At 59.5% G+C, this 90,746-nt stretch carries 104 protein-coding genes (1 of these 104 cut by a window edge); 47 read left to right on the plus strand and 57 right to left on the minus strand.

From position 1 onward, the window contains the following. The 5 genes from PCE31107_RS14580 to PCE31107_RS14600 form a co-directional block, all read left to right on the plus strand. Window positions 1-465: the 3' portion of a hypothetical protein gene (locus PCE31107_RS14580; protein ID WP_150609352.1), read on the plus strand. Its footprint begins 42 nt before the window's first position; only the last 465 of its 507 coding nucleotides appear in the window; its start codon lies off the left edge, out of view; the stop codon is at window positions 463-465. A 134-nt stretch (window positions 466-599) separates the two neighbouring features. Continuing rightward, window positions 600-815, plus strand: coding sequence for a hypothetical protein (locus PCE31107_RS14585; RefSeq protein WP_150609354.1), 216 nt, complete (start codon window positions 600-602; stop codon window positions 813-815). 578 nt (window positions 816-1,393) lie between these two features. Beyond that, window positions 1,394-1,960 (plus strand): hypothetical protein, encoded by a 567-nt coding sequence (locus PCE31107_RS14590; RefSeq protein ID WP_150609356.1) that lies wholly within the window; start codon window positions 1,394-1,396, stop codon window positions 1,958-1,960. After that, complete coding sequence (locus PCE31107_RS14595; protein WP_150609358.1) at window positions 1,951-2,145, plus strand: hypothetical protein; 195 nt, start codon at window positions 1,951-1,953, stop codon at window positions 2,143-2,145. Before PCE31107_RS14590 ends, PCE31107_RS14595 begins: the two co-directional genes overlap by 10 nt. 153 nt (window positions 2,146-2,298) lie before the next feature. Beyond that, entirely contained in the window at window positions 2,299-2,643 is a 345-nt protein-coding gene (locus tag PCE31107_RS14600) for a hypothetical protein (protein WP_150609360.1), read from the plus strand. A 48-nt stretch (window positions 2,644-2,691) separates the two neighbouring features. On the opposite strand, the gene PCE31107_RS14605 is transcribed toward PCE31107_RS14600, so the two are convergent. From PCE31107_RS14605 to parS, 22 genes are all read right to left on the minus strand, one after another. Next, on the minus strand, window positions 2,692-3,036 hold the full coding sequence (locus tag PCE31107_RS14605) for an Rmf/CrpP family protein (protein WP_150609362.1): 345 nt from the start codon (window positions 3,034-3,036) through the stop codon (window positions 2,692-2,694). 754 nt (window positions 3,037-3,790) lie between these two features. Next, window positions 3,791-4,249, minus strand: a complete 459-nt coding sequence (locus PCE31107_RS14610; RefSeq protein WP_150609364.1) for a hypothetical protein — start codon at window positions 4,247-4,249, stop codon at window positions 3,791-3,793. Then, window positions 4,246-4,605 (minus strand): hypothetical protein, encoded by a 360-nt coding sequence (locus tag PCE31107_RS14615; RefSeq protein ID WP_150609366.1) that lies wholly within the window; start codon window positions 4,603-4,605, stop codon window positions 4,246-4,248. The genes PCE31107_RS14610 and PCE31107_RS14615 overlap by 4 nt, the downstream gene beginning before the upstream one ends. Before the next feature lie 17 nt (window positions 4,606-4,622). Next, the gene (locus tag PCE31107_RS14620; RefSeq protein ID WP_150609368.1) at window positions 4,623-4,904 is read right to left on the minus strand and encodes a hypothetical protein; all 282 of its coding nucleotides are present in this window, start codon (window positions 4,902-4,904) and stop codon (window positions 4,623-4,625) included. A 508-nt stretch (window positions 4,905-5,412) separates the two neighbouring features. Further along, a complete protein-coding gene (locus PCE31107_RS23400) occupies window positions 5,413-5,559 on the minus strand; it encodes a hypothetical protein (protein WP_174966674.1) in 147 nt (48 codons plus the stop codon). A 450-nt stretch (window positions 5,560-6,009) separates the two neighbouring features. Beyond that, complete coding sequence (locus PCE31107_RS14625) at window positions 6,010-6,276, minus strand: hypothetical protein (RefSeq protein ID WP_150609370.1); 267 nt, start codon at window positions 6,274-6,276, stop codon at window positions 6,010-6,012. 220 nt (window positions 6,277-6,496) lie between these two features. After that, window positions 6,497-6,925: a hypothetical protein gene (locus PCE31107_RS14630; protein ID WP_150609372.1), complete on the minus strand. Its 429-nt coding sequence runs from the start codon at window positions 6,923-6,925 to the stop codon at window positions 6,497-6,499. Between the two features lie 127 nt (window positions 6,926-7,052). Beyond that, window positions 7,053-8,096: a phosphoadenosine phosphosulfate reductase domain-containing protein gene (locus tag PCE31107_RS14635; RefSeq protein WP_150609374.1), complete on the minus strand. Its 1,044-nt coding sequence runs from the start codon at window positions 8,094-8,096 to the stop codon at window positions 7,053-7,055. A 69-nt stretch (window positions 8,097-8,165) separates the two neighbouring features. Then, on the minus strand, window positions 8,166-9,605 hold the full coding sequence (locus tag PCE31107_RS14640; RefSeq protein ID WP_246181836.1) for a DNA cytosine methyltransferase: 1,440 nt from the start codon (window positions 9,603-9,605) through the stop codon (window positions 8,166-8,168). 148 nt (window positions 9,606-9,753) lie between these two features. Then, window positions 9,754-10,311: a hypothetical protein gene (locus PCE31107_RS14645; RefSeq protein WP_150609376.1), complete on the minus strand. Its 558-nt coding sequence runs from the start codon at window positions 10,309-10,311 to the stop codon at window positions 9,754-9,756. 124 nt (window positions 10,312-10,435) lie between these two features. Beyond that, a complete protein-coding gene (locus PCE31107_RS14650; RefSeq protein WP_150609378.1) occupies window positions 10,436-10,705 on the minus strand; it encodes a hypothetical protein in 270 nt (89 codons plus the stop codon). Between the two features lie 394 nt (window positions 10,706-11,099). Further along, window positions 11,100-11,606, minus strand: a complete 507-nt coding sequence (locus PCE31107_RS14655; RefSeq protein WP_150609380.1) for an LURP-one-related/scramblase family protein — start codon at window positions 11,604-11,606, stop codon at window positions 11,100-11,102. 367 nt (window positions 11,607-11,973) lie between these two features. Beyond that, the gene (locus PCE31107_RS14660) at window positions 11,974-12,357 is read right to left on the minus strand and encodes a hypothetical protein (protein WP_150609382.1); all 384 of its coding nucleotides are present in this window, start codon (window positions 12,355-12,357) and stop codon (window positions 11,974-11,976) included. A gap of 63 nt (window positions 12,358-12,420) precedes the next feature. Beyond that, window positions 12,421-12,918 (minus strand): hypothetical protein, encoded by a 498-nt coding sequence (locus PCE31107_RS14665; RefSeq protein WP_150609384.1) that lies wholly within the window; start codon window positions 12,916-12,918, stop codon window positions 12,421-12,423. Between the two features lie 148 nt (window positions 12,919-13,066). Then, window positions 13,067-13,762: a hypothetical protein gene (locus PCE31107_RS14670; protein ID WP_150609386.1), complete on the minus strand. Its 696-nt coding sequence runs from the start codon at window positions 13,760-13,762 to the stop codon at window positions 13,067-13,069. A 147-nt stretch (window positions 13,763-13,909) separates the two neighbouring features. Next, window positions 13,910-14,140 carry a hypothetical protein gene (locus PCE31107_RS14675; RefSeq protein WP_150609388.1) on the minus strand — a complete coding sequence of 77 codons (231 nt, stop codon included), beginning with the start codon at window positions 14,138-14,140 and terminating at the stop codon, window positions 13,910-13,912. Window positions 14,141-14,275: 135 nt separating this feature from the next. Beyond that, window positions 14,276-14,845 carry a hypothetical protein gene (locus PCE31107_RS14680; protein ID WP_150609390.1) on the minus strand — a complete coding sequence of 190 codons (570 nt, stop codon included), beginning with the start codon at window positions 14,843-14,845 and terminating at the stop codon, window positions 14,276-14,278. Between the two features lie 309 nt (window positions 14,846-15,154). Next, window positions 15,155-15,526, minus strand: a complete 372-nt coding sequence (locus PCE31107_RS14685) for a hypothetical protein (RefSeq protein WP_150609392.1) — start codon at window positions 15,524-15,526, stop codon at window positions 15,155-15,157. A 246-nt stretch (window positions 15,527-15,772) separates the two neighbouring features. Continuing rightward, entirely contained in the window at window positions 15,773-16,318 is a 546-nt protein-coding gene (locus PCE31107_RS14690) for a hypothetical protein (RefSeq protein WP_150609394.1), read from the minus strand. 49 nt (window positions 16,319-16,367) lie between these two features. Continuing rightward, window positions 16,368-16,691, minus strand: coding sequence for a hypothetical protein (locus tag PCE31107_RS14695; RefSeq protein ID WP_150609396.1), 324 nt, complete (start codon window positions 16,689-16,691; stop codon window positions 16,368-16,370). Window positions 16,692-16,796: 105 nt separating this feature from the next. Further along, window positions 16,797-17,276, minus strand: coding sequence for an RES family NAD+ phosphorylase (locus PCE31107_RS14700; RefSeq protein ID WP_150609398.1), 480 nt, complete (start codon window positions 17,274-17,276; stop codon window positions 16,797-16,799). Further along, window positions 17,273-17,908 carry a type II RES/Xre toxin-antitoxin system antitoxin gene (parS, locus tag PCE31107_RS23695; protein ID WP_150609400.1) on the minus strand — a complete coding sequence of 212 codons (636 nt, stop codon included), beginning with the start codon at window positions 17,906-17,908 and terminating at the stop codon, window positions 17,273-17,275. Before parS ends, PCE31107_RS14700 begins: the two co-directional genes overlap by 4 nt. A gap of 181 nt (window positions 17,909-18,089) precedes the next feature. Between parS and PCE31107_RS14710 the strand changes: the two genes are divergently transcribed. Further along, a complete protein-coding gene (locus PCE31107_RS14710; RefSeq protein WP_150609402.1) occupies window positions 18,090-18,620 on the plus strand; it encodes a hypothetical protein in 531 nt (176 codons plus the stop codon). 288 nt (window positions 18,621-18,908) lie between these two features. On the opposite strand, the gene PCE31107_RS14715 is transcribed toward PCE31107_RS14710, so the two are convergent. From PCE31107_RS14715 to PCE31107_RS14760, 10 genes are all read right to left on the minus strand, one after another. After that, entirely contained in the window at window positions 18,909-19,889 is a 981-nt protein-coding gene (locus PCE31107_RS14715) for a hypothetical protein (RefSeq protein WP_150609404.1), read from the minus strand. A 138-nt stretch (window positions 19,890-20,027) separates the two neighbouring features. Next, the gene (locus PCE31107_RS14720; RefSeq protein WP_150609406.1) at window positions 20,028-20,525 is read right to left on the minus strand and encodes a hypothetical protein; all 498 of its coding nucleotides are present in this window, start codon (window positions 20,523-20,525) and stop codon (window positions 20,028-20,030) included. A 334-nt stretch (window positions 20,526-20,859) separates the two neighbouring features. Next, window positions 20,860-21,747 (minus strand): hypothetical protein, encoded by an 888-nt coding sequence (locus PCE31107_RS14725; protein WP_150609408.1) that lies wholly within the window; start codon window positions 21,745-21,747, stop codon window positions 20,860-20,862. 152 nt (window positions 21,748-21,899) lie between these two features. Then, window positions 21,900-22,178, minus strand: a complete 279-nt coding sequence (locus tag PCE31107_RS14730; RefSeq protein ID WP_150609410.1) for a hypothetical protein — start codon at window positions 22,176-22,178, stop codon at window positions 21,900-21,902. 140 nt (window positions 22,179-22,318) lie between these two features. Then, window positions 22,319-22,624, minus strand: a complete 306-nt coding sequence (locus tag PCE31107_RS14735; RefSeq protein WP_150609412.1) for a hypothetical protein — start codon at window positions 22,622-22,624, stop codon at window positions 22,319-22,321. A 131-nt stretch (window positions 22,625-22,755) separates the two neighbouring features. Then, window positions 22,756-23,241 carry a hypothetical protein gene (locus PCE31107_RS14740; protein ID WP_150609414.1) on the minus strand — a complete coding sequence of 162 codons (486 nt, stop codon included), beginning with the start codon at window positions 23,239-23,241 and terminating at the stop codon, window positions 22,756-22,758. Window positions 23,242-23,375: 134 nt separating this feature from the next. Further along, window positions 23,376-23,906 carry a hypothetical protein gene (locus PCE31107_RS14745; protein WP_150609416.1) on the minus strand — a complete coding sequence of 177 codons (531 nt, stop codon included), beginning with the start codon at window positions 23,904-23,906 and terminating at the stop codon, window positions 23,376-23,378. Window positions 23,907-24,182: 276 nt separating this feature from the next. After that, entirely contained in the window at window positions 24,183-25,451 is a 1,269-nt protein-coding gene (locus PCE31107_RS14750) for a site-specific DNA-methyltransferase (RefSeq protein WP_150609418.1), read from the minus strand. Window positions 25,452-25,601: 150 nt separating this feature from the next. Next, entirely contained in the window at window positions 25,602-26,357 is a 756-nt protein-coding gene (locus tag PCE31107_RS14755; protein ID WP_150609420.1) for a hypothetical protein, read from the minus strand. A gap of 283 nt (window positions 26,358-26,640) precedes the next feature. After that, the gene (locus PCE31107_RS14760; protein ID WP_150609422.1) at window positions 26,641-27,096 is read right to left on the minus strand and encodes a hypothetical protein; all 456 of its coding nucleotides are present in this window, start codon (window positions 27,094-27,096) and stop codon (window positions 26,641-26,643) included. Between the two features lie 737 nt (window positions 27,097-27,833). Between PCE31107_RS14760 and PCE31107_RS14765 the strand changes: the two genes are divergently transcribed. Together PCE31107_RS14765 and PCE31107_RS14770 are read left to right on the plus strand one after the other, a co-directional pair. Further along, entirely contained in the window at window positions 27,834-29,582 is a 1,749-nt protein-coding gene (locus PCE31107_RS14765; protein WP_150609424.1) for a DNA cytosine methyltransferase, read from the plus strand. A gap of 79 nt (window positions 29,583-29,661) precedes the next feature. Then, window positions 29,662-30,894, plus strand: coding sequence for a site-specific DNA-methyltransferase (locus PCE31107_RS14770; protein WP_150609426.1), 1,233 nt, complete (start codon window positions 29,662-29,664; stop codon window positions 30,892-30,894). A 315-nt stretch (window positions 30,895-31,209) separates the two neighbouring features. Here PCE31107_RS14770 and PCE31107_RS14775 read toward each other — a convergent pair whose 3' ends face one another. The 12 genes from PCE31107_RS14775 to PCE31107_RS14825 all read right to left on the minus strand — a co-directional run bounded on the left by PCE31107_RS14775 (window position 31,210) and on the right by PCE31107_RS14825 (window position 41,268). Continuing rightward, window positions 31,210-32,235: a hypothetical protein gene (locus PCE31107_RS14775; protein WP_150609428.1), complete on the minus strand. Its 1,026-nt coding sequence runs from the start codon at window positions 32,233-32,235 to the stop codon at window positions 31,210-31,212. A 425-nt stretch (window positions 32,236-32,660) separates the two neighbouring features. Then, window positions 32,661-33,482, minus strand: coding sequence for a hypothetical protein (locus tag PCE31107_RS14780; protein WP_150609430.1), 822 nt, complete (start codon window positions 33,480-33,482; stop codon window positions 32,661-32,663). 263 nt (window positions 33,483-33,745) lie between these two features. Further along, a complete protein-coding gene (locus PCE31107_RS14785; RefSeq protein WP_150609433.1) occupies window positions 33,746-34,222 on the minus strand; it encodes a hypothetical protein in 477 nt (158 codons plus the stop codon). A 299-nt stretch (window positions 34,223-34,521) separates the two neighbouring features. Next, complete coding sequence (locus PCE31107_RS14790; protein ID WP_150609435.1) at window positions 34,522-34,899, minus strand: hypothetical protein; 378 nt, start codon at window positions 34,897-34,899, stop codon at window positions 34,522-34,524. 124 nt (window positions 34,900-35,023) lie between these two features. Continuing rightward, entirely contained in the window at window positions 35,024-35,377 is a 354-nt protein-coding gene (locus tag PCE31107_RS14795) for a hypothetical protein (protein WP_150609437.1), read from the minus strand. A 154-nt stretch (window positions 35,378-35,531) separates the two neighbouring features. Then, the gene (locus PCE31107_RS14800; protein WP_150609439.1) at window positions 35,532-36,620 is read right to left on the minus strand and encodes a hypothetical protein; all 1,089 of its coding nucleotides are present in this window, start codon (window positions 36,618-36,620) and stop codon (window positions 35,532-35,534) included. A 111-nt stretch (window positions 36,621-36,731) separates the two neighbouring features. Then, window positions 36,732-37,814, minus strand: a complete 1,083-nt coding sequence (locus PCE31107_RS14805) for a hypothetical protein (protein WP_150609441.1) — start codon at window positions 37,812-37,814, stop codon at window positions 36,732-36,734. Window positions 37,815-38,356: 542 nt separating this feature from the next. Next, window positions 38,357-38,791: a hypothetical protein gene (locus tag PCE31107_RS14810; protein WP_150609443.1), complete on the minus strand. Its 435-nt coding sequence runs from the start codon at window positions 38,789-38,791 to the stop codon at window positions 38,357-38,359. A gap of 329 nt (window positions 38,792-39,120) precedes the next feature. Further along, the gene (locus PCE31107_RS14815; RefSeq protein WP_150609445.1) at window positions 39,121-39,585 is read right to left on the minus strand and encodes a hypothetical protein; all 465 of its coding nucleotides are present in this window, start codon (window positions 39,583-39,585) and stop codon (window positions 39,121-39,123) included. Between the two features lie 305 nt (window positions 39,586-39,890). Further along, window positions 39,891-40,640, minus strand: a complete 750-nt coding sequence (locus PCE31107_RS23405) for a hypothetical protein (protein ID WP_174966675.1) — start codon at window positions 40,638-40,640, stop codon at window positions 39,891-39,893. Window positions 40,641-40,762: 122 nt separating this feature from the next. Beyond that, window positions 40,763-40,906, minus strand: a complete 144-nt coding sequence (locus PCE31107_RS23410) for a hypothetical protein (protein WP_174966676.1) — start codon at window positions 40,904-40,906, stop codon at window positions 40,763-40,765. Continuing rightward, entirely contained in the window at window positions 40,903-41,268 is a 366-nt protein-coding gene (locus tag PCE31107_RS14825; protein ID WP_150609448.1) for a hypothetical protein, read from the minus strand. Before PCE31107_RS14825 ends, PCE31107_RS23410 begins: the two co-directional genes overlap by 4 nt. A gap of 295 nt (window positions 41,269-41,563) precedes the next feature. Between PCE31107_RS14825 and PCE31107_RS14830 the strand changes: the two genes are divergently transcribed. The 7 genes from PCE31107_RS14830 to PCE31107_RS14860 all read left to right on the plus strand — a co-directional run bounded on the left by PCE31107_RS14830 (window position 41,564) and on the right by PCE31107_RS14860 (window position 50,465). Beyond that, on the plus strand, window positions 41,564-42,346 hold the full coding sequence (locus PCE31107_RS14830) for a hypothetical protein (RefSeq protein ID WP_150609450.1): 783 nt from the start codon (window positions 41,564-41,566) through the stop codon (window positions 42,344-42,346). 73 nt (window positions 42,347-42,419) lie between these two features. Further along, the gene (locus PCE31107_RS14835) at window positions 42,420-43,235 is read left to right on the plus strand and encodes a hypothetical protein (RefSeq protein ID WP_150609452.1); all 816 of its coding nucleotides are present in this window, start codon (window positions 42,420-42,422) and stop codon (window positions 43,233-43,235) included. 399 nt (window positions 43,236-43,634) lie between these two features. After that, complete coding sequence (locus PCE31107_RS14840) at window positions 43,635-45,857, plus strand: TerB N-terminal domain-containing protein (RefSeq protein ID WP_174966677.1); 2,223 nt, start codon at window positions 43,635-43,637, stop codon at window positions 45,855-45,857. Between the two features lie 71 nt (window positions 45,858-45,928). Next, on the plus strand, window positions 45,929-46,171 hold the full coding sequence (locus PCE31107_RS14845; RefSeq protein WP_150609456.1) for a hypothetical protein: 243 nt from the start codon (window positions 45,929-45,931) through the stop codon (window positions 46,169-46,171). A gap of 384 nt (window positions 46,172-46,555) precedes the next feature. Continuing rightward, window positions 46,556-46,825: a hypothetical protein gene (locus PCE31107_RS14850; protein ID WP_150609458.1), complete on the plus strand. Its 270-nt coding sequence runs from the start codon at window positions 46,556-46,558 to the stop codon at window positions 46,823-46,825. Between the two features lie 72 nt (window positions 46,826-46,897). Beyond that, window positions 46,898-48,214: an ATP-binding protein gene (locus PCE31107_RS14855; RefSeq protein WP_150609552.1), complete on the plus strand. Its 1,317-nt coding sequence runs from the start codon at window positions 46,898-46,900 to the stop codon at window positions 48,212-48,214. Between the two features lie 10 nt (window positions 48,215-48,224). After that, window positions 48,225-50,465 (plus strand): DEAD/DEAH box helicase, encoded by a 2,241-nt coding sequence (locus PCE31107_RS14860; RefSeq protein ID WP_150609460.1) that lies wholly within the window; start codon window positions 48,225-48,227, stop codon window positions 50,463-50,465. Between the two features lie 127 nt (window positions 50,466-50,592). Here the strand turns inward: PCE31107_RS14860 and PCE31107_RS14865 are convergent, their stop codons facing one another. Further along, window positions 50,593-52,758, minus strand: a complete 2,166-nt coding sequence (locus PCE31107_RS14865) for an LPD1 domain-containing protein (protein WP_150609462.1) — start codon at window positions 52,756-52,758, stop codon at window positions 50,593-50,595. A 1,263-nt stretch (window positions 52,759-54,021) separates the two neighbouring features. Here PCE31107_RS14865 and PCE31107_RS14870 point away from each other — a divergent pair. The 4 genes from PCE31107_RS14870 to PCE31107_RS14885 all read left to right on the plus strand — a co-directional run bounded on the left by PCE31107_RS14870 (window position 54,022) and on the right by PCE31107_RS14885 (window position 56,449). Continuing rightward, the gene (locus PCE31107_RS14870; protein ID WP_150609464.1) at window positions 54,022-54,717 is read left to right on the plus strand and encodes a metallophosphoesterase family protein; all 696 of its coding nucleotides are present in this window, start codon (window positions 54,022-54,024) and stop codon (window positions 54,715-54,717) included. A gap of 14 nt (window positions 54,718-54,731) precedes the next feature. Beyond that, window positions 54,732-54,926, plus strand: a complete 195-nt coding sequence (locus PCE31107_RS14875) for a hypothetical protein (protein WP_246174735.1) — start codon at window positions 54,732-54,734, stop codon at window positions 54,924-54,926. Between the two features lie 135 nt (window positions 54,927-55,061). Further along, entirely contained in the window at window positions 55,062-56,099 is a 1,038-nt protein-coding gene (locus PCE31107_RS14880) for a hypothetical protein (protein ID WP_150609466.1), read from the plus strand. Between the two features lie 101 nt (window positions 56,100-56,200). Continuing rightward, window positions 56,201-56,449: a DUF4031 domain-containing protein gene (locus tag PCE31107_RS14885; RefSeq protein WP_150609556.1), complete on the plus strand. Its 249-nt coding sequence runs from the start codon at window positions 56,201-56,203 to the stop codon at window positions 56,447-56,449. Between the two features lie 59 nt (window positions 56,450-56,508). Here PCE31107_RS14885 and PCE31107_RS14890 read toward each other — a convergent pair whose 3' ends face one another. Beyond that, entirely contained in the window at window positions 56,509-56,952 is a 444-nt protein-coding gene (locus PCE31107_RS14890) for a hypothetical protein (protein ID WP_150609468.1), read from the minus strand. 595 nt (window positions 56,953-57,547) lie between these two features. Between PCE31107_RS14890 and PCE31107_RS14895 the strand changes: the two genes are divergently transcribed. The 20 genes from PCE31107_RS14895 (at window position 57,548) to PCE31107_RS14990 (ending at window position 69,107) form a co-directional block, all read left to right on the plus strand. Continuing rightward, window positions 57,548-58,474 (plus strand): ParB/RepB/Spo0J family partition protein, encoded by a 927-nt coding sequence (locus PCE31107_RS14895; protein WP_150609470.1) that lies wholly within the window; start codon window positions 57,548-57,550, stop codon window positions 58,472-58,474. A gap of 203 nt (window positions 58,475-58,677) precedes the next feature. Next, a complete protein-coding gene (locus PCE31107_RS14900; RefSeq protein WP_150609472.1) occupies window positions 58,678-58,899 on the plus strand; it encodes a hypothetical protein in 222 nt (73 codons plus the stop codon). Window positions 58,900-59,040: 141 nt separating this feature from the next. Further along, window positions 59,041-59,844 carry a CsgG/HfaB family protein gene (locus tag PCE31107_RS14905; protein ID WP_150609474.1) on the plus strand — a complete coding sequence of 268 codons (804 nt, stop codon included), beginning with the start codon at window positions 59,041-59,043 and terminating at the stop codon, window positions 59,842-59,844. Window positions 59,845-60,044: 200 nt separating this feature from the next. Then, window positions 60,045-61,475: an Eco57I restriction-modification methylase domain-containing protein gene (locus tag PCE31107_RS14910; RefSeq protein ID WP_150609476.1), complete on the plus strand. Its 1,431-nt coding sequence runs from the start codon at window positions 60,045-60,047 to the stop codon at window positions 61,473-61,475. A gap of 73 nt (window positions 61,476-61,548) precedes the next feature. Then, complete coding sequence (locus PCE31107_RS14915) at window positions 61,549-61,917, plus strand: hypothetical protein (RefSeq protein WP_150609478.1); 369 nt, start codon at window positions 61,549-61,551, stop codon at window positions 61,915-61,917. Beyond that, complete coding sequence (locus PCE31107_RS14920; protein ID WP_150609480.1) at window positions 61,914-62,267, plus strand: hypothetical protein; 354 nt, start codon at window positions 61,914-61,916, stop codon at window positions 62,265-62,267. Before PCE31107_RS14915 ends, PCE31107_RS14920 begins: the two co-directional genes overlap by 4 nt. After that, window positions 62,267-62,572, plus strand: a complete 306-nt coding sequence (locus PCE31107_RS14925) for a nicotinamide mononucleotide transporter (protein ID WP_150609482.1) — start codon at window positions 62,267-62,269, stop codon at window positions 62,570-62,572. Before PCE31107_RS14920 ends, PCE31107_RS14925 begins: the two co-directional genes overlap by 1 nt. Window positions 62,573-62,649: 77 nt before the next feature. Continuing rightward, complete coding sequence (locus tag PCE31107_RS14930; RefSeq protein WP_150609484.1) at window positions 62,650-63,129, plus strand: hypothetical protein; 480 nt, start codon at window positions 62,650-62,652, stop codon at window positions 63,127-63,129. After that, window positions 63,126-63,347 (plus strand): hypothetical protein, encoded by a 222-nt coding sequence (locus PCE31107_RS14935; RefSeq protein ID WP_150609486.1) that lies wholly within the window; start codon window positions 63,126-63,128, stop codon window positions 63,345-63,347. The genes PCE31107_RS14930 and PCE31107_RS14935 overlap by 4 nt, the downstream gene beginning before the upstream one ends. Window positions 63,348-63,367: 20 nt before the next feature. Next, a complete protein-coding gene (locus PCE31107_RS14940) occupies window positions 63,368-63,661 on the plus strand; it encodes a hypothetical protein (protein ID WP_150609488.1) in 294 nt (97 codons plus the stop codon). 17 nt (window positions 63,662-63,678) lie between these two features. After that, window positions 63,679-64,161 carry a hypothetical protein gene (locus PCE31107_RS14945; protein WP_150609490.1) on the plus strand — a complete coding sequence of 161 codons (483 nt, stop codon included), beginning with the start codon at window positions 63,679-63,681 and terminating at the stop codon, window positions 64,159-64,161. A gap of 17 nt (window positions 64,162-64,178) precedes the next feature. Beyond that, window positions 64,179-64,496: a hypothetical protein gene (locus PCE31107_RS14950; RefSeq protein ID WP_150609492.1), complete on the plus strand. Its 318-nt coding sequence runs from the start codon at window positions 64,179-64,181 to the stop codon at window positions 64,494-64,496. Between the two features lie 24 nt (window positions 64,497-64,520). Further along, the gene (locus tag PCE31107_RS14955; RefSeq protein WP_150609494.1) at window positions 64,521-64,772 is read left to right on the plus strand and encodes a hypothetical protein; all 252 of its coding nucleotides are present in this window, start codon (window positions 64,521-64,523) and stop codon (window positions 64,770-64,772) included. Between the two features lie 17 nt (window positions 64,773-64,789). Beyond that, window positions 64,790-65,005 (plus strand): hypothetical protein, encoded by a 216-nt coding sequence (locus PCE31107_RS14960; RefSeq protein WP_150609496.1) that lies wholly within the window; start codon window positions 64,790-64,792, stop codon window positions 65,003-65,005. A gap of 628 nt (window positions 65,006-65,633) precedes the next feature. After that, window positions 65,634-65,957, plus strand: a complete 324-nt coding sequence (locus tag PCE31107_RS14965) for a helix-turn-helix transcriptional regulator (RefSeq protein WP_217425204.1) — start codon at window positions 65,634-65,636, stop codon at window positions 65,955-65,957. A 10-nt stretch (window positions 65,958-65,967) separates the two neighbouring features. Beyond that, a complete protein-coding gene (locus tag PCE31107_RS14970; protein ID WP_150609498.1) occupies window positions 65,968-67,302 on the plus strand; it encodes a type II toxin-antitoxin system HipA family toxin in 1,335 nt (444 codons plus the stop codon). Window positions 67,303-67,339: 37 nt separating this feature from the next. Continuing rightward, window positions 67,340-67,693, plus strand: a complete 354-nt coding sequence (locus tag PCE31107_RS14975) for a hypothetical protein (RefSeq protein ID WP_246174737.1) — start codon at window positions 67,340-67,342, stop codon at window positions 67,691-67,693. Window positions 67,694-68,003: 310 nt separating this feature from the next. Beyond that, window positions 68,004-68,183, plus strand: a complete 180-nt coding sequence (locus tag PCE31107_RS14980) for a hypothetical protein (protein ID WP_150609502.1) — start codon at window positions 68,004-68,006, stop codon at window positions 68,181-68,183. A 49-nt stretch (window positions 68,184-68,232) separates the two neighbouring features. Then, complete coding sequence (locus tag PCE31107_RS14985; protein WP_150609504.1) at window positions 68,233-68,553, plus strand: hypothetical protein; 321 nt, start codon at window positions 68,233-68,235, stop codon at window positions 68,551-68,553. Window positions 68,554-68,642: 89 nt separating this feature from the next. Continuing rightward, window positions 68,643-69,107, plus strand: coding sequence for a DUF1064 domain-containing protein (locus tag PCE31107_RS14990; RefSeq protein ID WP_246174740.1), 465 nt, complete (start codon window positions 68,643-68,645; stop codon window positions 69,105-69,107). 390 nt (window positions 69,108-69,497) lie between these two features. On the opposite strand, the gene PCE31107_RS15000 is transcribed toward PCE31107_RS14990, so the two are convergent. From PCE31107_RS15000 to PCE31107_RS15015, 4 genes are all read right to left on the minus strand, one after another. Next, window positions 69,498-71,285, minus strand: coding sequence for a DUF4942 domain-containing protein (locus PCE31107_RS15000; RefSeq protein ID WP_150609508.1), 1,788 nt, complete (start codon window positions 71,283-71,285; stop codon window positions 69,498-69,500). A gap of 386 nt (window positions 71,286-71,671) precedes the next feature. Then, window positions 71,672-72,907 (minus strand): DUF1173 family protein, encoded by a 1,236-nt coding sequence (locus tag PCE31107_RS15005; RefSeq protein ID WP_150609510.1) that lies wholly within the window; start codon window positions 72,905-72,907, stop codon window positions 71,672-71,674. Window positions 72,908-72,964: 57 nt separating this feature from the next. After that, the gene (locus tag PCE31107_RS15010; RefSeq protein WP_174966679.1) at window positions 72,965-73,396 is read right to left on the minus strand and encodes a hypothetical protein; all 432 of its coding nucleotides are present in this window, start codon (window positions 73,394-73,396) and stop codon (window positions 72,965-72,967) included. A gap of 335 nt (window positions 73,397-73,731) precedes the next feature. Beyond that, complete coding sequence (locus PCE31107_RS15015; RefSeq protein WP_174966680.1) at window positions 73,732-74,997, minus strand: phage integrase N-terminal domain-containing protein; 1,266 nt, start codon at window positions 74,995-74,997, stop codon at window positions 73,732-73,734. Between the two features lie 1,719 nt (window positions 74,998-76,716). Here PCE31107_RS15015 and PCE31107_RS15020 point away from each other — a divergent pair. The 7 genes from PCE31107_RS15020 (at window position 76,717) to PCE31107_RS15050 (ending at window position 82,288) form a co-directional block, all read left to right on the plus strand. Beyond that, window positions 76,717-77,478 (plus strand): hypothetical protein, encoded by a 762-nt coding sequence (locus tag PCE31107_RS15020; RefSeq protein ID WP_150609517.1) that lies wholly within the window; start codon window positions 76,717-76,719, stop codon window positions 77,476-77,478. Between the two features lie 2 nt (window positions 77,479-77,480). Then, window positions 77,481-78,122, plus strand: a complete 642-nt coding sequence (locus PCE31107_RS15025; RefSeq protein ID WP_150609519.1) for a hypothetical protein — start codon at window positions 77,481-77,483, stop codon at window positions 78,120-78,122. 625 nt (window positions 78,123-78,747) lie between these two features. Then, complete coding sequence (locus PCE31107_RS15030; RefSeq protein WP_150609521.1) at window positions 78,748-79,788, plus strand: hypothetical protein; 1,041 nt, start codon at window positions 78,748-78,750, stop codon at window positions 79,786-79,788. Between the two features lie 30 nt (window positions 79,789-79,818). Further along, window positions 79,819-80,127, plus strand: a complete 309-nt coding sequence (locus PCE31107_RS15035) for a hypothetical protein (RefSeq protein WP_150609523.1) — start codon at window positions 79,819-79,821, stop codon at window positions 80,125-80,127. Window positions 80,128-80,158: 31 nt separating this feature from the next. Next, window positions 80,159-80,725, plus strand: a complete 567-nt coding sequence (locus PCE31107_RS15040; RefSeq protein WP_150609525.1) for a FlhC family transcriptional regulator — start codon at window positions 80,159-80,161, stop codon at window positions 80,723-80,725. 116 nt (window positions 80,726-80,841) lie between these two features. Further along, the gene (locus PCE31107_RS15045) at window positions 80,842-81,489 is read left to right on the plus strand and encodes a hypothetical protein (RefSeq protein ID WP_217425205.1); all 648 of its coding nucleotides are present in this window, start codon (window positions 80,842-80,844) and stop codon (window positions 81,487-81,489) included. Between the two features lie 412 nt (window positions 81,490-81,901). Next, window positions 81,902-82,288 (plus strand): hypothetical protein, encoded by a 387-nt coding sequence (locus PCE31107_RS15050; RefSeq protein WP_150609530.1) that lies wholly within the window; start codon window positions 81,902-81,904, stop codon window positions 82,286-82,288. A 275-nt stretch (window positions 82,289-82,563) separates the two neighbouring features. Here the strand turns inward: PCE31107_RS15050 and PCE31107_RS15055 are convergent, their stop codons facing one another. The 3 genes from PCE31107_RS15055 to PCE31107_RS15065 form a co-directional block, all read right to left on the minus strand. Then, a complete protein-coding gene (locus PCE31107_RS15055; RefSeq protein WP_425494729.1) occupies window positions 82,564-83,913 on the minus strand; it encodes an IS4 family transposase in 1,350 nt (449 codons plus the stop codon). Window positions 83,914-84,311: 398 nt separating this feature from the next. Next, a protein-coding gene (locus tag PCE31107_RS15060; RefSeq protein WP_150609532.1) for an IS3 family transposase occupies window positions 84,312-85,474 on the minus strand; the annotation gives its coding sequence in 2 pieces (ribosomal slippage) (window positions 84,312-85,210 and window positions 85,210-85,474; 1,164 coding nt in all). Window positions 85,475-85,614: 140 nt separating this feature from the next. Beyond that, the gene (locus PCE31107_RS15065; RefSeq protein WP_150609564.1) at window positions 85,615-86,073 is read right to left on the minus strand and encodes a lytic transglycosylase domain-containing protein; all 459 of its coding nucleotides are present in this window, start codon (window positions 86,071-86,073) and stop codon (window positions 85,615-85,617) included. Window positions 86,074-86,435: 362 nt separating this feature from the next. On the opposite strand from PCE31107_RS15065, the gene PCE31107_RS15070 reads away from it, so the two are divergent. Next, the gene (locus PCE31107_RS15070; RefSeq protein WP_246181837.1) at window positions 86,436-86,993 is read left to right on the plus strand and encodes a hypothetical protein; all 558 of its coding nucleotides are present in this window, start codon (window positions 86,436-86,438) and stop codon (window positions 86,991-86,993) included. Between the two features lie 589 nt (window positions 86,994-87,582). On the opposite strand, the gene pilV is transcribed toward PCE31107_RS15070, so the two are convergent. The 4 genes from pilV to PCE31107_RS15090 form a co-directional block, all read right to left on the minus strand. Beyond that, complete coding sequence (pilV, locus tag PCE31107_RS15075) at window positions 87,583-88,887, minus strand: shufflon system plasmid conjugative transfer pilus tip adhesin PilV (RefSeq protein WP_150609536.1); 1,305 nt, start codon at window positions 88,885-88,887, stop codon at window positions 87,583-87,585. A gap of 2 nt (window positions 88,888-88,889) precedes the next feature. Beyond that, a complete protein-coding gene (gene pilM, locus PCE31107_RS15080) occupies window positions 88,890-89,375 on the minus strand; it encodes a type IV pilus biogenesis protein PilM (protein WP_150609538.1) in 486 nt (161 codons plus the stop codon). A gap of 6 nt (window positions 89,376-89,381) precedes the next feature. Next, the gene (locus tag PCE31107_RS15085; RefSeq protein WP_174966681.1) at window positions 89,382-90,425 is read right to left on the minus strand and encodes an ATPase, T2SS/T4P/T4SS family; all 1,044 of its coding nucleotides are present in this window, start codon (window positions 90,423-90,425) and stop codon (window positions 89,382-89,384) included. Window positions 90,426-90,445: 20 nt separating this feature from the next. Then, the coding region (locus tag PCE31107_RS15090) for a type 4 pilus major pilin (RefSeq protein WP_281352577.1) at window positions 90,446-90,746 on the minus strand (301 nt) is incomplete at its 5' end.

Raw genomic sequence — 90,746 nt, forward strand, 5'->3', positions numbered from 1 at the left:
ATTTCCTCGACGCAGGAATGGACGTGCGATCCGGATCTGATCGAAATCTACATCGGTAGCGCATTTCTGGAGAAGGCCAAAGTTTGCGTCGACTTCATGCAAAGCCAAGAAGTCGATCAGGTAAAAATCTGGTTCGCCTTCGGCTATGAAATGTTTCAGGACATCGACAACGTCATTGAGGAAGACGTTTCGGTTGCCGTCAACCACAACGACCACGAGTACGTAAAGTTTGAACCGGAATACCGCCTCGATGGCTGCCATGCCCAGATTGATCGGGATGGCGATGTCCGGGCCGAATTCGCATTTAAGCATACCAGCGACAAACTCTGGGCCGACATCGGAAACATCAAGACGCTGCGGGAACAGCTATCGGGGTCCGAACGCGGTAGCGCGAACGATGCAACCCACAGCACCGAGCCGCAACCGAATCCAGCCAGATCGGAGGCACCGCGTCGCGGTTTGTGAACGAGATTAATCAATGATTCGGAGACGCGCACTGCCCCATGGGCGTGCGCGCTTCCGGCATCTCAGAAGGCCCCAGGTCCCCTGAGCTGCAGCATCTCCCTTTATACCGCCCGAGAGGCACGAAGGAGATAACCATGAAGCACCGCAAGGAATCGCTGACCTCTGACCAAGCCAACGTGCTGCTGACGTTCGCACGTCGCCACGGCCGCTATTGGAAGAAGAAACTCACTGATCTCTGGCAGACCGGACGCGACGACCGCGAACCGGAAGGTCCGCTGCTGCGCCAGATCCCCAACGGCGGCGGTCACAGTCTGCTCGTCGACTTCCATCTGCCGAACGAAGTCCGTTAAGCATCAAATCGGAACCACGGAGCGCCAGACACGCCGAGCGCGTGATCTGGCCGATTTCCGTATTGTGTCACCGAAGATTATTTAGAGGACGCCCCAGAAGCATTTGACAGAACTACCGTATACAAGCAAATCGACTATCTCAAGCAACGTTATGCCGTTCGCAGCTCCCCTTCTCGAACTGGTTCCCGCTCTTCCGCCAGGCAAGCTATGGCACTGTGGGGAGTGCTTCCGCATCGCACTTCCGCGCACCAGGCCGGTCGATCCATTGTCGGCGGATGGTCATTACGCGAGGACGTGGCAGAGCCACTGCTGTGAGGTCCCGCTCGCTACCACCGACCATGATGGCGCGTTGACCGTATGGAACGGCTCTGCGAAAATGCTGGCAGCCGTTTGATCGGCAACACATTTCACCGGAATGCCGCTCGCCCTGAGCTTGATCGCGTTCCAGCACCCTGTAAGTCCCATTCTCACGTCAGGTGATCAGACCCGACGTGACATGTCTGCGCCGGGCGAAGTCCGGCCCAGCCCTATCGGGTACCTCCTTTTTTACCGCCCCATTCGGGCACAAAGGAGGATTTATGAATAGCAACAAGCAAACCGAAAAGCAGCTGCCGACGGTGCAGGAACTGGGTGCCCTGATCATGGAGCGCGCAAAGGCGGCGGAAAAGATCCTGACGGCCGGGATCAAGCTTCCTGACGCGCACGCGTGGCGGATACCGGATGATGCGCTGTCGTTCTGGGACGGCTGTCCGGTGCGCTCAACCGAAGGGATGGGTTTCTCGTTGTACATCGACCGACAGTTGGTGCCTGGCATGTCCGCTGACGAGATCTACGGCGATCAGGCGACGATTCGCGCGGAGATCCGTCTTTTCATGCCGACAGCGGAGTATCGCCACAGCAGGAAGATTTGCAGGTACCGGCACAGCTTGGACGTACGCTTCGCCGCGCACCTCTGGGTGGAAACCGGGCCGCACTGGGCGTTCCAGTCGACGACGCACCTGGTCGACAACGAGCGATTTGTCTATGCCGATACGCTGGAGGCACTGTGTGCCGCTATCGTAGACCGCGTAAACACCTCGCTCTCGCGCGCAGTTCAGTGTGTAGCGCGTAAACGTATCGAGACGGCGGAGGACGCATGCGCCTGATCGACGGTCACATCGAGAGCTACACAACCTATATGAAAACGCTCAACGAGAGTCTGAAGGACGGTCACCCGGCCATGCAGGCGGAAACGCAGGCCTTGATGGTTGCAACGCAGGGCGTGCTGGACAGCCTGCAGAAGTACCAACGGGTCGTCGACGGGCTTCGGGTAGCGCAGCACCGTCACTGACGTGTAGAGCGGCTTAAGCCGAAAGGAACAGGAGGGAGGGATGCCGCAAGGCGTTCCTCCCTCTCCAAATTTATGTGCGGGCCTGCTTCGTTGGCTTGCATCTTCAGTGTCACGGGACACACTGACGATGTTCCCATCCTTGGAGGTTCCGCCATGAGTCAGTCTGCCCAGTCCCTGCCCCGCCACGCCATACGCACGAGCCCATACGCGGACCGAGTTCGTTCAACGCGTGTGTCGGCGACGTCGTACGAGATACGCATCGACGGCGAATTCCGCTTCCTTATCGAAGGCGATGAGCAATGGCCTGCCCTGTGGCAACTGTTCGCAGTGATCAATGGTGTCCGCTCCGGCAAGTGCCTAACGCTTGAGTCCGAACACTTCGACGTGATCGAGCAGCTCGAGCGCGGATGCTTCTGGATGCCGGCGGCCAAGGTGGCTCCGGCACCGCACTCGTCAAGCCTGACCCGCCACCGCTTCCCGCAGTACCTCCCGGAGTAGCAATGTAAGTTCGAACGATATTTGCAAACCAGCGGAAAATTTCAATCGCTATTTGCGAATGGCGCCCGTCACCCTGAATTCGATCTCGAGATCCTTCAACCGGCGAAACTCGCCGTCGTTCGTCACACGCCAGCCCTGCTCCCACGCTTCACGCAAAGACGACTCTAAGCCGGAAGGACACGCAGTAATGGGCTGGCCAGCACGCGCCGCTCGCCCGCCGCCCTCGACATAGGGCCGGGCGCGGAAGTTCTCGAACGTGAACAACCAATAATTCGCTTCGTCGCTGCCCGCAACGTAGGGGCAGGCGCTCGCATCCATACCCTGTTCGACCGCAAGAACTGCTTCGCCTTCAATGGCGTCCCAGTATTCGCCGGACTCAATGCCGTGCGTCATTTCTCGCCCCATAGAGCCTTGTCGGCCATGAACCCAAGTGATTGATTAATATTGCGATATCTCTTTCGCAGCAAAAACCCGTTGACCTGCAGGAGTGCGCACGACTCGCAAATATCGAGGGACTTTCGCAAATAGCGATGTGGTTTCCCAATTAGCGGTGGAACCTACAACCGCTATGAGGATCAGCGTCATTCGATTTTTCCGTCTTGTCACGCGATTCCGTGGTCTAGACGGTCGATTGCTCTTGAGTCGTGCGCCGGAATACCCATGTGGCGATCGACGCGGATATGCTCCAAACCAGCTTGAGCATCCATAGGGCGACCACCACACTCGCGCCCCATTGACTCACTCTCTCCAACGTCGTCCCGGTAGACAACGAGATCCAAATCGATGATCGACCGAGCGAGCCGATTCCAAACCAGACTATCGTAGTCAAGGCGAACACAAGCGCTAGATGCGCAACGCGTCCCAAAAGCAATGCGAATTTATTCCTCATGATGCTTTCTCCCGCTTTCCGTCGCGCTGGTTCTGTTGATCGACGCGATCAGACAGAGCAAGACGCTGAAGTTCCTTAGTCCAATCGTTGGCCTGACGGCCAAGGATTGACTTCTGGCGTAATCGCAAGTCATTTATTTTGCTTGTGATAGCGGACATTTTAGCGCCCAGAAGAGCTCGACCGGTTCGCAGATATCAACGGGCATTTGTAGATTGCGTTGTGCATTTTCCATTAGCGGTGGAACCTACAAGCACCCCCTCAGACGAGTTCGTGCTGGGTTGCGTCGATTTCCAGTGGCGCAGTAAGGTACCCAAATGTCATGATCTGGCGCAGATATTCCCGCATGAACTGGTCGATCGAGCCAGCCACTTCGTACTGATGGACGTGGCGACATTCATGCGTCAGGAGGCGCCGCGAGAGGTGCCGCGGCGTGATGAAGATCGCGTAGCCCAGCGCCAGGCCGGCGATGTCGTGAGTGAGCATGCCGGTGCGGATAGCGACATCGCGGAGCTGCGGATCGTCCGGTATCGGGACCTCGTCGACGAGCGAAAGCCGAATCTTCTCCGGGGCCGACACACCCACCTGACGGGCATCGTCGAGCTCAGCCGGGGTTAGCGCGCGACCGGCCGCCAGCCCCTTCTTCGCCTGTTCGCTCGCCCATGCGAGTGTCTTCGGCAGGATGGACTCCAGAAAGCCGTCTTGGATCAGGCCGGTCATGAGGCCTCCTTTGTGCGGCCTTGCCCCGGGAACAGTTCATCAAGGCGGTCCTGCGCCTGCTTGCGGCTCATCCCATATGGGAACCGCGGTTGCTCGTCCTTCACGGCATCCTGCAGGCAGGCGAGCACATCCGCCTGATCTTTGTTCCGGTCCTGCAATCGGCAGCTCATCGCCAAGCTGGCGAGCAGTGCGCGATCACGGTCCCGCATCTGTGCCAGATCCGGCCAAACTATCTCGAGGCGCTCTCGCGATGCAATGCCATCGCTCTTGCCGACCATGCGCGTGATGGAGATGCCGAGACCGCCGATGAGGACGATGCCGAGGAAGAGCGATATGACGCGTCGAGTATCGAGCATGTAGTACGTGCCTCCTCTTACGCGCGCTGGCCAGCCAGCGGCGTTTTGTTGACGACCGCGCTCGCTTCGAACCGCGTGAAGCTGAACCTGCTCTGGATAGTGGCCAGACGTTCGTACGTAGGCCCGCTGGCCGGCACGCGTTCGAACAGCATACCTTCCTTACGGCCAGTCGCCGCTGCGTCCTCCACGGCCGACGGCCAGTCCGGCACCAGGCGCGCCTTTTCCGTCAGCCCCTCTTCGTTGCGGATCTGATCGCCGGCTTCCTTGATCTGGTTGAGGAAATTCGCTCTTGCAGGCATGGTGATGCGTCCCTTGGTTGATGTTGGCCGAACGGCCGTTCGATACCAGCGAAGCCATTGTCGTACAGGCTCAGAGTACTGCAACCCTGAATAGTTGAGTTCTACATCTCGTTATCGACCAGACAGCGCCACCGCTGAAGTGACGCTGGGTCCGGAAGTACGGGGGCAAATCCACGCTGTCTATCATGATGGTTGCGTGGCGGGCGCGGGTTCGAACTGGTATCCCGCTCAGAGCGCCGCCCTCGCCCACCAAACGCTCGGTCTAACCATGCAATTGCCGACAGGGAATACTGCGCGCACCCGGAGTGCAGAAAATTGAAATTGCGTCCGTCGCGCACGCCGGTCTAGTGGCAGGCATAAAAAAAAGCCCGCCGCTACCTGAGAGGTAGACGGCGGGCTTCGTTTCGAATTGACGAATTACATGGCGAGTGTCGTCATTCGCTAAATCTTCCGATGGATAACAGAACGTCAGCAGCACCGGTAAATAGGTACTATGGCCTGCGTCAAATTACCAGCCGGGGAAATGGCATACGGTCGAAATAACGATTGCGAGCGTACCTGCAACTGCACCAACGACAATGATGTCGCGGCCATGGTTGAGGTAGTACAAAGCACTCTGAAGAAAAGACGGCTTGTCGTTGAAGTCGCTATTCATGGTGTTCTCCTTTTTGCCTTACAGGCGGTAGAAAAAGGAGGAGCTTCCGCTCGGCGAGCCATGGGTGGCTGGCCGAACTTGTCGACACCATCGAACAGTTTTCAGATTTGGAAAATACCCGAACCTGAATTTTTCCGAAGTCTTACGTGTTGACCATGTTACTTTGGTCTGCCACGTTTTTTTGAATCTTGCCAATTTAATGGCTGGTCCTACTTTACGTATGTTCTGAAGTAAGGTCAAGCTGAAAAACGTCGCCCATACTCCGAGCATTGGCTAGACACGTTTTCACGAAGACCGTTGATCTCGCTGAAGGCTTTCGAGCCGGCCACGCAAAATATCTGATCGTCCGTGCGGCGCGGAATCAAATGCCCACCATCGGCGCGAACGAACCGTTGGATGAAAGCTGGCACGCACCCGTAGGGGCGTGCCAGCTTACCATTCAGTTTAGCGTCACACACGCCTCGTCAGTGCGTTCAGCCGGATCCACGAGGGCTTAAGCGCCGGGTTGTACGCCCGCGCCGTACCGGTCAGGTCAATGACTTCCGATGAGCCGGCCAGGTCCACCTCGTAGTCGCCGTTGACGACGGCGAAGATCCGGCCGTCTTCCTGAACCAACGAGGTGATCTCGCCCAGGATCTTCTCGTCGGAGTCGACGACTTGCATGCCCACCTGATAGCGATGGACCGACTGTTTCTGCGGTTGGATGTTGCTGTTCATGGTGCTCTCCTTGAATGCCCGCTCTTGTGGGCTTTTGACGAGGGGAGAGCCGGAGCTCGGCGAGGCGACGGCCTGGCTGAACCATACGACTAGTTAGGATCGCCGCCCCCCCCTTAGAGAGGGCGAGCGGCGAGGTGCTGCAGGTTGAAGATTACCGCCGAAGCACTTGATGCCTTCCAGCGAGTCATTTTCCGATCATCAGATGTTGCTGATGTTCTCGTTACTGAACCTTGGTTCCTGCGCCAAATCGTGCCTCACCCTCCTTGGTGAACCGCGCGATCGCCTCTGGCAGCTTTGCAGGCTCGGAGAGCACTTCGAAAAGCACCTGCGCCCCCTCTCCTTCAGGGCCATACAGGGCGATCTCAGCGGGCTTTCCTGGTTTAAGGCAAGCGGTGTCGGTTTCCATATCCGTCAGCATGACCTGCCAGCGGCCGGCCGGCACGTCGAATTGTAGGAACCAGGCAGAAAAGCCGCCGCCGGTCGAATGTTCCGTAAAGCCTGAGTCGATCAAATGCTGGGTGATCTCTTCAGTAGTATCGAGTTTGGTCATCATTTTCTCCAACTTGGCGAAAGTGTAACCTGGCCGATTGTCCATTACGGTGTGAGGTGGCGACCAGTTGCGAAGCGAGCCAACGCCGATCAATTCCATACGACTCTCCAGATTTGGCGAGAACCGTCCCCAGCGGGATCGGCGTCCCGCCAGGGGTTAAGTTACTTGGATCGAGACCACCCACCTTGAATCGCCGGTAACGGAAAATGGTGCGTGGTTTCGTACATTACTGTTGGTCGGAGCCTTGTTTAAAGGCTCCAGACGGCAACTTCCATCCAGTTGATTCAATCCGGATCGGTACCGTGTATTTGGTCGCGATAGCTTGCTCAGCAACCTCTTCCTCGTACATGTACGGCGTGCCCTCGTTGGCCAATTGCCTTACCGACTTAGTGCGGTGAATCGTCAGTCCGAACTCGCTTTCCAGATCGGCGATCCGCTTGAAGCGCGTGGGCAACAGCTGTTGCTCAGTGGCCCGCTGGTGGCAATCCGAGAATATGCAATGTGCACAGGACACACGGTTGAAGCCCAGGTAGTACGCCGGATGTGGCCGAACACCGAAGCGCTTCATGATGTCCCACACTTGCTCCTCGGACCACTGCAGTACCGGACGCCAATGATCAACGTACCGGCTCCGCGTGTTGCAGCGATCGGGCTCGTGAGTGAGGTACTTCGACCGCGCCGCGGACTCTTGCGCGCGCTCCCCCGTGCAAACGAGGGTGCGGATGCCCAAGAATCGGGGCTGGTTCCTCATTGCTGCGGCGCCGACGTCGACCTTGAGACTGGCCGAGCACCATCTCTGCGACAGAGCCGCCGTCACCTGCGGGAACTTGCGCCGCGTGTTCTGCGGCCCTGTCCCGCCCGCCTGAATTAGCCCGTCTGGCGTTTCGGCCATAACGGGCGCGGTGCACTGGTCTTTACGAAGCATCTCGCGCAGGAACCCGCCCACACGCCAACTGAAGTACAGCGGCAGACCGAATGCTGCTGCGAACCGCCGGCAGTAGTCGCTGGTCACAGGCCAATCCATGAAGGATTCGCCGTGGCCGTCGATGTCGTGATGCCAGAGCTCGATGCGATTTGGATCGATACCAATGTCGAGCAGGTGCAGCACCGTTGCTACTGAATCCTTGCCCCCGCTGAACATGACCACGTATTTATCGTACGCGTACCGATCAAACTCTACCGGCGAGCCAGTCACAGCGGGAAGTTCCGCCTCGAATAGCGATTGCTGCTGCGGAGGCTGACAGTTTAGTGATTTCAAAATGCTCTCCATGGCCTCACGGCCTGCATGGCTAGCATCGCCCCCAGCGGGAGCGACGTCCCGCCGGGGTTGAAAAGTTGCTTAGGCTGCGACCATATCGGCTCGCACGAAAGACGAGAACGAAATCGAAGTTGCCTGCTTGAACGCTTGAAGTGCTCGGCCGAGTGCGTTGAACACGGAGACAAAGGGCGGAACGCTTACGGCTTGGCCACATGTTTCGTGACCGAACGTTTGCGTAACGCCTTCGACCATGTCCTCCCATACGCCCTTGCATCTCGCGTGCTCAACCAAAGTAGGGATTCTAAGAAGATCGGGGTTCTCTGGGTGTTGGAAGAAGGTTCCGGTGCTTTGACGCTTGTGAAGCGTCTTGTTGAGCGTAGGAACTTTCGGGGAGTCCTCGTTCACGATCGTCATTTTGAATCCCTTGCCTGCTGCCTCGTCCCTTAGCTGTTTCTCCTTCAAGTACGTCAGCGGGGACCAGCACTTATCGTCCAGCGCCACCGCATCCATGATCTCACCCAACCTACGAGCACGAGGCTCAGGCCGATCGACGAGATCGAAGGAGAACTCGATTCCTTGCGTGACCGCGATAATGCACATGCGCTCACGATGCTCGAGCATGTTCCAGTCGGCCGCGTTCAACACCGTCTCGTGGACGACATAACCAAGGTCTCGAAGCATGGAGCGCGCAATCGCGGCGGAGGCGGTGTTTAGCCAGCCGGGTACGCATTCAATTGCGACGAAAGATGGAGACGTCTGCGCCACGGCCGCCAGGAACGGCACGACGAGATGTCCGACATCGGGATGTGACTCCGGAAACTCCAGCTTCCGTTTCGTACGGCCGGCGTTCGATGCCCCGCTGCACGGGATACCAATAGCCAGGCCGTCGAGCTTCGGCAGTTGTGACATGACCCAGTTGTCGAACACCACCTCCTGCATTGGTGCCGTCAGGAGGATTGTCTGGCCATCGAAGACCGGATTGCGCTCGACGGCGTGTTCAATGCAATCGAGCCTTATTTCGTTAGCTACCGCGAGACGCGTACGAATCCCAGCTTCTTCGAACCCCGTGTGTGCCGCACGATCGAGGATACCAATGCCCGACGAGAAAGAACCCATGAGCAGCGGTTCATTGTTCTCGAGCTTCGACTTCAGACGATCGAGCCGCTCCTTCGCTCGCACTTCCGATGCGATTGGAAGCACGAAGATCCTGTGCAACTGCACCACGAGGCGAACGGCCGTGAGTCCCATCCTCACAAAAATGCCAAGCAGGTTCTCGCTATTGATGTCGACAACAGGGACGTCACGATCGCGCACGGTCTTCTTCGACACCACACGCTCACCGCTTTCATTGGCTTCCAGTGTCAGCATGCACTTTTCTTCGTCTAGGGTGACGCTGATTTTCATGCCGGGCAAAAAGCACGCGCGGCTTGCAACGGCACCTTCGATCCACAGCCGAGGTCTCCCTCTGTTGCTGCCGATCTTCCGGATTTCCATGCCTTGGAGTGATTTCTTGCTGTTCATCGGGTTCTCCTTTTTTTCCCTCACGGGCTGATAAAGGAGCGAGCAGAGCTCAGCGGGCCGGCGTGGCTGGCTGAGCGTAGACGAGGCGGTATCGCCGCCCCCGAAGGGACGGCGAAGCTTGCTTTGGTTGATGAACGCGGGGCGACCGTTACGCGGCTGCCAACTGCTGCGCGGCGCGCTTTTCGCGCCTGTCGATCATTTCGAGACATTCCTCGATCGCACGGAAAACGGCCCTTTCGAGCGCTCCGTCTTCCGACAATGGAACGTCGATCGTGTGTTTCGAGTCGGTGTCGTCGTTGACGTAGGCGCCGAGGCGAGTGAATGTTCCTTCCGGCCCTTTCACGTCGTAGAGCCTCAGACGAAGACTCGCTTTTCCGTCCTCACGCACGAACCGCACCTGAACGGGCGAGTCATGAACGGGATATTGGTATCCGCTCGGTTGATTGGCGAGAGCCCAATACTTCAACATGCTGCCGATGTCGTAATTCGTTCTCTCGGGATTGAGTACCCCGTCCCGAAGGACGAAATGCGTGTAGTCGATGCCCTGCGCTGCAAATTTCACGCCCCGCAGCTGTCCGTAGGACTGCCGAACCTGCTCCCGATAGGCCTTGATCGTATCGACCGCCGGTACCGCGTGACTGCTCAGGTACCACTTGTGGTTGACGCAGTGCGCAAACGGTGACTCGATGATTGGATTGCTGGTCATGGTTACCTCCTTCGATGCCCAGTCGGGCGTTGATAGAGGCGCGAGCAAGATGCTCGGCGGGGCCTGGTGCCCGGCTGAGAAACTGCGGCCTGCCACCCTTAGATCAGGATGGCAGGCGTTCTGGTTACCGGTTGGTGACGGAAAGCACTTTCTGCAGGTGCTCGTCGGCCACGTGCGTGTACGCTTCATCGGCGTCGTTGAGGCCGGCCGCGAGCCAGTTGACTTCTTCGAGGACCGCTTCGTCAGTTCGGTCGGAATACGCACCGTCGTGCGCGGTGGCCTTCTCGAGAGCCAAGCGAGCGTCCCATAGACGCATTTGGGCCGCGACGACTTCCTGCAGGAGCTGCAGGGGGCTTTTCGGCGATTCCGTATTGTTCGGGATTTTGCTGTTCATGCGTTTCTCCTTCGTACCCTAGTGGGCGTTGATAAAGGAGAGAGCAAGATGCTCGGCGTGGCTGGCGGGCCCGGCGAAGCGATTGCTCTGAAACGCTGAGGTGGCGGCAGGCGCCAGAGAGACATGCCGATCGAACGGCTGAGCCAACTATACCACATGGACCCAGCACGTCCACACCGCGGATGCTCCGTCTGCGGGCCTGCTCCGGGGCATAGCCCCGCAGATCTTGGATGAGACCGGGGACGACCTTGAGTAAAGATGCCGACTGCACGCCTTGAACAACTGCAGTGCGGCGATCATCTGGAGCCGCTCGTTGATACCCCTATGAGGGGTTGTGGATCACCGGCGGCACAGATTCACTCCTTGCCATATCCTCGTCGTCGTTGGTCGCGGGCTATCTCTCTCGCCTCATTTGCTTCTTGCGTCGTTCGTCGCGGCGGTCCATCTGTAGGACCAACATTGCGAATACCACGAAGAGTTCGGGCTGGCCGAGCACCTCGACGATGTGTCGATCACGCATCGCCAGCACGCGTCCCGTGGCCTTCGCCAGCGTCTCCCCCTCGCGGGCGACACGGAATTTTCGGTCCCACAAGTTGCCGGTCACGGTGGCGCCGTGCGCGGGGCCGCCGACCGCATAATACTTGCGCGTCAATGCGAAGCGCTTTCGCTTGATCGCGAACGTCCCGAGTTCTCCTGAGATATCCCACGTGGGCGCCCACGCAAGGATCCGGCGCCGAATACTGCCGACGTGGCTGTCTCCGCAATAGATTTGCCACTTCGACGAAAGTAAGAAAACCAACTGCCCTTTTCCGCGATATGCCGGATTCCCTTCACCATCGGTTATGTCGATGGCGTCGCGAATGGACAGCAGCTTGTTGGCAACGCACAGAATTCTGGGCATCCTCTACCTCGTATCGTTGGTTTTGATCGGGCATGCGTCTTATTCTGGCTATCCGGATTCGCCCGTGGAATTGCCCGCTCCAGTCGTTCGGCCTTCTCCTCGTGCACGACGAGGTACCCCAGCGCGTGCTCGTACATGACGATGTATTTCGTGCGCTTCGTCAATTGTGAATGAGCGGTGCCGTCCGTGCTCATCTCCCATGTTTTTGTATCAGGTGGTTGAAAAGTGGTGAGCTGAAGCTCGGCGAGGCGTTACGCCTGGCCGAACCGGGATGGCTCGGCGCCCGCCATCCTCTCCGGAGAGAAAGACGGCGGATGCAATTCAAGTCATAGTTTCCCGTCAGGCTAACGCGACGGCGGCGCTCAGATCAGGCCGGTTCCGAGCGATCGCCCATTGCGTCAAGGTTGGCTTTAACGCGGTAGAAGGCAGGTTTGAGTCCGTGCGACGCCCGCGAAGCGGCAACGCGACCAGGTGTGAATTTCCCGGAAAACTCGAGACCATTTGCCCGTACCCGGTTTCGCATCGCGACCTTGATACCTGGTTCCATCGCCACATCCCTTTCTCGAAGCAATACGATGTACTCCGCCTCGATCGCCAACAGGAAAGCGATGTCACCACAGGCAATGTCCTTGTCTCGCCTGTAGCGTTTCACCACAGCCGTGTGGTAACGCAGAATAAAACTGAGCACGGCCGTAACAATCGTGATGCCGCCACCGATGATCTCCAACACGTCGTGTGCTTCCAAAATCATGATGAACTCCTTTCATGCGCGGGCCAGGCAGCGTTCTGCGCGCAACCCGCGCGGGTTGACCGATCAGACCGCAGCCGTCTCACCAACGACGCGCTCGTAGACTTCCTCGATCAACTCCTCCTCCGAAGAGAAGAAGCCGATGTAGTTGTGGTTGTCCTCGTCTTGATTGATCTCGGTCTCGCCGGGTAGTAGCGCGTACCAACTGTGCATCAACCCGCCGTTGCGGATGCTGTAGCCTGACTGCTCGATAGCCCTGCGGCGAAGCGAGTCGTCGAGCACGCCCCAGCCGTGCCTCGTTGCATTGAGATACCGACCGTCCGGGGTTTGCACCTCGAGGTACGTAATCTCGGCATCGTGGTACGAATGCCCGTGGATCCGCTCCTTCCGGCTTAGCCAGTCTGCGACCGCGGCACCGGCTTGCTCGCTGAGATCCTTCTTGCGGTCGAAGCACGCCATGCTGCCAGTGATCTCGATGTTGTCCGCGCGGCGTCCGTCTTTCGTGGCACTGAACACGACTCGGCAATCCATCCACTGTGCCGTGCTGCCATTGTTGCTATTCATGGTTCTCTCCTCTTGCCCGGTGGGGCTGTTGAAAAAGAGAGAGCATCAGCTCGGCGAGGCGTATCGCCTGGCCGAACCGTTGGTAGGTTCGGCGCCCGCTAGCCGCTTCAAGGGACGGCGCGGCGGGCGAAGTTTCAAGGTTGATTGATTAGGTAGAGATTGCCGGCGCGGTCTCACGCGAGTAGCTGAACACGGGTGTAATGCAGCAACTCTCCGGATCGGTTTGAGCCGGAAAGCGATCGACATGGAACGTCACCGTGCGCCAGCTGGTCTCATCGACATAGCCGAACACGAAACCCGCGAGTGCGCTGGTCTTGGCCAGCGCATCTCGAGCATCGTCGGCGCTCGGGTATTGTTGCGAGTACGCTCGGATCAGAGACTGCGACCCGGGATAGCGGCTCACAGATTGCCTCGCCGACACCAGATCCCGCGCCTCCTGAACCGCTTCGAGGTAGTCTCGCGCCTCGAGCTTGTTGAACGATTGCTCGTTCTGCTCGCGGCCGATGTACCAGAAGCTTTTCACGCTGGAATCACAGCAAACTCCCGTCCACGTCTCCGCAAGCGGAGCGGCCGTGACGCCGTCATGGATCCGTACTTGGCCGCGCTCCGTGGTTAGGAATGGGGGCTTTGTCAGGTTCGATTGCGCCTGCGGCAGATCGCCCGGAACATTGCTGATCCACGGCGCTTCGCCTAGCGCAGCTTGGCGGCAAGCCAACTCGTACGCGAGCGGACCGCTGTATTCGGCGACGCAGTCGATCGCGACGTCATCGCCAACCCGGACCAGGAAAACGCCGAACCCGTTCTCGCCCTTCGGACGCACTTCCCGCTTGATGTTGCTCGTCATGTCTATCTCCTTGGATGCCCAGATGGGCCGTAGTGAGGAGAAGAGCCTCGGCTCACCGGAGCGGACTCGGGTGAGCGTGGCATCCCGCACCAGTCGCATGCCGAAACGCATGGACTGGAAGGGATTGCACTGATGGTTGCCGGGTGGTTACTCCGCGAGCATGCAGATGTTTCCCGCGTCGTGCAGACGGAAGGCTTCATTGATGCCCAGCGTGATCAACTGCTTAAATCGTCGCAGAGCACCCTCATGTTGACTTGAGATCAGCAGCCGAACTTGCTCGACCGTGATCCCCTCGGCCTCAGCCATATGCTCAATCGCGCTAGCAGCGATGATCTGGCCAGCAGCGGCCCACTTCTTGGCAGTCAGTTCCACGTTCATGATTTTCCTTTGTGCCTCCGCGAGGCTTTGATAAAGCATCGAGCGCGAGCTCGGCGAGTCGTCGACTGGCCGAACAAATAGCAAGCAGCCGAGCGACACCTCAATCGGGGCATCGCTCGGTGCTGGCGGCGCTCGTTACATTAGCGACGCGGTTGCGGGTTCATGCCCGTGCAAGTTGTCAGCGGCGGGCTTCAGAGTCGTGACGGTCACCTTGCAGCGTGAGAGCCCTGCCGGCGCCCATCCGATCCCGAACAGGAACCAGGCCTGTTCGAAGGTAACAGCCACACTACGGAGCAGGTCAGCCATGAGTTTGTCGACGGTATCCCACTCGATGGCATGATCGATGCGTCCGCCTAGGCCGAAGCCCTGGACGCGAAGGCATTTCGGCCGACCCGCGTCGCTTAGTCCGAAATAGCCGTACTCGGGACGACGGCCGGAATCGACGCGCAACGTCAGTTCCCATTTGCCCCACCGAAGCGGCTTGAGGACTTCTGAGTGGAATGGGTCCGCGTAGCTGCGGTTCAGCGAGCCGGTCAGGATCGATTTGATGGCTGCGTGATACGCGTCGACCGAGACGACGTAGCCGACATCGTGCTCGAATGCTTCGGCAGGATCTTGCTCGAGTTTCGCGAGCGCGGCGCTAGCCCAAGCTTCAAGTGCGGAAAAGCTAGCTGCCCGGGTTTCCGCGGTGAGTTGCTGATTCATGATTCGCTCCTTTCTGCCGGTATCGGCGCTTCAAAAGAGGGGAGCGTTTGGCTCTGCGGAGCGATAAACTCGGCGGAGAGGGACAAGGGCCGGGAGCCCCGATTGCGGATAGATGCCGATTTAACGGCGGAGTTCACTATATCACGGGTTTAGCCTGCCGGGCATCCCCCCTATCGCGTTTGAAAAGTCTCTTTTCCTGCTTCCGCTCTGGAAGAGCGCCATGCGTTCTTTCGATGAGTTCCTGGAGGGACGCCGGCACCGCTATGAGCGGTAATTCTCTGCGCGATTAGTTCCCCCGAAAGCCACGGGTCACCCGAGGTTGTAATGGACCGTTGGGGTCCACTGCATAACGAATACGTGTGAATTACGCAATGCCGTTCCGTGATCGCACATGACCACGCGCTTCGCATCTTGAAGTAACGGTTTAGTTGGGAATGCGATGCCCAACCGCTGGCGCTCATAACGCTCCATATCTTCGGCGCACATCGCGTTGATGCGTCGATCAATGGTTCTCACGAACCACGCTATTTCATTCGACTTCAGTTCCTCCCTGACCACAATCAGGAACGTTGAAGGGCTTCCTTCGCTGCAAACGGGGCTGATCGATGCGCTTTCAGCAACGGCGCAATTGTGGGCGATCTCCCGTCGTCGCTTACGGGAATGGAATAGCCAATCAAACATCGCCTGGTCCCCCTACTGTTCGCACTGCACGCTGCTTGGATTGACTGCCACCTTTACGCGAGTGTCGCAGTCAATCAAATTGAGCGCCACGGCAATGCTATAGATGATCCCGATCGGGATCGCAATGAATGTGTTGCGCGTGATGAAAACCCAGATCAGCTTTAAAATAGGTTGGCTCCATCTCCAGCGACCGACCAGCGCGGAGCGCCGACCGGGCTAAGTGGCTTTCTTCCTCGGTGTGTGGAGTTATCCCGCTATGCGGCGCGCCACAATGGTGACTTTCAATCCAGCGCTCTCAGCCACCACCGCTTCCTCGCCGTCCCGAAGCGGCATGACCCGTTCGTCGTTCCATGTGGCGACATCGGGTAGTTCCACGTTACACCCGCCAGGCGTATTCGAACGGTGCATCGCCGTCAGGTCGCTCTCACTAATCCGGACGTCCGCAGAAATTGCGTTGCCATCGACCTGCCGAGTTGTCACCGAGACGAATGTTCCAAGCTTTAGGCTGTCCATCTTGGGAACTGCGGCACCGTTGCCATTGACCGTGCAACTACGCAGATAGGGACGTTCGTCGCCAGACGAATGCACAATCTGGTCTCCAACCCTACCGGACAGCGTCATTTCAGCGACGGTCTTTTCGCGCCCTGCATCTTGCTTCGTCCATTTCAATTTGTAGACGATCAACTCGCTTTGGGGAGACCCAACGGCAGCGTTTGTCACAGCACCGTCGCCCGCGTAACAAGCACCAGCTGAGCTGATCAAGATGGCTCCAGCAATCACGATTTTCTTCATTCTTTTGTTCCTCTCTGAGATACCGGCGTCCGGCCGGTGTGAAAGGCGTTCACGCGCCGCGTGCTTTCCTGAGACCAAAGTAGCCAGGGATGGCTTTGGCGATGCCGCCAGCGGCCTCCCCAAGGCCGCCCCTCGTAGTACCCTCCCTAGGGAGCCGCCAGATCCATTGTTGAGCCTTTTCCATGGCCTTTTGCGTTTCGCCGCCTTTGCGCGCATCCATATCAGACTTCAATTCCCAAAACATACTCAGCGAATTCCCGGCACGCCACAAATCGTACGGAAGAACAATCGTACACACCCAATGCTGGCATATCAATCTATTAGCATCCCAAATCATAATTTTTCGAACGTCAGCCAAAGCAACTTCCGGCATGCTACGAAAGCCACTATTGCCGCTCGGCTGCATCCACTTATCCAGCGTCTTATCGGGTACGCTGATGCGCTGCGCGCAGAAACGCTTGCTGCGATTTCGGCTCGGTCATGCCCAAATGCGTGCGTCATAGACCCACTTGCGCAGCTTCGTGGCCGTAATTCTCGCAGCATCCGCATGTTCGGGATTCACGAGAACGTTCCATTCTTCGGGCACGACCGTGGACGGCACGCACAGCAGCGCGGTGCTTTTTGAAGTGGCCCATTGCGTCCCGTAGTCGAGGCTAACCTTGCCCTCAGGCAGTGCGTCCCATCCAACCGGTGCCGCCGTAGGCGTCAAGGTCTGCGCCGCCTCCCATACATCATCGGGCACGTCGAGCCTCACCAAGTAACGATTCAGCGGCAGCGGACCGACAGCGATATGAACTATGGTTTCAAGGCATGCGAGCGCGATGTTAGAGGCGCAGTACAACATCGGTGTGTCCTGGCGGTTCCAGCGCCCGCCCGTCTTCTTCGCCCCGGCACCAGAGAGATCGTCGGCCGTATACTCCCGAGTATCCGTTGCGATGCGCCAAATCGAGACCGTCATGCGTAGGCCCCGCTTTGCATCCGCGCAATCAATGCCGACACCAACTCCTGGCCGGCCACGGTATCCATGTACTCTGCTGGGCGACGGTTGCCGAGCGCCGGATTGGGCTGCTCTAGCCACCGCGCCACCCACTGGGCGGCGTCGAACCCCTCTGGGTTGCCCGACTCGGTGACCATCGCCTCGACTTGGCCGACGAGCGCTGACAGGCCGACGAAGCGCTCCGCCTGATCTTGTGCAAGGTCTTGCTTCAGCCTGATTTTCCTGGCCACCGTTGTGCGTGGGAAGCCGAGCAATTGCATCAAGCGATCATGGGTCGTGTCCATACGTTCGGCCATGCGTGGTACTTCTTTCGCCGCGACGCCACGCTTAATCAGATCGATGCGTTCGGGCGCCGCAGCCCTGAAGACGTCATAGAAATGACTCGTGCCAGAAGCGATGACTACAACCCCAGTAACCGGAATTTCGCCACCTAAGAGCACGTCATAACTCCGGGAAGCGGCGGTGGCGGGCTTAGGAGCGGCGGCCTTAGGGGCGGCGGCCTTGGCCGTTTTGCCGGCCACTGTGGTCACGCGCTTGGTGGCGGAGGCCACCTTCTTCACTGGGCTGCGCTTTTCCGTGTGTGTCGTGTTCATGGTGATCTCCATTTGGGATTTAATTATATGCCATATGGACAAAATATCATGAAAACTGCGTGAACAGCCCTCGTTCCGGACGCTGCTCCGTCTGGCATCATTTCGGACCAAACCCGTACCCGAACATCGGCCGTTCATGATGTCCATCAAGCCAAAACCGGATACCCCGACATAACTAACCTTGTCCAGCACCAACCTCATTGCCGACTCGTTGCCTGACTATCTCGTGCCAATTGTTCGGCTTGACGCAGCCAGCGCACGCGAGGCGGTACTAGCCGGCTTCGGCATGATGCCCAAGGCGCGCGCCCCGGCCGGCGCCAAATCGTGGGATTCGAGCGACGCGAGTGCGGAGACGGTCGGCGAGACGCGCGCCTTCTCGGCGGCAGATCCAGCAAACCTTGCGCTGTATTCACATTTCTGCTTGAATCGGCCGAACAACAAGCGATCAACAAGGACGGAAACGATGGACACCTTTTTTCGAAGAATCAGTTTGCTGGTCCTCACCGTTGTCGATTTTTATGGCAACGCCACCGAGTCATGGCACCCGCTGCTGGCCATCGGCGTCCCTGTGGGTATTTTCGCGAGCATCAAATACCTTGCACCTTCCTGGCTTTTTCTGAGTCTGTCGGTCGTCATGGTGGCATTCTCTGCAGCCTTCTTTGTGACCGTGGCCTACGTCTGTGCTACCTACCTGGCATTTCGGCGTGATTGAAGTGTCGGCGCAGTAGCCACGCCGCATAGACCATCTTGGGGTGCGGCCGCTCCGTTCAGCAGAACCACCGGGCGGCCCATTCAGGCTACCAAGCATTCAGGTCGTCGTCTCTCCTTCCATCGGCACAAAGCCAGCAGACGAACGGACAAAAATCCTTCGACGAAACGTGTCAAGCTGCCCGGGGAACCCTTGGAGTGGTGTGCGGGACACGCAAATCTTTTGCACAAAAAAGGAAGCCCGCCAGTCTCCACATGGGAGACGCGGCGGGCCGGGGTTACAGGTTGATGGTTAAATGCTGTGCGAGTGGGAGTCGCGTCGAGACAACTCGCCCGCGAACTCCTCGTTCGGGCCAATTTGCACGCAGAACTTCAGACTACCGCTCGCAGCGGCAGATGCAGCCTCCAGCGTGTCGCGCAGATATGCTTCCGCTTCGTGCTCCGAGCAGTCGGCCAGTTCGTGCGGAACCAGTACATTGGCCTGCACGGTGACAGCCAAGCGCTTACCGAAGCGCTGTAGCGTGCCATTCTGAAACGAACTCAGTTGCGATTCTTCGTCGCAACCGGATTCGATCGTCACTGCCGGCTCGGGCGCTTTCCACGAAGGATCGGTACAAAACCGCTCAGGCAGAATGCTCGTAGCGCGATCGCGGAATACCTTGAGCGCGGCGATCGTGTCATCCACGTCGCCCACCAAGTTACCCACCTTCTCGCCGCTGGGGTCCTCCAACAAGGCTTGCCCCCAGTTTTCGAGTAATACCTTCGCTGCCGCTTGCCCTGCGTATCCGGAAAGCTCGGGACGGAAAACAGCGTTCTCACCATTGGCATGCATCTCGACCAACGACGCGAGCTCCTTGCGAACATTATCAATGCACTGCGGCGGTTCCGCACTGGCGTGCGCAGTGACCTTGACATGGAACGACCGGCCTAGACAGCCTTGCGCCCACGTTGCCAGATTCGACAGGTCTTTCGCGTCCATTTCCGGATTAACGTAGTCCACGACGAGCACGACCTGCTGGCTTGGAAGTGTATGGGCCGCCAGACCATCAATGCTCCAATGGTCGCCGGGGAACTCCTGTTGCATGACCTCCTCCACCTCGTCCACGAGATCCGGACGCTGCTTCACGATAAACGACGCGAGATCGGTACGCGTCATGCCGTCGATGTTGTCTGCGCGAACCGAATCGAGAACGCGAAACACGTCGACCTTGCGCAATACCCCAATCGAATTGGCCGCGATCTTGATGTACTGCTCTTCAATTTTGCTGTTCATGGCACTCTCCATTCTGCCCTTCAGGGCGGTTGAAAGTGAGTGAGCCGTAGGCTCGGCGAGGCAAGCGACCTGGCCGAACCGGATACCCGGTTTAGCGCCACCGGCCCGAAGGCGCGGCGGCATGGCTGGCTTCGTTACTTAGACCGTGGAGGAAAGCTCCTCCGCCATCTGGCGGTACGAAATCAGACCTTCCTGGTGACGTTGCATGATGGCCGAGCGGCGAACGCCGAGCGCCCATCGGTCCGTTGCGGCGACGCGATCTAGGGCACCAACATCGACTCGCCGGTAGCCCATCCGCAGCATCTCTTCGACGGCCTCTTCGATGGTGTCAAAGCACATGTGTCCGATGAACGAATCTTGATCGAACTGCTGGATCCGCCACGGCTGGTCGCCAGACGCTTCTGGCAGAACAAAGGCCCAGGCCTCCCGATTCGAATTGCGGCACTCGATCCCGACGGGCTCGCCGCCATACTGAGCCATGAGGCTCTGGTAGGCGATTTGGTTAGGGCGGGCGCCTTCTCGCAGGATGCGGGCAAATGCGGGCGAAACACGGCGATGCGCGACACGGACACGTTCCCATGCGCGAGTACGGTACCGCGGCGTCGACGACACCACTGCTGGGGTATTGCGATTCATGATTTTCTCCTGGTGCCCGAAGGGGCGAGTTCGAAGGAGAAAAACCGGCGCTTTCTAATCAGGCGATGAGAAAGCTATTGGAGGGATTTTGATGGGCGGCGCTGGCCGCTTGGATGCCGACTTAACGGCTGGCAATTACTCTAGCACAGATGGACTGATCTCAAAGGCCCTTTTCTTGCGAGGACGGCCATTGTGCCAGCAACGGCATGGCCAGATGAACGGTTTCTCCTACGAAAAAAGCCGCCGGCCCATAGGGCGCGACGGCTTCTGCTTCAATGCAGCCAGGAATTAATCTGGACTACGTGTCGCCGACTTATTCGACATATGCGAATCTTCATTCGCTCGCCTCCGTAGCCGTCAGCCATGTACGACGGCCGATCGTGTGTCCGTCGTCGGAGGCGCGACGGCGCACGATCTTGTTTGCGTCTGCTTTACTTGCCGCGCAGATGCCTTCATATAGCAGCCCGTCCACTTCATCCCATGATGGGTATTGGAACCGAACGACAACATTCCACATCTTGAGCGGTGCGGTGTCTGCCTTCTTCGGCACACGGACAGGAAGCCCCAGCGCCGCCTCGACTTCTTCCAAAGTTCCGACGAATTCAGGCTTGTCGTAACCATTGGTGCAGGCGTAGAACTGCCCGCTGTTCAGCTTGCCAATTCGCGGATCGATTGCCGTACAGGTACTGCTCGCGCTGCACTTAGCGGGAGCTACGCTGAATTCTGGCGGACTGGCCACCAAGCCTCCAGTCGCCAATTCCGCCACCGCGTCGCACAGGTCGTTGATGCTGTCCGGGCTCTTGCAATGCGCCAGCAACTCGTCGAACAGGCCTGAGTTGGTGGCAACCGACAGCGCAACGTTTATCAGTTGCAATGCCTCGACCTGCTCCGCCGCGAGCCGCGAATTCGCAGCCGCGGGCAATGCCGGCCGATATTCCCGTTCAAGGATCAGGACGTTCGTTCCGATGAGCGACCCGATCTGCTCGGTGTTGACGATGATCAGTTCCGGATTGTTCGGATTATTCAGATCCTCCGAATCCGCGCCGAACACGCCATCCAATAGGCGACGCTTGAATGCGTCGATGGCGACTTCGACCGCCTCTGCCGCGATCACATGAACCGTGTCACTGTCGTCGCCAAAAACTGCTCCTGAGATGACAAATAGGCTAAGCGACGGGACATCCATAGTCGCGATCGGTTTCTGTTGAGCGTTGTGCTTCATGAAAAGCTCCTTTTCCTCGATGGGCATTGATAAGGAGTCGAGATGTGATCTCGGCGAGGTGGTTTCGCCCGGCCGAGATGGAGGTTCGTCCCCGCCAGCGCCGCTTTATGGGCGCCGACGGAAGACGATGAGGTTGATGATTTCGAAATTTCTTAGGCAGCCATCTGCGCCTGGGCAACGCGATCCAACGCGTCCGCCCCCTCGAGGATGAAAGCCGCTCGGCTGAGACGGCGCTTGGCATCTTCTTGCATTTCCGTCGCGATCGCACGCAGTTCGGCAGCCGTGCCGTTGTCCGTTCTCAGCGACATGTCATGGCCGTCAGACCTGATCTCGACGAACATGTGGCCATTGCTGCGCCGAATCGACACCGAGACCTTGTCCGTCGATGTGGCCGCCGGTTGTTGCACTTCAGCGTTGCTGTTGCGATTCATGTTTTTCTCCGTAGTTGCCCATAGGGCGCTAAAAATGGAGAAAGTCGTTTCGTCGGCTTGGCGGGTCGCTTGACCTGCCAAGCCCCACAATTGTGGGACCGGCCGCCAGCCCCTCTCGGGACGTGCTTTGTGTTGCTCGCTCAGTTCCAGGTAGGCGCGACCCCCAGGATCGTGTTGGGGCGTCGATTGGTCACCTTCAACGCGGCTTCGTGTGCCTGCTGAATCGTGTCGAACTCCGCGGTTTCGACCTTCGACATCGGCAGGCGGATGAGGCCATCGATGCCGAGCGTGCGATCGTCCGCGCTGCCGCCGAAGAACGGGTCGCCCGTGCCGCTATACTCGATGACAATCATCGACTTTGGCAGGGCACCCCAGCGTGACAAAAGCTCTTCGACTTTTTCCGGGTTCGTGAGATCGCGCGGTGCGCGGTCGCTTTCCAGTTTCATGAGACCTCCTTTATGCCCATTTGGCGCTAGTGAAGGAGTTGCTGACGCTTGTCTGTCCGATGGACGGAAAAGGTACCTTTTGATGGGATGCGAGCAGCGCTCAACCTAAGCGCCGCCCGCCTGCTTCAGGATTAGATGATGATGCAGCCGGCTCGCGCCGGTGCGACGAGTGGTGGATTGCACCGGATGTGCTCAAGAACCGACTCGAGTTGCTTGTCGTAGGTCTCGTCCAGGTCCCGTTCGATCACATGGTGAGATCGACGGTACTTGTCCGACATAACTTCGACGGCGCGGCAGTGCATATAGATCACATCCTGCGGCGCCGATCGCTCCATCTCGCCGATCTTCTCGCGCTCCGCGTCCGACTCCGGGCAGTCCAGTGCCTGGGTCGCAACCGGATGCAGCTCGTAGCTCGGCGTGATTTCGCAGCAGTGCGTGACACGGTCGGCATCGTAGGCGTAGACCTGAAAGACCTTGCCAGCCAGTTTCCGCATGTCGTCGCTGTAGTAACGCGTTTCGTCGATGACGACCAGTTGGATGTCGATATCCAGCGAAGTCGCGGCGGCTTGTGAAAGACCTGCCGACTTCGGGATGCTCGATAGAAATTGCTGATTCATAGGTTCTCCCTTTTCTGCCAGTGGTGGCGGTTGAAAGAGAGAGCGCCGCGGGCTCGGTCATCCCGCGTAGGGATGACCCAACCGACAGCGTTGGGTCTCGTCGGCCGGGAGGCTGGCGAGGTTGCTGCAAAGGATCAGTTCTTAGCCTGATCGTTCTCGTCGATTTTCAGTTGCCAGACCTGCGCAGCGTCCTTGGCTCCCGGCAAACCGGACACCAGCGCCTCTTCGCGCCTCAGACGACACGCCAGGTAATTGAGCAGGCGGGAGTCGCCCGGAATTTGGCCCTGCCGCTCCAGCTGATCGTAGAGTGCCCCGATAGCGCCGTGCAGACCCGTCATCGCCCCTCGCCGCCGCAGCTCCGCGAAGAGAGCCTCCGTACTCACGTCCGTGAGCCCATATTCAGACGGCGCAAAGTTGACACGCTCACAGAGATCGTCAATGCCCTCCTCGTCCATCGAGATATCCTCCCTCGAAAGATCCGCACAGGTGCCACAGGCGATGTCGTGGATTTCATCCGGTCGATTGATCGGTTCACCCATCCCAGCCTCCTGATAGACGCGAAGTGCGGCAAGGATCGTGTTGCGGTCCTGATTAGCGCCGATGATGAGCACCGACTCGGGCGACCGAGTTCCTTCCTGTTCTTGCGAAACGACTTTCTGATTCATGCTCAGCTCCTATTGCCCAGTGGGCGTTTGAAAGGAAACGAGCGGCGACGCTCGGATGAGCGGGACTCATCGCAGCGTACGAAATGCCAGGGGATTGTGGGCGCTCCCGGGCGGGAGGCTGGGCGGCGCTAGGCCAATGAAATCTGCTGCCGACTGAACGGCTAAGCCCATTCTAGCCTACGGGGAGTGGGAGTGGCAACCGGGTTCCGACACATCCGAGTTCGTGACCCCGCCGTCCAAAGGACGGTCAGGGCCAGATTTACCAAATAACGTCGCTCATAGCAGAACGCTCGAATGCTTCATATCGTGCAAGAGTTGCGGTTGATGAATCGTGGCATGAGGGAATCGTAGTGCTGCGCCCGCCAGATACTCCAGGTGTAGCTCCGTTCCAATCCACTTCCGCCCTAGCCGCTCGGCTACGGCACCGGTTTGGAACGATCCACTGAACGGGTCAAAGACGGTATCACCTTGCTCGGTACACATCTTGATGAAGTGCTCGGGCAGACCTGCTGGGAAACGAGCTGGGTGAATCGGCAGATCGTTTTGGCGGCACAGTCGTTGATACGCATCGTTGGAAGAACTGTTGCTCAGACTCAGCAGATTCGACGCTATCGCACCGCCGTTGTCCACGGAGAACGCACCTGCGGCAAGATGATGGCCGCTCGGACGCAAGGCCCCGGTTTCGCCACCCCGCGCGAGCGTCGATTTCATCGACTCACTGTACGGGACAAGCACCTGACGATTGTCCGCAAAGGGCATATCGTTCGGTGCAAGCCAGTACAACTGTTCGAGTGATGTCTTGACGCGCACCCGCCGAACCGTCACCCACTCCGCAGGAGCTGGAAGCTTCGACGGGTTGTGCCAGGCGTAGCGTTGGCACAGCTTCCAACCGAGCTCGTCCTCGAGGCGTACCAGCAAACGCTCCTGATACAGCGAGACCGTCGGTTCGCCTCGATTCATCACATCCCCGAGGTTGATCACCACGGAACCATCCCGTGTCATCTTCTTCGGCCACGTTTCGGCAATTCTAAGCAACCAGTCAACGTACTCGTTCGCCGCCTTGTTCGAGTATTGTTTTTCCCGAAGCAGCGGGTACGGCGGAGAGGTGAACAGCAAACGCACACTTCCGTCGTCAATATGCGCCACGGCTTCTTCAGCGCGACCGAACAATGCAACACCATCCGCTGTCGTGAAAATCGTGATCACAAGTCCCGGCGCCGCACGGTGCAACGCTTCCTTGCCCTTGCCGGTCAATTCCCACGTCGCTTTCCCTGTGGGAAGGGTTAGCCCCAGCGCCTTTGCACGTTGCTGTGCCCACCGCACCGTTCGATCGAATCGGTTGTACTCCTGGCCACCGATCTCGATCATCTCGTCGCGGGTCGCTTCTTCGATGCCCATCTTGACCGCTACGGCATCGCACAGATCCCGCGTGCGAGCACGCCCTCCTTCGATTTCCAGGCAGTCTAGCAGCGGCAGGACAAATTGCTCTTGCGTAAATGTCTTCCGTGAGTTGGACAATATCTTCGTTTCAGTGTCGCGTTTCATGCTCTTCTCCATTCCCGCTTAGCGGTGATTGATAACGAGCGAGCGACAATGCTCGGTGAGGCACGATGCCTGACCGAACCGAACGGCCGATTTGAGACCGCGCCGGCCTCCCGGAGGGAAGCTCGGCGGGCCAATATTGCGGTTGAGTGATTACACGGACGTCCTCTGAGCACTACCGCTCACACGAAATTCCATCGGCGTCCACGGCGCTTGTTCGCATTCCGTGATCGACTCCATGGCATTGAGTGCGGCGAAGTAAGCTCGTTTGTCTGCCTCACTACCTTCCCTTGCGAGATGGTACGGGCCGACAAACGCCCCCGGGAGATCACGCGCCACTGCATATCCGCCGGTAACGGCGGTATGCAGGGCGAGGAAGCGTTCATCCTGACTGAAAAGTTCTTCACCAAACGCGGCCACCTCGACGCCATCCTCGAAGCGCACCTTCAGAAACGGCAGGAATTCTTCATCCCAGGCCTGCTCCTGCTCGGGATTGATGCCGACGCCGACGATCGTTGCCTGCTGGCCCGAATGGGCGTGGTACACGGCATTGTGTTTGGATCGCTCCTGAAGCATCGAACTGAAAACTACCTTCAGCCCATCTGCTGCTTGCAGAGTCTCGGTCACTTTTCGCTCGAATGCGATCACCGGGGACTCGACTGGCGCCGACGCCAACTCGTCGGACTCGATGGAAGCGACTGCGCTGATGAGGTCCGTGCCGTTGTACTCCTCAAGCATCGCAGTCACGGCGCCCCACGCGGTAATCGCACTAGGATTCGAGCTAGTCCGGACAAACTCCCCGGAGAACTTGAAACCGAGCGATGTCAGCAGCACGCGAGCCATACGCTCGGCACCATCGACAACTTCCTGATCCGTCAGTCCCACATTAACTTGAATGTTCCCGTTCATGGCTCTTTCCTTTGTACCGCTTGGCGGTAGTTGCAAAGTAGCGAGCGGTAACGCTCGGATGAGCGGAGCTCATCGCAGCGTACGAAATGCCGGGGGATTGCGGGCGCTCCCAGACGGGATGCTGAGGCGGCGCTAGGCCAATGGAACGTGATGCCGATCGAACGGCTGGGCCGATTCTAGCGCACCACAAACGGGATTGGCAACGCGGTCGCTTGACATGAGAAGGCCCGCCAGCCCCACTGAGGGACAGGGCGGGCGCGGTTTCAGGTTGATGGTTACTCAGTCAGAACAGCGCGACTTGAGCGCCTTCGAGTGACCATCCGAAATACTCGAAGCCCTTGCGAACTTTGTCGTTGCATAGGAATGCGCGTAAGCCTTCGATCACCTGCTCCGCATCACCCTGCTCGAAGACTCCGTCGAATTGACGCTCCCCGAAATCGAACACGGTGTAGAACATGTATCCCGGCGAGTGCAACCCGGCCTCGAACAGGCGACGCACGATGTCAATCCGCAGATTGAGCGTTGCCTTGTTGGCGTAATCCAGACGAACAAAGTAATACAACCAACAGCCGAGCTCGAAGTGCTCTCGAGCAGCTGGAGCTTCTCGCGCGTGATCCCATACATCGAGCGTGCAGCCCTTACGTTTCGCCGCGCCGTAGAGGTCACGGGCATCGCGCGCCAGTTGGGCACGCTGCGCAGCGGTGATGGGCGCTTTCCCGCAACCCATGGCGGTTTTCATTTGAGTGTTGCAAGTCATGACTCTTTCCTTTGTACCGCTTGGCGGTGGTTGAAAAGGATCGAGCGACCACGCTCGGATGAGCCGAACTCATCGCAGCGTACGAGATGACGGGGAATCGAGCGCGCTCCTGTGCAGGAGGCTGAGGTGGCGCGGGGCCAATGAACGTCTGATGCCGATTGAACGGCTTCGACCATTTTAGCCCGCCGAGAGCGGGGATGGCAACGCTGCCGCTTGCCTTCCCTCGCCGGCGGGTACTCTGGAGGAATTATCCTATCTCTCGGGCAAGTGGGAGCCTCATCCACCTCCGCACGATGGGCGCGTTCTGGTCGTGCTCAGCGGAGGCATGAGACACGCGAGATCCAAGCGAGTGTGCCTGGTGAACGGTTCGTTCAGGGCAGGCTCGGCCGCGCGGGACGCTCCTGACGCTTAGGGCCGGCGGCTCGACTTTACTCAGATCGCTCGCAACACCCTCATCCGCGTCGTTGGCATGCCCGTGGAAATTGCGACCGCCAGAGTCTCGTGACTCGCCGACGACGACAACGCGGCTGCGGCAGGTAACCCAGATCAGGAGGAGCAATCAGCGGCGTTGGCCCATCCTGGACGGGTTCACCGGTAGACACTCCAGCGGATATCTCCAGCAAGGTTGCATTCGCATGGTCTCAAGGGACACTGGCTTCATGGTCGGGCGTGCCCCGCGGCCCCCGAAAACTAGCGAACAGACCTGCATGGAGAACCAGATGAAGCGAGACAGCGTATTCGACATTCAGGCGCAACCGCGCCGCCGCCAGATGCTCTTGGACATTCAGGAAAAGATCATCGTCGACCTGTTTGCTGGTGGCGGGGGCATGTCCGAAGGTATCGAGCTCGCGCTCAACCGCCATCCCGACTTCGCGCTCAACCACAACGCCGATGCGATCAGCATGCATGCGGCGAACCACCCACAGACGCATCATCTGATCGCAGACGTGCGCGAGGTTAACCCCTACCACGTCGCGGATGGCCGAACGGTAGGGTTACTACATTTGTCACCAGATTGCCGAGATCACTCGCAAGCTAAGGGCGGCCAGCCGCGCGATCGAAAGATCCGTGCCCTCTCATGGGTGGCGATCTACTGGGCTGGCACGGTGCGCCCGGAGTGCATCTCTCTCGAAAATGTCAGCCCCATTTTGAGGTGGGGCCCGTTGGTCGCAAAGCGCGATCCGAAAACCGGCCGCGTTGTGAAACTGGACGGAACCGTGGCATCCAAAGGCGAGTACGTGCCGCTGCGGGCACAGTTCCTCGTGCCCGACCGGAAGCGCCTCGGCGAAACGTGGAAGCGTTTCGTGGCGATCCTGCGCGGCATGGGCTATGTCGTCGACTGGCGCGTCGACCGCGCCTGTAATCAAGGCGTGGCCACCTTCCGCGAACGCCTGATGATGTATGCGCGTTGCGACGGCGAGCCCATTGTCTGGCCCGAAGCAACCCACGCCAAGGACCCGACCGATGACAAACTGCCGTTCAAGCCGGCCGCCGACGCGATCGACTTCTCCATCCCGGGCAAGAGTATTTTCGGCCGCAAGAAATCCCTGGCGGACGCGACGCAACGCCGCCTCGCCGTCGGCATCGGCCGACACGTCCTGAGCGAGGCGAATCCGTTCATCATCTCACTAACGCACCAGGGAGGCGACCGCGTCCATCCGATCACGCACCCACTGCCGACAATAACGAGCGCCCATCGCGGAGAATTCGCCTTCGCGGCGCCAGTGCTCGTACAGACCAGCTACGGCGAGCGCAAAGGGCAAGCACCTCGCGTGCTCGATCTGAAGCAGCCTCTCGGCACCATCGTGGCCGGTGGCGGGAAACACGCGCTGGGCGTAGCGTACCTCGCCCAGATGAACGGCGGGTTCAACGATGTCCGCGGCGTTCCCGGGCGCGACCTGCGCGAGCCCATGTCGAGCATCACTCAGAAGGGCAGCCAGCAGCAGCTCGTAACGTGCCACCTCGTGCACCTGCGCGGCAACTGCGATTCCCGCAGCGTGGAAGCACCGCTACACACGATCAGCGCGGGTGGCCAGCACCACGGCTTGGTAGAGTGCGTCCTGTCACAGGACGACTTCGAAGGCGCGAAGCGCGTGGCGGCATTTCTGCGCCGGTACGGAGTTATCCCGGAGGGCGCCGAGGACGACATCTCCGGCGTGCTCGTGAATATCCGTGGCGTGCAGTACGCAATCGTTGACGTACACCTCCGGATGCTTGTGCCGCGCGAACTTTTCACTGCTCAGGGCTTCCCGCACGACTACATTATCGACCGAGGCCACGACGGCCGGCCGTTCAGTCTGACCAAGCAGATCCACATGTGCGGCAACAGCGTCCCGCCGCTTTGGGCGGCTGCCTACGTTCGCGCGAACCTGCCGCACCTTGTCGTGCCGCCGGACCATCCGAAGGCGGTCGGCCGTGGTCGCACGATCAGCGGGCCGCATCTCGGTGGCGATCGGCTGGTCGCCTGACGGCAGTGGCGGCGCGCTTGCACCTGCGCCGCCTGCCCATATCCTGCAACTGTGATCCAACTTTCCTAATCTCAGCCTCATGTTCTCTGACCGCCAGCTTGATCTGTTCGACCACGTGGGCGGCGCTTTCGCCCAGCCGGAGAGCGGCCGCCTCACGATGCAGGAGCTTTACCGAATCGCAGCCGGCCGCGCCGGAATCCCTATGCAGGAAATGAACACCCGATCCCCCGTCGGTGAGAAGAAGACCCAGCGCAGCCTCCTGCAGCGCCAAGTGCGCTGGCACTGCCAGTCGCTCAAGGCCCAAGGCTTGCTCGAGCGTGTAGAGGACGCACGCGGCGTCTGGCAACTAACTGAAGCCGGCAAGCAGAAGCTCAGGAAGGCGCGCTCCGGCGTTTCAGTACTCGCATTCGACACGAAGCTTGGTATCGCGATCTGGGGCGATGCGCACCGCGTGTTCTCGTCCTGGAACGAACCGATCTTCCTTTGTCTGACTTCGCCGCCCTACCCGTTGCGCCGCCACCGCGCGTACGGAGGCCCGAGCGAGGCCGAGTACACCGACTTCATCACGCGGCATGTCGAGCCGATCGTGAAAAACCTTGTTCCTGGCGGCAACATCGTCTTGTCCGTCTCCCCGAACATCTTCGAGGAGGGATCACCCGCCCGCTCGCTGTATCTGGACCGCCTGACCATCGCTCTGTGCGATCGCCTTGGTCTGCGCCTGATGGACAAGCTGATATGGGTGAGCAACCAGGCGCCCGGCCCCTTCCAGTGGGCGAGCAAACACCGAATGCAACTGAACACGGGCTACGAGTACCTGCTTTGGTTCTGCAACGATCCGCGCCAGTGCATTGCCGACAATCGCCGCGTACTAGAGCCGCATACCGAGAAGCACAAGAAGTTCATTGCCGCGGGTGGCGTAAAGAAGGCGCGCGTGTGCAGCGACGGCGCGCACCGGCAGGTGCTCGGGGCGTACAGCAACCCGACCGAAGGCCGGATCATGCGCAACGTGATCTACGAGGCAAATACCTGCGCTAGCCAGCGAGCGTACAAGAAGCGGGCCCGCGAGCTTGGCCTCGAGGCGCACGGCGCACCAATGCCGCTTGCGCTCGCGCGTAAGCTGATCCGCTTCATGACCGAAGCAGAGCAACTGGTCGTGGATCCATTTGGTGGGTCGATGACGACGGGCCTCGCCGCCGAGAGCGAGGGGCGGCGCTGGGCGTCGACCGAGCTCGTCTACGATTATGTGCGCGGCGGTGCGGAACGCTTCACGACTGATGACGACGTCGAAATCCACCTGCCGCTGACCACGTGAAGCGGAAAAGGATGCGTCCGCCCCCATCAGGGCGACGACATCCCCGCGACGACCGAAGATCGATCGGAACGAGGTTGTAATTGAACTAGACCCGTTTCGCGTGGCCGCCGAATGAATCGTCGGCCTTAGCTACTTCGCACACGTAATAGGTTATCTCGGTCAGATGGGCGTCCTCAGGCATGACCTGTTGCTTCGCGCGAGGTCGGGCTAGTCACGCGTCTCACTCAGGACCATTGAGGTCAATAGACGCTTCGCTTCCCCATAAAAAAACCGCCGGCTCCGAAGAGCACGGCGGGTAGGGTTTCAGGTTGATAGTTACACGCGAGGCGACGGATTATCCGCTCGTTCGCAATGCTGTTTCCATTCGTCCGAAAGGTCCGTGTACTTCAGCCAACGATCCGCCGAGGGCAGCGTTTGAAGCACCTTGGCAACTGCGGTTTCTCCGGGCCAGACCTCAATGGCTTCACCGTTGAGGATTGCCTGCTGAAGGTACATCAGGTCCGTCAGCGTTCTGATACCATGCTCGTCCGCAATCCCGTCGAGCGTTTCCACGGAGGCCAGCAGTTCGATAAAGAAGAGCTTCGCCCCGTCGCAATCAGCATGGCGCTGCGCCTCGGTCCGCTGCGACTCCACCTTCCAGCATTCCGTCCCAGCATCGAACTGCGTCGTAGGAACGTAGTTTCTGGAGTTGAGATATTCGTCGCTATCTCCAACTTCATCGACCAGCGCTCCGACAACCTCATCCGCGTACTCACCGCGCGTGAATTCCCGGCACAGATCCACGGATGCTTCCGCTTTCTCTATGGCATTGAGTTGTGACGACGCACTCGGCACTTCGACCGGCACCCGGACGACGGCGTACAGGTGTACGCGATAGGCCTTGTCGGCCGCCGATTCCGGCTCCTTCGAGTCGACATCATCGTGGACCGAGCCCACCAATTCGGCCGATCCTTCGGAGACTTCCCAGTTGCCTTCGAGATCCAGGTCGATATTGCCTTCACCGTCCCTGACCATCATGTCTGCCAACGTGGCCAACAATGCTCGCGGTGGAGTGAATGCCTCTGCTGCGTCCTCGTCGACGGCCAATACGCGCAGCTTTATGCACAGGAATACCTTCTTTCCGATCTTGTCTCCTTGCCCATCATCATCAGTGATGTAACCGCCGACGATAGCCACAACTCCTGCCGGCAGAGTTTTTTCCTTCGTAGCGGTTTCGGTGAAGCCAGCCGCCTCGGATTCGCTGAGTACCCGACCGGAAAGGTCCGAGGTCGTGAATCCCACGTCTTCGAACTGGATTTCGAATTCCCGGTGTTCAACTTTCGACAGTTTCGCTGCATTCATTTTGCCTCTCCAAATTGATTGCGGGAGGCGTCCCCAACGGGGAGCGCGTCCCCGCGGGCTTTGAAAATTGCTGTTGATCGGTGTCAACGAACTCGTGCCATTAGATGGCGATTAAGAAGCCAGACGTTGCTCGCAATAACTGACTCGGAAGCTCCAAAGCTTTCGAGGCATGGCCATTTGACCAACTTCGTTCCCTGCCGGCCGGGAGACAAGCCGCCGTGCCGACCGAAGCATCCTGTCGCAGGCCGTGGCGGCGTGCAGCGCGATCGCGCGGACCGGGCCGCGATTCTTGGTGCCACTGAACGCAACAACGACAGCTTGTCCGCTAATGCACAGTCGGATAATCCGCGGAGAAACCCGCGTTCACCGGCCCCAAGGGGCGCGGCAAACACGGTGCGTTTCATGACGGCGGGGCCGTCTTCAGGTTACTGATGGGATTCCATGTAGCGCCCGACCCACTCCGCGCGCTTCTCGATCGGCTCAGCGTCGAAGTTGCGGTGGTAGTGCAGGCCTACCCACTCCCCAACCGTGTCGATATCCGGGTACGCCACGCGGCGGCCGAGGGCCACTTCTACAACGTAACGCGCACGAGTGACCCAGTCGACTTCGTTTCCGTGGACCGAATCGAACGTGATCGCTCGGCCCAGTCCGTCCAGGCACGCGGCGACTTCGGACAGCGCGGTCGTGAGGCTTTGGTTTGCAAAGCGGAGATTGCCGAGCTTCGTGAGCAAGCTATCCGGGCCCTTCGACTCGTGCAGCTCGGTCAGTGGCTCGGTGATCTTCTCGACGTCGCCGTCATCTTCGCCGAAACCCTCGTAGTCGATACCGGGTTCGACCGCACAGCCGAACACATCGACTACCTCGATCTCGAAATCCGATAGGTCCTCGATACCCTGATGGCCGTGGAAGACCTTGAGCGCGATCTCGGCAAGTTCTTCGCGACACAGTGTCTGATCATTCTGGACTGCCTGGCCGAAGTTGACCTTATACAGGCCTGCCGCGCCCTCGTCTTCCGAATTGCCGACCTTCTCGCTGACCAGTCGCACGTTGACGAACAGGCGCGCGATGTAGTTATCGTCGACCTCGTCGTCATGGTTGTCGGTGATATAGACCGACTTATGGCCGTCCGCGATCAAATCGGTACGGATATGCAGTGCTTCACGAAGATCGTGCGTTTTATTGTCACACTCTCCTTCGCCATGCCAAACGTAGTATTCAATGTTCGTCTTGAAGCGTTTCCCATTCATGGTGCTCTCCTTTTGCCTCTCTGAGGCGACTGAAAAAGCGAGAGCGACTCGCGCTCAGGCAGTCAGTGACTGCTTGAACATCAGGTCATTGATGCCCGTTGGGCTGTTGAAAAATGGGGGAATCCCTAAGGTTGCAGGTTATCGCCGACGTGCATTATCAGCACTGTGGCAAGACCCGGCCGACACCCGTGTCGGGATGCCGGTCGGACTCGCTTCATGATTGCCGGGCGGCAGACCGCACGCTAGACTTCTGGACCTGAAAACTAGCCCACCATCGCGCGACTTTCCTTATAGTCGTACACCGTGCGCAAAGTCAGATTTGGATTCAACACATGGATCGTGTGGACGCCATCTTCATCTCGGGTAATGATCGACATGGTGTAATCCCCATTCGACAGCGCCCGGCCGATAGCCCCTCTAGCTCGGTGTCGGTCGAACAGGGCGTAGGAGAGATGCATCGCCTTGCGATACTCTCCGCGGACCCACACGACACCGCGAGTTCCATGCGGCGGAAGTTCGCCGTCGAGCGTTAGTCCGAGTCCATCGAGCCACTTCAGCAAATGTTCCCGCTTGTTGAAGGCGGTATGCGCGGTGCAGCAGTCCGTCTTAACCAAGTACCAATAGTCGCAGGTGCGATCGTGACCGTCCTGATCCAACGTGACGACGCACAATCCGCCGTGTCTGCTCACGACAGCAAGGCGCTCGGCAACCTGGACGTAGTCGTTCGAATTGCGGTTCATGAGTTCCCCTTTGAGGCCCTAACAGGGCGATGAAAAAGGAGAGAAGCTGACGCTATTTGACGCTTTTCGGTCTCGTCGACGGAAAAGGTTCTTTGAAGAAGGTATCGGCCGGCAAAAAATGCCGTTTCCTGAGATGCCAATTTAACGGCTGCTGTCACTATATCACGGAGAGATATCGCGAAGATACCGCCGCCGGCGTCCCATGACGGGATGCCGGCGAGCGTGGTTTCCATGGAACAAGCAAAGGCGAGCGGCACTTATTCGCCGCTCTCCTCGTCCTCACCTTCCTAGCCATCGACTCAGACGAGCTTGACTTGGCTTTCGTGAACGAATTCACCGTCTTCGTCGACGAACAAGATTTCTTCCAAAGGGCTCCGGACCGTCCGCTGGCCGTCCCAGTACACCTCGGTTCCGCCTTCAAAATCGAAGCTAAGTGAGCCGTCCGGCTTGCGCGTCGCGGTCGTGATGCCGCTCATACCATTCATCACCTCGTACGAGCCGGCGATCGGCCTTTCGTCCATTGTGACGAGGCGCCCCGGCGTGCCGACGGCGACCTTGTCGTGTTGTCCGAACTTCAGGTCATCCTTCCTGGCACGAACGAGTTGCGCGCGCTCTACCTGCAGCTTTGCGATCTCTGCGTCGATCGCTTCGATGGTACGGGTCGTGTTGCAATTCATGATTTTCGTCCTTGATGCCCTCATGGGCTGTGGGTAAAGAGTCAAGCCGCAGTGGCTTTCCCGTCCGAACGGACGGGGAAACCCGATGGGTCATCGGCGGGCTTCCGTTGCGCGTTGATGACGGTCAGTCGTTCTTGTTCCAGCACCAGCCAAACGCACCGATCGCGTAGAGCTTGATCTGCCGGCCATCCACCGTTACGGTTTCTGGCTCGAAGATCTCGGGCACGTACATCGGATCGTTGACGTAATCTGGATCATCTAGGATGAATTGGTCTTTTTCCGCGACGTACTTGAGCCCCACAAGATGCGGATGCTCTGTGACCTTCATTGCTTCCTCGAAGGTAAAGTACGGGCAATGCCACCCGTTCCAGCGCTCGCCGCAGCTATAGGCCTGATAGGATGGGCCTTCGTCGAGCGAGACCGATATGATCTCGAGCGTACGCTGCGCAGTGGCATCGACGTGAGCGTTGCTGTTCATGAGGAACTCCCTTTTTACCTCAGTGAGGCTGTTGATCAGAAGTGAGCCTCGGGCTCAGCGAGGCACGTTGCCTGGCTGAACCGGATAATCGGGATCGGGGTTCTGCCGGCCGCCCCGAAGGGCAGCGCGGCAGAGCCAAAACTAGGTTGATACGTTACTCGCTCGGCGTCGGCTGGCCCGCATGAACGGCCACTTCGAGTTTGAGGACGTCGACGGCGTTGAGCGCCGCCTCGTCGACCGTCGCAAAGCTACGCTCGCACCCGTTGCCTTCATCGCCCAGCCAATTCCACATGCCGTGAACTTCAGGCTTCTGGGCTTCGACTAGCTTGACATTGTTGTCTTCGCACAGGAGGCGGGCCCAGAGGCCACGGCGATGTTGCCTCAGCCAGCCCATCGCCTCGCGCTCGTCCACCAAGCACTCGAAGCCTTGCTGCTCACGAGTACCGTTCGTGGCTCGGCAAAATGCAAACAGTCCCTCGATATCCGGGTTGCTGTCCTCGAAGTGCCTCGCCACGTCATCCGCTGCATAATCTCCCGTCCAACCGATACCGTGCAGGTCGATGATTGCCTGATCGGTCGCTACCGCGAACCACGCGGCCGCATCGAATTTGACGGTGATGCTCTTTGCGTCGGTGTAGACCGCAGCCGCCACCGAAGGCGTCAGCAGGATCTGGGCCGCGTTCACGTCAGAGGCGCCAGCCTCGTCCTCCTCATCAGCAGATCGCTTCGCATAGGCTGCGAACTCGGTGAAGAGGTTGCGATCGCGCAGAAAGCCTTCGAGGTGGATGATCTGCGACTCCGCGTTCCAGCCCTGAACATTACACACGTCGTGCCATGCTTTCTCCGGGTTGGTAGCCTCCGCAGATTCGACCGACATCCACTCGATAGCCGCATCGTCGCTGCAGACCACGAGGAAGCGTTGAAGGACCTTGGCTTCGTTCTCTTCGATGGGCGTCACGCTGGCGGGCGAAAGGAAAAGCTCACGACCGTTGTGATAGAAACCGTTGTCGCTCGGCTCGCCCTCTTCGTCGTAAAACGACTGGGCGATGTCGCGGAGCTTGTCTTCCGGTGAGCCGCAGACCTGCAGCAGAACCTTGTGCCCATACATATACTCACCGTTGCGCTCTTGCAGCACGCCAACGAACCACGTAGCTGCCTGAGGTTCCGGTGCTTTCGTTTGAATATTGCTAGTCATCGCTCTATCCTTTTTGCCCGTTGGGCCGTTGAAAAAAGGAAGAAGCATGCAGCTCGGCAAGACGGCTTGCCTTGTCGAACCTGACAACTGTTGTGCGCCACGCCGCCCCCCCCACGAGGGGAGGCACGGCGGGCTTGGTTTCCTTTGCCGGAACGGCGATTACGAAGCGATCTGAAGATCCGACTGCGAAATGGCTGCGCTGCTCCGCACGTGTGGGTGTTCGTCGTTCAGGAGCGCATGACGGGCAGCAGCATCGCACTTCGCGAAGAGCATATCCGCGATTGCGAAGCGAACGCCGCGATCCAAACCCCGCAGGTCGGCCGCCACGATCATGTCACGCTGGCTTAGCCTTTCAAATTCCGCCTCGCGCAGTTGATACAGTTGGTGAACAACTGGCAGCGGCATCGAGCCCTTGACCGGATACCGCTCGGCCAGGACCTGGGACGTCACCGTCCCCAGGATCTCCGTGTAGTGGAAAACGAATACCGTACCGTCGACGCTGACCGACACCACGTTCAAAGCGCTGAAGTCCGTATTCACGAACCCTATCACCGCCTTGTCGTGGAAATCGATTTCGACTGCGGTGCCCGATTCATACGTCACCGAATGCGGGTCCGTCAGCCTCGCTAGATGTTCGGCGCTCAGGAAGTATCCATCCCCGTCCCGCTTCGAAACGGGCATAACCTTGTTGCCGACTACGATGTTCTCGGTCATGAGCGTCACGTAGTCTGCGCCTTCGTCAGACATCTCGATGTCAAATACGTGGCCGGATATGAAGTCCAGTTTCGCCTTGGACTTGACGTTGCCCTCTGCCCACACGGAAATGAAGTCGACCTCCAGGCTATGTCCCGGGAGCTTCCTGGCAATCTTTCGGCATTCAAGCCGCCCAGCGTCGTACCACTTCTCCCACGCTGCTCGATCCGCCAGAGCTGTGATCTCGTCGTTCGATGCGCCCTCCGGAACGTGGAGATCGAACCAAACGTCCTTCTGGTCGTGGTGCTTCTCCGCGCGGGTGGACGCATTTGGATACCAGTCGACGCCGCCAACCGTGTCACCTTCCAGCGCGGCACAGTAGACGGTCCGCGCGCCAATAGGCGATGTCCCCTTCGGCAAGCCCAGCAAAGCCTCCGCGTCCGGGAGCCACGCCGACAGAATGGGGTTGCCTTCCGCGTTGGCGATTCGCACACGCTCAACGGCGTGGCGAAGGCATTGCGACAGTTGCGATTCGACTTTGCTGTTCATGGTTCGCTCCTAATTGCCCAAATGGGGCTGTTGAAAATTAGGGAGCGTAGAGCTCGGCGAGTCTAGCGGACTGGCCGAACCGCAGCGATGCGGCTTGGAGGATCGAGACGGGCTAAGAGCCCTGAGATGCCGAATTAACGGCGTGCAAATAATATACCACAGGAGGCGCGGATTCTGGGCCGCACCGGCCGCCCCAGTGGGCGGCTCGGTGGGCTGGTTTCAGGTTGACGGGTTACTTCCTCTACGCCGCTGGCTTGTGCGCGATCTGCTGGTCGACACTCCGCTCCGGTCATGCTGTAGCGAAGACCTCATTTGGCAGATTTGGCTCCAAGCGCTCTCGCACTGAATCGTTTTCCATGAAGGCCTGTTACTGCTCAGGCGTCACCAAGTGCCACATCTCGACGATGCCGCCCTCCCTAGTCACCTGCTTTGTGAGCAGGGCTATCGGGTCCGCCATGAATCTGGGCCGCGACGAAGCAAAGCTAGGCACGTCGCTTCAGCATCAAAGGTGGGAGAACTGGCACATCCCGATCAGTCGTTGCTCAGCACCCCGAGCCAGGTATGTTACCCAGCGCCTTCTTGGCTGCCTGTACAGCCTTTATGCCCCGGACGCCGAGTGGCGTATATTCCACCGCCTGCACCAACTCGGATGTGACTTTGACCAGAGCCTTCACCCAACCAGCAAGCTCCTTCGGCGCGGCCTCGATCTGGCAATCTCCGGCAGCATCATCCGCGTTGAAGTCCGATGGAAGCGCGACCCGGAAGAATTCGAAGTCGATCTCGTTCGCAGGTCGAAGGCGCGTGTTCCCGTGCACGATCGTCGCAGGTCCGTTCATGGGGTTGTGACCTCTGCGCTTCACGCTGCCGGCGAGCACGCCCATGACGTTCGGCGTCTCATCGATCAAATATCCGAGCGTGTGCTCGTCCATGACCACGTACTTCGCGTTCGTCGATTTCGTTTTGGTGTCGCTGTTCATGCGTCGCTCCTGTGATGCCCTAGTCGGGCAGTTGATGAGGAGTGAGCGAGAGCTCGGCGAGTCTGGCGGACTGGCCGAGCCGCAGCGATGCGGCTTGGAGGATTGAAAAGGGTTGTGCACCCTGAGATGCCGAACTAACGGCGTGGGGGCGACTAAACCCCGGAAGGTGCTGGTTATCGGCCGCACCGGCCGCCGAGATGGGCGGCGCGGCGGGCAAATTTAAGGTTGATGAACTGCGGCCAGAACCGGCACCACAGATCGGCCGTCCATACGGTATTTCGGCACCTTCTCCACGCTCGGATAGTACGTGCCCCTTACCTGATCCCGGACTAGACCGAGTCGCTATTGATTCTCGGTACCTTGGCGTTCTCAGCGATCCACTTGAGCGCCTCCTCGACCGAGCCGACTGGGTGATACGCATACGCTCCGAACATGCTCCCTTCTCTCGTCGCCAGCGACGTGTCGTACAGGTACACGGCCTCGACGTAGACATTGACGCGCAGACTGTCTTCCGCGGTCAAACCGACCGAGATGCCAATCGAGCTGTTGCTTCCGATACCGCGAGCGTCGGGATCCGTGATGACGAAGGCTCCACCAGAACGACCGTTGCTGTTGTAACGCTTCTCGACTGAGACGTCGAACGTATCCCGAAGGAACTCCGCCGCCCGGTCCATTGCGTAAGTCAGCCGGTCTACCGCCGAAACGCCCGCGCCGACCAGCATTCCCGTACCGGGCACCACAGCACCCAGCGAATCTCGGATTTCCGGACGTTGCGATTGAGTATTGCCGTTCATATCGTTCTCCTTTGATACCCCGTCGGGGTGGTTAGAAAACGAGAGAGCCTAAGGCTCGGCGAGGCATAGGCCTGGCCGAACGTCGCGGGGAATTAATTCTCCGACCATCCGATGATGTGCATCACCTAGCCCCCGAGCTGCTTCCACAAGGTGGCCTGGTTCCGATCCCAGACATCGGGGTGCGACACGGTCGCATCGCATCGTGAGCGTCAGATTGACTGGTCGCGACGCCAGGTCGAACATAAAGCTGGCCCACCACGCCCGCGCCCCATACTGGCGGCGCGAGGAGGTGTCCCGGATGCGTTTCAGGTTCCCTGATGGATGAGAATGTACGCCGCTCCCTCAGCACGCGCGGCAGCGATCACCGGCCCGAGGCGGCCTGGATCACCTTTGAACGTGACACTGAGGTTTAGCATAAACTCCCAAACGCCGTACTTACCGTTGCGACTGTGGACGTAGGCAGCGTTCGTTTCCACCCATTTCCACTCCGGCACCTGGTCCGGTATGTCATAGTCGTCGACGACGTCCTGCATCATCAGCGAAAGAACCGTCTGCGGCGCGCCGAACACACGCGCCGCCCCCTCTTCCTTGATCCCTAGTTGCCCGAGGAGGAAAGCGTACGGCAGACCGTTCAGCTTGCACACGTTCGCCTTGGCCTGGACGGCTTGCTCGAACAGGAGCGTGCCACCGCCTTCTCCATAGTCGAACTCCGCATCACCCATCATGCAGAGCGATGCCATCAGCCGGCGGTCGAAAGTTGGTGCATCCGCGACTTCCGTCCAGTCGTGTCTGTCCATCTCCACGCCATTCGGCAAGACAATAGTGTGGATGTCGATTGCGGCGCCATCGTCCTCAAGCTGAGGAGCATTGCCCGCCTGGTCCTTGAACGGGTACTCGATCACGACGTCGCCCGTCTCGTAAAGAAGCCCCTTTGCTTCGAAGTCGATCGGATAGCAAGTGTCCGTCGCGATGACCTTCACCGAGTACGGGAAGAACGTGCGCGGGATGATCGGAACGCTGTCAGTTCTCTTCGCTTCGTTGGTTTTCGGATTCATGGTGTGCTCCATTTATGCCTTGAAAAGGCGGTCGAAAGAGGAGCGAGCGATGGCTCGGGGCATGCTTGATGGCCAGAGCCGCACCCAACCCGCCCCAAGGGCGAATCAGGTGCGTTCATGGATTACGCGGCGAAAATCTCAGGCGCCTTGTTGTCGACTTCACAGCGCCCGTCGCCTTCACGGACACACTCCAGCTCGATGCGTTCGAAGCAGCTGGGCCAGCTGTAAATGACTTCTGGTTCGTAGCCACCGAACTTCATATTCACGCGGCCCTCCGGTTGTCGGCGGCCGGAGCGATACGATCGAGGTTCTCGCTTATGAGGGAGACGAGCGCAGCGGGGTCTAGACGGCGGCCCTGCAGTTCGCTTTCCAGCACCATCTGCAGGTCGCTGAACACGTGCTCAGTGATGCTCCAGACATGGTCGACGCGCGCACGAGCGCGTTCAATGAATCCCCGGATCTCTTCCTCGCTTGCAGCCGAACCGCAACCGTCTCGACATACCGCCATCTCCCGCGCCACGGCGTCGATCGCTTCGTCCCTGGTACTGGCTTCGGCCTGCCCAGTGAAGGTTCCCTGCTCGTCATCGTCTTCCGCCCAGTGGATCCGGACCTCGAAGATGGATTTCATGGCTTTCCCCCTGTTGCCCGCTTGGGACTGTTGAAAAAAGAGGGAGCATCACGCTCTGCGGGATGGCGTGACCCGGCAAAGCTGCAGCAGATTTTTGGTGTGGCGGCTGGCGCCTTGAGGTGGGATGCCGATCTAACGGCTGGGTAGGACTATAGCACACGCGATTTGGCGTGAGCGAAACCGGGGCTGATGCCGGAGTGACAAGCGCCGCTGGGCGTGCCCCAGTTGCATTCAAGGGGCCGTGGGAGAGCATGAAGGCGTTTCTACCGCCGAAAGGCATCACACGGAGCACATCATGCATTACGCCAACCCGTCGGCCATCGGCCACGAACTTCGCCCCCGCATGGCGGGCCTGCACCTGACGTTACACGCCTGCGAGCGCACCCTTTCCCGTACTGGCCTCCATGGCGAGCGCCTGCGCAGTTTCATCGCCCGGGGCGGCGCTGTTATTCTGCCGTGGCAGAGCGAAACAGGTGACCGGATCCGCACCTATCACTTATTCTACAACCTGGAACAGGACGCGTTTTTTGTCGCCGTCCTCGCGCACCATCCGGCGCCGGATGCCCCTCCCTGTATTGTTACGGTGCTCACACAGGTGCAGTTCGAGAACGACGCGGGCCCAATCTCGGTCGCACGCATGCGCACGGCAGCCTTCCAGGCGCTCGACCCGGTGGCGTTCCGCGCTTGGGAGCTGCGCTACTTCGGTGGCGTGCTGCCGGCGGCGCGATACCGCGTCACGACCTGGTTCCGCCGCGACGATGACGCGCCCGGGGCGCGTCCGGCGCAGATGGTGTTTCACAACGCCCCGGTTTGCCGCGACTTCGTGGAGACGCACTCGCTCGAACAAGCGGCTGGCCACCCTGGCTTCCTCGACTGGTACCGCGCTCAGGCAGAGCAGCATGGCCTCCCGATCGAGCGTGTGGTCGCGATCCGCATCGCGGACACCCATCCTGTTGAGCTCGACGTTAGTGCGGCGGCGCTACCATGCTCATGCTGCTCGGGTCAAAACCCGGCCAATGGTATGTTCTCCGATTTCGCCCCGGCGAGCGCAGCTCAAGAAGATCAGTTGGCTCGTTAAGTTCTGCCGGAATCCGCCGATAGGACGGAAATCGCGTAAACTCGATTGGCCCTGTTCCACCTGAGGTTTTCGCTTGAGCATACGAGAAGGTAAGCGCCGCCACGCGCTAAGTCGCTATAGCCATGTCATAGGCGATATCCGTCTGGGCCGCCTCGCGCGCGAGCAGGCGCAGTCGGTGGCCTGCTTACCACCGTCTGATCTCGAGGCCGCCGTGCGCACCGGGTTCGCGGTTCTTCTGAGCTACACGGATCAGGAGTGCGGCTATCTCGGACTGTATGTGCCCGCTCGGGACAAGATCATCGTGTGCGCGGTAACGCTGAACGAAAGTGTTTTCGAAGACGGCCATCCCGTCATCGCCGAACTTCTCGACCTGGACGAGTTCGAGCACAAGGGCGGCGCGATCGACGTTGAGGTGCAGCGGCGCATCGCCGGCCGGCAGCTCAATCCCGTGGCCCTGCGCGCGTGGGAGGCAAAGCACCTCAGCGCGACATACTCGTGGCCACGGCCGCGCGTCTTCATCTATTTCGAGCTCGACGGCAAGGTGCACACGCACTACGCACGCCGCCCGCCCGTCTGTCGCGACTGGATAGACACGTACGGACTCGAGAACATTCTCGGTCACCCGGGCGTCTGGAACTGGTTTCGCCACGTCCTCATCGACGCAAAAATCGACCCCGAGACAGTCATCAGCCTGCGCGTCGCTGACGGCATCAAGATGCGTCTGGACATCGATCCCGAACAACGCTCCTGCCCTGACTGCAAGTACGCGCGCTTACCGTATGGGCCGGACACCGAAGAAGACAAGGCCCTCGACGTCGACGACGCAGCGCCGGACGCTGGCTCGGGCCGTCTCTTCGGTTGGCTTTCAGGCGTACTTAAGGGCAACTGATTTTATGCTTCGTGAATTCGGGACAGTTGGGGACCAGCTACAGGAGACCACATGAGCCGCCGCGCTTCCCGTCGCACGCATACCCCCACAAGCAAGACAACGTCTGGCCGCGCACCGAAGTCTGGCGGCGGCGCGGGCTGGCTGCTGGTAGTGCTCTTCCTGATCGGCCTGGGCGTGCAGGCTTCTGCCCTACCCGCAGCTGCGGCCGCTGCGTACTGGCTATTCTTCGTTGCCGTTGTGCTCTCGCGACGATCGCGGAAGAATAGGAGCACTGGCGTACCAGAACCGGCGCCCAACCTCGTCGCAGCTCCTGAGCCTGAGCAGGTTCCGGCCAAGCCCCCGCGGCAGCCCAGGGACGCACCACGCGCCACAACATCCTCCTCAGCCTCGATCGGGACTATGCACTCAGACCATTTCTTTGAGGCCCAACTGAAATCGGACAAGCCTGAAGTCTTCGTCATTCGGTCCTCTCCGAACCCGGTCCGCCCGCAGGACCTGGCTACGCATTGGGTACCGCCAGGCGTTCGCGTACAGGTGCGCCAATATTCGCTGCCAGACGGCCTCGTGTATCTCTGCAGTAGCGCTGAGCGCAATCGCCTCGAGCGCACCGAGCCGAGCCTGATTGACGAAAGCCTGCAGATTGGGCGCGAGGAAGACTTCACCGTCAACCACCTGCCGTATTATCCGACCTACGAGGGCGCTAGTCCGACCGCGCGCGCCGCGTACATTAACTGGCTGATTAGCGGCCGGCGGCACCCGAACGCGGGTCTCGGCTACGTATACCTATTCTTCTATGGCCTCGAGCGTCGCGCGATCATTGACGCGCGTAGCGACCAAGCGGCGCGAGACGAGATACCGGCCATCTGCGCTGAGCTCGAAGGTCTGATCGAGACATACAAAAACGGGACGTTCAATTGGCGAGCCCGACAGTTACTAGCCTTCTGCCGCTACATCTACGGTGCTGTGGACCTCACGCCGCCAGCTCTGCCGCTGGAAGGTAACCCGCATGTCGTAAAGGACCTTTGCCGAATCGGGCTCTCGCAGGCATACCACGAGCGCCACGAGCTTCCCGCGAAGTGGCTGGCGACATGGTACATAAGCGACGGCCGCTTCAACAAACCAGCCGTGGTGAAGCGACATCAGTTGCAGTTCGCCGCTATCTTCCAAGACCTTTGTGACCGGCAGTTCCGCAACAACCTAGCGACCTGGAGCCCGCCCCTTTCGACGAAGAGTCTCCAACTGTCGTATCAGCCTGTGTCAATGGTGCTGAGCGAGGTTCAGGAATCGGTAGCCATGGCCGATCTAACTTGCGAGGAAGCCGGACTCGGCCGGCTCGTCGAAACCATCGCTCTGTCCGCAACAGAGGAACTCACCCGGTATTCCCGATACGTCGCCAGGAGCGCTGAGCGGGCCGACGATCCGGTCTCGCGGCTGATGCTGCCCTGCCCGCTCTGGCCCGGCCAGGTCTGGGAGCGCCTTGCGCTGATCCTCGCAGAACTGAATGCCGGGGTCGATGTGACCGAGCCCTCGACTCTTGCGGCATTCCTTGCGCCGCTCGATGCGGACGACGTGCTTACCAAGATTCCGATTGCGGCCCTGCTGGGTCAGATGGATGGCTACATGGGCATTGGCGTCGAGCCCGATCCGCGACACGGATCGATCGCACCCAGCGCCGCCACACCGATCGTCTTCTTCCGTTCGGGGGAGTTGCCCCTGCCGGAAGCGTCGCGCGGTAAGAGCGCAGGTTTGCTGCCGGTCCATCTCAAGCACCACGCGCGGGTGGCCTGCGTCGCATTTCTCGCAGACCTGATCCGCATGGGCCTGCCGAATTCCGCCGCCGCGCTTGAACAGGCGAAGGCAATTGCACTAGAGTGGGGAGGACTGACAGCCGCAGCCCACGTGCGCCTGCAGGCCTTGTTGATCGCGCTGACCGCTCCGGAAGCTCCTGAGTTCAAGGGCAAGAGCGCGCTCAAGAAGCAACTAGCGTTGATCGACGCGCCCGATCGGGTATCTCTCACCCACGAGCTAGTCGCCGTTGCTCGGGCGGGCGGTGCGCTCGAGCAGGTCGCGGTGGTCCGCCAGTTGGAGAAATATTTTGCCCTGCTCGGTGCAGATCCGAAGGCCCTCTATGACATGGCGCATACGAGCTTGGGACTTGGCATGTCAGCGCCACCGGCACCGCGCGCGACCGCAGCACCAGGAGTGCTTGATACGGCCCGGATCGCTGCCCTGCGCAAGGAGACGGCCCGGGTCGACACGGTGCTCGGCTCTATCTTCACAGATGATGTGGACGGGGCAGTTGACCAAGCGTCAGCGATCGCCGCCTCGCCTGCCGCACCTCCTGATCACAACGTCACGGCACCGGCCGCCGTGGGCTATGCCTCGTTCTCCGCGCTGCCCTCGCTGGACGCCCGCCACAGCGATCTGCTGCGGGCTATGCTGGCTCAGGCAACGTGGACCGGCGAGGCTTTCGCTGCCTTGTGCGCGGAACGCGGCCTGATGTCGTCCGGCGCGATCGAACGGATAAACGACGCTGCCTTCGATGCATTCGATGAGGCTCTGCTCGAAGGCGACGATCCAATCGAGTTCAACCCGGGGCCGCTAGCGGAGTTGCGAAGCTAAGAAGGTTCGTTTGCATCCGCTTGAGGCGCCCATATATTCGAAGACATCTAACACGTCCGAGGGAACCCGATATGAAGCTCATCAAGACCGCACTGATCGCTGCCGCATTTGCACTTCCGCTTGCCAATGCGCATGCTGAAGGCTGTCTCAAGGGTGCCGCAGTCGGCGCAGTGGCCGGCCACTTCGCGGGCCACCACACCGTCTTGGGCGCGATGGCGGGTTGCGCGATCGGCCACCACATGGCCAAGAAGGAGCGCCAGCAGCGCCTCGCCGCCGCGCACGGCGCGAACGCGTATCAGCCCGCCAGCCACTAGCCGTTTAGCGGCCGCGCCCGGTGCGGGCGTAAGATGGAATGCTCGCACCCCTTCAGATCAGTTTTTGAAGGGGCAAGAGAACGTGGCAGTACCGACTGGCGGTAGGTTGTGTGTCAACTCCATTCTGATCTCCATTGCCTGTCACAAGCTAAGGTCGGCTAACCAGGCCACTGTTGTACCTGAAGTCCGACTTTCGATCCGTAACGCTTCGTTGAAAACGAATATTTCGCGACGAGGAATCCGACCTATGGTTGCAACGCTGAACGCCCCGCTCCGATATGTTTGCATCGCTGGTCGCGGTCGTGGTTTGGCCTCAAACCCTTGAACCGCTGCCCCTTGGGCTGGTTCAACATCATGAGCAAGCATTGCACTCGAGCAGGGCAAGTGCTCATTCAGTACCGCAGACGCCAGCCTATCTTCACGGGGCTGGCGTTTCTCGTGCTGACGGCTGCAAACATCCCCGTAACGGTAGCTACCATTCGAATCTGGAAGCAGCTGATCGTCGGTTGGGATAGCACTTCATGGAGCGTGCTTCAAGAGTTCTTTGACGATGCGCTTATAGCCACGCTTATCACCCTGTTCATTTGGCTTGTAGTCGGGTTGATTGCATGGGCTTGGCTGGCCGACCGTCGAGGTTCTGACTACGTACAATAGGCGACGAATGCCGAGACGAAAGTGGACGCATATGTGCTCCCATATTCACCAGATAATCTCGAAGGAATCCTAGTGACGACCTCGATTACAATCCGCCCGCGCGATCGCGACGCCCTCCTCCAGGCTCTCCGAGCCGGGGTTGTTCCGCGCACTGGCCAATACCTCATTCAGGTCGGTCGCGCCCGCGAGATACAAGCGCTGATCGCCGACATCGATCGCATCGCTGCGGGCGGCACGACCTTTCGGGTCGTGGTCGGAGCTTACGGCGCGGGCAAGACTTTCTTCCTAAATCAGGTGCGCGCGATCGCCCTTGAGAAGAAGCTTGTCGCGATCTCCGCGGATCTGAACCCGGACCGGCGCCTTCACGCGACTGGCGGCCAGGCGCGCTCTCTCTACGCCGAGTTGATGAAGAATATGGCGACGCGAAGCAAGCCGGATGGCGGTGCACTTGCCAGCGTGTTGGAGAAATTCATCGGCATGGTGCTCGATGAATCGCGTACGAGCGGCGACAACCCGGACCAACTGATCTTCCGCAAGTGCGCGCAGCTTACCGAGATGGTCGGTGGATACGATTTTGCCACGGTGGTCACAGCCTACTGGCGCGGCCACAACAATGGCAACGAAACGCTCAAGCTCGACGCGATCCGGTGGATGCGAGGTGAGTTCACAACCAAGACCGACGCCCGCCTGGCGCTCGGCGTACGTACGATCGTGGACGACTCAACCGTCTACGACCACATAAAGCTGATGGCCACGTTCGTGCGGCTCGCTGGGTACGGTGGTCTGCTTGTCGGTTTGGACGAGATCGTGAACCTCTACAAGCTGGCGAACACACAGTCACGCAACGCGAACTACGAGCAGTTGCTGCGCATTCTGAACGACGTCCTGCAGGGTACGATTGAGGGGCTCGGCTTCCTGATCGGCTGCACGCCAGACTCGCTGCTTGACACGCGGCGAGGCATCTACAGCTACGCAGCCCTGCAGTCTCGCCTCGCCGAGAACACCTTCTCGTCCGGCGGACTGGTGGACTATAGCCATCCCGTGTTGCGCCTGAGCGCACTGACGCGCGAGGATTTCTTCGTGCTGCTTGAAAAGATCCGGCTCGTCTATGCGTCCGGCGACCCGGCAAAGTTCCTATTGCCGGACGAAGGCATCGCAGCCTTCATGTCCCATTGCGAGCGGAGGGTCGGCGAGGCCTACTTCCGAACGCCGCGCACGACGATCACTTCGTTCATCAACCTGCTTGCCTTGCTCGACCAGTATCCGGACACGCCTTGGGATTCGCTGATCGAGCGGGTGGAAGTCGCCAAGGACGACGGCGCAGCCGTGGAAGCCGAGACAATCTCGGACGACAAGGGCGATGAAGGCCTCGCCGAGTTCAAGCTCTGATCACTAGGCCATGTCGACGCAATCCTCCAGTTTCGAACTCCTGCACCCGCTGATTCAGCAATGGATCTGGCAGGCTGGCTGGACGGAGCTCCGCGACGCTCAAGAGAAGTCGATCCCGCCCATCATCGCAGGTAACACGGACGTCATCATCTCTGCCGCCACCGCCGCCGGCAAGACCGAAGCCGCGTTCCTGCCGATCCTGAGCCGGCTGCTTGGTCCGGATGCGGCCGGCCACAGCGCCCTGTGCATCTCTCCGCTCAAGGCGCTGATCAACGACCAGTGGGACCGCCTCACGCAGCTATGCGAGACGTTAGAGATCCCGATCGTGCCGTGGCACGGCGATGTGGCTGCCAGCCGTAAGCAGGTCTTTGCCAAGAAGCGATCCGGCTGCGTACTGATAACTCCGGAATCGCTCGAGGCGCTCTTCTACAACCGCGGCTCCGGTATCGTGGGCCTGTTCGAGCGCCTCGACTACGTCGTGGTCGACGAACTGCACGCCTTCATGGGCAGCGAGCGCGGCATGCAACTGCAGAGCCTGCTTGACCGCCTCGAGGTGGCGCTCGGCCGGCACGTGCCGCGTATCGGCCTGTCTGCCACGCTCGGCGACATACAGCTCGCCGCCGCGTTTCTCCGCCCCGGCGAAGGTGCCAAAGTCACAATCATCGAGAGCGCGCAGTCGTCATCATCCCTCCGCATCCTGATCAAGGGGTATCAAGATGGACCACCGCAATTGTCAGATGAGGATGTCGAAGAGCGTGTGAAGCGCGGACAGCCGGTAAGTGCGATGGAGACGACCAGCTCTGGGATGCTCCAGATCGGGCGCCACGTCTACGACAACCTACGCGGCCGGAATCACCTGATCTTTCCGAACAGCCGTCAGAAGGTCGAGCAATACACCGCCCTCCTGCGCGCAATGTGTGAGCGCGACTGCGTGCCGGCCGAATTCTGGCCGCACCACGGTAACCTTTCCAAGGAACTGCGCGAGGAGACCGAGCGCGCGCTCAAGCAAACCGTCACGCCAGCGTCCGCCGTCGCGACGTCGACGCTTGAACTAGGCGTCGACATCGGCCCGGTCGAATCCGTCGTTCAGATCGGCCCGGCGCCGTCCGTCTCCAGCCTGCGGCAGCGGCTCGGCCGCTCCGGCCGGCGCAAGGGCACACCTGCGATCCTGCGCGGCTACGCGCTTGAGGCGCCACTCGATGCCCGCTCCACCGTGCCTGATCGCCTGCGCGAAGATATGGTTCAGCTCATCGCACAGGTTGACCTGCTGCTGCAGCGCTGGGTAGAACCGCCGCGCGTGGGCGGTATGCACCTCTCGACGCTGATCCAGCAACTGCTTTCGCTCATCGGGCAGCGCGGGGGCGTCATGGCAGCCGACGCATTCCGCCAACTCTGCGTGCGCGGTCCGTTCCGATCGGTCACGCAAGCGGACTTCGTCACGGTCCTGCGCGCACTGGGCGCAAAGGAAATTCTGATTCAGGACAGTTCAGGCCTCCTGCTGCACGGTCCGGCCGGGGAGGCAATCACGGGCCACTACAGCTTCTACGCGGCCTTCTCCAGCCCGGAGGAGTTCCGTCTAGTCTCGCGCGGCCGCACACTCGGCTCATTGCCGATGACCTCCCCGCTCGCCGAGGGCGATTTCCTGCTTTTCGCGGGTCGCCGCTGGAAGGTCGTGCGAATTGACGACGGCCAGAAAGTGATTGAAGTTGAGCCGGCCGCCGGCGGGCGGGCGCCGTCGTTCGGCGGCTCGCCGGGCATGGTGCACACGCGCGTGCGCCAGCAGATGCGCCAAATCCTCGCTACTGAGACACCGGTGCCGTTCCTTGACGAAGAGGCCCAGCGGCTGCTCAACGGGGCACGGGCGACATACCAGTCGTTCGGACTGGATAAAGCATGCCACGCGGACGATGGCGGAACTCTGCGGCTTTTCCTATGGCAGGGAGACGAGATTCAGACGACCTTGGCGCTGATGTTGAAGTTTTTCGGCATGGAAGCAGCAAACGAGGGGTTGTGCCTTGGGCTGGGCGGCGCGTCGATCAAAGAAGTCGAGCGGCTGATGACGCGCCTGGTCGAAGGCGAGCCGATGCATGCCGCCGACCTACTGCGTCACGTTGAGAACCTGGCCGTTGAGAAGTGGGATTCCCTCCTCCCCCCGCCACTGCTGCAGGTGAATTACGCGTCCCAGTTTCTCGACCTGCCCGGCACATACGCATTCCTGCGTCACCATTTGGATGCGTCGGATTCGCATTGAAGCAAGCAACCGTTCGACCGGTATTCGTTGCTTTGACTGGCGGATCTCCCCATAGGGTCGCCCAAAATGAAGATGCCCGCCGCCCTCCCGAAGGGGAGGAACGACGGGCAAGGGTTACATCTTTCGTTTAGGCTTTCAAGCACTCGCGAACCGCAGCAGCAAGACCATCAAATGCCGCGTTGATGCGCTGGCGCTCTTCACCTTCCGGATACGGTTTCCACTCGATTCCGGTCAACGCGTCAATATGGAACTTATTGTCGGCAAACACCGACAAATAATCGTTGCGTCGACCCTGCTCCGCCAGACGATCCTCAATCCATGCCTGGAACGCTCGCGCGGCCATTTCATAGATTTCAGTAAAGTACGGCTTGCCCTTTCCGTCGAGCTTTACGGCTTCCGCCATGAAGGACGACATCTTCGGGCCACAGCGCACCTCGATTTCTCCGCCGTCCGGATTGCCACCGTGGTGGGCAATCGCGATGCGGCGCCAGCCGAGATAGTTGCTCTTGCTGCGCCCCGCAGGAACCTGCCCGGGTTGAAGCCCGAACACTTGCTCAAGGCCCTGGAGGGCCTCTCCGAGGTTACTTGCATCGCGAATCAACCTGGCGATCTTCGTCGCGCTGCTCGGTCGAACGTTCCGGCTCGCCAGATTCACATCCTCTGATGTATAGGTCAGGATCTGCGTCGCTTGGTGGTTACCGGACGTCATCGCGACGCGCAACTCGCGGAACGCGTTGCGCAGGCCGCCGGCCGGTAGCATCTCGGGATTTGCTGTGGCGAACTCGAGCGAACCGGGTTTTCCCGTGACGATTTCGACGATCAGGTTGTCAAGCGCGTGGAACCACTCGTGTCCCAAAGCGCCGCCACCCTTCTCCTTCGTCACGTTCACGACTCGGTGAATCAGCTCGTAGTGCGCCATGGGAGCACCGCCCTTTGCACCCGTTGCGCCCTTACCGCGCGCTCCGAATGCCACGGCGAGACGCCCACCGTGCGAGATGTCACGATCCGCGATACCCATCAGGTCGGCCAAATCTGCAAAAGCCGTAGCAGTCTGCTCGGTATGGAACTTCCCGCTAACGACGTCGCGCAGCACCCAGTTGCCGGACTGCACATCCCGAAGACCAAACATCTCCTTCAGTTCTGCTGTCGAGCCCGGAATTACGTTTCGACCACCGACACGTGCGTACCTATCAGCGACCTTAAACTGGAAGCGCACAGATTCCTTCGTGACGCGCGGCGCGCGCGACACTGAGGTTTCTGCCCACGACCAGTCGGCAACGAGGCCCGTGCGCGCCGCTGCGACATGCTTGGCAAACGCTTCCGAACCCTTCACCGCGCTGCGATACCAGAGCACCTTGACCAGACGCCCGCCCATCAGGTTTAGGGCCCGATGGAACCGGCTTTCAATCAGGTTGCGAGCTTTCGCGCGGGCGTAGACCGCTTCGGCTTGCCGACGGATCGCGGTGAGCTGCTCGTCGATCCCTCGTCGGCGACCGTCCTTACCTTCTTGGCACAGACTGACCCACTCGTCTTGACGTGCTTTTTCGACGGCTTTCGCCGATTTCCAACGTGCATCGAGTTCGGGCGCGACCTTCCAACCACGACGGTTACGCCTTTCGACCTCTCGGTCAACGACGAGGTAGTTGGCCGACGCTTCCTGATACGCCTTGTACGCTTCGTCGCTCACGCGCTGGAGTTCTGCGCGTTGCTCTCCAAGTTCCTCGCGTCGGGCCATGAGAATACGAATCTCGTCGGCCTCTTGCTGGACCAGCTTGATGCCATCGAACTCTTCACGAAACTCCGCGAGCGCGGCAAGAACATCGTCGACCTTCTTGCACACTTCCAGGCGATCGCGAAGCATCTGCAGGCCGAAGGTGTAATCCTTGCGGGCTTGCGGCGCATCTTGATCCGGCTCGTTGCCGATCGCGGCATACACTCGATCGATGAGATAGCCCGCCCCCGGCTCGAGGCCCGCGGCGCGCAGGCTGTCCCAGTCCACGGCGCCGAACAGGTTCGACTTCGTGATGAGCGCCTTTGCTTCGCGAGGATTGCTTTCCAGGTCATCCCAATCGATCGTTCGTGCGTGCACGCGAAGACCTTCTTTCTTGGCTCGAAGAATGACTTTGGAAGCCGCCTCCTCCTTACGTGACCCGGCAATGTAGCCTGTGTCTGCGTATCGATAGTTGGCACTCTTTGGGTCGTTCAGCTCGAGGGGGACTCGTTTCGGCGGTTCGGCGGACAACAGCGAAAGCTGTCTCGGATCCGAACTCGTCGCGATAGTTGCTTGATTCATGATTTCCTCCTTCATGCCCTTTGGGGGCGATTTGAAAGAGTCAAGCTGCTTCCTTGCTGGATGCGCTTGGCGAAGCCGATGGGCTTGGCCAGGCGTGAACATGAATGTGCAGCACTTTTTGCAACCACTCCAGTGACTGCAAATCGCACCGCATTGGTTACTGCCCACCGTCACCCCGAGGAAGGGTGATCGGTGGACTCGATGTCAGAAGTACATCGACTAAACCGCTTCTGTACGCTGAGACATTACTGTGTCGATCTCGCTGTTCACCATCTCAGCAAGTTCGTCAAACAGATCATCGACGTTGGAGGCTTCTACGCTGCGGCATTCGACGCGATATACGCCCTTGCCCGCCCACCGCGACCCCGACCGCACCGAGATGATTGCTTCGAGTGGGGCCTTCATCGTGAAGGTACGGCACTGGAGTAGATGCAGACGGATCCCAACGAGCACGTTCCTCGGATCATCCGGGTGTGTGCCGATGCTTTTCGATCCGGGAGACGGAAAAGCCTTGAAAAGTTATGAGTGGCGACGCGCGCCTGTGGGAATGCCGATCGAACGGCTGCTCGAAGCATACCACCACTCCCCCCACTGCGCGAGCAGCGTGAAGTAAACGCATGCGCAGTCGCCGAACAAATGGCCTATAATCATCGCAGCCGTTTAATCGGCAGTTTTCGTCAAGACCCACATCCATCTGCCCCTATCTGGCGGCATACTCCGCGGAGAACCGTCTCCCCAGAGGCAATGCTCTCTCCTTTTTCATCGCCCTCTCGGGCAAAATGGAGAAAGCATTAATCAGCAAGCACTCGCGCCGCCTTCGCCCCGGCTCACAACCCAGCAAGTCGTCCAAAGCTTCACCGCGCGCGTGGGACGTCTGCGGCCACGTCACCCTATGGCAAGCTTGGTGCAGCGATGACCCGCATGCACCGCCCAGCGGCAGCAGGGCTTCCCTGCGGCAGCGGTCCTGCGCAGTGCAATCTGTGCGGCCACCGAGCTTCGTCCTGCAGACCTGGAGCACAAAGTTCAGGTGCCGGCCGCGGGCGGCCAGTCTGTCGTGAAGTAGTCAGCAACCATCAGGTTTTCGGTGTTTCTCGTCGCAATCCCATTCAGGCGCGCCGCTAGCACAACCGGGCGGACCTGCCCCCTCTCGTCAATCAGCTTCGTTGAGCCCGTCCTCAACCGAGCGTTTGTCTGAGGCCATTTGTGTTTCATTGCCCCTTAGGTACGCTGCTCTTCGTATCGTCACGCACTCATCGAGACGCCATGATGTCGAGTCTAGCCCTGTCCTACCCACGCGATACCCAAGGCCGCGACTTAGCGGTCGGGGATATTCATGGCCACTTCACCAGCCTCGATACGGCCCTGCGCAAAGCAAATTTCTCCCCGGCAGTCGATCGCGTGTTCTCGGTTGGTGAGAGGATTGGCCACACACCGCTCAGACAGATCTGCCGCCTCGCTAACGTCTATTACATCGACGCGGGCGTTGAACAAGCTAACGCTTGTCCGGAGCTTACCTACCGCCGGTCCAATCCTTCAGGCAGAAGCCGTCGCCTAACTCGACCATCACCCACAAGAACCATGAACGCTCGCCAACTCACTTCGCTCTGGGAACACTACGCTGTCGCGAACAATCTCCGCCTGCAGGAGGCAGACAGTATCGCCACGCTTTTCGGCATGGACGAGGTCGATGTGGACTACACCTACAGCCGCATCGTGCTACCGGATGCCGGCGTCGTAGAAGTCGAGGGGCTCGCCGACCAGGAAGGCGAGATTGAGTGGGTCGCACTGGTGGACACGGACGAATCGATGTGGGTCGTGCTCGGCACCGGCACACCTTTCGAGGCGCAGGACACACTACCGACCGTGAACGGCGTCGTTATGGCCGTGCCCGCTGCGGTGCGCCGCCGGATGCCCGGCACACTGCCCGGCATCCCCGTCTTTTTCCCCAACGCTGCCTGAACAGGAAAGCGCGCGTGACAAACATCCCCTCCTCATCTCAAGGCCCTGAGCAAGGGTCGCTCGCCCGCTACAAGAACCGCATCGTGCGGGTTGTAGGCGTTGCTCAGGGTGAGCGATCGAAGATCCAGTGGTTGACGGAGGACGGTGAGATGCGCATGAGCGCCGTGAAGTGGAAGAACCTGCACCGGATGCAGCCGCAGCTGTTCTGATGCCCTCTTGAGAGACGAATTCCATGGCTGATCCGAACGAGCAAGTACCCTTCGCGCCCTGCGACGCGCAGGCCAACGACCAGAACACGCGAGGCTGACCATGGCCACTTCGCCATTACTCGGAGCACAAATCGCATGACCAACGACCTGAAGACCCTGATCGTCAACTACGCGCGCGCCTGCAATCGCGACGCCCCGTTCTCAGTAGAGGAAAGCGCCGAATCCCGGGCGCTCGACGACGCCCTCGCGGCGCTGGCACCGGCTGATCTCGACACTCGTGCAGAGAGCGCCGCCAAGGCGCTCGAACGCGAGCGGTGCAATCAGTTCGAGTGGTCGGACGAGGAGTTCGAGATCTGGTGGAGCAAGGACGAAAGATGCAAGCGCGCCGATCGCATCGCCGAGGCGCGCTTCATTCTGCTCGCGGCGCCGCCAGCCAAGCTTGACCAGCAACCGGCAGACCCGTTCGCAAGCCCGGTCAACTGGCCCGCGCCCCTGACCGACGAGCGGATTCTGGAGATCCGCAATCAGGTCGCCGTTCCAGTGTCGGAAAAGTGCGCTGGCTACGACGCCCTGTGGATTCGCGCGGCGCGCGCGGCAATCGCTGAGGCGCACGCCTGCACGGCAGTCAGCGCCGATGCCGCGTTCGATCTCTGGTACGCCGGACAACGCCACCAGCTCGTGAACGAGCAGGTCTGCCGGCTGATCTGGACGCGAGCATGGGAGCTGTGCCTCGCCGCCCTTCGCGCCGGCGCTCTCCAAGTTGACACGCAGCGTTTTGGGGCGGACATCGCACTGAAATTCGCCACACAAGGCGCTGCGGCGCACAGCAGCAATGCGCGCCTGGAGTCTCTACCGCAGCCGGCGCCCGAACTGCTCAAGTGCCTGCAGCGGTTAGCGAACGTCTGCGCAGACGCGACGGCCGACGGCCGTACGGAAAGCAAGGAGGACATCCAGACGCTAGCCGAGATCGGTGCTGTGCGCCTAGGCCCATTCGGCCGAACCTACATGACAGATTACGGACGCTGGCTGATTTCGGCCACACATCCTGATCAAAACGGCACCCTGCTGACCCACGTTGCGGCACGGCCCGATCTGCTTGACGCGGTGTTGCCCGATCCGGCCGTGGACCGGCACCGAGAGCGTGCCCAGCCGCCGACACGACGTGCCGGTTAGTGACGTGGAGTCACCGCAACTTCGGATGTAATGGGCACCGGAAAACAGGGAATAGCGTCGTGGCGATCTATGTGGAAGCGCTTGAGAGTTGGGGCTGGAAGATGCGAGGACGTGAGGTCCGCAGTTGCCATATGTTCACGGACAGCTTGGACCTGGAGGAACTCCACTCCTTCGCAGAGCGAATCGGGATGCGACGGACATGGTTTCAGATTCACAAGGTAGCGCCCCACTATGACCTGACGGAGAACCGACGCTCTGCGGCTGTGTTGTTCGGGGCTATCGAAGTCGGCCGACGGGAGGCAAGCGCGATTTGGCGTGCCCGGCGCGATGCCTTGCTGACAACAACGTAGGGACAAAACGCCCACCGTCTCCCAACGGGAGCGCAGTGGGCGTAGTTTTAGTTGATTGATTATGTGTTCGGCGAAAGCAGCTCGCTTTTCGTATGTCCCGGCTCCCCGAAAGGTATGCCGAAATGCCTCGCCAGCTCCGCAATCGACTGTGCCGCGCACTCGACAGAGTCGTCCGTGTGCTTAACATAGGCCCGGAAGAAGAATTCGGCTTCGGTAACAACGAGAACGTCGCACTCGGTGCGTACCGAATTTTCTTCACCTGCGTCCTGCGCGTCGTCCACATCGACCAACGGATCGTACCGCAGGAACTCTGCGCGATAGTCGAACCTCTCCACCTTGTACAGATTGTTGGCCCTGACGACCGCCGATAGGCTGACGATATCCTGGGCGGATTGCTTGCTCACCTGAAATATTGCTACGCCGGGAGCGTTGTCCAATTCACCACCGCCGTGTACTTCGACGCGGTAGCACTTTGGAATGCCAATCTCGGTATTGCTGTTCATGAATGACTCCTTTGCCCGATGGGCGATTGAAAAAAAGGAGCGAGCGAAAACGCTCGGATGAGCAGAACTCATCGCAGCGTTCGGGACATTCAGGGACTTTTCAGGCTCTCCGGGCAGGAGATTGGGGCGGCGCGTAGCCAATGACAAATGATGCCGATTGAACGGCTGAGCTATTCTAGCGCACCAAGACTGGACTAACAACGGGTCCATTTCACGACCACTTGCGAAGCCCGCACGCCCCGTGGTAATTTTCGTTCCAGCCCCTCGAGCGGCATCATCTGCACCAAACTGACTTTCACGCCCTTCTGTCCTGAGCGCCCGCGTCCCGGACCCGCGTTTTCTCTAGTCAGCAACATCCCAAAGTTCATCAATTCCGCGTCCTAGCCGTCTAGGTCGTAGGTCCTTTTTGCCTCTTAACTCGACTTGCATTCCGACCTTCGCGTCGGACCATGTCGTTACGAGGCCCTCGCATGTCCCGTCAAGGACAAACCTTCACTGGACATCGCCCTCTCCCTTTACAGAAGCCCGTTCGGGCAAACAGGAGAAAACCTTGAAAGCCACTAGTCAAGAAAACAACGAACTCTTCGGCGCCACGTTGGACGCGCAGCTCGCGTTCAACACCGATATCGCATTCGGCGGTGTGAAGAGCCTAATGACGTTGATCAAGGCCAAAAGCCGCGATCTGTATCAGGTGCCGATCGAACTCATCCAAGAACTGCCGAATTTCAACGTCCGCGTCCACGATGAAGTCTACGACGCCCACGTTGACTACCTCGCGCAATCGATTCTGGAGAACGGCTTCTACCAAGACAAGCCGCTTGCCGGCTACGTTGGCAACGTCGACGGCAAGAACGTGATCTACCTGACGGACGGCTACAGCCGCTTCAAGGGAATCGCGCGGGCGAACAAGCAGGGTGCCAGTATCACCACGGTGCCGATGGTCTTCAAGTCGGCGGCGACCTCGATCGAGGACCTCACGGTCGCGCTCGTGACGTCGAACGAGGGAAAGCCCCTCACTCCGTTCGAGAAGGGCATCGTCTGCAAGCGCCTCGAGGGCTATGGAATGGAGCGCACCGAGATCGCGAAGCGCCTGAAAATCTCTTCGGTCTACGTCGGCCAGCTGCTAACGCTGATGGGTGCGCCGAAAGAGATCCGCATGCTGGTCCAGGCCGGCAAGCTGTCCGCCGAGAACGCGCTCGCCGCCATAAAGAAGCATGGCACCAAAGCGGTCGGGATCCTGCAGACCGCCAGCGAGCAAGCCGCGGCATCGGGTCAGAAGCGCATTACCGAAAAGAGCCTGCCGGGTGCCCAACTCGCGAAGGTGATTAAGAAGCAAGCACCCGTCATGGCGGAAACACTGCGCAGCGTGAAGGATGACCCTGGCTTCTCCGCGCTTTCGCCTGAGCTTCGCGACAAGCTCGAAGCACTGCTCGGCACGCTCGAAGCGAGCGAGAAGGCAGCGGCCGAGGCACCGAAAGCAGCGGCTGCCGCGGCCGAAGCAACGACGGAAACGGTGGAGTGACGGCCATGATCTAGGTGAGCCGAGCCCTTCGCGTCTCAAGGAATCTCTGTGTCTCCGTTTGCCCCTGTCGTCTGCCCTCACTCTGAGGGGGTGGCGCAGGGGCGTCTTCATCTCGTTTAGCACAGGCAAATGCCTTTCCTAAACCGGTTGGCGCCGTAGCTGGCGGCGCTTATGGAGATGCCACAAACCACCTTGGAGCCTACATGTCCTTCGATTCACCCACACCAGAATTCGACCGCCGAAAGGTCCAGATCGAGCGGGCATTCGACGCATCCGACTGGCTCAAAAGCGCCGTGTCCTACTTGAGCACCAAAGACCCCTTGGATGCCATCAAGGATGTCGAGGTGCTGCTCGAGCTGATGACGCTCCGTGCCGACGAGATTCTCGCGCACGCGCAAAAGCTCGCTGCTGAGCGTGGCGAGTAGGACTTGCATTCCGAACGTCACAAGGGACACTGATTTCGCAGGCAAGACAGTGCCGCGATCACCGGGCTTGTCGGACGCGAATCCATTTAACGCCGACCTGTTCGGCATGTCTCACCACCACAATTACGAGGACCACAAGCGATGCGTAAGACTTTCATCACCATGGCGGCCGCGGTGTTCACCACGTTGCTCGGCGCTTGTTCGCAAATGCAAATCGCCGGCGGCGGCCAGAGCCCTGACAGCACTGCCGTGGCCGGCACGCACGCGCCGACGGCCGACAACATGCACCGCTGCGCCGCCCCGCTCGGCACTATCGCGATCGAAGAGGACACCGGGGCATCGTGGTACTCGCTGCTTACCGGCCAGTATCATCTCGGCAGCACAGTTCCTGTGCTCAAAATGCTCGTCCAGGAGAGCAACTGCTTCGTGATCGTGGATCGAGGCCGCGCCCTCAACCAAGCAATGGAGGAGCGTGCGTTGGGCGAGGCAGGTGAGCTCCGTGCGTCGAACAGGATCAGGAAGGGCAAGATGGTCGTCGCCAACTACACAATGACCCCCAGCATCACGTTCTCGGATCAGAACGCAGGCAGCATAGCTGGCGTGCTGGCGGTGATCCCGGTCGTGGGTGTCTACGCAGCCCAGGTCGCTGGCCAGATCAACACTAAGTCGGCCTCGACGACACTCACGTTGGTCGACAACCGCTCGACGGTACAGATCGCGGCGGCCACCGGATCGGCCCGCAGCATGGACGTCGGTGCGATCGCGGGGCTCACGTCGTCTCGTACGGTTGGCACGGTAGGGGGCTACTCGGACACGCCGGAGGGCAAGGTCATCATCGCCGCCTTCACCGACTCTCTCAACAACCTCATCGACTCGGTTAAACAGTACAAGGGCCAGCATGTGAAGGGCGGCCTCGGCACCGTCGGCCAGCTTCGTGTCGACTGATCCCCTCCCCGCCAGGCGCTCACCTTCCCCGGCCGCAGCCGGTTTTGCGGGCGGGCGCCTTTTTCGTCTGAAGGAGACAACATGAACGCCAAGGCGATTGCAGGTGCACTGACGGATCCCGACTGGATGCGCGTGCCGATGCACGACCGGGAGGCGATCGTCTCGCTCGACACAGCAGAACCCGGCGAGATGGCATAAGCATGCACACGTCCTACCTCAACAACGCCTCCGCAGATCCGCAGGGGCAGCTACTTTTCGACGACGCGGCAACCACGGCGCGGCGGGCGGCGGTCGATGTGCTGCACGCTCGTACCGCGATCTATACCGCCAGCCCGGTCGTCGATGACCTTCTCAAGCGTCTCGCCTGGCCGGACGCGGCCAGCCGTCTCGTCGATCCGAGTTGCGGCGACGGCATGTTCCTCGCCCGGGCGCTCGACGCGCTGCTCGACGCCCGGCCCGCCGGGTTCGATCCACGCGGCCAGATCGAAGGGTGGGAGATTCACCCGGCGGCGTGCATCGATGCGCGATCGCGCATCGCGGCCGTCCTCGTCTCGCACGGCTGGTCGCCCTCCCGCTCGTCGGCCCTGGCCAACGACATGATCCACAACCGGGACTTCCTGACCGAAGGGCCAACGACACCACAGTGGGACATCGTGGCTGGCAATCCGCCATATCTACGCGCGGCCAACGTGCCGGAGCTTCTCCGAACCGAGTACAGCCGCCATGTGCCGGACTACGCACGGGGCGACATGTTGCACAGCTTCCTCGAGCGTTGCAGCCGCACGGTGCGCCCCGCGGGCCGCATCGGGCTCGTGACGGCCGATCGCTGGCTTTTCAACGATGGTGCGAGCCGTCTGCGCGAGCGTCTTGGCCAGCGCCTGTCGCTCGCCCACGCGGAGCGCCTTAGTGCCGAGACTGCCTTCTATCGGCCCAAGCAGCGCCGAGCCGGCTCGCCGCCGCGCGTGCATCCGGTTTCCGTGGTGCTGGTGTCGGATGCCGGCGCTGAGCAGAACCTGACCCGCCGGCCGATTCACCCGGGCGTGGACGAGAGTCGGTACGAGGGCATGCGACTGCTCGGCGACTTCGCGGAAGTACGGATTGCGCCGTGGCTCGGTACCGAAGGCGTCTTCGTGGTCGACGCCGCGACTGCGCGCGGTCTGCCACCCGAGTGCCTGGTACCGGCCGTGGATACGGACGATATCCAGAACGGCAAGCTCGGCACGCCGACGCGCTGGGCCATTCGCACGCACCCAGGGGAGGAACCCTGCCCGGAAATCATGGCGCACCTGGGGAGCCGGATGCACTTGATGGCCAAGCGCGGCCGGCAGGGCAAGGCCTGGATGCCTCCGGAGTCGTTCCACTCGCTCGATTTGTCGCGCGAGTCTCTGATCGTTCCGCGGATCGCGAAGACGCCCAAGGCCGTGCGCGTGCCGCCGGGCGTCCTGCCGATCAATCACAACCTGAGCATCGTCGCTGGCAGCGCCGCCACGCTCGATCAGGTCGAGGATGCGCTGGCGGCGCCAGTCGCGGCGGAGTGGGCTCGCGACTACGCGAGGCGCCTTGAGAACGCCTACCTGTCGCTTACAACGACACTTCTACGACGCATGCCAATGGCGAACGTGCCGGCGTGACCTGCAGCTCGAGCGAGCTTGCACTCGCCACCCGGCCCGTATTCTGGAATCACACACGCTAATGGAGAGGACCATGAATGCACGTGAACGACTCGCTGCTGTGGCCGATTGGCTCGGCTACAACGACGAGCAGCTGAGCTTTGGCCTGCGCAACGCCTTCGACGCGCTGCGCCTCTACGACTACTCCCAAGCGCACCCGGAACTTCCCGAGATGGCGGACGAGTGGGAAGAATCGGACCTGATCGCCGCGCTCGGTTACTCGCCGTATGAGTTTGACCAGAGCGAGGCAATTCTGTCGCACGAAGCGGACACGAGCGGCGCGGGCAAGGCAGCCGAGGCGATACGCGCGGCCCGCAAGCTGCTCGACTCCGTCGCGTTCGTCGCGAAGGACGGCGACACCGCACCTGTGATCGAAGCGCTCGACGAGGTCATCCCCGCATGAAGCGCTTGCAAGCGGCCTCCGCGCCCGCTCCAATCCCGGCCCTGCCGGATCGCGACCAGGCGTGCGAGGCGATAAATGAGGCACATCACGACGGGCGCAACGCACTCTTCGCCAGCCACCGCAGTAGGACGGCGCTGTGGCACGCACAGGCACTGTCGGAATGGGCCATCCGCGCGACCACGTCGGCGGCGCTCACTGCCTCGCAGCACGACCGTGCGATCGCGCGCGTGGGCGGGGCCCGGCGCAAGCCGGCCAAGCCCAATTGCTACGCCGGTTCACTCGGACGTGGGCCGGCGGGCGAGGCGCGCCGCATCACACTGATTGGTCAAAGAATGGACGGGGACATCTAATGCTTCACTTCCTCGAGTGGGCTGGAGCCGTGTTGGGCGTGATCGGTTCGTACCTGTTGGCGGAAAATCGCGCGTTCTCCCGCTACGCCTGGCCGATCTGGATCGGATCTAACGCCTGCCTGATCGCCTACTTTGCGTCGATCCATTCGTGGGGCGTACTCGCGATGCAGGCGATCTATCTTCTGTCTTCCGTTCGCGGGCTTTATCGATCCTTTCCTGGTATTCGGTCGCGGCTCCGTCGCCAAGCGCCGCCCCGAAGTGCGGCCGACGAATCCCTAACGTCGCGGCGGCGCTTGACCGAATAGGCACACGTGCCTATCATCAACGCGCAACCAAATAGGCACATGTGCCTATCCAAATTCTCAATTACGACGGAACCGCTATGGCCAACGCAATCGCCAGGGTATATGTGAACGATATCGAGGTCGGCGCCCTGCCCGCCGATCAATACGACAAGATCGTCAACACGGTGCGCGCTAACAGACGCATTTACGTTGTGCAGGCCGTGAACTACTGCAGCGTACTGTGGCGGTTTCTTACCTCGTCGCTACGCCGCGTACCGATCTTGTGGTTCGTCATGCTGGTTGCTGCCGAGGTCTTTGCGCCCTCTTCCGTGACAAACGTCATCGCTGTTCTTCGTCAGGCTACGCCAGCTTTGCTCAACCAACAGCTCTGTAGCCTGATTTGGACTGGCTGGTTGTTTTCCATGGTTATTCACGCGGTCTATATTGCTTTCTTTTCGTATCCAATGGGGTACGTGAACGAGTTCGAAGCTAGGATCAGCCGCCACATCCGCTCACTGCTCGAAGTTCCCGCTGAGGGGACGATGATGGTCATCGTGTCGAGCGCCGCCGACAAATGAGCAACAGAGATCGCTATCGGCAGTTGCTGATCGCGCATGGACTGACTCAGGCCGAGAGCGCGGTTCTGATCTGCGAGCAGACGCAGCGGCCATGCTCGGTACGGACGGTTCGATCATGGCTCAATGATCCGGACAAGGCCAGTTCGCGCGAATGTCCAGATTGGGCGGTCGCGGCTCTGGAGAACGCCATCGCTCGTCGTCGCAAACAGCAACTCTGAAGAATTGAAGGAGGGTGACCATGTACCTCGATCAACTGAATGCCATAGGGAATTGCCTCGGACTCGCGGCCATTTCCTATGTTGGTCATGAGCAGACCGTGCTGGAAATCATTGACGACTGCCAGCGCGCCATGGAGGAGGAGCGTGAAGGGGCCATTGGCCCATGGGAGCAGCGCGAACTTGACTACGCCCGCGTTGCCGTCCGATCTGGCTTCCTGCGCCTAGCGTTGGTGGCCGCTGAAAAGGCTCTGATTGTCAGTCAGCTACCGCGCGACGAGTACGAATACGGCTTCAACTTCGGCAACGCGATCTAACACAGAGGAGGAAAGTCATGAAGCACGACCAAATTCAAGCTGGCATGTTTTACCACGACGCAAAGGCGGGTGTGCGTGAGGTGATCGTTATCGAAGGGGCGCCGCTGCGAGTCAAATACAGGGTGTTGGCGGCGAAACAGACGCAAGCGTATGACTACGAGTCTCGCGCGATGAAATCGCTCATCGGTAGTGAATCGGTCGTGAGCCTAGAATCGTTTGCATCATGGGCCAGGAGCGCGCATGACCGCAGATCGATTGATAGCGTGTTGCTGTCGCTCGAGGCACGTCGGGTGAAGCTGTCCCCGGGCGAGCAGGCCTTCGTGCGCGCCACGCTCGATGCGGCTCACGGGAAGATCGCTGATGGCATGCGTGTAGGCATTGATCACACAGAGGGCCGGTCTGTTGCCGGTCTCGTGAAGAAGGGCATTGTCGTCCGCGATGGCGACGAGGCGGTAATCACGAAACTCGGTGCGGCTTACGTCGCGATTGCACAGGTTTGAGAGAGGAAAGTTCGATCATGATTCTGAGTGATGCCGAGCGCACCGCTATCCGCGCCGTGGCCGCCGGCGACAAAACGAAGTTTAGCGAGGCTGTGTTGAAGCAACCGGTCAGCTCGGTTGATGCAGTGATTGAGCCGGATGCCGCTCAGTTCCGGGTTGGTGATGTGTGGGAGAACTCGCGGGGTGTGCGACATCGAGTGGTTCGCGTCGAGAAGCGGGTCGCGCACTTGGTCAACGAGAAGACCGGCCGTACCGCTAATCGCGCCTGGGATGATACGGGCTGGAAGTCGGGAAGGATTTGGGCGCGCGTGGAGTCGGCCCCGACCAGCAAGTAACTGAAAGAGAGGCCGGAGATCGCCGTGACACAAACCGTATCAATGGAAGATGCGCTTCGCTGTGCAGTGCTGACAGCCAAGGAGCAGCCTCGTGAGGTACCAAATGCTTGGGCTGGATGGATTGAGGAAGCGGAAGACGCACTGGATTCGCATGACGCAAGTCGAATCGGTGATGCTGTCAAATCGGTCCTGATGGCACATACACAGTATCGCGCAGATTTCGATGTCAAGGGTTGGCTGTACGACCTGCGCAATGCGGCGCGAGCGGTACGATGACGATAGGAAAAAGAGCCATGAAGAACGTCAAACCGCTCAAGGACGGCAAGTACACGGCCAAGTGCAAGCAGACGACGATCCTGGCCGCTGTAGCAGCCGGTCACTCGCACGTCTTCCCGATGGCCGATCTGATCGTTTCGAACGGATGGGCGCGGTTCTACAAGGGAGGCAAAGAGGTTTGGTCGTGCAACCCGACGTATGCCGCTGTGCATTTCGAAGTTCATCAAGCCTAGGAAAAACGCGACGCGTGACGGCCGAAGGCCCGGACTCCGAGTCCAGCGGTCGGTCACGAGCGCACGAACCGCTACCACGTCTCGGCCATTGTGACCGGTAGGCCCAAGCCATTCTGGCGGCAGCTGTAAAGCAGAGGGAAGCAGGAAGTGGCGAATCCAGAGCAGGTGATTGCCAAAATTCCACCGCCTGCCTGAGCTCTACATCCGTTCCCCCTCTCTACTCGCCAATTCTTCGCAGCCTGAGCACCTGCGGCCCAGCGCGTGGTGGGATTGCATTGCGAATGAAATCGTCGTCGCTCGCGCGGGCGACGAGCACAGGCCGCCCACGATCGCCTGCCCGCCCCTATTGCGCCGACCACGTCTCGGTGCGCCTAACGCAAGTCCGGGGGCGGAATCGCTCACCTCGCTCTAACAGCGCCGCCCCGAGCGCGACCTGAATTGCCCAAAGAGCGCATCTCATTCATTTTCGGATGCATTTGAAGCCACTGACGCACAAATTTCCATTCTATGGCTTCATTTGAATCCGTTCCGGCTCTATATGTTGCTCACGGATATTGCTTGCTATAATGGTCTCATTTAGAGCCGCTGTTAGCCGCATCCCGAGTCTGCGATCTTAAATGAGGCCGCTATGGCAATACTGAAATCGATGACCCCTGACCAGATGGTTGCTCGGGTCGGCGAAAACATCAAGGCGCTGCGACTGCAGCGGAACATTGACCAACTCACCCTGGCCGAGCGCGCTGGCGTGAGCCGCAGCGCCCTCAAGAACCTGGAGAACGGCAGCGGATGCACGCTGCGTACGCTCGTGAGCGTGCTGCGCGCGCTGGGCCAGGAATCGTGGATCGACAGCTTGGCGCCCGTCGCAACCATCAACCCGATGACGATGCCCCGCAGTGGCGTCACCCGTACACGCGCGAGCGTGAAGTCGGCCCGCCGCTCCCGCTCCTCCTGAACAACACTCTATGGCCACTATCGCACCGAAAACCCGCCGCTCAGCGCCGCGCCGCGCCGCCTATCAGCATGTCGACCGCGTCGAGGTCTACCTCTGGGACGAACTGGTCGGCGCCGTCGCGCTCGATCCGGCATACGGCTACTACGCCTTTGCCTGGTCGCCCGATTTCATCGAATCGGGCGTCGAGCCAGCACCGCTGCAAATGCCGACCGACCGCTCTGGTCCGTTCATCTTCCCGAACCTGCCGGACCTGACGTACAAGCGCCTGCCCGCGATGCTGGCGGACGCGCTACCGGACGACTTCGGCAACGCCCTAATCGACCGCTACATGGCCGAGCAGGGTATTTCCGCGTCGGGCGTTACGCCGCTCGACCGACTGGCATACATGAACTCGCGCGCGATGGGTGCGCTTATCTTCAAGCCGTCGCGCGGCAGTCGCAAACACGTGCCGACGTCGATCAAACTAAGCGATCTCGTTGAAGAGGCCCGCCGAGCAGTGCACGGCGCCGCGATTGACGACGACGGTACGAACGCCGCACTGCGCAGCATCATCGACGTCGGCACGTCGGCCGGCGGCGCTCGCGCGAAGGCTGTTATCGCCCTAAATCCGGATACGAAGGAGATACTGTCCGGGCAGATGGACGTGCCGGACGGGTACGAGCATTGGCTGCTCAAGTTCGACGGCATGGGTCCGGACAACGAGCTTGGCACGAGCCAGGGCTATGGCCGCATCGAGTACGCCTACTACCAGATGGCCACGGCCGCCAAGATCACGATGTCGCCTTGCACGCTGCTCGAAGAAAACGGTCGAGCGCATTTTATGACCCGTCGATTCGACCGCGAAGCTGGCAATGTGCGCCACCACATGCAGACGCTGTGCGCGATGGCTCACCTCGACTACAAGAAGAAGGGCACGAACGCCTATGCTCAGCTGTTCGGGACCATTCGGGATCTGGACCTCTCCTACGAAGATATGGAAGAAGCGTTCCGTCGGATGGTATTCAACGTGATGGCGCGCAACTGCGACGACCACACGAAGAACTTCTCGTTTCGCCTGCGCCGTGGCCGTGCGTGGGAACTAGCGCCCGCCTATGACGTGACCTTTGCGCACAACCCGCAAGGGGAATGGACGCACCAGCACCTGATGTCCGTGAATGGCAAGTTTAAGGATTTCACGATCGACGATTTCCTAGCCGAGGCTGAATTGTTCGGCATCGGCTCGATCCGGCGCGTGATCGCCGAGGTTCAGGAAGCCGTCTCTAGGTGGCCTGAATTTGCGGCTCAAGCAGGTGTCGACGAGCAGAGCACGGAGAAGATCCAGTCACTGCTACTGCCAATGGCTTGACCACCCTGGCCCGCACACTGCCCGTGGAGAACTCGTGATGGACACCATCGCCGCCTCATACCTCACCGACGACCGAGATCTGCCGGCCGAGGAGCAGCGCCGCCTCGTGATCTTCTTCGGCGGCAACGGCGATCTGTACGTCCAGGTCGCGCCAAAGAACGGACCGACCGTTGATGGAGTTCGCGTCTGTACGTCGGGCGGCGCTTCGACGCAATGCCCTGGCCTTGGGCCGGCACTGGCAGACGCGTACCGCGCGATGCTGGCTGCGCAGGAGGGCGTGAAGGTGGAGCGCCGCCAGCCCAGCGACGAGCTCGAGGCTGAACTGCGCGCCTGGCGAGCCCGCTTCCCTGATCTGGTCTTCGACGGACTGTCGGAGATCGTCGACGTCTGAAGCGGGCTACACCAGCAGGCGCTACTGCCAGTCTGACGCCGCGCTGCCTCAATTAGGCCCTCGCCATGGTCAAGCGTACTGCCCGTCCGAAGACCGCGGCTTCTGGCGTATGAAAATGAGCCGCCCTTCTCGGCAATCACGCCCGCGCGCACGAGTACTACGCCGCCCGTCCTGAAGCAAACGCTATAAATCCGGTCCGCTTTCACCCGCTATTTCGCGCCGTGATTTCGAGCGATCTTCGTTACCCTGAGACCGTACAGGCGGAGCATGTGCGCTTCCCTGCAACCTCGACCAGGATCCACACCTCACCATGATCCGCAACCCGGACAGCGTTCGCGGGCTTGTGAAGGAGCTCGCGCAACATGGCGTCGACGTGACCGTGCACCCGGGCACCACGTTGTTCGGCGCCGCGCTCAAGTCGCTTACCAGCGAATCCGCCACGACGATCATCACCCTGCTGCTCGAGTCGCGTCAGGCACAGGCCGCGTAATCCGCCCTTCCTGATCAGACCCTGCTCAACAACGGAGAACGCCTTGAGCATGAACGCTGTGACTACCGAAGACATCCTCGGGCAACTCGAAGCCGGCCCGCTCGACTCTTTCGCGATCGCCAAGATCCTCAACCACTCGCACGTCGCCGTGCTATCGAAGCTCGAAGACCTGATAGACGCCCGCCAAGTTTCGATCGACTCGTACCGTACGAATGGCCTGCCCGAATACCGCCTCTTCAAGCGCCCGCGCCGCAGCGCCAAGCCGGCGTCGATCGCGAGTGGCCCCTACGTACCGGAGGTTACCCCGCTGAAGGGCTACGAATCTAGCCTGATGGCATTCTGTGACGCCTGCATGCTCACGCGCCGCTGATAGCCTGGGCGGGCGGCGCTCGTAGGCTGGCTTGCATTCTGATTCGCACGGGTAGCCTCGATAGACCAATGGCTTTCGAGGAGGTATCCATGGCAACAGGACTGCGGTTTTCGGAGGAGGAGTACAAGGCGCTGAAGCAACGCACAGGATCGCGCGCGGCGCCGCCGGCGGTCGAAGCACTGACGACCGAGCCCGCGGCGCCGAAGCCTCAAGACCGCATGCTCGCTCTCGGGAGGCTGCCGCAAGGCAAGATGAACCGGACCGAGGCTGCATATGCCGCGCACCTCGAGATGCTCAAGCACGCCGGCGAGATTACCTGGTACCAGTTCGAGGCGATCAAACTGCGGCTGGGCAAGAACACCTTCTATACGCCCGATTTTGCAGTGCGCCTCAAGAGCGGCGAGCTCGAGCTTCACGAGGTGAAGGGCTTCTGGAAGGACGACGCTCGGGTAAAGATCAAGAGCGCCGCCTACCTGTACCCGATCTTCCGCTTCGTCGCCCTCACGATGATCAGGAAGCGCGACGGCGGCGGCTGGCGGCGCGAGGAGTTTTAATCCTCGGACACGATCAATGAATCGCCTGGAAACGAAGGCCGAACAAAATGGGCATCAACAACACAGGCTTCGCCCGTTGCAAGTTCTGTGGTGCAGAGTATCGCCTCTTCACGATATTCAACCGGGACATGCAGGGTTTGTGCAAGACATGGAAGCGCCGCCATGAGCACGCGTGCGCCAAAAGGACGCCGGCACAACGCAGGCTGTGGGCTCGGAAGTATGCGGGAAAAGATACTACAGAGAGCAGCCTGACCGTGGATTTAGCCCACGCGGGGTTCGGAGGTACACCTCTGGGGTAACATCAGTCCGCTAGAAAGAGAAAACCCACCGGCACTCCTGTCGGAATGCTCGGTGGGCGTGGGTTACGGGTTATCGATTTCTTTGCGTCTATTATGCCGCTGCAAGAAGCGGCAGTTGATGCTGAGTAACAGCGCAGGCGCCCTTGGATTGCTCAGACGCCAGCCGAAACTCGACGTGGATGCCGTTAGCTTCGTGCACTTCCTTCATCGCTTGGTCAATCCTCTCGCAGGCCTGCTCGTGGCCGTCCCACGACTCGTTATCGATGGATCTGAACGGATCATCGTACGAACGAACGCCACTCTTGGCTACAGCTTTCCGGATCTCCTTGTCCAGTTTTTCAGCCTTCTCATACTGATCCCAGAAGCCGGCTGACTCCAGTTTCAAGTTCTCAGCAGGAAGCCAACCGCGGTGACGTCCAACTACCCGGTTGAGACGGTCAATCAGCTTCTTGTCCCGAGGAAAAAAGTGAATGGTTCCCATCCCCGGGTAGTAGCGGATGTCAAAGTACGACGATTCGACTCGCGCCCCATGCTTCAACTCAGTCCAGCACGAGTTGCACGCACTGACCAGACTCAACGCGGGAGCGGTATCTCCAGCCAACAACGCAAACCCCTTGTCGAAGTCCGCAAGCAAGCTTTGCATTTCCCATGGTGCAGAACTGTTCCACGTATCGGCGGGGAAGCCAGGGATGATGAAACGTGTATAACGAATCCGCCGCCCAATGGACCGGTAGTGCTTGTCGTTGCTGCGCCACCCACGGTAGTAGGCGACATTGTCGCTATGGTAGCGAGTAATCCGGTCGAAAGTGTCGCACAGCATATCGATCTGGATCTTTCCCTGTTGCTCGCAGATCCCGATCAGAAAGCTGTAGATGTTCTCCACCGTGAATTCAAGCTCTGCAATCAGCTTGAACTCAGACTCGACCCGCTTCTGAGCCTGACTCGACAGCCGGCTTGTCACATCGGCGGACCTAACGACCGATGCCCAGGCACGCCCCTTCAAGTCACCGTACGCCTTTCCGAGGGCCTCTCGAATCAATTCAACCCTAGGTGCGACCACCCGGTCCGACTGGCCAGGAGAACGTGGCCCTATCGATTCGCCGAGCATGCCCGCGTACGCACTGGCCTGAGCCTCCGCGAAAATTGCTGCGCGGGCGCTTATCACCGCTGCGTTGAAGATAAGGACGCGGTTTTCGATTTCGTTCGCGGGCAATGCCACCTGCCGAGGCTCGGCATATCCATGTCCGAGTTCCTCATTGCTGACGGTGTCTCGCTGCAAGCCACGCAGGAGATCCATCGTCACAAACGACCCGACTTCAGCCTTCTTCACGAGGTGAACGATTGCCACGTCCACTGGCGTGCGGCGTTCCGCGTCATCGACCTCAAAAGCTCCTTCGACAAATTCGACGTCGCCGAAATCGGCAATGAGTTTGACGAGACGTTTGCGCTCTGCCGATAGCGGTTTTCGGACAGTTTCGGCATTGATGATCATCACCACCTCGCCATCCCATAGCAAGTCCCACGCTTTCAGCACGTGCTTCTCGCCGTTGTGAAACGGCGGGTTGCCGACGATCGCCGAGTAGCAGGCACCCGACTGCATCGCGAGAAAGTCGTGACCTACAATTTTCACGCCAAGTTCGCGAAGCTCAGAGTGGTGGCGAACATCGATTTCGCAGCATTCCACGTGGGCGTACGGTTGGGTGCCAAAGGAGTGTCGGCGTTCGTGCATACCCTTCAAGAGATGACCCTTCCCAGCGGAAGGCTCGAGTACTCGGTCCGGGTGCTTGTTGTTCAATTTGCTCCAGACTCGCCTAGCGAGATCAGGCGGCGTGGGGTAGAACTGAAACAGGTCACGCGTGCCGTTTCGTTGCGTGTTCATAGACTCTCTCCTTATTGCGCCCGATGGCGCGTTGAAAAACAGGAGAGTTGGCAGCTTCGGGTAAGCGCTTTGAGACGCTGAGCGGAAAGTGCCGGTCTGGCGAGAGGTTTCCGGGGGGAGCCGGATCGCTAAGGATGGTGGCGAACATTGCCGATCGAACGGCTAGTACAAAGTCTAGCGAGAAAGCGTGATCGTGGCAACAGTCCAGGAAGTCAAAATCCGGCTGATGCAATTCCTTACTTGTCGGCGCAACTGGAACAGGGACGAGTGGTCGTCGCGCACAAAGGGCCATTTCCGAGCAGACCGAAAACTCGTCCTCGCGCCAGCCGCATAGACGATCCCAGCGCCTACCCTGCCGCTCGTCATCGACGCGAATTATCGAAAAGTCATCCTTTATGGGCCAACTGTCCGGCGCCGCCAGCACGCATCAAATCTGGCAGCTTGCGGCGCGTGTCCCATTCGATGACCTGCACGCTCCGTGCCTTGTAGCTCTTGATCTTTTCCGCCTTTCGCGCCTCGTACTCCGGATTGCCCATCATCCCCCAGACCTCGACCACGCACTCGCCTTCCTGATCCTGCAGGCAGAAGTCCGGGAACTCGGCCGCGCCGTCATAGCGAAGCGGCTTCGTGAAAGCCCGGCCCGCATCAACCAGCGCTTCAGCCATCTGCATCTCGTAGGATGAGTCCGCGGGAATGTAGTGCCGGCTCGTCAGCATGAAGGACATGTCGACGCCCTTGAGCGTCCCGTTGCGCGTGACCTCAACCACCATGATTAAAATAATGTGCGCATCAGGATTTTCCATCTGGGCGGCGACCGGCGGCGCTGACTGCTGCGCACGTTCGACGATCGCCGTGTCGACGAAGAACGCATGCATATGGTGTTTGAGCTTAACCTTGTGGCTGAATTTGGAGAGTTCCATCGACTTCAGCTCGCCGATGACGATGCCGCGCAGCCTATAGTCGCCTTGTACCTCTAGGCGCGAGCGGAACTTCGCCCAAGACGATTCGATCGCTTCGCGCTCGGTCTCGCGCCAAGCCGGTACGCAATACAGCGCGTTCTCGACCGGCTCACCATTCACCTTGCCGTCAAGGTTGATGAGCGCGCGGCGGCAGCGCCACCAGTCGCGCGTCCACCCCGGGCGCCACTCGTTCAAACCCGAACGCTCCCACAGCGAATGAAGCATCCCTAGCAAGCCAACCTTCGCCCGAGCCTTACCGCCATTTTTCGGCTCCTCGCTGCGCCGGACCGCCCCGATCCTTGCCTCGATGCGAACCTTAAGAGGCACATCCGCATTGATGTCGACTGACCCGTCCGGCTTCTCGATAATCGCGCCCTTTGCGTAGCCCGCGCGACCGCTCTGCGCTTCCGCGCGCATGCGGAAAGTACATTTCTGGTGATGGGAGAGCGCATCTTCCGGCCAGACGGCCAAATGGTATAGCCCGTCGCGCAGCCGGATCTGCAGTCGCCGGCCACCAGGCACGCATAGGCATCGTGCATGTCCCTGTGTGGCGCGGGCCAACTCGAACCACCTGCAATAGCGCTCGGGTTCCTGAAGGATGTCCTCGAGCAGCAGTGCGTGCCCGGCCAGATCAATGCGCTCGTTGTGCGCGATGCCTTCCATGCGTCCCCCGGAAGCGAGCGCACGAAAGACGAAGCGCTCGCAAACACCTGCGTTGGTCTACTTGAGTTCGCGCAGGAGGTCGAGGTAGGAGACGTATCGCTGCGCATCGTCTTCCAAGATACTAAGACGACTCGCGATTTCACACGTTTGAATGCCTGGGTTTTCTTGGCGAATTTCGCCAATTCGATACAAATTCTCCGAGAGCAGTTCGTCATCGCTCAGCGAGCTAAACAACGCGTTCTCTCGAAATTCTTCGTCCAGCCACGTGGAGAATGCCTGCGCATCGACGTCGCCCTTCGCCTTCATCAGCCCATGAACGCCCTGAAGTGTGATCATGGTGACCACGCCCTCTGGCATCGGGCTCGGCCACACTTCGTCTTGCATGTCGGCGGCGCTCACGAGAGCGTCGAGGTCAGCACCTTCAACCATGCCCACGACCTTGGCGACGTCGCCAAGTCGTAGGGCGACAAGAAGCCTGTCTCGCGACATAGAAACGAGCACTTCTTGACCGGCATAGATTCGCCTTTGAACGGGCATAGTTGGAACAATGAGGTGGAATTGATAAGCAACCGTGCGTTGCAGGAGCCAGACTATACTAAATCTTTTTCATTTTCACATCTGGGGTTGACTATATTAACAAATACAGAATTTCCCCCAGAATATTTGGCTCCAATCGGTCGTTTGATAAGACCTTTACAGGATGCCGAAGTACCGGCGGCACGCGTGCAGTTTCCCAAATCCTCGGATTCGCGCACGGACGGCATGCGCGGCTGTTCCGACCGTGCAACACAGCCACCCAACTGCGCTGCATTGAGCGCCATTTTTCAACCTTCCCCGCCTGACTTGGGGGCGCGCGGTTTGAAAAGCACCACACTGTCTTTAAGAGGCAGATCCATTTGACGCACATCAAGCAACGCATCCGTCCGGCGCCGCCCGGCCTTATCTTGAACCGGACCACTAGGGGCCGATGCAGACGACGCCGGAACGACTCCACGCAGCACCGGCCGTGACTTTGCCGATCGCGCCTGGCGCTCCTCGTCGCTGACCTTCTGCGGTGGGCGGCGGAGGCCCTTGAAGTGGCCATAATACGAGCCTGTGATGCTCGTGCGGCTATGGCCGAGCTTTTCGCTAACTTGGCTCAACGCCAAATGCAGCTCCTCAGCGGGCATCTGATCGGCCGTTCCGCCAAGCGTCGGAGGCACGAACGGCCGATCCTTGTTTACCAGACCAGCGTTCTCCGAGTACTCGGCACGCAGACCGTGACCGGCAACGCCGGCGGCGCTCTTGGTGACGTCCATTTCACTCATGCGTCGCATGTATTCTTGGCAGCTATACGCGAGGGTCGCGGGTTTTCCCCTCCGCGTCGTCTTCCAACCCATAGAATCGCCCTTCGGCATGCGTGCCTTCACGTAGTCCAGCATCTCGCGCTGGAAGGTGTTCTCTATCGGCACGTTTCGCGCCCGGCCGCCCTTCGGTCCCGCGTTCGGGTAGACGGCGAGGTAGTCCCCGTGGTCGCATTTCCAGGGCTTGAGCATCAGGATTTCCTTGCGCCGCAGGCCGAACGCAATCGCCAGACGGAGCATCAGGCCAAAACGCTCATTGAGCGCATCCGCTTGGGCGATCTTCTCTTCGACGTTAACGCCGTTCTTCGACCACGACTTTGACTTTGTAGCAACAGTCCTGCGCTGCAGTTCAGCCCTCGGCACATGAGGGAGATAATCCTGAAGCGTTCGCACCATGCCCTTCTTGCCGATCCAGATCGCGAACTTGCGCAGCACCGAGAGTTCATTTTGCATCGTGGCAACAGCCCGGCCCTCCGAGTGCCAATGTTTCACGAGCACGTCGACGTGCCGTTCACCGAGGTTGCGCGGATTCTGGAGCTTGAAACCGAGCACGGTCAGCGTGCCGAATACAGCAAACAATACCGACGCCGTCAGTTCTCGCGTCCGGTGAGAGGCTACATTACCGTTCACGCGGACGCCAGCATGCCGGTCCACGATGGTCTGTAGTTCTCTCCGCCAGCCTCCATGAGTGTCCGTACGCACTGCAGGAGTCGCTTGCGAAGCACCTAGCTCCATGAGTTTTTTCATCCCAGCCTCCATAAGTCGTTCATCACACAATGATCACGCCTCGCCGCGTGCGTTACGCATTGTGAAATGCGCGCCCGATCTCGCCGGGGTACCACACATACAGTAGCTTTTGAGGGGTATGAGCGAACCCTTCGTAAAAATGTGCGTTTGTGTCGCCGGCTCCAGCTACAACTTTTGCTGCTCAGCGATCACCCCGGCGCTTCCGCTAACCGGGTCTCCCTCCCATGCGGGCTGGAACTGGCCTTTCTAGCAGGGACCATACTGCACCGGTTCGTCTTGCGACGATATAGGCCCGGTACGAGCCTTGTTCGTTTATCTCCCACATGCCTTAAAGCATGTTGGCTGGGCCCTCTATCCGCCGGTCTTGCGACCCGATCAAATAGCCCACTCACCGACGTCATCGGAGAGCAGCAAAAGCCTCTTCTACCGCAGGTCGTACGACCCTTTGGAACTTTTTGTATGTGGACGTTCTGATGTTCGACACCGGACGCTCTGCCGCACGCGATAAGGGGTTTGCGCCCCCTCTGTGTTCGATTGTCGTTCGAATTGAACCGAGTGAAAAAAAACGCGCTTGCGCGCGAATTCACCATTTCGAGGTGGTCGTCCTACGACGAATTCACCTAATGGCGTGGTCAGTGATAGTGCTACCAACTGACACTGGGGAGAGCGAATCCGGCGAGGGATTCGCATGCCGCCAACGCGGCTTAGGAAACTACTGGCTGGAGCCACTGCGCTCCGATGGACAAAAGTAAATCACATCTGGAGCGTCGCTGCAAGCGCCTCAGCGAGGGTCTCGTGTCCGTCCTGCGGAACCATGTGAAAAGGACTAGGGGCATTCGGACCGGTACCTCGCACCCTTCCGCACACGACGGCAGCGTCCCACGATACTCCCCGTATCGCCCCGCTGTTCGACACTCATCGCCCATGTATCAGCGAAACTCAACGATGGTGCGCACATACAGTCTACGTTGCTCAACAATGATCACCTTTTTTCAACATTAATCCTCAGTTCTCAACGCTTCTCTCAACATCCCTCTCCACTTCTCAACGATTTACTCAACTTTACTAAACAGACTTCATCATCTCGCTCAACGTTAATTAACGTTGCTACCTCGATCGACTTAATAAAAGCCCACTTTCTCCTGGATTCATTCAAATTTTCCGTATCGATCTATGTAAATCTCTCAACAACCGCAACCCCTAACCCAAAATTGCACCGTGACCTCGTTAGACGAGTTTTTGGCCAGAAAGCGACAGGAGCGAAACCGAGGGAAACTTGCTGGGCTCACAAACCAAATTAGAGCCCTCAAGGATCTGGGCGCGAGCTACAAGGAAATCGCTGAGTATCTCCAGATCGAGCACGGTCTCACGGTCACTCGTGGTGGACTGCAAAGGCACCTGAAAAGCCGTTCGAGCGAACAGTCGGCCCCGCCCGCGTTCGACATCGGTTCTCCGGCGACACGTCTGACTATCCCACCGGCAGCACAACCGCATCTGCGCCCCCCAAACGCGACACAAGAATATGCATCTGCTTCAAGCGAGACATTCACTGACCAGCGCCGAAGTGAAGGCGACGCAATCCATACATCCGAGGCGCCGCGGGCGGAAGTCCGGGCTAAATATGACCGGAACTCCCCAGAGCATCTGGCGAAAGTTGCCGCACTTAGGCAAACGAACAGCAAATCCAAGACGTAATCTTCACCAACAAGGGGAATAGCCATGCCACTCAAACTTCTCGTCATTCATTCCACCAGCATGGTGGGCAAGAGCACGACCGTCGCGACCTTACTGCATCCGCGACTCGAATCACCGAGGGTCTTCTCCGTCGAAGAGCAGAATCAAGACGCAGCGCGGTACGGTATCGACGTCACGCGCTATCACGCCTCTGAATTCAAGCGGCTCATGGAAGACGTCGAGCTAGAAACGAACGATCTGATCGTCGACGTCGGAGCGTCGCAATATGCAGAGGTCATGAACGCGTTCGACCATGGGCGCGGCGTCATCAATGACTTCGATGTCGTCATTGTCCCCACTACGCCCAACGGGCGCGTCCAAGAGGAGACCCTGACAACAATTGAAAGCCTCCGGCAGGTGAATCTGCAGATGGACAAATTGCGAATCATCTTCAACCGGGCTGCTGTACTCAAGGGTAGAAACCTCGAGCGTCAATTCGAAGATGTCATCGCTCATCTCTTCTCTGAGAAACAGATTCCTTACTATAAGGATCTCGTTTTGTTCGAGAGCCCCATTCACGCGGACCTTCGTGAGGCCGGTTTGTCCTTCCGCCAGATCGAGAACGACCATACGAATTACCGGCAGGCACTCGACGAAGCAAAAAAATTAGACCCGCGAGGGTCGGAGATTCTCCGCTTAGTGCGCATGCTCGCACTCCAGCGCGCCGTGGCCCGAGCCAAAGAAGATCTCGACCACGCGTTTGCTGCGCTCCGTCTCCCCGCAGACAACACTAAGGCGAAGGAGTAAGCATGCTGTATGGTGGACCGTACAGCGCGGCCGAAGAGATCTATCTTATGCAAGCGGAGGAGGCTACAAACCTTCGTGCTGACATGCGTGAGGTGGTAGACATACTCCATGCCCACCACACTCATAATCTGGCCATGGCCGAACGGCGGCAAACGGCGGATCACCAGATCCTCGAGACCGTCGCTGCCCTGATCACCATCGCGAACGCGCTTGAATCTCTCGCGCGCCAGGCGGACTCGATGCCGGATCGAGTTCAGGCAGTCCTCAACGCGGCAGACGTAACCGAGATTCACAAGAGGCTCGCGGATGCCTTGGCCTTGGACATCTGGGCGCGACTCGGCACTCATTCAGAAGCCGAAGCCAAGCGCTTAGGAGACATCGGAGCCCGTATCGAGAAGAATGTGCACGAGATCGTCCGGAATCTTCACGACGCGAACGCCGGCAAACCGAGTCTTCCGCCGCTCAAACCAGAGGGGACAGCAAAGGGGAGGCTCTTGAGCCGAGCCCGCCTCTGCTACATCTACTTGTTGCGCCTGAGCGGCGACGTTCATCATCTTGTGAGTATCGTCGCAAGCGTCTGCGTCGCTCTGGCCGCCATCGCAATCCTGGTCGGACAACTTTCTCACGTACCATCCGGCCACTGAAGGCCGCGTCCTCTTCATCCCACAGCGCTGTCCGGTCATGACACCAATAGCCGCGAAGACACCTGTTTTCGCGGCTATTTTCCATTCACGGCACACTGAAATCATCTCGGCGCTCACTCCATCGCGAATGGGGCCCCTGTGATTCATCCATCGCCTTCTGGCATCAAATGTGCGGAGCGCAATGTATTTATTTAGATGGGGGGGGTGAAACTTCTGCTGGAAGCGCCGTATCTGCTCTATATCGACACCAGCATTTCCTCCACTAACGTGTAGATAGGACATCGCGTGATCATGCGACCCAAGACTCCCACTTCGCCGTTGCGGAGGATGACCGCAGCTCTATCTATTAGGATGCGGACCGGACTACGATGCATCTACATCAAGGTAGGAAAATGCGCACCTCAAGCGGGCGTCGCGCGTCCCCGCGTGGCGCTGATTGCGCATCGCGTGGGCGAGATCATCGCTTATGCAACGATGCAAAAGCCGAGCTTTTCGCCGCGTGACAGGAAGCACTTCGCCGGCTTGCCGTGGATACCCATTCATCGGGGCGCCCGTTGACTGCCGCTCCCGTCACTGACCGACTCGCCTGCAAGTAACACGCTTCCGTATAAATAGGAGTTCAATCATGTCAGCCATGGCACCCATTCATTCCGCCGATCCGATCCCCACCATGCCGGACGGCCTCTCTCACGAGGCGCAGCAAGAACTTAGTGCCCTCGCCGTCAGCCTGCGTGTACATTTCAATGGCCTGCTGCAAACGGCCGTACAGATCGCGCTGATCACGTACCGCCTCTCCCAGATCATCGGTGACTCTGTTAAGGCACAAGCCTATTTCTGCCAAGTAACGGGAAAAGCCCCCAGTACTTTCCGCAATTACCGCGGCATCGGCAGGATCGTCAGCAAGCATTTCACGCATCCGGAAGGTTACATCCCGATGCACATTACCCGTCTTCCGCTCGAAACCTTCCAACTGCTTGACGACGACATAGACGCGCGCGTCGTCGATGCAATCGCCGAACATGCACAGAACGGTCCGCTGACGGTGCCTCAAGTCAAAAAACTGATTGCGGAGGCGACCGCCGATCTGCGCGGCGATCTCGACGAAGCAAACGCGCGCGTCGTGGAATTGGCCGCGTCGGCTGCAGAAGCGCAGGCACACGCGAAGGATGCGGAGATAGGAGAAGCAAGCGCTAAAGCCAAACACGACAGCGTGGTGGTTCAACTCCGCGCCCAGGAACAGCTGGCCACAGAGCTTCAGGCTGACCGCTCGGCGATCCTTAACGACCTCCGGGAAGCCCAGGAAGATATCAACCGTCTTCGCCAGGCTGAGTCTCAGATCCAGTACGTGGACAAGACAGTCGAGGTGCTTCCGCCTGATGTCGAGAGTCTGGAGCAGGCGCGGACAGAACTAGCCGAGGTCAGCGCTCGCAAAGCACGGTTGACACAAGAACTGCAAGATCTCGAAAGCATGATCGCGGATGCACGCGAGTCGTCGAAATCCATCGACGAACTCGAAAATGGCGTGGGTGGCCTGATTGCCGCATTTCCCTCGGCGCTCGTCCTCAAGATGCGCGGCTCCAATCCGATGATCGGCACGAAGATCGACGCGATCGCGGGCCAGCTTCGCGCCCTGGCCGACACGCTGGCCTCAAAGAAAATCGCCTAATTACGACCACTACCGATCCCGGAGAAAATCATGAGCAGAGGTAACGGACCCGAACTGTTCCTTCCCCCCTTGGCAAAGATAGCGATGGCAGAAGCTAACATCAAGATCCTCGAATGCTATCGCAGCCTCAAGGACCATGCGGATCCTGCTGCGGCCCTCACTTTTGGTCTCTCCGACGAGCAATTCGAGATCGTTCGGAAACTGAGCCATTCGGACATTCGATGGCTCGCGAACGAAGGTCTGCCGCTCTGGAATGCGCGCTTCGAGCTGAAGATGACCGACGGAAATCTTGAACTGGATCGTGAGCAGGTGATCGCATCCCTGCTGATGACCTTCTGACGAAGCGAACGAATCCGACAAGGAATATGACATGTTGACCGCTGGAAGTGCACCTACCCTCAACGAACGCATTGCTCGCGTGCTCATTCTCTCAGGAACGAGGCGGCCGGTGGTCAGGAGCATCAGTCGAGTTCCGGATCCAAAGATCGACCAGATGTATTCTCAGGAGATCGGCCGCAACTCATCGTCTGGGCAATTGCCTTCGAGTCTGGAGTGGTTCACGAAGACGCACCGCATCCAGATGCACGGCGCCTTTCTCTTGCTGGCCTATCACCGCATCCATAAGTCCCTCCGTGGCACATCCTCTCAGGGCATCATGCCAGATAGCGTTCCACGCGTCGCCTTCACTCGCACCCTTACCTGGTACCACGAAATGTGCGGAGGGAAGGACAAAGCCGTCATTAGTTCGCAGCGCCTCTACACTTTGATCCGCACCTTCGCCGATGCCCAATCAATTAGCCAGCGCGGCAACGAGGCGGCAGAAATCAAACTCCACCGCTGTGCGACCTGCAAACTACCGCTGATCATCCCACGTCACTACACCGAATACCATTGCTCCGCCCACAAGCCTAAGGGGCGTCGAGCATCGAAAACCTAATGTCGGTCACAGTTGAATCATCGATTGAAAAATCGTGCCCTCGCCCCAGACTTCCGGCGCCGCGCCTGACGAATAGGGCGCTACTATCCACGTAAGACATTCACACGTGGAGAACCGTGTTGCATACGATGCAGGACCAGGTGGCGGACCTGCTGCCATTACAAGCTGAAGACACCATGCCCGCAGAAGGAACGCTCGACATCAATCAACTGAGGGACCGCGGGTGGACTCGCCAGATGGTCGCCCGATTTCTTGGTGTTCCAGACGCACGTCGGCCCGCCACGCGCGGAGGCGGCGGACGTCCGGCCGAACTCTTTCGAATCAGTCGTGTTCGCGATGCCGAACGCATGGTTGCATTCTCTCTGGCGCGACGTACGGCACTGGAACGATCATCTCTCGCTCGCCGCTCCCAACAAGAACGCCGCGCATCGCTAATGCGTTTCGCGTCAAGCCTCGAGTTGACTCTCCCTGACCGGGACATCGAAGCCGTTGCGCAATCGGTGCGGGCTGACGAAATCCCGTCTCTCGCCGGTGATCTCGCCAACAAGAAGAATCGCGCCGTGCGTCTCCTTCTGAGCATGCTCGCGGACTCCAGCAGACGACTGGACGTGTTCCACGGCCAGCCCGGCATCAAGGACGCGCGCACTTTGCTCCTCAAACGCAAGCTCGCTCTCATCGCGTCGCGATATCCGGCCCTAGCCGATAGTTGCGACTGTGTGAATCTTGAACAAGTCCAAGAAAATGTCCCTAATCCCCCACCGTAAATGGTACGCGATGGTGCGAATTTTGGCCGCTCGCCTCTGCACGGAAATCGCACAGTTAGCCCCGAACTGGAAATGGCGGATTGACGGCGTCGCAACCGCGGCGGTGCTGATCGTGCTGATCCTCGACAGGACTACGTTCAAGGTCTCTGCGGCCGGCCCATGGATGAATGTCGTCGCGATATTCTGCGTCGGCTTCGTCTTGCAACGAAATCTGGGTCGTCGCCGACAGACAAGGCAACAACCCTCACGCGGCCTCATCCGCAGAATCATCACTTGGCGTCGTTCGCGAAGCTAGTTCAACGCATTGCGCAACGTTCATTTGCGTTCCCCTCCGACGACACTATTCTTGTCTCAGTGCGCGGGACGTTGAGTAACGAACCCGCGAAATCAATAGACACCCAAGGAGTACGCGATGAGCAAGTTTAAGAAGAGCGACGACTATCCCACCTTCAACGAAGTCATCAACACGCCGCGCCAAACGAAGCTGTGGCAACCGTTCCGATCCGACGACAAGCACTCGAAAGCGGAAGTCGCGGTCGCCAACGCGGGCGTACTGGTGGCGTTCGCACTGCTGGTCGCGATGACGATCGGCGTTTACGCAATCGCCATCTGGCTGACGAACCTCGGCTGCGACACTCTGATCGAGATGATGCCGGGATGCGCGAGCTTTGCAGACCTCATCGGTTTGGCGCTGAAGGTTCTCGCAACTATCTCGTTCGCGTGGTTCATGAAAATCTGCTGTGATTGCGTGCCATACGTGGTTAGCAAGCTGCGAGAGAGCGCGGATCAAGTTTTCTAGAGCTCCCGTCACCCAATTTGCAGTGGCACCTGGTTCTGGACGGTCATGCCGTGTAAGTCGCGGTTGCCGTCCAGAAGCTCCTTTTTCCGGGTCCGGATCGCAACTGTCGGGGCTCCTCCACCACGACAAGCCCCACCCACACGCACACTCCGCAAAGTCAACCCGACTGAAGGTTTGACCCGTGGGATTCGGCCGCTGCCTATTCGGTGCGAACCGGACTAAGCTACTTGCGCCTTCTGGAATTCAATGGGGCTGACGTAGCCTAGGGCATCGTCTTATACACAATTTCCAGCGTGACCGCCGGCACGTAACTTCTGCAATGTCTTGGCAGCGACATGAACCTCTTTGAGTCCGAGCCAAATTGCTTTCGCGCCTGGTTCGCGATCACCCTTGCGGCCGAGAAATCCGCCCAAGCGCGCGATCAAGCGCAACACCTCATTGAGCTTGGGCTTGGCCGGCTGCTTGACGTCGGTCAGCAAATACGCGCCGCGAATTTCATCGACATCGAAGAACAGTTCGGCATCCAGATCGGGGCAACTGCGGCCCATATGCATCAGATGGACGATTCGCCAAGCCACGACCAGAAACAGCGCCAGCGCGCGTTCGAGCCGTTCGATTGCGCCCAATTGCAGCGCCTCGACACGGCAACCGTTCTTCAGCACGTTGAACAAGATCTCGATTTCCCAGCGCGCCCGATACCAGTCGATCAGTTCAATCGCTTCCTGCAGCGTCGTGGCTTCTCGGTTGGTCAGCAAGCGCCATTCGATCGGCTTGACGCCGCCTGGTGCATCAAACTCACGCGCCACCAGACACGTGGCCGCTACGCTTTGACCAACGCCTGCTGGCAGTTCGATGCGCCGCAACCATATGTGCTGGCGCACCTGGCGCGCCTTCACGCCGTGACGCGAGCCCATCGTGAAGGCAATCTCGCCGAGCGGTGCACCTTCTGTCGCCGCCGCCCACAGCCTCGCTCCCTCGGGCAGCGCGCGGTCGTGGGCCGAGCGAATCAGCCAATCAGCCGGCGTGCCCAACTCCTGCGCCCGCACCATCAGCGCGAGCATGTCTGCCTCGCGATCAGCGACGTACACCAGTCGCGTGTGCGGCAGGCTCGATGCCGTTTGCGCCACCCGCTCGTAACCCTCGATCCAGCGCAGGCTTTCCTTGAGGCCGCCGCGCTTGCCCTGCGCGTCCTTGGGCTCACGCGCCCACATCCACGCGTCGAGTACACCCAGCGGCACCCGCTCAGGCGTCACCGCATAGGTCGGATGCAAATACATCCCGCGCTGCATCTCGTAAGACAGTGGCCCAAGGCCCGCGGCCTGCCGGCCGTTGAAATCCAGTTCCGTGGTGTCCTGCAGGCACAACACGACCGACTGAGCGGCCATTCGTTGCTCGGTCTGCCGCCAGTGCGGCTCCAGAATCGCACTCCACTCGACCTCGCCGTTGTCGAAGAAGCGGTACGCCGCCATCGTCTCGCCCCAGCCCCGACACGCCTGCGGCACGCCAGCCGTCGGCTTGGCCGCCAATCGCTCCATCAATGTCCTCGCTCGCTTGTTCAGGCGCGCGTCGCCAAGGTCGAGGTCAGCAAATTCGGTTTCCGTCCAGCACGGTGCTTCCAGGGCCAAGGCGTTCACGCAAAAAGCGAGAGTAAACGCGACGCGCCGAAAGTTTACAAGCCCCGGTCCATCTCATTGCTCGACGACCGTTTGTTCCGGCCTACGGTTGCGGAGGACAGACTTATGTATAAGACGATGAGCCTAGGGTGGAATGTCGGCGCGTCGGGTTGTAGAGCCGCTCCATCTATTCGAACACGTCGCCTCGCGAGTGCTCGCCGGCTAGATGCACCATGCGGGCTGCGCGCTCATTCGTCGTTAAACTGTTTAGTGAGGCTTAATCTCGGCCCGCGCCGGCTCGTCACGTCTTACTCGCGCCACCGCAGTAGCGCTCCTTGAGCAGATTGACCGCCACAAGTTTGAACTATCCGTTCAATACTCCTCTAGCTTCCACATGCCGTTTGTAGTGGTCAACTGATCCCGGACACTGCGTTAAGTTTTTCTTCTGCGACTGCCGGCGCCACACCGTTATTGAATTGATGCGGTCGAATCCAGTTGTACCGCTGCATCAGGTAATGGCTGATGTCTCGATGGGCTTCTCCGGCACTCATGTATCCAGTGCTCGGCACCCATTCCGTTTTCAAGCTTCGGAACAGGCGTTCCATCGGGCTGTTATCCCAACAATTTCCACGCCGACTCATGCTCTGCTTGATTCGATAGCGCCATAGTCTCTGACGGAATTTCCGGCTGACATATTGACCGCCCTGGTCGCTGTGGAACATCAAGTCCGTAGGCCGACCGCGTTGCTCGAATGCCATGTCTAATGCCTTCACCACCAGGTCGGCATCGGGGCTCGTCGAGAATGACCAGCCGACAACGCGGCGAGTGAAAAGGTCCAACACCACGGCCAAATAATGCCAGCGCCCCTGTGCCCATAAATACGTGATGTCGCCGCACCAGACTTGATTCGGTGCCGCCACATCGAACTCGCGATTCAAGACGTTCGGAATGTCGATGCGCTCCACCGTAGCGCGCTTATATGCGTGGTTGCCAGGTTGCTTGCAAATCAAGCCGAGCTCGTCCATCAGACGGCTGACCTTAAAGCGCCCAATCGTCGTGCCTTGCTCGCGCAGCATGCCCATGATGCTGCGGCTGCCTGCTGAGCTTCGGCTCTCGACAAACAACTCGTGCACGCGACTGCGCAGTGCCATTCGTGCCGCATCAACTCGCGCTCGACGATTTCTGTATGCGTAAAAGCACGACCGAGGTATATCGAACAACTCACACAACATGGCTACCGGAACGCCGTCGCCGACCTGGTCGATTATTTCGTACGTTCTATCCCTTCCGACATCAGTAGCGCGGTAGCTTTTTTTAAAATGATCTTCTCCCTCTCGAGGCGTTCAATCCGCGCTTCCAGCTCCTGGATGCGCTGCTGCTCTGGCGTCATTGCAGGACTCTGAGGCGTGATGCCGCGGCGCTCCTGGTGCAGTTGTTGAACCCAACGGCGCAGAACCGACTCCGCGACGCCGACCGACCGGCTGGCATCGACGTGGCTATAGCTCTGGTCGAGGACTAGAGATGCAGCACTGCGCTTGAACTCAGGGGAAAACGTACGACGTTGCTTGCTCATCAGACACCTCTTCATGGCGAGTATTCTCGCCTAAATTGGTGTCCGGGGAGATTAGACCACTACAGTTTCCGACTACACCGTCACACCTTAAACAAGGTGTCTTTAGAAACGGCAGGGATCGCGAAGTCATCACCGTCGCGCTACCGCATCTCGTCTGTATAGCCGTTCGTGAGCAGCTTATTCACAACCCTCTGAACCTTGGCCGCATACCGATCCCGATAGGCCGGCGTAGCGGAATTATAGGAGCCGATGGCCGCCCACGTATTCCCATATTTTTCGATCGATTGTCTGAGTATCCAGGCGCCCATATAGACGCTCTTGCAGCCATTGAACAGGTCGGCCTTCCCAATGCCATACCGGGCAAGCTCGGGAAGATGAATCGAATTGATTTGCATCAGGCCATAGTCAATCGAACCATTTCGGTTGGTGTTCGTCAGATTCGCCCGATTGCCGCTCTCGACAATCGCGATGGCTCTCAGGATCAAGGGATTGACGTGATGAAAGCTCGCTGCGTCGTCGAAGCAGTCGGCAAAGGCCAAGCCATGTATAGAGATCAAGAGCGGTACACACAGCCAGCGAAGGCAGGATAGCGGGCGCATGGTAGTCGTCGGACAGAGGAAAAAATGAATGAAGCGGGATTTAATTTTCCCCACATCCACCTGAATCAAAGAACCAAATATTCCTCAACCAAGTAGTCCAATCGGAATCCAATTTTTTCCGTGAGATTACGCCCTACGCATTGCCAAAAACTCGCACCGCGCAGTCGACTTGCGCTAGTCGATACGGCATTTAGAGTGGAAATGTCCATGTCAGGACGCGACATTTCAACAACTCGTCAAATATTATGGCTAACAAAAGAATCCTCGCAGTTCTTTCCGCTCTTCTGATCGCCGGCGTTACCTCGAGTGGTGCACACGCGCAAGTTCGCAACGAAGTTTACGGCTCCGTCGGTACGGACGGAGTGGGTCTCGGCTACGGGTACGGCATCAGCCAGCACTTCGGCACCCGAGTCGAAGTGAGCGGCTTCAGCTATTCGCATGGCTTTAGCGCTGGCGACATGCACTACGATGCCAATCTCCGCCTGATCCACGGTTCGCTTCTGGGTGACTACTTTCCCGCACCGTCGTTCTTCCCGATTCGGCTGACGGTCGGGGTACTGGTGGGCGCTGATCAACTCAGCGGCAACGCGACCGGCTCGCAGGGAACCTACACCTTCAACGGCGTGACGGTGCCGACCCAGGGTGAATCGGTCCACGCCAGCCTGAAGTTCCCGGCCGTTCGTCCGTACGTCGGCATCGGCTTCGGTCACAACCCGAATGCGAAGGAGGGCCTGTCGATGGCGTTCGATGCTGGCGTCGCAATCGGCAAGCCGAGTGTCACCTTCGACGTTCCGCAGAATATTGCGAGTGCGGCCGGCGCTCAGAACGTGGCGGCTGAGGAACAGAACCTTCGTTCGAAGGCGAGCAAGTTCCCGGTCTACCCGATCGTTAAAGTCTCCCTGACCTACCGATTCTTCTAATCGACAATTCCGCAGGATTGCCACACGGACGCCCCATCGCTCGATGGGGTGCTTGTATTTGTGCGCAAACATTGGCGCACTTCAGCGGCTGTGAGTGCCGCAAGCTGGCCACCGTGAATAAAGTGAAGCACAAGTGCACGAGGACGATGGAGTGTCGGGAGGCAGCGTTGAGCGCAGCGCTAGCCGATGGCACGCCCCGCCGCCGGCTTCCGACAAAGGCTAGCGCGTTCATTACGATCGTCCCCATCTTGTCGAATGCGCGGTCCGGGGCCAAAAAGTCAGCGCATCGGGCGTGAGACGCCCGCAAGCTCCGACAAAGCCTCCTTGCGCCGAGCGGCGTGTCGCCCAGACGAGAACGCTCGTAGAGCTCACTTGCGAGACAATGCAAAGCAAAATTCCAGGCCTGCAGGTACCCCGAGTACGAACATCCTGACGCTCGCATGCTCGACATCTTCGTCATCGGAGTTCACCGCCATCACGACGATCTAGCCGCATCCATTCCCGTCGGGAAACCGCTTCAATCTCGATGCGTAGACAATACGCGCCTGTCAAATCTTGACCACCTAGGGAATCTGCACGCTACGACGGGTCACTCTTTCGTTGCGTGCAGGGTGATCGTGTAATCGCCCCAAGCGGAACTCCATGAGGTCCACGCCGGGATGTACGTTGGGCCGCCGACGGTTATTTGATATGTTCCCGTCATGACTCCGTATCCTGTACCTTCTTGGTCGCCCCAGTCCACGTTCGTGTCTACCAAGGCCCCATTGATCCAGAATGCCGCCCCGTTCCACGCGGCTTGCTGTGCGTAACTGACGCCAGAAATGTCCCATGTGCCCCCGCTCGGCAACGTGATGCCGCAGGACGTTGACTTGCAATAGGCGACGGCGGAGCCTCCACCCCCGGCCGCGGTCCACACGCCGGATCGACAGAAAAGTAACAAGCCCGTGCCATCACGTCCGACCAGCCCGTTTGAGGGACACCAACTGCCCGCCGAAGCGTATCCGTTGACCTGCAGGTATTCGCCGGTCGTCATGCGCCCGCCCGATTGCATTGCGCCAGTAGCGTAAGCATCACCGTTTGCCGTGATGTTCCCGGCATTCAACGATGCAGTTGCCGTCCCAGCCTGGTTCTGGATATAGAGCGTGCCGTTCTGGCGAATAGCCGAGTTAAAGCCGTCCCCGTAGTAATAGGTGCTTCCGACCTGAACGCCATTCCCTGCGGCAAGCTGAATCTGTTGAGCGTTGGTGATGGTGTTGCCACCCATGCTCAGGTTCGTGCTCATCGTGTTTAGCTGCGGCTGACCCGGCACCGCGTTGCGGTAGAGGTAGTTACTGGTCAACGTACCTTTGTTGAAGTTCAGCAAAGATGCCGGGCTGCCGCCCGCCACACCATAGGAAGCAGTCGGAATCTGCCACGCACCAAATGCCCCATAAGCGGTCGCAGCGCCGCCCGGATACACACCTGAGTTGTTCGTCGGGATCATGCCACCCACGCCCATTGCGGCCCGCGCTATCGAGCCCAGTTCCTGGTCGTTGATCCGTGTGCCCCCGATAGCATAAATGAGCACCTGTAGATTGCCGGCAGACGGCTGCGTCACCGCTGCCGCCCACGTTTGATTGAAGGGATTTGTACCTGTGAATCCGACTGGGAGACCTACATTCGCAGCCTTCACCGCGGCAACCGATATTGGAGTGGGGGTCGTCGTGACTGTCGAAAGAAGTGTGGCATTGTTCTGGGACACGTAGCTAGACACAGCGGACACCCACTGCTGTTGTTGCTGGGCAGTCGTGACGTCCGTCATGACGTGCCGCTCCGTCGCGATGCCGCTTTGGATCTTCGGCAAGTACATCATGCCGACCAATAGGGCGAACAGCGCTCCAAGAACTTCGCTCATAATCAGTTTCCAGTTTTAACGACCGACACCACATCCCCCGTTGGGACGGTGACATTCAGGGGTTGTGGCGCCGTATTCACACCGCTCGCGCATGCTATCCACGTACTTCCCGCCGACAAGCCAATCGAAGCGTCATTCTCGGAACGCACCAATACCTGCTGTAACGTACCCGTCGGCAGTGCGGCATACGTAGTTATCAGTCGCCCAGTTCCGGACACGGTCACCGCATTACTCGCGGCAAACTTCGCGATGAACACCGAGGAGTACTTAGGCGAATAGGCACTCAGTTGGCTCGGTTGGATGGTGCCGGTGAAGGCCGGATTGTCCGTCATGAAGGCCATGACAGCCGACCGATAGCTCAGAAATTGTGCCGCCGCATCGTTTACCGAAATTTCCTGTGCGGTGGGTTTGATAGCCTGGAACGTGGCCGTCTGATAGGCCAAAGTTGATGTAAGTACGGCAAGTACGAGGAGAGCCATCAAGCGCATGACAACCTACCTCGCCCGCCCGAGACTCATCTCGGACTGAAGCTTCAATAGCTCGTTTTTCTGACGGTCGATCTCACTCTGCAGCTGCGCGAATTCGCCCTTTTTCATATGACCGCGGATGGGGTCAGCGTCCGAGATGCAAAAGAGAGATCGTGCAGACAAGACTCGCGGCGGATTGCCCGTCTCCAGCGAACTGATGAGACTGTCGTTGATCGGTCGTGCACGGCCACCCGTCTCGACCATACGAAGATCGATATGCACTGCGAAGCGAAAAGCATCGACGAACTGTGCCGACACGATGCCATGCCCGGCCGCGCGCGCAAAGCGCTCGATTCCGTTGATCAAATCACCCCCGTGATACGTGCACAGAACCAAAAAGCCCATTTTCGAAGCCTGTGCCACAACCTCGGCCGTCTGATCATCGAGCACCTCGCCCACGAACAGTACGTTGGGCGTCGCGCGAGCCAGATCCTTTACGGTTTCGTACAAGATCTCCGGGGTCTCCACCTCAATCTGATGGATGTAGCCATTCTCATACCGGCCTTCGAGATGATCCATCTCGACAGGGCTCTCGATTGTCCACGTCACCCCACCGAGACGGCGCGCTCGTTCCTGGAGAAACGAGTAGGCTGTAGTGGTCTTGCCCGCGCCAGGACGCCCCAGAATAATGCCGATCCCGCCCCGAATCTCGGGCGACAATAGCTTATTGACGAGCGGCGCTGCGATGCCAGTGTCTTGCAGCCGGAATGGCTTGAAGCGAAACGCTCGGCAGACATAAACATGTTCGCCGTTCGCTAACTGAATGCGCTTCGCGCGCAAGCGCATACCATCTTCTGGAGGCCACTCCATCGGGAAGCCATAGCGGGAAGCTACCGCACCACGCTGATCCCATGATCGATTCAGCGCAAGAAATAGCTGCTTCAGTTCCTCCCAAGAATCCGATGGCAGCGGCGAAACCACCATAGAATCCGAGGCCGCCTTGAGCCAGCCCTTCGATGGATCTTCTCTCACGCAGAGGTCCGACCAAATGAGGTCCTTCAGTTTATTCACGTTAGGATGCGGAATCGCAATTAGTGGCCGTACACGTAAGTGATCGTCTGCGTTGCCGCGCTGTTGCATTCGGTAACGGCCGCACCAGCATCCAGCGGGTTCGACTGGCTGTACGTCGTGCCGTTAAGCGTCATGGTGACGTAGTTCGATGCCTTGTTTGCCATGTCCACGCAACCGTCGCTCGGTACGCCTGCCTCCACAATGTCGAACTGCGATGGGTTCGCATCCACGGACACCGTCACCGCCCCCCCCCACTGGTTGATCAACGTAGATCCCGCCACCATATTAGACGGAGCCAAATTAGCTGCAATCGCTGTCGTC

The sequence above is a fragment of the Pandoraea cepalis genome, assembly GCF_902459625.1.
GTDB classification, from domain to species: Bacteria; Pseudomonadota; Gammaproteobacteria; order Burkholderiales; family Burkholderiaceae; genus Pandoraea; species Pandoraea cepalis.

Bases quoted from the DNA above. Each gene is read 5' to 3' on its own strand.
- PCE31107_RS14585 (WP_150609354.1), top strand. From the start codon at position 600: ATGAAGCACCGCAAGGAATCGCTGACCTCTGACCAAGCCAACGTGCTG.
- PCE31107_RS14590 (WP_150609356.1), top strand. From the start codon at position 1,394: ATGAATAGCAACAAGCAAACCGAAAAGCAGCTGCCGACGGTGCAGGAA.
- PCE31107_RS14595 (WP_150609358.1), top strand. From the start codon at position 1,951: ATGCGCCTGATCGACGGTCACATCGAGAGCTACACAACCTATATGAAA.
- PCE31107_RS14600 (WP_150609360.1), top strand. From the start codon at position 2,299: ATGAGTCAGTCTGCCCAGTCCCTGCCCCGCCACGCCATACGCACGAGC.
- PCE31107_RS14605 (WP_150609362.1), bottom strand. From the start codon at position 3,036: ATGACGCACGGCATTGAGTCCGGCGAATACTGGGACGCCATTGAAGGC.
- PCE31107_RS14610 (WP_150609364.1), bottom strand. From the start codon at position 4,249: ATGACCGGCCTGATCCAAGACGGCTTTCTGGAGTCCATCCTGCCGAAG.
- PCE31107_RS14615 (WP_150609366.1), bottom strand. From the start codon at position 4,605: ATGCTCGATACTCGACGCGTCATATCGCTCTTCCTCGGCATCGTCCTC.
- PCE31107_RS14620 (WP_150609368.1), bottom strand. From the start codon at position 4,904: ATGCCTGCAAGAGCGAATTTCCTCAACCAGATCAAGGAAGCCGGCGAT.
- PCE31107_RS23400 (WP_174966674.1), bottom strand. From the start codon at position 5,559: ATGAATAGCGACTTCAACGACAAGCCGTCTTTTCTTCAGAGTGCTTTG.
- PCE31107_RS14625 (WP_150609370.1), bottom strand. From the start codon at position 6,276: ATGAACAGCAACATCCAACCGCAGAAACAGTCGGTCCATCGCTATCAG.
- PCE31107_RS14630 (WP_150609372.1), bottom strand. From the start codon at position 6,925: ATGGAATTGATCGGCGTTGGCTCGCTTCGCAACTGGTCGCCACCTCAC.
- PCE31107_RS14635 (WP_150609374.1), bottom strand. From the start codon at position 8,096: ATGGAGAGCATTTTGAAATCACTAAACTGTCAGCCTCCGCAGCAGCAA.
- PCE31107_RS14640 (WP_246181836.1), bottom strand. From the start codon at position 9,605: ATGAACAGCAAGAAATCACTCCAAGGCATGGAAATCCGGAAGATCGGC.
- PCE31107_RS14645 (WP_150609376.1), bottom strand. From the start codon at position 10,311: ATGACCAGCAATCCAATCATCGAGTCACCGTTTGCGCACTGCGTCAAC.
- PCE31107_RS14650 (WP_150609378.1), bottom strand. From the start codon at position 10,705: ATGAACAGCAAAATCCCGAACAATACGGAATCGCCGAAAAGCCCCCTG.
- PCE31107_RS14655 (WP_150609380.1), bottom strand. From the start codon at position 11,606: ATGCCCAGAATTCTGTGCGTTGCCAACAAGCTGCTGTCCATTCGCGAC.
- PCE31107_RS14660 (WP_150609382.1), bottom strand. From the start codon at position 12,357: ATGATTTTGGAAGCACACGACGTGTTGGAGATCATCGGTGGCGGCATC.
- PCE31107_RS14665 (WP_150609384.1), bottom strand. From the start codon at position 12,918: ATGAATAGCAACAATGGCAGCACGGCACAGTGGATGGATTGCCGAGTC.
- PCE31107_RS14670 (WP_150609386.1), bottom strand. From the start codon at position 13,762: ATGACGAGCAACATCAAGCGGGAAGTGCGTCCGAAGGGCGAGAACGGG.
- PCE31107_RS14675 (WP_150609388.1), bottom strand. From the start codon at position 14,140: ATGAACGTGGAACTGACTGCCAAGAAGTGGGCCGCTGCTGGCCAGATC.
- PCE31107_RS14680 (WP_150609390.1), bottom strand. From the start codon at position 14,845: ATGAATCAGCAACTCACCGCGGAAACCCGGGCAGCTAGCTTTTCCGCA.
- PCE31107_RS14685 (WP_150609392.1), bottom strand. From the start codon at position 15,526: ATGTTTGATTGGCTATTCCATTCCCGTAAGCGACGACGGGAGATCGCC.
- PCE31107_RS14690 (WP_150609394.1), bottom strand. From the start codon at position 16,318: ATGAAGAAAATCGTGATTGCTGGAGCCATCTTGATCAGCTCAGCTGGT.
- PCE31107_RS14695 (WP_150609396.1), bottom strand. From the start codon at position 16,691: ATGCCGGAAGTTGCTTTGGCTGACGTTCGAAAAATTATGATTTGGGAT.
- PCE31107_RS14700 (WP_150609398.1), bottom strand. From the start codon at position 17,276: ATGACGGTCTCGATTTGGCGCATCGCAACGGATACTCGGGAGTATACG.
- parS (WP_150609400.1), bottom strand. From the start codon at position 17,908: ATGAACACGACACACACGGAAAAGCGCAGCCCAGTGAAGAAGGTGGCC.
- PCE31107_RS14715 (WP_150609404.1), bottom strand. From the start codon at position 19,889: ATGAACAGCAAAATTGAAGAGCAGTACATCAAGATCGCGGCCAATTCG.
- PCE31107_RS14720 (WP_150609406.1), bottom strand. From the start codon at position 20,525: ATGAATCGCAATACCCCAGCAGTGGTGTCGTCGACGCCGCGGTACCGT.
- PCE31107_RS14725 (WP_150609408.1), bottom strand. From the start codon at position 21,747: ATGAAGCACAACGCTCAACAGAAACCGATCGCGACTATGGATGTCCCG.
- PCE31107_RS14730 (WP_150609410.1), bottom strand. From the start codon at position 22,178: ATGAATCGCAACAGCAACGCTGAAGTGCAACAACCGGCGGCCACATCG.
- PCE31107_RS14735 (WP_150609412.1), bottom strand. From the start codon at position 22,624: ATGAAACTGGAAAGCGACCGCGCACCGCGCGATCTCACGAACCCGGAA.
- PCE31107_RS14740 (WP_150609414.1), bottom strand. From the start codon at position 23,241: ATGAATCAGCAATTTCTATCGAGCATCCCGAAGTCGGCAGGTCTTTCA.
- PCE31107_RS14745 (WP_150609416.1), bottom strand. From the start codon at position 23,906: ATGAATCAGAAAGTCGTTTCGCAAGAACAGGAAGGAACTCGGTCGCCC.
- PCE31107_RS14750 (WP_150609418.1), bottom strand. From the start codon at position 25,451: ATGAAACGCGACACTGAAACGAAGATATTGTCCAACTCACGGAAGACA.
- PCE31107_RS14755 (WP_150609420.1), bottom strand. From the start codon at position 26,357: ATGAACGGGAACATTCAAGTTAATGTGGGACTGACGGATCAGGAAGTT.
- PCE31107_RS14760 (WP_150609422.1), bottom strand. From the start codon at position 27,096: ATGAAAACCGCCATGGGTTGCGGGAAAGCGCCCATCACCGCTGCGCAG.
- PCE31107_RS14765 (WP_150609424.1), top strand. From the start codon at position 27,834: ATGAAGCGAGACAGCGTATTCGACATTCAGGCGCAACCGCGCCGCCGC.
- PCE31107_RS14770 (WP_150609426.1), top strand. From the start codon at position 29,662: ATGTTCTCTGACCGCCAGCTTGATCTGTTCGACCACGTGGGCGGCGCT.
- PCE31107_RS14775 (WP_150609428.1), bottom strand. From the start codon at position 32,235: ATGAATGCAGCGAAACTGTCGAAAGTTGAACACCGGGAATTCGAAATC.
- PCE31107_RS14780 (WP_150609430.1), bottom strand. From the start codon at position 33,482: ATGAATGGGAAACGCTTCAAGACGAACATTGAATACTACGTTTGGCAT.
- PCE31107_RS14785 (WP_150609433.1), bottom strand. From the start codon at position 34,222: ATGAACCGCAATTCGAACGACTACGTCCAGGTTGCCGAGCGCCTTGCT.
- PCE31107_RS14790 (WP_150609435.1), bottom strand. From the start codon at position 34,899: ATGAATTGCAACACGACCCGTACCATCGAAGCGATCGACGCAGAGATC.
- PCE31107_RS14795 (WP_150609437.1), bottom strand. From the start codon at position 35,377: ATGAACAGCAACGCTCACGTCGATGCCACTGCGCAGCGTACGCTCGAG.
- PCE31107_RS14800 (WP_150609439.1), bottom strand. From the start codon at position 36,620: ATGCTTCTTCCTTTTTTCAACGGCCCAACGGGCAAAAAGGATAGAGCG.
- PCE31107_RS14805 (WP_150609441.1), bottom strand. From the start codon at position 37,814: ATGAACAGCAAAGTCGAATCGCAACTGTCGCAATGCCTTCGCCACGCC.
- PCE31107_RS14810 (WP_150609443.1), bottom strand. From the start codon at position 38,791: ATGAACAGCGACACCAAAACGAAATCGACGAACGCGAAGTACGTGGTC.
- PCE31107_RS14815 (WP_150609445.1), bottom strand. From the start codon at position 39,585: ATGAACGGCAATACTCAATCGCAACGTCCGGAAATCCGAGATTCGCTG.
- PCE31107_RS23405 (WP_174966675.1), bottom strand. From the start codon at position 40,640: ATGAATCCGAAAACCAACGAAGCGAAGAGAACTGACAGCGTTCCGATC.
- PCE31107_RS14825 (WP_150609448.1), bottom strand. From the start codon at position 41,268: ATGAAATCCATCTTCGAGGTCCGGATCCACTGGGCGGAAGACGATGAC.
- PCE31107_RS14830 (WP_150609450.1), top strand. From the start codon at position 41,564: ATGCATTACGCCAACCCGTCGGCCATCGGCCACGAACTTCGCCCCCGC.
- PCE31107_RS14840 (WP_174966677.1), top strand. From the start codon at position 43,635: ATGCACTCAGACCATTTCTTTGAGGCCCAACTGAAATCGGACAAGCCT.
- PCE31107_RS14845 (WP_150609456.1), top strand. From the start codon at position 45,929: ATGAAGCTCATCAAGACCGCACTGATCGCTGCCGCATTTGCACTTCCG.
- PCE31107_RS14860 (WP_150609460.1), top strand. From the start codon at position 48,225: ATGTCGACGCAATCCTCCAGTTTCGAACTCCTGCACCCGCTGATTCAG.
- PCE31107_RS14865 (WP_150609462.1), bottom strand. From the start codon at position 52,758: ATGAATCAAGCAACTATCGCGACGAGTTCGGATCCGAGACAGCTTTCG.
- PCE31107_RS14870 (WP_150609464.1), top strand. From the start codon at position 54,022: ATGATGTCGAGTCTAGCCCTGTCCTACCCACGCGATACCCAAGGCCGC.
- PCE31107_RS14880 (WP_150609466.1), top strand. From the start codon at position 55,062: ATGACCAACGACCTGAAGACCCTGATCGTCAACTACGCGCGCGCCTGC.
- PCE31107_RS14885 (WP_150609556.1), top strand. From the start codon at position 56,201: ATGCGAGGACGTGAGGTCCGCAGTTGCCATATGTTCACGGACAGCTTG.
- PCE31107_RS14890 (WP_150609468.1), bottom strand. From the start codon at position 56,952: ATGAACAGCAATACCGAGATTGGCATTCCAAAGTGCTACCGCGTCGAA.
- PCE31107_RS14900 (WP_150609472.1), top strand. From the start codon at position 58,678: ATGTCCTTCGATTCACCCACACCAGAATTCGACCGCCGAAAGGTCCAG.
- PCE31107_RS14905 (WP_150609474.1), top strand. From the start codon at position 59,041: ATGCGTAAGACTTTCATCACCATGGCGGCCGCGGTGTTCACCACGTTG.
- PCE31107_RS14910 (WP_150609476.1), top strand. From the start codon at position 60,045: ATGCACACGTCCTACCTCAACAACGCCTCCGCAGATCCGCAGGGGCAG.
- PCE31107_RS14915 (WP_150609478.1), top strand. From the start codon at position 61,549: ATGAATGCACGTGAACGACTCGCTGCTGTGGCCGATTGGCTCGGCTAC.
- PCE31107_RS14920 (WP_150609480.1), top strand. From the start codon at position 61,914: ATGAAGCGCTTGCAAGCGGCCTCCGCGCCCGCTCCAATCCCGGCCCTG.
- PCE31107_RS14925 (WP_150609482.1), top strand. From the start codon at position 62,267: ATGCTTCACTTCCTCGAGTGGGCTGGAGCCGTGTTGGGCGTGATCGGT.
- PCE31107_RS14930 (WP_150609484.1), top strand. From the start codon at position 62,650: ATGGCCAACGCAATCGCCAGGGTATATGTGAACGATATCGAGGTCGGC.
- PCE31107_RS14935 (WP_150609486.1), top strand. From the start codon at position 63,126: ATGAGCAACAGAGATCGCTATCGGCAGTTGCTGATCGCGCATGGACTG.
- PCE31107_RS14940 (WP_150609488.1), top strand. From the start codon at position 63,368: ATGTACCTCGATCAACTGAATGCCATAGGGAATTGCCTCGGACTCGCG.
- PCE31107_RS14945 (WP_150609490.1), top strand. From the start codon at position 63,679: ATGAAGCACGACCAAATTCAAGCTGGCATGTTTTACCACGACGCAAAG.
- PCE31107_RS14950 (WP_150609492.1), top strand. From the start codon at position 64,179: ATGATTCTGAGTGATGCCGAGCGCACCGCTATCCGCGCCGTGGCCGCC.
- PCE31107_RS14960 (WP_150609496.1), top strand. From the start codon at position 64,790: ATGAAGAACGTCAAACCGCTCAAGGACGGCAAGTACACGGCCAAGTGC.
- PCE31107_RS14965 (WP_217425204.1), top strand. From the start codon at position 65,634: ATGGCAATACTGAAATCGATGACCCCTGACCAGATGGTTGCTCGGGTC.
- PCE31107_RS14970 (WP_150609498.1), top strand. From the start codon at position 65,968: ATGGCCACTATCGCACCGAAAACCCGCCGCTCAGCGCCGCGCCGCGCC.
- PCE31107_RS14975 (WP_246174737.1), top strand. From the start codon at position 67,340: ATGGACACCATCGCCGCCTCATACCTCACCGACGACCGAGATCTGCCG.
- PCE31107_RS14980 (WP_150609502.1), top strand. From the start codon at position 68,004: ATGATCCGCAACCCGGACAGCGTTCGCGGGCTTGTGAAGGAGCTCGCG.
- PCE31107_RS14985 (WP_150609504.1), top strand. From the start codon at position 68,233: ATGAACGCTGTGACTACCGAAGACATCCTCGGGCAACTCGAAGCCGGC.
- PCE31107_RS14990 (WP_246174740.1), top strand. From the start codon at position 68,643: ATGGCAACAGGACTGCGGTTTTCGGAGGAGGAGTACAAGGCGCTGAAG.
- PCE31107_RS15000 (WP_150609508.1), bottom strand. From the start codon at position 71,285: ATGAACACGCAACGAAACGGCACGCGTGACCTGTTTCAGTTCTACCCC.
- PCE31107_RS15005 (WP_150609510.1), bottom strand. From the start codon at position 72,907: ATGGAAGGCATCGCGCACAACGAGCGCATTGATCTGGCCGGGCACGCA.
- PCE31107_RS15010 (WP_174966679.1), bottom strand. From the start codon at position 73,396: ATGTCGCGAGACAGGCTTCTTGTCGCCCTACGACTTGGCGACGTCGCC.
- PCE31107_RS15015 (WP_174966680.1), bottom strand. From the start codon at position 74,997: ATGAAAAAACTCATGGAGCTAGGTGCTTCGCAAGCGACTCCTGCAGTG.
- PCE31107_RS15020 (WP_150609517.1), top strand. From the start codon at position 76,717: ATGCCACTCAAACTTCTCGTCATTCATTCCACCAGCATGGTGGGCAAG.
- PCE31107_RS15025 (WP_150609519.1), top strand. From the start codon at position 77,481: ATGCTGTATGGTGGACCGTACAGCGCGGCCGAAGAGATCTATCTTATG.
- PCE31107_RS15030 (WP_150609521.1), top strand. From the start codon at position 78,748: ATGTCAGCCATGGCACCCATTCATTCCGCCGATCCGATCCCCACCATG.
- PCE31107_RS15035 (WP_150609523.1), top strand. From the start codon at position 79,819: ATGAGCAGAGGTAACGGACCCGAACTGTTCCTTCCCCCCTTGGCAAAG.
- PCE31107_RS15040 (WP_150609525.1), top strand. From the start codon at position 80,159: ATGTTGACCGCTGGAAGTGCACCTACCCTCAACGAACGCATTGCTCGC.
- PCE31107_RS15050 (WP_150609530.1), top strand. From the start codon at position 81,902: ATGAGCAAGTTTAAGAAGAGCGACGACTATCCCACCTTCAACGAAGTC.
- PCE31107_RS15065 (WP_150609564.1), bottom strand. From the start codon at position 86,073: ATGCGCCCGCTATCCTGCCTTCGCTGGCTGTGTGTACCGCTCTTGATC.
- pilV (WP_150609536.1), bottom strand. From the start codon at position 88,887: ATGAGCGAAGTTCTTGGAGCGCTGTTCGCCCTATTGGTCGGCATGATG.
- pilM (WP_150609538.1), bottom strand. From the start codon at position 89,375: ATGCGCTTGATGGCTCTCCTCGTACTTGCCGTACTTACATCAACTTTG.